This is a genomic window from Providencia alcalifaciens, from assembly GCF_915403165.1.
Lineage (GTDB): Bacteria > Pseudomonadota > Gammaproteobacteria > Enterobacterales > Enterobacteriaceae > Providencia > Providencia alcalifaciens_C.
The window spans coordinates 2995285-3110627 of record NZ_OU659204.1; the positions used below are offsets into that span (position 1 = coordinate 2995285).

Genomic DNA, 115343 nt, shown 5'->3' on the forward strand with positions numbered 1-115343 from the left:
TCGCTCTACTGATTTATGGCGTATTCAATGTCCTTGATGACACAGGACAATCTATTTTCATGATAGTCATGGAGATCCTCGCCTGTATCTTGATTGTTCAAATGGTCTATTGGATGAACAAAAGCGGCGGCTCGATGAAAAAAGAGCTGGAATCGGGTATCAATCGTAATGCTGAACACCACAGTTGGTGGGGCGCAACCTTGATCATCGCTATCGCGATTGCCCGTGAAGGCAGCGAAATTGTCGTTTTCCTTTCCAGTTTCATCATGTCATTAACCGCTGAAAATGCTAACGAATTTATCTTTGAAGTTGCTGCGGGTATCGTTATTGCGGGCATGACTCTGTATGCCTTCTTATTAACTAACCGCATTATTTCATGGAAAATTTTCTTTAAAGTCACTGGCGTGATTTTACTGTTCCTCGCCCTCTCCTTATTACTCCGAGGTGTTGAAGAGATTTCAAACTTAATGATTGAGTTTGACTATCCAATTCCTGAATTTTTAATCTACCCTGCATGGGATACCAGCGCATTACTGGATGACTCCGGTGTGGTTGGCAACTTTATCTCATCATTCTTTGCATATCGTTCACAGCCAATTTGGCTCAGTGTTATCACCTTTGTTGTCTATTGGATTGTGATCCTCGCACTGTTTGTTTGGAGCAAAAAACATGCCGCTAAACGGAACTTACAAAATGCGTAAAATCACCCGCTTAGCCATTGGCGTAATCGTCGCTTCACTCGTGGCATCTACCGCCTATGGCAAAGCCCTACGTTCCCCTGTGCAAACAGGGGACAACATCATTATTGCGAAGGGGGATATTCCCACCCCTGAAAAATATCAGCCCGCCATTCAAGAATACTTATCTTTCGTCAACAAGGAGTTAAGTGAAATGGTGGAGCAATTAGAAAAGCTCAATCAAAGTGTGCAAAAAGGCCAATTAGCGCAGGCGAAAGCGGCCTATATACAAGCCCACCAGCACTATGAAACAGTGCGTCCGGTCATTGTGTTATTTGGTAATACTGACCGAACCATCAACCCTCGTGCGGATTATTTTCTGGATAAAGAAAAAGATTACCGCTTCGTGGGATTTCACTTAGTTGAACACCTTTTATTTGCCAAACAAGATCTCAAAGCGGCGCTGCCAGCGTCTGATGAGCTGTTATTAAAAGGGAAAGATTTACAAAAACGTGTCCTGACCGAAACCATTGAAATTCCGAAATTGGTGCAAGCTTCCGCCGATTTTATGGAGATGATCCTCGAAACAAAACTGTCAGGACAAGAGAATATTTATAGTCTCTCTGACCTGTCGGATATGGCGGCAAATGCCAAGGGTTCTCAAGCCATCATCGAGGTGATCAGCCCGTTTATTGAATCCAAAACCCTTGATCAGATAAAAGAAAATGATCAGAAAATTAATAAAATAGTGCAGTCATATCAATTAGCTAAAGGTCAATACGCTCCTTATAGCCAACTAAAACAACAAGACAAAATGGCGCTCTATTCCCTGTTAACGCAACAAGCTGAACTGCTCGCCACATTACGCGCTCAGTTAGATGTTGATGTTTACTATAAATATTAAGGCATAAATTTATGCAAGCTAAACTAAAAAGCGAGTCACAACCTTTGGGGTTTTCTCAATCGAAAGTATCTCGCCGCCATGCGCTAAAAACCTTAGTCATGGGGGGCGCTATCCTTGCCGCACCCGCCCTCAGCGCTAAAGCATCCATTGCGGATTGCGGGCTGACCTATGACAAAAGCATCAATTATTTAGGTTCACACCAAGCGGGCGTGCTAACCCCAGAACAGAAAAATGCCTCGTTTATCGCTTTTCGAATCACATCAACGACCCTTGATGAGCTTCAAGCACTGTTCACGGTATTAACTCAACGCATTGCCTTTCTGACCCAAGTACAAAAATCTACGCCAAATCAGAATGATAAAATGCCTCCCGCAGAGTCTGGGATTTTAGGCACACTCATTCAGCCTGATGCCCTAAGTGTCACAGTTTCCTTAGGAGATAGCTTATTTGATTCACGCTTTGGGTTAGAAAAGCTTAAACCGAGCCAATTGGTGGAAATGACCAGCTTCCCGAACGACCGTTTAGAAGATAAATGGTGTGGTGGTGATGTGGTGCTGCAAATTTGTGCCAATAGCCAAGAAAGTGTGATTTATGCACTGCGCGATATTCTGCGCCATACCTCACCTTATTGGTTCCCGCTATGGAAAATCGATGGGTTCTTACCATCAAGGGATATCGATAAACGCTCTACTCCAATTAATTTATTTGGCTTTAAAGATGGCACTGGTAATGCGCCAGCCGACGACAGCAAATTAATGGATGACCTGATTTGGGTAACTGAGGATAGCAAAGAGCCTGCATGGTGTGTCGGTGGAACTTACCAAGCCGTTCGCTTAATTCGTTTTAATCTTGAATTTTGGGATAGAACCCCGCTGGAAGACCAAGAAAATGACTTTGGACGCCATAAAGAAACTGGCGCACCAATGGGTATGAAGCACGAAATGGATGACCCAGGATTTGATAAAGATCCTCACGGTGACCGCGTCTTATTTGACTCCCATATGCGCCGTGCCGAACCAAGAAACCCAACTCGCCACACCGCCAAGTTACGCCGCCGCAGTTACAGCTATTCTCTTGGCTTAACCGATAACGGCTCACTGGATATGGGGCTGATTTTCGTTTCATACCAAAAGAACTTAAAAACTGGCTTTATTGATACTCAAAAACGACTAAACGGCGAACCACTGGAGCGTTATATTAAACCATTTGGTGGGGGTTACTATTTTGTTTTACCCGGTATTCAATCAGAGCAAGACCAACTCGCTAAAGGGTTATTTGCCGCGCTGAAAGCCACTAAATAATGTCATAAAAAAGCCCCGAATATTATTTCGGGGCCTTCAGCATCTTCATTTACAGACTGATTTTATTATCTTCTTATTTTTTGCGATCCTTCACGTCTTGCTCAACTTCCTGTTTCCATTCCTCTGATATTGGTGCGGCATTCTGTTTGGCTTCTACGGCTTTATTGACCGCTTTATATGCCTTATCGTAACCCGTGCCATCTTGAACATAACCTGTGGCATTAGAACTCTTAATACCAATATTATCCGCAGCCGTAATTGCATCAATATTGGCACCTAAGAAAATAAAGTCCCACTTATCTTCAACTTCTGCAGATTTAATCATAGATTTAATCTTTGCCTGACTATATTTGGTGCTACTGTTCTCTTCACCGTCAGTAATAATCACAAACAAAACATTATTGTTCTTGGTGATTTTTCTATTTTCACGCATTTTCACCATGGTATCGCCAATGGCATCTAATAATGCGGTATTTCCATCGACAGAATAGTCATCTAGCGTGAGGTTTTTAACTTTATCAATAGGCTCTCTATTATGTAATAAACTGGTTTTATTATTAAACAACACAGTGGTAATAAAGGTTTTACCCGCTTTATTTCTATTTTCTGTCAGCACGCTGTTATATCCGCCGACAGTGTCAGATTCAAACCCTGACATGGAACCGCTTTTATCCAAGATAAACACTAAGTCTAATACTTCAGAATCTTTAACTGGTTCAACAATGGATTTAGCGCCAGAGACGCTGGAAAAAAAGAGTAGGAATGCAGCAGATATTGCAGTAAAAAATGAAGTCTTAAATAAATTCATCACTGAGCCTCTTTATAATATTATCCTAACGATAACTGCCTCTTAGTTTCCGTGTTTCATCGGGATATCACATAAGATTACTCTGCTTAATTTATAAGCAAATTCTTAATTATAAAGACGCTCAGATAAACTTAATGGAATATACTTATCTTACCCACACACCATAATTTCTGAGTTTGTTAATTTCTTTAATAAACCCATTAAGTTTTATATATTCCTCAGCCGCATTGCTGGAAGGACTTTCAGTATACGCTTCGACTAACTGAACAGTTAATTGATGATATTGCTTATTTAAGTCTTGATGAATATCGACTTTGTTCGCATTTTTCAGTGTTTCTGTTAGCGCTATAATCTCATTCGCCACCGATTGAACCTGAGGATCACGGAAAGCTGCCTGAGGAACTTGATAACTTAAGTGCTGGCTAATCGAATTATTGTCTTCATTTTGCGGTGAATTAGGCGGTGAATTAGGCACTAAATTTTGATCGTGTTCGTTCGCAAAATATTCAATTAACTCGGATTGATCAAAACATTTTGATTTAATATCTTCTTGCTTATATTGCTTATTCTCTGCACCTGGCAACGCTTTGCCAATTGGGTAAGTACAACGGAATAAATTGCCATCAATCACCGCAGCATTACTACTTTTGATAGGTAAGCTTAATTCATGCCCATAAATAGTGACATTTCTCGGCGTGGGCTGATAACCCTTATATTTACCTTGCTCGGTATACACTTCCGAGAACGTGTAATACACCCCGTGATTAGGGTTTAAGATCCCACCTGAGTTATGTTCAAACACCATAAATTTGGTGACATTACCAGTACCATCTTCAAGTGTATGTTCACCGTTGGCTAACGATACTGCGCCATACTGGCCAGGCTCGACCTGATAATCTTTACCATCCACTTTAAAGGAAATCGTGTTTTCTGTCGGATTGCTATAATAAAACTTTCCTTTATTTCCCATAATATCGAGATCACCACAGGCAGTAATCAATAGCATTACTGTTGTGAGCAGGCTGACTTTCAATATAGCTTTCATGTATATCCTCAACATATTACACATCAAAAAACAGACTAAAAAATAAACAGTCAAGGGTAGTAATCTTATTCATCTCAATAAAAATAGTTTTACGATTAGTGCTTAACCCTCCTTACTTGTTAAAAATCAAACAATCATGATGAACTATAAAAAACTAGGTATAGAAATGCGCTGTAAAATTAAGATTGATGAGTAGGCGTACGACGTAATGCTTTAAATAATAGCTGAAAAACAGATTCCATCATTGGCGTTAGCGTTTGGTTATTACGCATTAAGGATATCGACCGCGTTAATGCGGGTTGTTGTAACTGTAAAACTTTTAGTTCTGGATCCCGTAAATGCACCGTATATAGCTGAGGTAAAATGCCAATCGCTAATTTCGATCTCACTAACCCATATAAGGTTTCAATATAATCGACTTGATAACGCGGATTAATATTAAAACGATTACTTTCAATTGTTGCACTCACTAGTCGATTAATATTTCCTTTCGAAAACATGGCAATATCACGATTATTTAAGAACTTCCACGGCAGATGAAATGCATTATCTGAAATAAATTCATCACGGTGGATCACCGCAACAAATGGGTCATCTTGCAAAGGATATAAAGTTAACTCTTCAGGAACGGAGCTATCCAATACGCCTACCCCAAAATCAATTTCGTTATTCACCAATTTATTCACTAATGCGTCATTCGTTTGGTCATAAAATTCCACATTCAGCTTAGGAAAATGTTGCTGTAATTGTTCAGGAATAATCGGGAATAACAATGAACTGACGGAAGGAACCAACCCAATGCGCAATGTGCCATCGCCCCCCTCTTCGATAATCTTTTGAATATCGCTGAAACCTCGGTGGGAGACACTTAAAATACGCTCTGCATGCGGTAAGATTGCGGCACCTAACTCAGTCAACGTCACTGACGCTGCCGTACGGTTAATCAACTTACCGCCAATCACGGTTTCAATCTGCCGTATTGCGCTGCTCAATGCTGGCTGACTCACCGCTAAGCGATTTGCGGTTTCGGTAAAATGACGCAGATGCGCAAGAGTCACAAAATATTGCAACTGCTTTAGTGTTAATGCCGGAAGGCGTTGCCATGGCTCAGTCATTGTATTTCCTCGCTAATCGGATCGTTATTCTTATCATGATGTGCCGCATTATAACCTCTCTTTATGATTCGATAAATTTTATCATCTTGGCAAACGTTTGCCTTACTCATAAAGTAGCGACATAAATCTTTGAGATGGTGTTTTATGAAGCTAACAAATCAAACTCGACGTCGTGCCGTACAAGCCGCAAAAGGCGAAGTACCTTTTGATCTTTTACTCACCAACGCCAATATTATCGATATGGTCACCGGGGAAATTCGACCTGCGGATATCGGTATCATTGAAGGGCTGATTGCCAGCGTCCATCCAGCGGGAAGCCGTACTGATAGCCATGAAACCCATAATTTATCGGGAAAATTTATTTCTCCGGGTTTTATTGATACCCACGTCCATTTAGAAAGCTCTCACCTTCCCCCTGCTCGTTATGCTGAAATTGTTCTCACACAAGGCACCACCGCCGTATTTTGGGATCCCCATGAACTTGCAAACGTTTTGGGATTAGATGGTGTGCGCTATGCCATTGATGCTAGCCGTAATTTACCCCTTGATGTGATGGTTGCAGCCCCCTCTTCTGTGCCGTCAACTCCCGGTTTAGAAATGTCAGGTGCAGACTTTGCAGGACAAGAAATGTCCACCATGCTGAGCTGGCCGGAAGTGCGTGGTGTGGCAGAAGTGATGGATATGTTCGGCGTACTAAATGGCAGCGAACGTATGGAAGAGATCCTCGATGCGGGATTAAACTCCGGTAAAATCATTGAAGGTCATGCCCGCGGATTAAAAGGCGCTGATTTACAAGCTTATCTCGCCGCTGGCGTGACTTCCGACCATGAACTCACATCCGCAGAAGATGCCCTCGAAAAATTACGAGCTGGGCTGACACTGGAAATTCGTGGCTCTCACCCTTATCTGCTCCCTGAAATTGTTGCGGCATTACAAACACTGCCTCATTTATCCTCACAAATCACGGTATGTACGGATGATGTTCCACCGGACATGTTGATTGAAAAAGGCGGCATTATTGCGCTGCTAAATTTATTAATTGAACACGGTATGCAAGCCACTGATGTGCTACGCTTTGCCACACTCAATGGCGCTATTCGCCTACAGCGCAACGACTTGGGTCTGATTGCTGCGGGTCGCCGAGCCAACTTAGTGGTTCTTGATTCTTTGGATACCTTAAAAGCCCAACACGTTTATATCGACGGCAAGAAAGTGGCAGAAAATGGGCAACTTATCTCCCCGATTGCCCCGGAAAATACGATTTTACCGCCTCGAGATACCATGCACTTGACGCCAATTTCAGCACAGGATTGCCAACTTCAATTAGCTGACCTACAAAATGGCACTGCTCGCTTACGCCATATTAGCGGTGCCCGCTTTACTCAGTGGGGAGAGGTCGATGTTCAAGTCGAAAACGGTATTGTTCAACTGCCAGATGAATTTAGCTTAATCCGCGTACAACATCGCCACGGACGCCATGATGCCAAACCACAAATTGCCTTACTAAAAGGCTGGGGAGAATTACGGGGTGCCATTGCCACCAGCTACTCCCATGATTCCCATAACCTTGTGGTGCTCGGACGTGATGCCAACGATATGGCGATGGCAGCCAACCTGCTGATTGAAAGCGGTGGCGGTATGGCGTTAGTTCAAGACGGAAAAATCCTTGCTCATGTGGCCATGCCTATTGCAGGCATGTTATCGGAATTACCTGCACCTGAGCTGGCAGAACAATTTCGCCAACTTAGAGAATTAAGCAGCCAAATTGCTGACTGGGAACCGCCGTATCGCGTATTTAAAGCCATCGAAGGCACTTGCCTTGCCTGTAATGCAGGCCCACATTTAACCGATTTAGGACTGACTTGCGGTACCACTCGCCAGATAGTTGATGCCGTTTTAGAACGTACTGAAAGTAATAGCGGTTTTAAAAACACTCATCCAATAAAAAATAATGATAGGAGCGCCAATTAATGGCTAACGATTCTCTTCATCAGCCAACATCAGGGAGTTGGTTAGAAAGGCGTTTTGCGCTGCGTGAACGTGGCAGTTCAATCAGAACAGAATGCCTCGCCGGAGCCACTGGGTTCCTTGCAGCTGCCTATTTGCTCGTGGTTATTCCCGGCCTGTTAGCCGCAGGCGGTATGGATAAAGGCGCAGCGACCACAGGCACGATCATCGTGTTTGTACTCGCCAGCCTATTAATGGCGTTCTACGCCAACCTGCCTTTTATTGTCGGTCCCGGTATTGGTGGCTCGGTGTTGGTGGGGATCACCCTTGCAGGCAGTGAAGGGATTGATTGGCAAATCGGTTTAGGCATCGCCTGCTGGTCTGGAATTTTATTTTTCCTGCTCACCAAGTTCGGTTTACGTGAGGTTGTGACTCGCTCCGTTCCACAATCCATTAAGTTGGGTTTAACGGCCTCTATCGGCCTGTTTGTGGCAGTGCTGGGCTTTCGTAATGCGGGCTTAGTCTTAGCCAATCCAAAAACCAACGCATTAATGCTGGGGGATTTTCTCTCTCCAGGTGCCTTAGTCGCTCTAGCCGGCTTCTTTGTGGCTATCGCGTTGCAAGCTCGCCGTATTCCCGGTGGGATCTTATGGGCCATTTTGTTCGCCACCCTACTGGGCATTCCGTTTGGCGTCACAAAGTTACCAGAAAGCTTTATCGGTATGCCGCATTCTATTGCGCCAGTTTTAGGTCAGGTGGATTTAATCGGTGCCTTAAACATCGCCTTCTTACCTTTCTTATTTGTGTTCTTTGCAGCGGAATTTTTCTCCACCATGGGAACCACACTCGCCGTTGGTGGCGAAGCCGGATTACTGGATAAAGAAGGCAACATGCCGAATATCAACCGTCCGTTTATTGTGGACTCCATCGCAGCAGCGTTAGGTCCAATGGTCGGTATCCCAGCGGCAACGGCATTAATTGAATCTTCCGCAGCCGCCGAAGCGGGGGGGAAAACCGGTATGACAGCATTAGCAGCGGCGTTTATGTTCCTGCTTATGTTACTGTTTACCCCAATCGCGTTAATGATCCCGGCACAAGCCACCGCACCCGCGTTGATTTTAATCGGTTTAAATATGTTTAGCGGACTACGCAAAGTGGATTTAGCTAATTTTACCGATGGTCTGCCAGTATTAATGATGGTGATGATCACGTTAATCGCGAACAGCTTCGGTACAGGGATTGCAGGCGGGTTACTGTTTTATATCTTAATTAAAGCGGTAGCAGGCAAGTGGCGTGAAATTCCAATCAGTCTGTGGATCCTCGCGGTGCCATTAGTGTATTACTTCTCAACGTTAGTGAAGCACTAAACCTGCTCTCCCTCTTTATTAAAATAGCCTCTATTTGAGGCTATTTTTCTATCTACATCTTATTTAAATCTGCATTTTATTTTAAATCAGTGGTGGAATTTGAGGCTGAATAGGCACTTCAATCACCGTTGGGCCTTGGCGCTTAAATGCCTCACGGCAAGCCGCTTTGACCTCATCCACCGTCGTGGCTTTTAACGCTGTGCAACCATAACCTTTACCCAGTGCCACAATATCCAAGTTTGGAATATCCAGCCCCGGAACCCCTGGCGTTTCTTCTAACACCGCGAAGGATTTCAAAATGGCGTACTCGCTATTTCGTGGGATCACAAACACAATCGGTAAATTATGTTGTGCGGCGCTCCATAACCCTTGAATCGAATATTGCATCGAACCATCACCAATAATCGACATCACAGGGCGGTGTCGACCACTGTCTTTTTCCGCTAAAGCAATCCCCACGCTTGCTGGCAAGTTCCAACCTAATGATCCACTGGCAAAGGTATAGAACGAATCCGGTGAGTCAATTGGCCATTCACGGTGCAACTCGCCAAGGTTTGACGGCGATTCTTCCACTAAGATAGCCTCTTTCGGGGAGGCTTCTCTCAGCGCTTTAAACAGCTGAGCTGCACTTAATACCGTTGAATTGCCCTTCACTTCTGGCGCGGCAGGATGTGGAGCCATACCATGGGACTGTTTCTCAACCTTATTTTTCGCTGCTGCTCTGGCGTTCACTAATGGTGTCAGCCCTTCAATCGCGAGTATCGCATCACTGAGTAAGCTATCACCAACCGGTGCTCTTCCTACCTCGATAGGATCATCGGTAATGTGCAGTAAACGCATGCCATCTGGCAAATAACTCCCTGCTACATAAGGATAATAACGGAAAACTGGTGCCCCAATAATCAACGCCAAATCATGTCCTTTTAGTTTATCGGACAACGGTCCCATCGCGAAAGGTAATCCCCCCGCATACAATGGATGCGTTTCAGGGAATGGCGGGCGCTCAGAGGCAGGAGCCGCCCAAACCGGAATATTTAATTTTTCAGCTAGCGTAATGCCTGCATCCCACCCTTCACCTCGCGCAATGGCTGAACCATAAATCAGCACTGGATTTTTGGCGGCATTCAACGCATCGGCAAACGCTTGTAAACGAACAGGGTCATAACCTATGCGCTGCGAAACTTCACGCACAACCGCCTCTTGGGCAATGGCTGGCTTATCCCAATCATCGAGGGGAATGGATAGGAAAACAGGTCCTGCTGGTGGCTGAAGTGCCATCGCATAAGCCCGCATAAATGCAGCAGGGACATCTTCCGCACGCTCCGGCTGGTAGCTCCATTTCACCCATGGCTTTGGCAGCGTTTCAGGCTCGATATTGGTTAGCCAAGGTTCCATCAGCAACATTTCGCGCGTTTGGTTACCCGCTGTAATAATCAGTGGCGTACGGTTCATATAGGCGGTCAGAATATTACTCATCCCATTACTAAGCCCAGCAGAGGTATGCAAGTTGACCATCGCCACTTTGCGCATTCCTTGAGCATAACCGTCAGCTGCTGCCACAGCGGAAGCTTCATGTAATGTTTGGATATAACGAAAATCACTTGGAAAATCTTTTAAGAATGTCTCTTCAGTCGAACCAGGGTTACCGAAAATAGTCGTAATATTCAATTGGCGTAGTAAATCAAAAGTCACTTGGCGAATGGTTTTCTTCATTTAAAATACCCTAATTAAAATATCTGAATTAATCCCCATCATAACCAATCCCCCCAATGAAAAACATTTTCCTCTCAGAAAATGGATCTTATTTAAAACCTGAAAATTGTTTTTTATCTTATTTAAATACAATCAGTTAAATAAACATCTTGTTTCGATGATAACAATACAATGGGAATAAATACTACGCTCTAAGATTTAATCCATATAAAGCATGAAAGGCGATTAAGAATATTGGTCTTTATTCTAATTTCAGCCTCAATTTGACGCAGAAAAAGCAGATTCATCGTCATCAAAACTGACTAAAGTGTGAGTTACGTTGCAATTTTTTAACATTCATTAACAATATAGCGGCTTTTATGCCACCCATCACATTTCCAACAATTACCACGACTTAACGCCAGCGCTGGCGCTCGAAAAAAGACGATAAAATGACGTAATTTTCCCACTATATGAGAGAAATAAAAATACCTTATTAAATCAATGTAATAACCAATCATTAGTGATTTCATTGATTAAATAACCCTCTAGTAATGACTTAAACCAATCAATGATTGTACTTTTTTCGAACGATTCACTTAACTAAAAGTTATATCAACCTCAACAAAACTCATTGTTAAACAAAAGTTAAGCAAAGTAACTTCATTTAACACTAATGTTAAATTGCAAAAGTGAATGCTCTGGTAAACAAATGTGAGGTAAAAATAATGACACTAGATGCCAGCTATACGCTATTGTTTGCATGCTTAGCGCTGCTTATTGGGATGATTGTGGTGAAAATCAGCCCTTTTCTACAGAAAAACCATATTCCTGATGCTGTTGTCGGTGGATTTATTGTTGCTATCGTTTTATTAATTGTTGATAAAGCGGCAGGCTATACCTTCTCGTTTGATACCTCATTACAAAGCACATTGATGATAGCCTTCTTCTCATCAATTGGTTTAAGTTCAGATTTTTCGCGATTAATAAAAGGCGGGAAACCTCTCGTTATTTTAACACTTGCTGTTACCATTTTAATTGTGATCCAAAACGCAGTGGGCATGGGCCTAGCCGTCATGCTAAACGAAAGTCCATTTATCGGTCTAATTGCGGGTTCAATCACATTAACAGGCGGTCACGGTAACGCCGGTGCTTGGGGCCCTATCCTTGCCGATAAATATGGCGTAACTGGAGCGGTTGAACTGGCGATGGCTTGTGCAACTATGGGTCTGGTTCTAGGTGGACTTGTCGGTGGGCCCGTCGCTCGCCACTTACTGAAAAAAGTGACAATCCCAACAGCGACTGAGCAAGAAAAAGAGACCATCCTTGAAGCATTTGAGCAACCAGCGGTAAAAAGAAAAATCAACGCCAATAACATCATTGAAACCATTTCAATGCTGATTATCTGTATCGTTGCGGGTAGCTATATCAGTGAGTTAGTAAAAGATACGCCATTGCACTTACCAACTTTCGTTTGGTGTCTGTTTGTCGGTATCATCATCCGTAACGTCTTAACTCACGTATTTAAACATGAAGTTTTTGAACCGACGGTTGACGTATTAGGCAGCGTGGCGCTCTCGTTATTCCTTGCTATTGCACTAATGTCATTAAAGTTCGGTCAATTAGCTAGCATGGCAGGCCCAGTGTTAATCATTATTGCGGTACAAACCGTTGTGATGGTGCTATTCGCCTGCTTTGTCACCTTCAAAATGATGGGCAGTGACTATGATGCCGTCGTTATCAGTGCAGGTCACTGTGGGTTCGGGATGGGGGCAACGCCAACGGCAATCGCCAACATGCAAACCATTACTCGTGCATTCAGCCCATCACACAAAGCCTTCTTAGTGGTACCGATGGTCGGTGCGTTCCTGGTGGATATCACCAACAGTATCATCATCAAGCTATATATTGAATTAGGCGCAGCCATCGCATAATCCTTAATAACATATGCCGGCTCATAACCAAAAGTATATGAGCCGGCATTTTTCATTTCTGGTAAGTGACCCCGATATCGGATCCATGACATTTTTTTCTGTAGAATAAGAAAAAATGCAAAGTATTGCCCAGTTCTAACCATGGACGACCAATAATGAAATTAAGGCACCTTGATATCTTTTATGCAGTGATGACCTGCGGTTCACTCACTCGCGCAGCAGAAGTTCTGCATATTTCCCAGCCAGCGGCGAGTAAAGCCCTAAAACATGCTGAACAGCAATTGGGGCTCGTTTTATTCCAACGGATCCGAGGGAAATTACTGCCAACAGATGAAGCCAATTTATTATTTGAAGAGGCAAAAGAGGTTTATCAGAATTTAGATAGACTCAGAATTTTGGCGCAGAATTTATCTAGAAACCCACAAGGTAAGTTGGCTATTGGGTGTTTACCTAGTCTGGGGCTTAACTTAGTGCCTGAAGTCACCGCACTGTTTATTAAAAAACATCCAAATATCAAACTCACTATTGGTACCCATCACACCACTGATATTTTGCAATTATTAACTCAGCAAGATCTCGATATTGGCATCGCATTTAATTTGGCCATTGAAGGTGGGATCACCGTATTGCCTGTTGCTGATATTCCTCTCGTCTATGTGGATAGCCAGACTCCCGTGAAATCTCCCGTTTCACTGGTGGATATCGACCAAGACCGCTGGATCCACCCTGGCTCCGATTCCCTCTCTCAACTGCTACAGCAGAGGCATGAATTCCAAGAATCCAATATCAGCGTACACACCTACCACATGGCGGCGGAGTTCGTTCGTGCCGGCCTAGGTTGCAGTATTACCGATATTTTTTCTGCGGAACATACCCTACCAGAATCGATGATTTACCCTCTTAAAGAAAATTTGCATTTAGCCGTATCCGTTTTCCATCGCGCGGATAGACCGCTCACAAAAGCCGCACAAAATTATGTAAATACCTTGTCGCTAATACTAAAAAAACGCAACGCAGTAGTTAACCAAAAGTTATACTCTGGTGATGAAAACTCAATTGTTTAGTCTGACTATTCGCCGTTAAATGATAACTCCTAAGTTATTATTGGTTGCGGAATATTATGACTAAACATGTGGTAGTGATCGGTGCTGGAGTGATTGGATTAAGTACCGCATATGCTTTAATTAAAGCGGGTCAAACCGTCACATTAATTGAATCTGATTCTGACGTTGGCATGGAAACCAGCTTTGCCAATGGTGGACAATTAAGTTATCGCTATGTTTCGCCACTTGCGGATGCGGGCGTTCCATTACAAGGCTTACGCTGGATGGGTAAAAATGATTCCCCATTAAATTTGAGAATCGATTTTACATTACAACAGCTTTCTTGGATGACCCAATTCACCTTAGCCTGTAACCGCACAACCAATAAAATTAATGGAGCTCATTTATTACGATTATCACTACTCAGCCAAAATGTTATGAATACTTGGCGTACGAATGGTGATATTGCCGATTTCGCTTGGGAAAAATCAGGGAAATTAATTATCCATCGCGAGCAATCTAGCTTTAAAAAAGCCAGTGAAACCGTGGATAAAGAATTTCAAAAAGTCCTTAACGCCAATGAAATCGTTGAATTAGAGCCTGCATTAAAGAATATACAATCGCAATTAGTGGGCGCGATTTACGCCCCCGATGATGAAACCGCAGATTGCTATTTATTCTGCAAGAATATTCTGGCTTATTTATCAACACAGCCGCAATTTACATTATGTCTTGAGCACTCGGTCAAATCCTTTATTAAACTAGGCAATACCATTACGGGTGTAGAAACAGATCAAGGCACAATTCAAGCAGATGATGTGGTGATTTGTGCAGGCAATGGTAGCCGTGAGTTATTAAAACCCCTTGGCATTGAAGTACCAATTCTCGGCTTAAAAGGCTATAGCCTCAGCGTGAAATACCCAGAAATGGCGCATATCGTTCCTAAACTTAGCGTGACCGACTACGGCAATAAAATTGTCTACGCCAAACTTAATGATCAATTACGCATCGCAGCCATGGTCGATATTGGTTATGACAAATTTGGATTACGAGAAAACAGAATTTCTGCATTAAAAAACATTATTAAAAAAACATTCCCAAATTTACCTAAAATTGATGAAGCAGAAACATGGTGCGGTTTACGTCCGTCAACACCAAAGGGACCGCCAATGTTAGGCAAGACGACACACAGCAACTTATGGCTCAATGTGGGTCACGGCAGTTTAGGTTTTACATTAGCAGCGGGTAGCGCAGAGATATTAACTCAGCTAATTACCCAGCAACGCTCCCCTATTTCACTAGAAGGATTAACGAGGTAATTAATGTCCATTAAACGTAATAACCCAAAACCACGCTTAGCAGATAGCGTTGAATATGCTGGATTAGTTTACTTATCTGGACAAGTACCTACGGATTTAAGCAAAGATATTACCGCTCAAACCCAAGATGTATTAAACAAAATTGACGCATTATTAGCCGCTAGCAACAGTGATAAAACCCGTATTTTATCTGCTCAAGTGTGGATAAAAGACATGAAGCGTGATTTTGCTGACTTTAATACCGTTTGGGAAGCTTGGATGCCAGCTGAATTTAGCCCTGCTCGCGCCGCTGTTGAAGCGAATATGGCTAGGGAGCAGGTACTCGTTGAAGTGATGGTGACCGCAGCACAACGTTAATTTTAATTTATTCTATGGCATTCAAAAGATTAAATTTATTCTCTTGAATGCCTTTTTTATGTCTTTTATCATCTTTTTTGTCCAATCCTCATCTTAATGACTCTTTTTATTACCACTTCTAATAAAAAAAACACTCTCCTCTTGGTTATTCCATCTACTATTATCTATATGCATTTTGAAATAATTGACTGAAAATTAAAAACAAAACCAATAATTATCGGCTAGTTTAATACCAATATGGAGAAATTACATGATCCAAACCGTCATTGAACATGTTTTATCCAGATTACAGTCTCTTGGCATTAATGATATTTTTGGTGTTGCAGGTGATTATGCCTTTCCTATTAATGATGCCGTCTGTGCCTCCCCAAATTTACGTTGGGTAGGAAACTGTAATGAATTAAATGCCGCCTATGCCGCAGATGGTTATGCCCGTTTGAAAGGTGTCGCAGCACTTGCCAGTACTTTCGCGGTTGGAGAATTGAGTGCGTTAAATGGCATTGCAGGGGCTTATGCAGAAAGATTACCTATTTTCCATTTAGTTGGGATGCCTGCCAGCCATATCCAAAAAAATCAGACGATTATGCACCATACTTTAGGTAATGGTGATTTCGAAGTATTTTACAACGTCGCTCAATCCTTTTCGTGTGCACACGCGATTTTGACACCAGAAAACTGTATTAGTGAAATGACCCGTTTAATCGCTCAGGCTTTTGCTCAAAGACGCCCAGTTTATATTGGCATTCCTGCTGATCATGCCGTGAAACGCATCGTTGTGCAGAGCATCAAACCCCTCACATTACCAAGTAGTCGTCCTGATACCTTAAAAAAAGTCCTCAGTTTAATCGTCAATAAACTCAACCACAGTGAATCCCCATGCGCCTTACTGGGTTCACTCATATCACGGTTTGATTTAGTCAAAGAAGCGGAAGCACTGATTAAAGTCACTCACTTACCTTATGCCACAATGTTTATGGATAAAGGCGTTTTAAATGAAACCCACTCACAATATATAGGCATGTACAGTGGGCATTTAATGAACCCTGACATTGCTGAGTTTATTGAAAGCTGCGATTGTATTCTAAATATTGGCGCGGTGATGAGTGATGTGAATACAGGGTGTTTCACCGCGGATCTTTGCACTAATAATATGATCCATATAATGGACAATTATGTGGTTATCGATTCAACGGTCTATCCTGATGTCTATATCTATGAACTACTTTCTGAGTTAAAAGATATTCTGGCATTTATTCCGAATAGCTCGATAAAAGTTCACGGCTTAGGCGAACCAACCAAAAATGACAACGGAAAAATAACCAGTGATTATTTATATCCGCGATTTGAACAATTCATTAAGCAAAATGACATCGTGATAGCGGACACTGGGACATTCTCCATGGGGCTAGGATTTGCACTTCTACCTAAAGAAGTTTCTTTTCAAACTCAATCCCTATGGGGTTCGATTGGCTGGGCAACCCCTGCAGCACTAGGTGCAGCGCTTGCTGCGCCTCATCGGCGGGTGATCCTAGCTACCGGCGAAGGCTCTCATCAATTAACCGCGCAAGAAATTAGCTTATTTGCCCGCTGGGGGCTGAAACCTCTTATTTTCGTTCTCAATAATGATGGCTATTTAATTGAGCGCCTTTTCTGCCATGAACCCGAGGCCTATTACAACGATGTCCACCCTTGGAACTATGCTCAGCTTCCCGCAACCCTTGGGTGCAAAAATTGGTATTGTCAGAAAGTCACCACTTGCGACGAACTCGATCGAGTTCTCAATACACTCGAAAGAATAGATACTGCCGCCTATATTGAAATCGTAACCGACAGATATGAAGCCTCAGATTTACTGCAAGCAATGGGAAAAATAATCAGGTCAGAAACACCAAAACATCTTAAATAATGACACTTAGCCACCCAAGGCTACGGTGGCTCACAATCATAAACGGCGAGCTTTTCAGCGTCGCCTCCGGCGGATCCACCAAACTCCAATAATCACCAATACAATGATAGCTAGCCAAGAGAAATGTGGGTGAAATGGGAGCGCAAAGACAAGGGAGCTGACAAAGTAACCCGCCGATACAATCAAACATCCCCAAATGGCTCCGCCAAGGATATTTAATGCAAAAAATCTGAGTGGATTTACCTTGCTGGCACCAATAATAATTGGTCCAACAGTTCTCATTCCATACGCAAAGCGGATCCCAATAATAATCCAATTTTCATGGCGTTGTATTAACTGCTGAACCCGTACAATCTTACTTTGATGTTTTTGAAATCTCGGTAATACCCGAGCACCCGCATAACGCCCGACAAAAAAAAGCACATTGTCACTGACGACACCACCAAGCGCCGCAAATAACATCGTCAAAGGATAAGAGAGTAATTGATTATGTGCGGCCACTCCCGATAGAAAAGCAGCCGTTTCCCCTTCAAGCATCGCGCCAAGAAATACAGCCCAATAGCCATATTCCATTAACCACTGAGTTAATACTTCAGACATAAGACTGAGATCCCTTCCTGAACAACTGATAATGGATATCTTTAGCTAAAATCTTAACACAGATAAAATTAAATTTTTGTTTGTATTCTTGGTGATTCAATAAGGTGGGAGCCTTACGGCTAAAATGAATGGTACATAAAAAAACTGCACTTAACGACAACTTAAGTGCAGGGGATCACGACGCATAAAATATAAATATAGACTATTTATTGTATAAGCTAGCATTGATTGAAATATCGTTACCTTCACCTTCAGAGTTCACTGAGGTAATAATAAAGTATTTTGCACCCGCATCATCCGCTTTTTGTGAAACTGCATTCACATAATCCGTTGTTGTCGCTGCATTCATTACGATATTAATATTGCCAACTAATTTCATTTCCATGGACTGAATATAATTAATCTCAGTTGCACTCATCGCAAATGGACTTAAAAACATTAAAGAAACCAATGCTATTTTTAATTTATTCATCAAACTCACCTTTTATTAAAATAACGTCTCTCATTTAAATACATTCTTTTTTAGAGAATTAAATCATGAACATCATAAAAAGAATATTACTTGCCTGCTAATATATGATTATATTTACCTATTAAAATAAAGAATGTAGCGATGAATATCAAATTTAATATCATGCGAAACTTAGCATAAATTGCTTTTATTTATGCGATTTCTAACGTTTTAAATCAACGCTAAAAATATGGCTCAGCCTCATGTTAAAACGAATACAACGATGCCACAGACTGACCTATTTTTTCAGCCAGATCTGAAGCGGCATATCTATCCATGACTATCTCAATATACGCAGCTGAATCTATTACTTCAGCCTGTTTAATGGCGAAATCTAACTCATCGCAAGTGGTGACTTTTTGGCAATACCAATCAGTGCACCCTAATGCCGCTGGCAATTGAGCATAATTCCACCGCGGTAAATCGTTATAGTAAGCTTCAGGCTCTTTACATAATAATCGTTCAATTAAATAACCATCATTATTAAGCACAAAAACAATCGGTTTTAATCCAAAACGTGCAAACTGACTAATTTCTTGCGCCGTTAATTGATGTGAACCTTCCCCCGTCACTAAGATCACGCGCTTATTGGGTGCCGCAATTGCTGCGCCAAATGCCGCTGGCGTTGCCCAGCCAATTGACCCCCATAATGTTTGGTTATGAAACTGAGCATCTTTAGGCAGTAAAGCAAAAACCAACCCCATTGATGCAGTCCCTGTTTCTCCAATCACAATATCGTGCTCTTTGAACATTTTCTCTAAGCGCGGATACAAATATTGTGCAGTTATTTGCCCATTATCGCCTTGTCGAGGCTCACCCAATCCTTGAGCTGCAATACCGTGATGTTTTAACGAAGGTGCTAATATTTGCAGTTTATCCAATACCTCTTTCATCCTCACATTTGGGTAAATCGCAGACCCCACTTTCACTTGATCCGCTAAAATATTAATACCTTGATCAGGGGAAATCGATGCCGTAAAACTGCCTGAATTGAAATCCGTTAATACCGCGCCAATGCCTAAAATACAGTCGCAACTTTCAACAAACTCTCCCACTTGAGCATTCATTAATTTGCCATTATAAATTCCCATATATGTCGGGTTAGATTCGCTCACGATGCTTTTATCCATAAACATCGTCGCATACGGCAGCCCTGTCTTATCAATAATTGCCTGCACATCATCCGAATATCCTAGACGCGCTGCCAGGATCCCCGGAATAATACAGGCTTTTTGGCTGGCATTGAGTTTATCTACAATGGCATTCACTGCTGCATCAAGTGACTGCTCATCACTTTTCGGTGGTTCAGTTTTTTCATTTTGAGCAGATTTTTTATGTTGTGCATTAGCAATGACTGGCATCACCGCGTAATCAGATGGGATCCCCATATAGACTGGGCGACGCTCCTTCAGCGCAGTGGTAATTAATCGCTCGGTTTCATCAATGCAATTTTCTGGGGTCAATATCGCATGAGCACAGCTCAAATGCTGGCTTATTTGATAAAACACATCAAAATCACCGTTACCTAAAGTATGGTGAACAAGACGATGGTTTTTCTGAACAGCACTCGCGGGCATTCCCACTAAATGGAAGACCGGTAAATGCTCAGCATAAGACCCCGCAAGACCATTCAACGCGCTGAGTTCACCCACGCCAAATGTTGTCGAAAGTGCCGCAACGCCTTTGATTCTTGCGTAACCATCCGCGGCATAAGCGGCATTTAACTCATTACAGTTACCAATCCAACGCAATGTTTCACTTGCACAAACTGCATCTTCAATAGGAAAAGCATAGTCACCTGCGACCCCAAAAACTTCGTTGATCCCCAAGGTTTGCAAGCGCTCAAGAACATATTCGATAACCGTTTTCATAATGTAATTCCTAATAATAATTTCGACTGATTATTCAGCCTTTTATTATTATTAGCCCTAATGTTACATTAACGGAAATTATTTATAATTATTATAGCTATAACAAAATGTAATAGAGGTCACGATGGACATTCGAGGATTACGCTACTTTGTCGAAGTGGTACAACAAAATAACTTTAGCCGAGCGGCAGACAAATTATGCGTCACCCAACCAGCAATCAGCCGCAGCATTCAAAAATTAGAACAAGAACTTGAAACGGCCTTACTGATCCGCGAGACCGACGGTGTGAAACTGACCGATGATGGTGAGATTTTATTTCGCCATGCTCAGCAAATTTTGGCGCAATTCGACAGTCTTAATAACGCACTAAAAGACAAATCAGGTCCTCTCACAGGGGTCTTGAAGGTCGGTTTACCGCCTGTTATCGCTTCGACCTATTTTGCCGATATCATCATGGTATTTAGCCAAAAATATCCACAAGTCGAGTTGCAGATCATTGAATTAAGTTCAAACCATATGATGAATGCCATGCTCAAAGGAGACATAGAAACGGCTGCGGTAATGTCTCCATTTGATGAACAACAATTTCATTTATACCGATTTGCTACCGACCGATTGATGCTATTAGTGAACAATAAGCATCCATTATCCACCCAAAATAGTGTTAAGTTTGCAGAAATTCTGAATGAACCATTTATCTTCTTTCAAGATAGTTTCCGAATTAATGAGTTAATTGTTAATGCATGCGGGATTCATGGTAAAAAACCGATTATCGCAGGACGTAGTGGGCATATAGATCTTGTGATGGCAATGGTACGTGCAGGAGTTGGTGTAACATTACTCCCTGAAGGTATGTGGAAAAAGAATCATATTGGGGGGCTTTCTATTATTCCAATTACAGAGCCTGTTTTGGCCTATGAGCTAGCATTGGCAACATTAAAAGAGTCCCATCCAAGCCGCCGGGCAATAGCATGGAATGAATTAGCGTTGGAAATGTTGAATATGCCCTCATCATTATGAACCATAATAATGGGTTATAACTGAATAGCCACCAACTTGATAGACACCTTTAAGTTAGACAAGCTTGTTTTAGGAAAACATATTGAGAATAACGCGACATGCAGAAATTGAAAGGGAAATGCGAGATTTTATTGGTGCCGGTTAAATAACCGACACCAGAGAAATTAACGCCAGCGTTCTGCCGCCCAGGCGACCTGCTGTTGTGCGTCGTGGAAAGTCCAGGCCACGAAGCGACTGATTTTTTGCCCCTGCGCCATTTCAATGGTACGGACTTCGGCCGCCCCCACCTGCTTCAACGCGTGATAAATCGAAGGCAAGGTCGTGCTTTTAGAAATCAACGAGGTAAACCACAGGCAGTTTTGCGCTAGGCTAACGCTCTCCTCTACCATTTTGCGTACAAAGGCTTCTTCACCGCCTTCACACCATAGCTCTTTATTTTTTCCACCAAAGTTCTGTACCGGCGTGTCGGCTACCTCGCCTTTACCCAGCTTGTGCAGTTTGCGGCGGGTGCTGGCTTGCGCTTCCTGTTCAGAGCTATGGAACGGAGGATTACACATTGTGGCATCAAATTTCTCCGCCACGCCGATGATGCCGTTCAAAATAAATTCGGATTGTTTTTGCAAACGCAGACGCACGCTGTTTCTCAGCGTCGGATTCATCTCCACGATCATTTTGGCCGCATTGAGCGATACTGGTTCAACCTCCGAACCGGTAAAACGCCAGCCGTATTCACGCAGGCCAACGATCGGATAAATACAGTTGGCACCAACGCCCACATCAAGGATAGCCACGCCTTTACCTCGAGGGATCTCACCGCCGTTGCTAGTCGCCAGCAGGTCAGCCAGATGGTGCAAATAGTCGGCACGCCCGGGGATCGGCGGGCACAGATAACCGGCGGGAATGTCCCAGTGTTCGATGCCATAAAAATGTTGCAGCAACGCACGGTTGAGCATTTTAACTGCCGTAGGATCGGCAAAATCTACCGAGATGTCGCCCCATGCGTTCGGTTTGACGAACGGCTCCAGTGCAGGACAACTGGCGATCAACGCCGGGAAATCATAGCGCGAGCGATGACGGTTACGCGGGTGCAAACCGCTTTTCTGCTGCGGGAAGGTTTTCTTTTTTTCCACCGTGACGGGCTCTCTTAAAGGTATTTCTGACGCGTACGATACCATATACCCTAGAGCTTTCAAGTTGCAGCTAACAGCTCGGGATGAGACCGTATTAAGCCTGCATTAAAAGAATCCCATCCAAGTCGTCGGGCTACGGCATGGATCGAGTTAGCGTTGGAAATGTTGAATACACATTCATCATGAGTTCAATTAAGTTTCGCCCACCGGTAATGCGATTAACATTTCTAGGGATGACAAGCCCACAGAAGAATCTTTTTTAAATAGGAGGTTTTTCATAATAGCCTCTCAAATTTAAAGGAAAGTGAATGCAATGAAGTTCTTATTTTATTAGGATTTAATTCAATATCCCGTTTTATACATTTATTTAAAACTAATTCAATCGATTTATTAATTCATCAACGTATGAGAAAAAACCTTCGCAATCTCAAAAAAAAATATCACTTATTTGAAATTAAATTAATTCAAATTATTCCTCATGAAAAAATTTAAATGCGATCTAGTTTAATTAATTCCAGCAATAAGCACCTCATGTCAATTCAATAAAATATTTATTAACTTCAGAGTTGACATTCAATGTAAAATTCACATATAACTAACATTCAATTAACGCGAACTCCCATTTCAATCAACATACTGATATATATATGACCTTCATTAATAGAAATAATAAATTCCCTTTTGATTTTAGTTTTGATGTATCAAAAGTACAGATTAACATTGATTCCTTAATAAATATTCCCTTTGATAAACTAAATACTTTAATTGATTGTTTGAACCAATATGGATTTACCATTGTTGACTTTGGTGAAAATAAAATTCAACTAGACGAATTTCTACATCTTAAATTTTTATTTGGTAATCCAAAATCACACCCTAGAGCAGATTTTAATGGCGTTGTTCCTATAAATTCCTTTAATCCGTTAAAAGGGCATCTTGATTCTACAAATTCAGAACATCAGCTACACACAGATGGTTCTTTTTCATCATCTCCTGGGGATATTCTAGCTCTTCAATGTAATATCGCATCTAAAGTTGGCGGCTTATCGATTATTGCTAGTGCGCAGGCTGCTTACATACATATAAAAGAAAAATTTCCAGATACATATCATTTGGTTCATTCTAAAGATGCTATTGAAATTAAAAGGAATTCACAAAAAACGTTAGCACCGATTTATGATCTACATAACGGTAGATCTAAAATTAGATTCCGATTTCCAGATGGTGCAGCAGAGATAACACCAAGCGAGGAAGTGGCACCTATATATAAAGAATTATGTGAATTTTTTAAAAATAATAATAATGTAGTGACATTCCAGCTTCATAACAATCAAATGTTAATTGCTGACAATGGTTCTATTGTCCACGGAAGAACTAAATATCCAGAATCTGAATTAAGGGACCTAAGAAGGCTTAATTTGGATGGTAATGGAATATTGAATGGAAAAGTTCAATACGGAATAAAATTAGATTAAATAATAAGAGATGAATTATGGAAAATATTATAAAAATAGTTATTACCGGATCAGCTGGTAAAATCGGCTCAAGTATTGCATTTAGAATAGCTGCTGGGGAATTATATGGCTCGGAACAAAAAATAGATTTGCATCTTTTAGAAACATCAAAAGGAATGGAAGCTTTAAAAGGTATTGTAATTGAATTAGAAGATTCAGCTTTCCCATTACTAAACAAAATCGTGGCGACGGATGTAAATGATATAGCATTTACTGATGCAGATATAGCACTATTAATAGGCTCGACCCCTAGAACAAAAGGAATGGAAAGAGGAGACTTACTTGAAGAAAATGCAGCCATTTTTAGGGAGCAAGGAAAATCTATAAATAAGTGTGCCAAAAAATCAGTGAAAGTTGTCGTTGTAGGAAATCCAGCGAATACTAATGCTTTCATTGCCTATAATAATGCAAAAGATATAAATCCAAAGCAATTTACAGCTCTTATGCGTCTCGACCATAATAGAGCGGTATCTCAATTAGCACTAAAAACCAATTCAAGAATTGAAGACATTAATGGTGTAATTGTTTGGGGGAATCATTCTTCAACCCAATATCCTGATCTAAGATTTACAACTATAAAAAATCAGTTAGCACATTCGATTTTAGATAATAACTGGATAAAACACACCTATATTAAAAAAGTGGCTAATCGTGGTGCTGAAATTCTAGAAACCAGACCTTATTCAGCAGTGCATGGTGCTGTCTCCGCCACTTTAGATCATATGCGTGATTGGATATTCGGTTCGAATGGGAGATGGCGAACTATGGCCGTTATTTCCAACGGTGAATATGGTATTCCAGCTGGATTAATATTTGGAATGCCTGTGGTTTGTCATAACGGTGACTATCAAATAGTTGATAATATTATCATTGACTCATTTAGCAAGAATAAAATTGAAGAGTCAATTCAAGAGCTGCAATCAGAAAGTTTTCAAGTATCAAATTATTTATAAAGATAAGGTAAAATCAAATGAAATATTCAGTAAAAACCATATTAATGAGAGGTGGTGTTGCTAGAGGTGCTTTTTTTAATGAAAGCGATTTACCTCAAGACACTGAAGAAAGAAATTCATTTTTTCTATCAGCTTTTTCCTCTCCATTAGACTGCCAAAATGATGGAATAGGAGGAGGTAGCCTTACATCGAATAGGATTGCCATTATAAAAAAATCAAATAATAATGCAGATATTGATTTTACTTTTGCACAAGTGCTACCCGATGAAAATAAAGTTGATTACTCATCAAATTGTGGAAATATGTTAGCTGCTGCGGGACCATATGCAATAGAGGCTGAAATCATAGTTCCAAAAATAAATAATGATAAAATTAAATTAAAGATTTACAATAAAAATACAGATTCGTTTGTTAATTCAACATTCCGTATTGAGAATGGAACAGTTAAATATGCCGGTGATACTTTATTAGATGGTATTCAACGTAAATATTCACCTATAGAATTAGACTTTGGAAATGCTATTGGATTAGCTACCGGAAAGGTATTCCCAACAGGTTCAAAAGTAGACACAATCTGCGGGATAGATACTACATGCATTGATGCCGCAATGCCGATCATTATAATACGCTCAATAGATTTAGGCCTTACTGGCCTAGAATCAAAGCAAGAAATAGATGATAACATAGATTTAAAAAGCAAACTTTTGAAAATACGCCTTCAAGCAGGGATATTAATGGGATTTGATAACGTCAAAGATATGGCTATACCAAAAATTTGTATTTTTACACACCCAAGCGATGGTGGTACTGTTGCTGCCAGATATATTGATCCTATATTCTGTCATCCTCAATTTGGAATCACAGCAGGACTAGCTTTGGCTACTGCTGCTAAAATACCAGGAACTAATATAAATGAATATCTTAAACCAGATAATAATATTGAGAAATTTATAATAGAACACCCAAGTGGTACCCTGCCTTTAACACTAAATATAAAAATTGATAATGATGCTATATTTCTAAATAAAGCAGCAAACATCACAACAGCAAAAAAAATATTTAATGGTATTTTATATGCTGAATAGTATTTCATCAGCATTATCACCAGAACTTAGCATTTGGATTATATTCTCTATCATTTTAGTTATTGCGTTATCTTCATTCATTCATGGTTTAATAGGTGTTGGTTTTCCTTTAATATCCACCCCTTTAATCGCTGCTTTGACTGATATAAAAACTGCTGTGATTATAACTATAGTGCCAAATATAATTTTGAATTTGATAATCATTTTCCGAAAGAGTGATTGGAGGGAAACAATAAATAAATTCATCTTCATTGCGACTTGTGTTACTGCTGGCACTATGTTGGGCAGTAAAATTTTGATTCATTCAAGTGAAATATTTTTAAAAGGGATACTTGTTTTCATGTTGGTCATGGCTGTGTTGACAACCAATAAAAAAAATTTCAATTAAAGCAATATAACTTATCAGGTAAATTTTCACAGTTTCTATTTGGATTTACCGCCGGAATAATGGGTGGGGCAGTAAATATATCCGTTCCTTTTTTAACAATATACTTTACTAATACCGAGTACTCTCCAGCTGTAATGTCTCAAGCATTTAATGTGTGCTTTATATTTAGTAAGATCAGCCAAGCATTTATCCTTGGAATTGATGGGAAATTTGGGCTGTTAGAGATACTGATTGGTATATTCTTAAGCTTGGTAGCAATAAAATCACAAAAACCAGGACTAAAATTACAGGATCGTATTAGCAAAGAGGTTTATAAAAAATATTTAAATGTTTTTACTATTTTAATAACATTCTTTGTCTCCATTGATTTTATATATTCAGTCGTTATTCTGTGAACTAGATTTTTGCATTAGTATTATGAAATGAGTTTTTAATCTTCATGACTCTAGCCCTTTATAAGGGGCTAGGGTCATGCCACTAAAATAGAAAAGTGACTTCTTTAGTACTAATGTAACCTATAATATAGAGGAATTTATCGTGGAATATTCATACCCAAAGTCGATGTAAGCTGCATATTTTGTTGCCCCCCCACCACGCAATAACATTGCGAGGTAAATTCCCCGTTATTAGCAGTACAAGTTTTCCCTTAACTGGGCTACTATGAGGGTCGCAAACGCCCTTTCAACTTTCCGCGAATTCACCCTAACAACAAGATAAAATAGCGTTTACGCCGAAAGTCAAAAGCCCATAAATACATCAAATATTCAACAAGTTAAAAACATGACAGAAAACCAAAGTTTCGAATCCCATACACCTATGATGCATGGGTGTGTTAGCGTTGAAATATAACGATATTTATTAGTTTTTAAACAAAACCTATAATTTAACCTACACTTAATTAATTTGTTGATTTATAGGTAGTTATTATTTTATTTAACCTAGCCACTGCTTATACTCTAAATAATTCGAGGTGCAGCTAGGCGACAAGTAAATGAGTCGCTAGGAGCATACATAAGTATGTGACTAGTGCGAATGAGCGCAGTCAACAACGCTGCAACTTGAAGTATGACGAGTATAAAATGAATAGATATGATGTATCTAATAGCTAAGGAAAATTTGCTGATGGTTCTGATGAAGAAGTGCTAGCTAACAAGCTAGGGCTTTCAAACATTGATGATATCAATGATGCTGAGCTTGTCCTGTTAGAAAAACTGTATCAAACCATTTTTGAAGAACAATTTCCCACTGAGCAAATTACCGTATCACTTATTCAGCGTTGGCAGCGCCAATGGTTAGGGAATGTTTACGAGTGGGCAGGTCAATTACGCACAGTAAATATTAGCAAAGGTGGCTTTATGTTTGCCCCTGCGGGTCGTATTGCAAAGTTACTTGATCAATTTGAAAAAGAATATCTAGCAAAGTACACGCCTTGCACCAATATGAGCCGAGGACAAGTTATAGAGGCTATTGCCACGGTGCATGTGGAATTAATTCTGATACATCCCTTTAGGGAAGGAAATGGGCGCTTATCGCGTTTACTTGCGGATGTGATGGCAGTACAAGCTGGTTTCCAGCCACTAGATTATGAAAGTTGGACTCAACACCCCGAGCAGTACATTGCAGCAATCCACGCTGGGTTAAACCTTAACTATGAACCCATGAAATATTGGGTTAATGAAGCCTTACAAGAGAATTAAATAGTCAGTTTTAAATACCCAAACTTCTCACGTTTCGCTTTCATTTCTTCTTCAAGACGACGAGACTCCTGCCCTGTTTCAATCGCCGTAGAGGTTGCTATCGAACGAATAAGCTGGGTGCGAGTTGGTTTTGTTGCTTGAATTAATTCATTCTTTTTCATAGTAGTTTCACTTCAAACTGGCGATAGTGCATTTTATCATCGTTGTTTTATATGGCAACATAGATCACTTTTCTAATCAAAAATTTTACAGCAGAACGTCATTTCATTTCCGTCTACTTTGAGCTCTTAGTTCAATTGCCAGATGCGCAATTTTATCTCGGATGGGCATTTCAAGCTATCAACCATTAGAATGGCTTGAAAAGCAAACGTTTATCAATGAAACAATATTTGATATTGTTTCAGTATCACATAACGAGGTTATAACCATGATATCAGATCTTGATGGTGGAATTTTCATCCTTAGCTCGATGGCTAAGGAAAGAGTCAAATCAGGTCTACTTGACAGAGCAACAATAGAAGGCTCTAAAGGCGAGTATACCGTGATTTTTGATGGTTCAGAGTGGGAAGGTAAGCCATTAGTCTTATGCAGCTCCAGACAGCCTTATGAAGCACGAGTCTTCAAAAGTATCGATGGTGCGGCGGCAGAACTACTACGCATAGGTCTAAGTGAAGCTTCAATCAAAAACACCACCAAATCGAAAGCTTAATAATCAGGTTTAAAATGGATATGCAAAAAGAAACGATTTTTTCAGAAGTTGAAACTGCTAACAGTAAGCAAATTGCTGTTTTAAAGGCTAACTTTCCGCAGTGTTTTGATAAAAACGGAGCGTTTATTCAAGAAAAGCTGCTTGAGATCGTCAAATCATCCGATGTTGAACTCTCTAAAGAGTCATACAGCTTAAACTGGCTTGGTAAATCCTATGCCCGGCTGTTGGCTAACTTACCACCAAAATCGTTGATTACCGAAGATAAAGATCATAACCAACGTAAAGAGAATAAGAACAGTCGGAATCTGTTAATAAAGGGGGATAATCTCGAAGTATTAAAGCATATGGTTAATGCTTATTCTGAAAAGGTTAAAATGATTTATATTGATCCTCCATATAACACCGGCTCAGATGGATTTTTATATAACGATGATCGTAATTTTACACCTGAACAGCTTTCTGAACTGGCTGTTATCGACCTTGATGAAGCTAAACGGATCCTCGATTTTACTGTTAAAGGAGCAAGTAGCCACAGTGCGTGGCTAACTTTTATCTATCCTCGACTATATATAGCTCGTGAACTTTTACGTGATGATGGGATAATCTATATCTCCATTGATGATCACGAACATAGCCAACTAAAAATACTGTGTGATGAAATTTTTAGCGAGCAAAATTTTGTTGGAAATATAGTTAGAGCGACAGGTCAGACGACAGGACAGGACAGTGGTGGATTAGGAAATTCATTCGACTATATTTTAGTTTATACAAAATCAAATAATATCGATCTTAGTGGCTTACCGTTAACTGACCATGATCTCAAACGCTTTCAGAATAAGGATGATATGGGCTACTATGCTTATGATCAAATGAGAAAAACAGGAAGTAATGATAAAAGAGAAGATCGTCCTAACATGTATTATTCCGTGCAAGATCCTGACGGTAATGAGGTTTTCCCAATAGCCTCTGCTGGCTATGCAAGTCGTTGGAGATTCAGCAAGGAAACTTATTTACAGCAAGTAAATAACAATATGATTTTATGGAAAAAAACCACTCGTAATGGACAGGAGGTATGGTGGCCATACGTTAAATATTATGTTGAAGGGCGAACTAAACGTCCATCACCTCTATGGACTGAATTAGAAGGTAATAAAAAGGCAGCACGGGATCTTCGCTCATTATTTGATGGGAAAAAAGTCTTTGATTTTCCAAAACCACTTCAAGTAATACAGAATCTGATACATATAGTGCCTAATGCTTCAAAAGATGATCTAATCTTAGATTTCTTTGCCGGGTCGGGTACAACAGCACATGCAGTAATGGCTATGAATGCTAACGACGAAGGTAATAGAAGATTTATTTCTATACAAATCCCAGAACAGACATCTCAAACATCTGAAGCACATGAGTTAGGCTTTAAAAATATCTATGAATTAACAAAAGAACGACTTTCAAGAGCATCCCAAAGAATTAAAAAAGAATACCCTGATTTTAACGGTGATCTAGGATTCAAATCATTTGAAATAGTTGATGATTTCCGGGCTAAAGATGAATCTGAACTAACGCTTTCTAACCATACATTTTTTGATGATGCAGTATTGACTCCTGAACAATATGACACCCTACTGACTACATGGTGCCTGTATGATGGCAGTTTGCTGACAACACCTATTGAAGATGTTGATCTTAATGGTTATAAAGCGCACTTGTGCGATGGTCGTCTGTATCTGATTGCGCCTAACTTTACTAGTAAGGCTTTGAAAGCTTTACTTCAAAAGCTGGATTTAGACAAAGACTTTTCCCCAAACAAAGTAGTGTTTTATGGCAGCAACTTTGAAAGCGCAAAACAGATGGAACTCAATGAAGCACTAAAAAGTTATGCTAATAAAAAATCTATTGATTTAGATTTGGTGGTGAGGAACTAATCATGTCTAAAGGGTTCACTTTCGAAAAGAACTTACCACATCAGAAGGCAGGTGTAGATGCGGTGATGAATGTCTTTGTATCCGCCATACCTAATCAGACTAATAATGTTGCTATCCGTTTGTTAGCTAATCCAGAACTTAGCCTTACTGAACAACAATACTACAACAACATAAAAAATGTTCAGAAGTTCAATGGTATTGAGCATTCAAAAGATAATTACAATGCTAAAAGCAACGTCATTGACATTTCTATGGAGACAGGAACAGGTAAAACCTATACCTACACCAAAACAATTTTTGACCTGAATAAATCATTTGGCATTAACAAATTTATAATTATTGTTCCTACACTATCAATCAAAGCCGGAACAATTAATTTTTTAAAAAGTGATGCTTTAAAAGAACACTTTCGAGATGATTATGAGCGAGAGCTAAAGACTTATGTTGTTGAGAGTCAGAAAAGCTCTGGTAAAAACACAAAATCGTATATGCCCCAAGCTATTCATGATTTTGTTGAAGCAAGTAATTTCAACAAGAAATATATACACATTCTTGTAATCAACTCAGGGATGATTAACTCTAAGTCTTTAACTGACACTTATGATGTTGGCTTGCTTGATAATCAGTTTGATACCCCATTTTCTGCGCTTAGTGCGATAAAACCATTCATTATCATTGATGAGCCTCATAAATTTCCTACGGGTAAAAAGACATGGGAAAATATTGAAAAATTTAATGCTCAATATATTGTTCGTTATGGCGCAACCTTTAGTGAAGGCTATAAGAACTTAGTTTATCGTCTTACAGCCGTGGATGCATTCAATGAAGATCTTGTTAAAGGTATTGATGCATATATTGAAGATATTGTTGGTGATGGTAATGCCAACCTCAAGTTTGTCAAATCTGACGGAAAAGAAGCTACATTTGAACTGAATGAAAACAGCAATAAAAAAACATTTAAGTTAGCCAAAGGTGAATCACTATCTAAAACGCATAGTGCGATCCATGATTTAGCTCTTGATGCTTTAAACAAGAATACAGCCGTGTTGAGTAATGGTATTGAGCTAAAAATTGGTAGCTCGATAAACCCCTATTCTTACGATCAGACACTTGCTGATAACATGATGCGTAAAGCTATCAAAGAACACTTTAAGTTAGAAAAAGAGTATCTGACACAAAGGCCACGCATAAAGCCCCTTACTCTTTTCTTCATTGATGACATTGAAGGCTATCGTGATGGTAATGATATCGCTGGAAGCCTGAAAACTAAGTTCGAAGAATACGTTTTAGCAGAAGCTACTGAACTGTTAAAAACAGAGAAAGATGAGTTTTATAGAAACTACCTTGAAAAAACTGTTAAGGATATATCTTCTGTTCATGGTGGTTATTTTTCAAAAGATAACAGTGATAAAGATGACAAAATTGAGCAGGAAATCAACGAAATCCTTCATGACAAAGAGCTTCTATTATCTTTAAAAAATCCTCGACGTTTCATTTTCTCTAAATGGACGTTGCGTGAGGGATGGGATAACCCAAATGTCTTTCAGATTTGCAAGCTACGTTCAAGCGGCAGCACCACATCAAAACTTCAAGAGGTAGGGCGTGGTTTGCGTCTTCCGGTTAATGAATATATGTGCCGTGTGAAAGACCGCAATTTTACACTCAACTATTATGTTGATTTTACAGAAAAAGATTTTGTCGATTCTCTTGTCAAAGAGGTCAACGATAGCTCTTTCAAAGAAACTGTTCCAAGTAAGTTTACTCAAGAACTTAAAGATAAAATCCTATCTCAGTATCCTGAGCTTTCATCCAGAGCACTCATGAATGAAGTTTTTGATGATGAAATCATTGATGATAATGACAACTTCAAAGATTCTGATTCCTATACACGCTTAAAAGGTAAATACCCAGCGGCATTCCCTACTGGAGTAAAACCAAGCAAAATCAAAAAAGCTACCGATGGGAAAAAACGCACTAAAATGCGTATTGGCAAGTTCAGCGAACTGAAAGAACTATGGGATTTAATCAATCAAAAAGCAGTAATTGAGTATAAAATAAGCAGTGAAAATGAATTTTTATCTATTTTCAAGTCATTTATGCTCGAAGAAACAGATAGATTTACTAAATCAGGCGTGCATACACGCATTGATAGGATCTACATCCATAATGATACGGCAATGTCGAAAAGTATCGTTAGTGATGATGATAACTTTGCTAAACTAAACACAATGAGCTATCGAGAATTTCTTGATAACTTATCACAAACTATTTTTGCTAAACATGGTACTTTGCATAAGGTATTTTGTGATATAAAAGACACTATTAATATTACTGACTATCTGAACATTCAGACAATCAGAAAGATTAAATCCGGCTTTAGCAAGTATTTACTAAATAATTCTTTCAACAAGTTCAGTCTTGGCTATAATCTAATTTCTAGCTCTATTCATCCAACAAAATTCACAACCGTAGATGGTGAACCTCTAAACGAGGTATTATCAAGTGATCTTGGTGTGTTACATGACAATACAAAGCCGCCATTGGATTCTTATCTCTTTGAAGAAGTCTTTTATGACTCAGAGCTTGAACGACTCAACATAACTGATGGAGAAATACAGTCAGTAGCTGTTTTTACAAAGATACCCAAGAATTCCATTAAGATCCCTGTGGCAGGAGGATACACGTATTCCCCTGACTTTGCTTATGTAGTTAAAACTACAAGTGGTGATTATTTAAACTTTATCATTGAAACAAAAAATGTAGACGGAAAAGACAGCTTGCGGCTTGAAGAGAAGCGTAAGATAGAACATGCTCAGGTGCTATTCAATCAGATAAGTCAATCCATTAAAGTTGAATTTAAGACCCAATTCGCTAATGACGAGATATATGAGATAATAAAGAGCACTCTACCATAAATTTGTAGTAAAGGAGGCCTAGCCTCCTTTACTTGGTTGTAAGCATTGAAAATAAACTATGAAATACTAAATCCTACAAGAACACATTTCGATTTACTACTAACAACCATGCTTCAACACTACCTCCAAATACTCGTGCTGCCAATCACCATCAAGCTTATATAAGCTCACAAATCCATCATGTTCTAGCGCACAAACACCGCTGTGTGAGCTTACATAATCATAGACTGCGAGACTTTCTAGCCCTTGAATCATATGGGCGAGTAACTTACGTCACATCACGACGCCATTTCTTCCACTCCCCATTTTTTGTTTTTAGCTTTGTGGTATTGAATGGCTGCCCAACCTCATTCACGACAGAAAGCCCATACCTATTTTTCTTTCCTATTTTTAGATACTCGTCAATGAGTTGATTTATGCTTTCGCATAGCTCTGTTGTTTCTAATTTCCAATGTTCCAGTATTTCTGATACATAATCGTTGGAATAGAGCTTTTGTAGCTTTTTCACCATATTTCCCTTCGCTGACAAACTAACAGAGCCTGCATTAAATATAGTACCGTAGCGGATAGTTTTAACGAGATTATCATCGACCCCTAGCGTATCTTTGATAAAGTTCGTTTCTAATACAGATAGTGAATCAGTGCCAATACCGTATTTCTTGAATTCATGCTCTAAGATAGCTAACTGGCAGCCTTTAATATCATAATTGTACCCGTTAGCTAAACATGCCCATTTCATCTTGCTGGGTAAATATTGAAATCCTGTACCTATTTCAAAAGAACGGCTACCCACTTTGGCTGCTTCAACTCTTGTAACTTAGCTCACCCGCTGCTCAATAACATTGCGAGGTAAATTCCCCGTTATTAGCAGTACAAGTTTTCCCTTAACTGGGCTACTATGAGGGTCGCAAACGCCCTTTCAACTTTCCGCGAATTCACCCTAACAAAAAGATAAAATAGCGTTTACGCCGAAAGTCAAAAGCCCATAAATACATCAAATATTCAACAAGTTAAAAACATGACAGAAAACCAAAGTTTCGAATCCCATACACCAATGATGCAGCAGTACTTAAAACTCAAAGCACAACATCCTGATATTTTGCTGTTTTATCGTATGGGGGATTTTTACGAACTGTTCTTTGATGATGCTAAAAAAGCCTCTCAGTTACTGGATATTTCTCTCACCAAGCGTGGTCAATCTGCCGGTCAACCTATCCCGATGGCGGGTGTTCCTCACCATGCGGCCGAAAACTATTTAGCGCGATTGGTGCAGATGGGCGAATCTGTCGCCATTTGCGAGCAAATTGGTGATCCTGCCACCAGTAAAGGTCCTGTTGAGCGCCAAGTGGTGCGTATTGTGACACCGGGCACCATCACCGATGAAGCATTACTCAATGAACGCCAAGACAACTTACTAGCAGCAGTATGGCAAGAGTCTCAAGGCTATGGTTTTGCAACCTTAGATATCGCATCGGGCCGTTTTATCATCAGTGAAATTGATGATGATGAGTCATTAAAAGCCGAGCTTCAGCGTACCCGCCCAGCGGAATTACTCTATCCTGAAGATTTCGCTAGCATGTCATTGATTGAACTTAATAAAGGCTTACGTCGCCGCCCATTATGGGAATATGAATTAGACACTGCAAAACAGCAATTAAACCTGCAATTTGGCACCAAAGATTTAATCGGATTTGGCGTTGAAAATGCGCACAAAGCCTTACGCGCTGCAGGTTGCTTGCTTCAATATGTGAAAGATACTCAGCGAACTTCGTTGCCACACATTCGTAGCATTATCATGGAAAAACAACAAGATAATGTAATTTTAGATGCAGCAACTCGCCGAAATTTAGAGTTAACCCAAAACCTTGCTGGGGGTACCGAAAATACCCTTGCCGCAATTCTGGACAAGTGTGTCACCCCAATGGGGAGCCGTATGCTAAAACGCTGGCTTCATACCCCATTGCGTAACCTCACCGTATTGAACAACCGCCAGCAAGCCATTGGTGCACTGCAACAATACGGTTTTGAGCTACAGCCGTTCCTTCGCCAAATCGGTGACTTGGAGCGTGTACTCGCTCGTCTCGCATTACGCTCAGCGCGTCCTCGCGACTTAACGCGCATGCGTCATGCATTCCAGCAATATCATGATATTCACCAAATTCTGGCGCAATCAGATTGCGGCTACCTCGGTGCGCTAACGCAACGTATTGGTCAATTCGATGAGCTACAAAGCTTGCTCGAAAAAGCGATTGTTGATGCGCCACCTGTTTTAGTTCGTGATGGCGGCGTCATTGCCCCTGGTTACAACAGCGAACTTGATGAGTGGCGTGCATTGGCCGATGGCGCAACGGATTACCTCGATCGCTTAGAAATTCGTGAGCGTGAAAAACTGGGCATCGATACCCTAAAAGTGGGCTATAACGCGGTACATGGTTACTACATTCAAGTGAGCCGTGGACAAAGCCACCTCACGCCAATTCATTATGTTCGTCGCCAAACGCTGAAAAATGCTGAGCGCTACATTATCCCTGAATTGAAAGAGTATGAAGATAAAGTACTAACATCAAAAGGCAAAGCACTCGCTATCGAAAAAGCCTTGTATGATGAACTGTTTGATATGCTGCTGCCGCATTTAGCCGCGTTACAAACCAGTGCTGAAGCTCTGGCTGAGTTAGATGTCCTATCCACCCTCGCAGAGCGCGCAGATACCCTTGGTTACGCCTGCCCTCAATTAACAGACAAACCCGGCATTCAAATTACAGAAGGTCGCCACCCTGTTGTCGAGCAAGTACTTAGTGAGCCTTTTATTTCTAACCCGCTGTCTCTTTCTCCACAGCGCCGCTTGCTGATCATTACAGGCCCCAATATGGGAGGTAAGAGTACCTATATGCGCCAAACTGCACTGATCACCTTACTGGCTTATATCGGGAGTTTTGTGCCGGCCAGTAAAGCCGTCATTGGGCCAATTGACCGTATATTTACACGCGTCGGAGCCTCTGATGACCTCGCATCTGGGCGTTCAACCTTTATGGTAGAGATGACCGAAACGGCGAATATTCTGCACAATGCCACTGAACACAGCTTAGTGTTAATGGATGAAATTGGCCGCGGCACATCGACCTATGATGGGCTTTCTTTAGCGTGGGCCTGTGCCGAAAACTTAGTTAATCGCATTAAAGCGATGACCTTATTTGCGACTCACTACTTTGAATTAACCACCTTACCGGAAAAACTGGAAGGTGCGGTCAATATTCACCTCGATGCGATTGAACACGGTGATACCATCGCCTTTATGCACAATGTGCAAGATGGCGCAGCGAGCAAGAGTTACGGTTTAGCCGTTGCTTCACTGGCTGGCGTCCCGAAAGAAGTGATCAAACGCGCGAAGCAAAAACTCAAAGAGCTAGAAGTTATCTCCAATAATGCCAATACCAGTCATGTAGATAGTGCTCAACTGAGCTTCTTAGGGACGGTGGAAGAGGAGCCATCCCCAGTATTAGCGGCTTTAGATGAAATCGACCCTGACAAGCTGACTCCACGCCAAGCCCTTGATTGGTTATATCGTTTAAAGGAAATGGATAAGTAGCATGGATGAGTACGCTGAATTATTAGCGCCGATTAAGCAATTTTTGCAGTGTGAAACGCCCGATGCATGGATCCACAAAGCCAGTCAGCCTGAAAATTTGCCGATAATTTTGAAGGATCATCTGCTATGTGAATTAAAAGCGGCGCAAAGTGCCATGTTTTTAATTCGCAAATACGCAGTGGATAAAGAAAGTGCAGCGATTTTATTAGAGTGGTTCAAACCCTATGAAGCCTTTGCATATGACCGCATTGGTGATGTTCACACATTGAAAAATAAGAACCAAATTTCAAAACAGATCCTAGCGAAAAAACAGTCTCCATATAGCCAAGACTTGATTGATAAAATGGTGTTGTTAATCAAGGAGGAACTACACCATTTTTACCAAGTGCTAGAAATTATGCATCAACGGGACATTGCATATGATGGGATCACCGCAGGTCGTTACGCGAAAGGGTTATTCAGTCATTTAGACCCTCATGACCCGAAAACCTTGGTGGATAAGCTCATTATTGGGGCTTATATTGAAGCACGCTCTTGTGAGCGATTTGCCAAATTGGCACCACACTTAGATGAGCAACTGGCCAATTTCTATACCTCATTACTACGTTCAGAAGCGCGCCATTATCAGGATTATCTGCAACTTGCCCAGCTTTTCAGTAAAACCAACATTACGGAACGCGTCCGTTTTTATGGGGAAGTTGAAGCGCAGTTGATTTTAATGCCTGACGATGATTTTAAGTTCCACAGCGGCGTACCAATTAATTCCAGCAACTAAAAAGAAAAGCCCCTGTTTCAACGACAACAGGGGCTTCATGTGTTTTAACACGGCAGATTACATATTAAATAACGCTTCCAGCGTTAAATCTTCGCCTTGTAAAATATCTTTTAAACGTCTTAAACCTTCTACCTGAATTTGACGAACTCTTTCACGAGTGAGCCCAATTTCGCGCCCAACCTCTTCCAGAGTTTCCGCTTCATATCCCAGCAAACCAAAACGACGTGCTAAAACTTCACGCTGCTTCGGATTAAGTTCATATAACCACTTAACGATATTTTCTTTTAAGTTGTTATCTTGGATAGTGTTTTCAGGCCCTGAATCATTATCATCCGATAATACTTCCAGCAGTGACTTCTCAGAATCCCCTGCGATAGGTGTATCAACCGATGTAATTCGCTCATTTAAACGTAGCATTCGGCTGACATCTTCAACAGGTTTATCTAATTTTTCAGCTATCTCTTCAGGACTTGGCTCGTGGTCTAGCTTTTGGGCAAGCTCACGGGCTGTACGAAGGTAAATATTGAGTTCTTTGACGATATGAATCGGTAAACGGATTGTTCGGGTTTGATTCATGATGGCGCGTTCAATCGTTTGACGGATCCACCAAGTCGCATAGGTTGAAAAACGGAAGCCTTTTTCGGGATCAAATTTTTCAACTGCACGAATCAACCCGAGATTTCCTTCTTCGATCAGATCGAGTAAGGCAAGACCTCGGTTGTTATAACGGCGAGATATTTTTACCACTAAGCGAAGGTTGCTTTCTATCATACGCTGACGCGATGCCACATCCCCCCGAAGGGCTCTGCGGGCATAGAAGACTTCTTCCTCTGCGGTGAGGAGTGGAGAGAATCCAATTTCACTGAGATAAATTTGGGTTGCGTCCAAAACACGTTGACTCGCGCTTTGGAGTAAGTCCGTTTCTTCATCCTGCTCGGAAACTAGATCCTCTTCTTTAAATTGACTCTCATCAAATGCGTCATCCATCGCATTTTCATCGAGGTCATTATACGACTCGTTAACTTTCAGCGAACTTTGGCTCATCAGTGACTCCGACCCAAGATAATGAGGACGGAATGTGTCACTCCGCCCAGTTTATCGCTGCGGTAAATAACGCAACGGGTTTACTGATTTTCCCTTATAACGAATTTCAAAATGTAAACGAACAGAACTTGTTCCGGTGCTACCCATAGTGGCTATTTTTTGACCTTCAGCAACATCCTGTTGGTCACGCACAAGTAACGTATCGTTATGTGCGTAGGCACTTAAGTAGTCATCGTTATGTTTTATTATTATGAGATTTCCATATCCGCGCAGTGCATTACCAGCATATACGACTTTACCAGGAGCAGCTGCAATAACAGATTGACCGCGAGAACCAGCAATATCAACACCTTTGTTTCCACCTTGTGCATCAGAGAAGCCTTCAATCATCTTCCCATCTGCTGGCCAACGCCATTTAATTGACGAATTGTTGGTGCTACTTCCAGTTGTTGCTGTTGCAGTCGTAGTGGTTGGGCTCACTGTTGTCGTTGAAACCGTTGAGGCTGGTTTCTTGTTATTCGGCAACATCTTACCTGAATTCTGCCCGCTACTATTTTCAGGATACCCATTAGTTGGTTGAATATCAACCGGGCGTTGTTGACTATTTGACGCCGTTTGTGTGATCGAGTTCACATTTGTATTACCAATATTTATCACCTGACCTACATTTAGGCTGTATGGTTCAGAAATATTGTTTTTTGATGCTAACTCACGGAAATCATTACCCGTTATATAGGCGATATAAAACAGAGTATCACCGCGCTGAACGGTGTAGGTGTTTCCGTTATAACTTCCTTTAGAAATGCGGCCATAGTCTCGGTTATAAACAATACGTCCATCACTGCTGGTTGAAACAGGCCTAGAGGCATTATTTCCCATCGAACTATTAGACGACAAATTAGGTCTGTCTGAAGGCATCGCCGTACTCATTCCAGTATTGGATGGAGGATTCGGCACCGTTCTTGGTGCAGATTGTTGGCTAGATGAACCTCCATCATTCACACTCGAAATCGGTGCTGCGGGATGATAAGGCGTTGAGCATCCTGCTAATAAAGCACCGCTAAATGAAAAGATAACCGCCCATCGAATTCTGTTTATTGGGCTAACAATTTTCATATTTCTTCTCCCGTGAAGAAAAATCTGACCTGATACTAAAGGGTTAGAATGCAATTAATGCTTATTGAATATTAGTATCTTAAAATATTTCGCTTATTAAAGCAGAAATATAAAATAATGGACAAGTTAAATGTATCAAAAGTATAACAAATTGAGATTATCACTTAACAGTTTGAGCGAAATAACCCTTTAATTCAAAATAACTAAAAGGGTTATTAGCTCAAATCACCAGCAACAAGAGGGACAAAACGCACTTTTTCAATCACATTAGTGTGATAGTCATTACCGCGACGGGTAATTAATTTCAGAGCCTGATCTTTGTCACCGACAGGGAGCACTAGGCGTCCGCCATCTTTTAACTGCTTAAGTAACAATGACGGAATTTCGCTAGGGGCGGCGGTAACAATGATCCCATCAAAAGGACCTTTCGATTGCCAGCCTTCCCAGCCATCACCGTGGCGAGTAGAAATATTGTGTAAATCTAACAACTTAAAGCGACGTTTTGCCGTCCACTGCAAGCTTTTGACCCTTTCGACTGAATACACATGCTCACAAAGATGAGCCAAAACCGCCGTTTGATATCCAGACCCTGTACCAATCTCCAGCACATGATCCGTCGGTTTGACTGCCAATAACGCGGTCATTTTTGCAACAATATACGGCTGTGAAATGGTCTGCCCATGACCAATTGGTAATGGGATATTATCGTAGGCTTTATGAGAGAGCGCTTCGTCAACAAACCGTTCGCGAGGAACTAACGCGAGCGCGTCTAATAGGCGCTCATCGTGAATTCCCTGTTGGCGCAACTGTGCCAGCAGTTCTTTCATGAGCCCAATTTTCATTTTGCCTTCACTCCTGACTTATCTAGCCACTCTTCTAATACTGCCTGAGTTTTATAAGACGTTAAATCCACTTGTAACGGCGTTATCGAAACATAGCCATTTTGTACTGCTTCAAAATCCGTGCCCGGCCCTGCATCACGAATTTCCCCAACCGGCCCTAACCAGTACAGCATATTACCGCGAGGGTCTTCCTGATTATAAACTTCAGAGGCAGCATGTCGGCTGCCACAACGGGTTACTTTAATCCCTTTTAGCGCTTCATAAGGGATATCCGGCACATTGATATTTAAAATATTTCCTGCACGTAACGGATTTTTTTGCAGCATGTTAAGGACATCGCACGTCACCTTGGCTGCCGTTTCATAATGCACATCGCCATCCAATGAAACCGCAATAGAAGGTAAACCTAAGTGGCGTCCTTCTGTCGCTGCCGCAACGGTACCAGAATAAATCACATCGTCCCCGAGGTTTGGACCGCAGTTGATTCCAGACACCACAATATCAGGGCGAGGACGCACCACTTTATTCACTCCGATATACACACAATCCGTCGGTGTACCTTCTTGAACAGCGAGATCACCATTACTTAATGTTTGGATTTTTAATGGCCTATCCAGCGTTAATGCGTTTGAAGCACCACTACGGTTGCGATCGGGTGCAATCACTTGCACATGATAATGTTGACGTAAAGCCGCTGCCAGCGTTTGTATCCCGGTCGCCGTTACCCCATCATCGTTACTCAATAATATGTTCAGCATCAATACAATCCTGATTGATAATTTCGCGTACAACACTGGTGGCAAAGCTGCCTGAATTCAGGAAAAAACACAGTTTCACCGTTGACGAGTCTAGCCACTGCCATTGCAGATTTTGCGGCTTAACCAGTACAGCTCGTCTCGCTGGAGAAACTCGCTCACTTTTCATTAGTGCCATAAATGACTGATAATCATGTAGACAGTGAATCTCGAAAGCAAGGGCATCATCTTGGGTGCCCAAATCGCCATCCCCAGGAAGCGGCGCTGTCACACTTAGCTCAGCAGATTGTAAACGCGCTTGCAGAGAGTCTAACTCTTCTGCCGTCGCCACAAACCAGCTACCACGTCCGGTTAATTGCAGTGCATCCCCCAACATCGCGTGTTGCTGTGTATGATTTGCAATTCGCGCACTGGCGATATCATTAAACATAGCACTTCGCGCAGCAGAGAGATAAAAACTGCGTTTATTTCGTTCGCGTACTGTAATTTCTTGATTTGCCCAGCGGCGTGCTTGAACCAAGTTTTGCCCGCCCCGACCAAAACGTTGTTCGCCAAAATAGTTCGGAACACCTAAATCAGCCACTTTTTGTAGACGTTGTTCTACATCATCAGTGTCCGTAATATCCCGCAATGTCACTTCGAATTGATTTCCTTTTAGGGAACCAATACGTAATTTGCGTTTCTGGCGAGTGACCGCTAATACACGGCCCCCTTCAAGCTGCCAAGCCGAAAAATCGGGTGTGTCTTTACCCGGCATTTGCAGACAGAACCACTGCTCCGTCACCGCATGCCTATCTTTTAACCCGGCATAACTGACTGCTCTTGCTGAAATTTTAGCAAATTTTGCCAGTTGCTCCGCAACAAATAATGTATTGCAGCCTGTTTTTTCGACGCGAACCATAACGTGCTCGCCGTCGCCATCAAGCTCAAAACCCAAATCTTCTTTCACCACGAAATCTTCAGGAATACTTTTTAATGTCCCTGAAGAGAGGGGTTTACCATGCAGGTACTGAACATTCATAACTTTCATTACTATTATCTTTGATAAGTAAAACCACAGCAGCGCAAGCAATCCCTTCTTTACGACCCACAAAACCCAATTGTTCCGTGGTGGTTGCTTTCACATTGACATCGTCCATGTGGCATTCGAGATCTTCGGCGATATTCACGCGCATTTGTGGAATATGCGGCAACATTTTTGGTGCTTGCGCCATGATAGTGACGTCAATATTGCCAATTAAATAACCTTTTTTACGGACTTGGCAAAAGGCTTCTCTGAGTAATACTCGGCTATCTGCGCCTTTATAAGCAGGATCAGTATCTGGGAATAATTTCCCGATATCCCCAAGTGCCGCAGCGCCTAAAATGGCATCTGTCAGCGCGTGTAAGACCACATCACCATCCGAATGTGCGATAAGACCTTGTTCGTAAGGAATGCGAACGCCACCAATAACGATAGGGCCTTCACCACCAAACTTATGCACATCAAAACCGTGTCCGATTCTCATTTTTTTTCCTTATGATTTCATTCTTGAAAGATAAAATTCCGCCAGCGCCAAATCCTCTGGTCGCGTCACCTTAAGGTTATCAGCTCGTCCCGATACTAATATCGGTTGATAACCGCAATGCTCTAGTGCGGAAGCCTCATCCGTGATTACTGCATGTTCTTTCAATGCTTTATCTAAACAATCGCGTAGTAATACGAGTGGGAAAAACTGCGGTGTTAAGGCATGCCAGAGCGCTTCTCGCTCAACGGTATGGGAAATACTGCGCGTTCCCTCTGCGCCTCGTTTCATCGTATCCCGAACCGGAGCCGCCAGTATGCCCCCACAACAATCATTCTGGGTTGCTAACTGAACGATGGTATTTAAGTCGTCTAAATGCAGACATGGACGCGCCGCATCATGTACCAATACCCAAGCATCATCATACTCAGGTTGCGAAACCAGATAGTTTAATCCTGATAATACGGAATCTGCACGCGCTTTCCCCCCGATAACCGTGACAACGCGAGGGTCTTTGGCGATATCGAGGTGATGGAAATAATCATCTTCGGCACTTAATGCAACCACGATTTTTTGCACGTCGCCACTACGCAATAAGGCGTCAATGGTGTGTTCAATAATGGTTTTCCCTGCGACCGACAAATATTGTTTTGGGCAATCTGCATTCATACGACTGCCCACTCCCGCCGCGGGGATGAGCGCAACAATCGGTACTGCGCTGGATGTTCTTGGATTTATCATTATTCGAATCTTACATCAGAAATTATCAGGTTCTTGGGTGTGGTCTACCCTACACGATGATTATTGAGATGACGGTGGATTATTACGCTCTTTGACCATTCGATAGAATGATTCCCCAGGTTTTAACATCCCTAGTTCGCTACGTGCGCGTTCTTCAATTGCATCCTGACCATCATTCAAGTCATTGATTTCTGCAAATAGCTGCTCATTACGCTGTTTTAAGCGCGCATTCACAATTTCCTGTGCAGCAACATCATCCTTGACTTTGACATAGTCATGGATGCCATTTTTGCCTAACCATAAGGAATATTGTAACCAAGCTAATATCGCAATTAATAGTAGCGTTAATTTACCCATCTTGCCCCCTGAAATGATTTGCTAATCATCCCATAACTAAGCGCATGACGCTACTGCGATGCAAATATTGTCTAAAAAAGTCAGAATTGTTCGCGCTAGAAGAGATTAAATATCACCCAATTCCCTATAAATGTAGAAAAGGATGATATTTAAGTGAAATCAATTTGCTATAGAAATGACATTTCGCTGTTGCAGCAGTTGAATCACCTGCGCTAAAGAATCATGCATAGGACGCAGACCATCAAGGTGCAGTTCTGGATTTTGTGGTGGTTGATAAGGCGAGTCAATCCCCGTGAAATGGGCGATTTTTCCTGCTCGCGCTTGCTGATATAACCCTTTGGGATCTCGCTTTTCACAGACCTCAATGGGCGTATCCACATACAGCTCATAAAACTGGTCGGGTTCAAACAGTTCGCGAACTCGCTGCCTATCTTCTTGATAGGGAGAAATAAACGCCGTAGCCACAATCAGCCCCGCATCCACCATTAACTTGGCAACTTCGCCAATCCGTCGAATATTTTCCTGCCGATCCGCATCACTAAACCCAAGGTCACGACACAATCCATGGCGAACATTATCCCCATCAAGAAGATAGGTTTTGATCCCCAAGTTCGCCAATTTAGTCTCTATTGCCCCTGCCAACGTGGACTTTCCCGATCCCGATAAGCCCGTCAACCACAGCACCGCACCTTTGTGACCATTGTGCTGCTCTCGCCATTGCCGAGTCACATTATGGGAATGCCAAACAATATTTTCGGGTGGCTGATTTTCCAATGTATCCATAACGTTACTTCCCACCTAACACATCACGGGCACCCCAGTGTGGGAAGTGGCGGCGGATCAGTTGGTTAAGCTCAATTTCGAATTGGCTAAATTCACCACGGTGTACCGTTTCTTCGGGTTGCGCTTCTCGAACTAGCCCTGCCCCCACAGTCACATTCGTTAGCCTATCAATTAAAATCATCCCACCGGTATCGCCATTGCTTTGATAATTTTCCAGTAGTAGCGGCTCATCAAATGAAAACTCCACCAAACCAATGCCGTTCAATGGCAGTTCTGTTGCCACTTTCTGAGTTAAGTTATTCACATCCACTTGATATTGAATGTTTTCAACTTTGCCTCGGCTTCGCTTGCCTGCCACTTTAATATCCACTTGTTGACCTTGCACCAGTGGCTGCTCTGACATCCACACCACATCCACTAACGCATGCTGACTCGCAAGCAGCGCCTCATTTTCAGCGACAATTAAATCGCCGCGACTGATATCAATTTCATCGCTCAGTACAATCGTAATCGCCTCACCCGCCAGTGCTGAAGGCTGATTACCGGAAAATGTCACAATCTCTTTGATGGTTGAAACGCTTCCTGAAGGTAGCACTTTCACGCGTTGCCCCACCTGTACAACCCCCGATGACACCGTGCCACTGTAGCCGCGGAAATCTAGATTGGGGCGATTCACATATTGCACAGGGAAGCGCAATGGTTGGTCAGCGGCCGTCTGAGTGACTTGCACCGTTTCCAGCAACGACAATAACGTTTCCCCTTGATACCATGGCAAATTCTCGCTTGGTGATACGATGTTATCCCCATCCAGTGCAGAAATTGGTACAAACCAGACGTTTAAATCTACCGGAAGTTGCTGAGCAAATTGCTGGTAATCTTGCTGTATTTTATCAAACACGGACTGGCTATAATCCACCAGGTCCATCTTATTCACCGCGACGATCAAATGGCGGATCCCCAATAGCGTACTAATAAAACTGTGGCGTCGCGTTTGCTCTTGAATGCCTTTTCGAGCATCGATCAGCAGAATAGAGAGTGAGCACGTTGATGCACCTGTCGCCATATTGCGGGTATATTGTTCATGTCCGGGGGTATCCGCGATGATAAATTTACGTTTTTCCGTCGAAAAATAGCGATACGCCACATCGATGGTGATCCCCTGTTCGCGTTCAGCCGCTAACCCATCCACCAGCAAGGCCAGATCCAACTTCTCACCTTGAGTACCAATCCGCTTACTGTCGCTCTGTAAAACCGATAATTGGTCTTGGTAGATTTGTTGAGTGTCATGCAGCAAGCGCCCAATCAAGGTACTTTTTCCATCATCTACGTTGCCGCAGGTGAGAAACCGCAATAACCCCTTATGTTGCTGAGCCTGCAAGTAAGCTTCTACGCCACCTTGCTGTTGAATTTGATGCGCCATTGCATCGTTATACGCTAATTCAGCCATGATGTTGTTCCTCACCGATTGATTAAAAATAGCCTTGGCGCTTTTTCAGCTCCATAGAGGCGGATTGGTCACTATCAATCAAACGCCCTTGGCGTTCACTGGTGGTGGATAGCAACATCTCTTCGATAATTTCTGGTAGCGTGCTGGCATTCGACGGCACTGCCCCCGTCAATGGCCAGCAGCCTAATGTGCGAAAACGCACTTTTTTCTTGGCAATAACTTCACCGGCTTTTAACTCAATGCGCCCATCGTCCACCATGATTAAGGTGCCATCACGCTCAATCACAGGGCGTTCATCTGCAAAATAGAGTGGGACAATATCGATGTTTTCCAAGTAGATATATTGCCAAATATCCAGTTCAGTCCAATTGGATAGCGGGAAAACTCGGATACTTTCCCCTTTATTAATTTGTCCGTTGTAATTGTGCCAAAGCTCCGGTCGTTGGTTTTTCGGATCCCAGCGGTGGGAGCGGTCACGGAATGAATAAATTCGTTCTTTTGCCCGTGATTTTTCTTCATCACGCCGAGCGCCACCGAACGCGGCATCAAAGCCATATTTATCTAGCGCCTGCTTTAAGCCCTCAGTTTTCATGATATCGGTATGTTTCGCGCTACCATGAACAAACGGATTAATGCCTAAACGCTCCCCTTCTGGGTTTCGGTGGATCAATAATTCAAAACCGTATTTTTTCGCCGTCTCATCTCGGAACTGGTACATTTCACGAAATTTCCATCCGGTATCCACATGCAGCAAAGGAAAAGGGATCGTGCCAGGATAAAACGCTTTTCGAGCCAAATGCAGCATCACAGATGAGTCTTTACCGATGGAATAGAGCATCACGGGATTCGCAAATTCCGCCGCCACTTCACGAATAATATGAATACTTTCCGCTTCTAATTGCTGTAAGTGGGTTAATTTTTTTTCGTTCACGATTTACTCCTCGATTAAGCCAATTCCAGCACGGCTGAGCGCCATTGGATGGTTTCGGATTGCTGACCAAACCATGCCAGCTGTTGATGTAATGCCGCCACTTCACCAATGACGATTAATGCAGGCGCTGGCGCTTGCTGAGCCAATGACTCCAATTCATGCAAAGCCCCGACGATCACTTTTTGATTTTGCCGAGTCCCACAGCCAATCACCGCAACGGGGGTATCTCGATGACGTCCATATTGAATAAGCTGCTGACGAATATTTGCGGCTGTTACGGTGCCCATGTAGATAGCCAATGTTTGGTGGCCGCGTGCTAATGCTTGCCAATCCAACTCCGCGCCCTCTTGTCGGCAATGTCCGGTAATAAACGTAATACTCTGCGCGTGTTCTCGGTGGGTCAGCGGGATCCCCGCATAAGCTGCCGCACCAATAGCTGCGGTGATGCCGGGTACGACTTGAAAAGGAATGTTGGCCTCGGCAGCAACTTGCAACTCCTCACCGCCACGACCAAAAATAAACGGATCGCCCCCTTTTAAGCGCACCACCTTTTTACCTTGCTGAGCATAGTTGACGATCAACTGATTGGTTTCCTCTTGGGAAACGCTGTGATTTCCTGCTCGTTTACCCACACAGACTTTGTCTGCATCACGGCGAACAAGATCAAGGATTTCCGTGCTCACCAAATGGTCATACAGCACCACATCCGCATTTTGCAGTACTCTCAACCCTTTGAGTGTTAATAGCCCCGCATCTCCCGGCCCTGCCCCCACTAAGGTCAACTCCCCTTGGTTATCCAGCTTCGCTAGCTGTTGCTCAAGTTGTTTCTCAGCATCATCCAGTTGTCCACTTTCCACTAAAGAAGCAAAGCGTCCGTTAAAACTCAATTCCCAAAAACGTTTACGCTCACTGAGTTTGGTCAAATTCTGTTTTACACGCTCACGCCAACGCCCTGCAATCTCCGCCATTTTGCCCAGTGATGTCGGCAACAAGGTTTCCAGTTTTTCCCGTAATAATTTGGCTAAGACAGGCGCGGTTCCACCCGATGAAATCGCCACCATAATGGGAGAACGGTCGATAATCGAGGGAACAATAAAGGAACATAGGGGCTGGTCATCCACCACATTGACAAAAATATGGCGCTGCTGCGCATCATGAAAAACTTTCTCATTGAGCGCTTGGTCATCCGTGGCAGCAATCACCAAGTAAGCATCATCAAGGTGATAAGCCTGATAAGGCTGCTGCACCCAGTGCAATTGTTTTTGCTGATAAGCCGATTGCAGGCTTTCGCAAAGTTCAGGGGAAATCACCACCAGCGAGGCATGGGCTTTCAATAATAATTCGGCTTTACGTGCCGCAACGATACCGCCGCCAATCAAGACAACTTGTCTTTCTCGCACACTCACAAATAAAGGTAGGTAATCCATATGTCGCTTCCATCCAGCATTTTAATTATAAGAGCAATGAAATTGACTATATGGCCTGAATTGGTCACTTTGAAATGACAAAAAAGCATGAATAGGAACAGAAAGGCATAAGCTAAATAAAGTGGGGAAAACCCAGTAAATTAAGCCTATCTTCCGCGATTTGACATAAATGAAAAACAAAGGGACACCCTTATTTTAGATAAAGGCATCCCTTTGTTATTAAACAAATAAATTAGCTTTCTACTTATTAGTAATGCAAGTAATTAATTATTTAAACGAAGTCTTTAGTTTTTCTTAAAAAGCATTAATTTTCATGCAGTCCGCATTCACGCTTTAATCCAAAGAAACGGGTCTGTTCTTCACTCATCCCCGGTTCCCACGGACGGCTAGTATGCGTATCTCCCACTGATAAATACCCTTTTTCCCATAATGGATGGTAGGGTAAATTATGTTTGGTCAGATATTGATAAACCTCTTTATTATTCCAATCAATCACTGGCAGTATTTTAAAGATCCCGCGTCCAATGCTCAGTACGGGTAACGCCGCACGGCTCGCCGATTGTTCTCGTCTTAATCCTGAAAACCAGCTTTGCGCCTGCAATTCATGCAGCGCCCGCGTCATAGGCTCCACTTTGTTTAATTGGTTATAACGCTCAATTCCCTCAACGCCTTGAGTCCACAATTGACCATGAATGGCTTCTTGCCATGCAGGGCTGGTCGCCGCTCGGTACACTTTCAAGTTTAAGTTTAACCGTTCCGTTAACTGTTCAATAAATTGATAGGTTTCGGGAAACAGATAGCCAGTATCCGTTAAAATCACTGGAATGTTTGGCACCACTTGTGTGACTAAGTGCAGCGCCAGAGCACCTTGGATGCCAAAGCTTGATGACAGCACAAATTCAGCAGGAAGATGCTCAACCGCCCATTCAATGCGAGCTAGCGCGGTCATTTCTTCAAGTTTCGCGTTGAACTCCGCTAAATAAGCGGCCTGCGCCTGTTTATCTAACGGCTGAACTTGCGTTAATTGAAGTCGGCTCATACCGCCTCCTTGACCTCGTAAAAATCGATAGCAGAATTGAGTACCGGCTTCACGACATTAGCGCGGATCAGGTAGTCACCAAAACCTTCATTCGGTTGACGTTCAGCCGCCCAGCGACCAATCAACTCATTCATGATGGCTAAAATCTCTGCGCTGCTGATATTTTCCTTATACATCCGAGGAATACGCGTACCGATGCGGTTCCCGCCTAAATGTAGGTTATAACGGTCAAGGGCTTTACCCACCAGCCCCACTTCCGCCAGCATCGCGCGACCACAACCATTTGGGCAGCCAGTTACACGTAAAACAATATGCTCATCCGCCACATGATGCGCCGCCATGATGTTTTCAACTTGCGTGACAAACTCCGGCAAAAAGCGCTCCGCTTCCGCCATCGCTAACGGACAGGTTGGAAAAGAAACACAGGCCATCGAGTTTTCACGCTGACGCGTCACTTCACTGCTCATCAAACCGTGCTCAATGGCAATTTTCTCGATTGCCGCTTTGTCCTCTTCCGCAATCCCCGCCACAATTAAGTTCTGATTGGCCGTCAGGCGAAAATCGCCTTTATGGATTTTAGCGATCTCGGCGACACCCGTTTTTAACGGTTTATCCGCTAAGTCGATTAAGCGCCCATTCTCCACAAACAAGGTTAAATGCCAGCGGTTATCAATGCCTTTTAACCAGCCAATTTGATCACCACGCTCCGTAAATTGGTAAGGACGAATAGCTTCAAACTGCACGCCAGCACGTTCTTCCACTTCGGCCTTAAACACCTCAATCCCAACTCGCTCAAGGGTGTATTTGGTTTTGGCATTTTTACGATCAGTTCGGTTTCCCCAATCACGCTGCGTAGTGACTATCGCTTCAGCAATTGCCAAGGTTTTATCTAAGGGAATAAAACCAAATTCACTGGCAAGACGTGGGAACGTGTTGGTATCTCCGTGAGTCATGGCTAACCCACCGCCCACCAGCACGTTGAAACCGATCAATTGCCCTTCTTCAGCAATGGCCACAAAGTTCATATCATTGGCATGAAGATCCACATCATTTAATGGTGGGATCACCACGGTGGTTTTGAATTTTCTTGGCAGATAGGTTTCCCCGAGAATGGGCTCTTCATCGGTAGTCACAATTTTTTCTTTATCCAGCCAAATTTCTGCATACGCACTGGTGCGAGGTAGCAAATGCTCAGAGATTTTTTTCGCCCATTCATAGGCTTGCTGATGCAATTCAGACTGCACGGGGTTAGAAGTACACAGTACGTTACGGTTTACGTCATTGGCGGTCGCTAACGCATCCAGCCCCACATGACTGAGCATTTGATGCGCCGGCTTCACATCCCCTTTGAGAATACCGTGAAACTGGAATGTTTGACGGTTAGTTATACGAATGCTGCCGTACAAGGTGTGCTCAGAGGCAAATTTATCAATATCGAGCCACTGTTTCGGGGTAATAATGCCCCCCGGTAAGCGACAACGCAGCATCATGGCATGACGCGGTTCTAGCTTCTGCTCTGCTCGCTCTGCGCGAATGTCTCTATCATCTTGTTGATACATTCCGTGAAAACGGATCAGCAAGAAGTTGTCTCCGTCAAAACCGCCCGTTAAGCCGTTTTTGAGATCGTCTTTGATAGTGCCTCGTAAATAGTTACTTTGCTGCTTCATCCGCTCGCTGTCAGCGAGCTTGCCTTCAACCACTAAGGCCGGCTGAGGTGCAGCTTTTTGATGTTCATTGCTCATTAATAAACGTCCCTCTGATAACGGCGCATCACACGCAGCTCACTTAAAAAGTCATCCGCTTGCTCTTCATCCATGTGTCCGTGCTCGCTGATGATATCCAATAATGCTTGTTCCACGTCTTTCGCCATACGGTTTGCATCCCCACACACATAAATATGTGCGCCTTGTTGGATCCAGTCCCACACTTCACTGCCTTGTTCGCGCAATTTGTCTTGTACATACACTTTTTCAGCCTGATCCCGCGACCACGCTAATGAAATATGAGTCAGCAAACCGTCTTTGACATAACGCTGCCATTCCACTTGATATAAGAAATCGTCAACAAAGTGCGGATTGCCGAAAAACAGCCAGTTTTTACCTTCGCTACCGTCGTTATCACGCTGTTGTAAGAAAGCGCGGAATGGGGCAATACCGGTTCCCGGACCAATCATAATCACGGGCGTATTTGAGTCTGCGGGGAGGCGGAAATTATCATTATGTTCAATAAACACCCGCAGTTCGTCCCCCTCATTGAGACGATCCGCTAAAAAGCCAGAAGCGCCCCCTGTTCTTGGACGGCCATCAATCTCATAGCGTACAACACCAACGGTGGCATGGACTTCATCAGTCGCTTCCGCCTGTGAAGAAGAAATGGAATACAAACGCGGCGTTAACGGTCGCAGTAAATCCACAAATTCTTGCGCACTTGGTTGAGCTGCCGCTTGGCGTACCATATCGACAATAGGCGTAGTTTGCGCATACTGCATAATGGCTGGCTTATCGCTGATCAAGCCTAATAAGCTATCGTCTTTGGATAATTGCGCGTATTTCTCGACGATCAAATGGGTGTTTTGGGTCAGCTCCAGTTGGTAAGTTAACGCATCACGCAGCGAATGGCGCTGTTGACCAATAAATACGTCCTCATCCCCCTGTAGCCATAGCAGGCTAATCAGCTCATCCACTATTGCAGGGTCATTATCAAACCATACACCAAGAGCATCTCCCGGTTGATAGCGTAAACCGGAATCCCCCAAGTCAATCTCAATATGGCGCACATCTTTGTCAGAACCCCGGCCTGTTATCTTTTGATTACTCAACAACGTCGAGGTTAGAGGTGCCGTTTTGGTGTATGGGGAAGAATCGAGCTGATTCACACTGCCAGATTGAGTATTGATGAGCTGGCTATCTGATTGAGCGGGAACTCGCGCTTTTAAAACCTGCGTCAACGAGCTTACCCATTCGTCTGCCAATGTTTGATATTCAACATCCGCATCGACCCGAGGAAGCAACGCACTCGCCCCGAGCTTCGCAAACTGGCTATCGAAATCTTTTCCTGCTTGGCAAAAATGCTCATAAGAAGAATCGCCAAGTGCAAAAACCGCATAATGGGCGGTTGAAAGATCAGGGGCTTTCTTCGAGTTCAAATATTTATGTAATGCAACGGCCTCTTCGGCTGGCTCCCCTTCACCTTGGGTGGATGCCACGACGATCAACACTTTCTCTTGGTTGATCTGCTTAAACTTGTAATCGCCAGCATTGACTAAATTGGCACTGATTTTCTCACTCAGTAGTTTTTCTCGAAGCTGCTCAGCTAAACGACGGGCATTACCCGTTTGGGAGGCTGAAATAATGGTCACGGTTTCTTGAGGCGCATTGCTTGCAACCACAGGCTCGCTCAGCGTACTGTTTTGATTTACCATGCCCCACAAATAGCCAGATAACCAAGCCAGTTGATGGGATGAATAATCCCCCACTGCGGTTTGTAAGCGCCCTAATTGCTCCGTCGAAATCGGTAATGCTGATAATGGAGGTTGCTTGTTTTGCATTATTTTGTCACTCCAACGTGATCCATCATTGAATAGTCAATAAAACGTTATTTATGCCATTCTCTATCCCAAATGAAGATAAAGGTTATAACAGCCATAACTAGGAAGATAAGAAACTATAGCCATAACTAATAGCTAAAAATCCTAAAGAAAATATTCGATGATGAATATCGAATAAAAAGATTAGACAGAAATCGATAAATAACGACATTTTGAGTAAAAATAACAGTAGAATACGCTACTAAACATTAGTAAGGAGAAATTTATGAGCACAACCATCTACAAAGATTTTCACTTTGAAGCAGCACACCGCCTTCCTCATGTACCTGAGGGGCATAAATGTGGTCGTCTGCATGGGCACTCTTTCATGGTGCGCTTAGAAATCACGGGTGAAATTGATGCGCATACGGGATGGATCATGGATTTTGCTGATGTGAAAAGCGCCTTTAAACCTATCTATGAGCGTCTAGACCATCACTATTTAAATGAGATTGAAGGGTTAGAAAACCCAACCAGTGAAGTGCTTGCTCGCTGGATTTGGCAGCAAACCAAGCCACTATTGCCATTATTAAGCGCCATAACGGTTAAAGAAACCTGCAATGCAGGCTGCGTGTATCGCGGAGAAGCCTAAACCAAATAGTTGCTGAGCTGTAAGTTATCACCTACAGCTCAAGGACATCATGATTACTGAATATTCAGGTATTTATGGGTTTGAATGGATAGCCGCCAATTACGTTGAATGCAGGTATCGATACATAGCTTGGTCGCTGATACTTTTTGGCTAATAGGCTGAAGCGCCACAATCGGTAGCTCACCTTGAGTTCGCAAAGATAATAGCAGGTCAAGGGCTTCAATATCTTTTTCACGCGCCACAGGATGCTTGATTTCATTGGCACGATTAATCGCCTGTTCGAGCACTTGCAATCCCCCTTTCATCCCCACTTTCGGCGAGACAGTGACCCACGTATTTTCAGTGCAGATGATTGGGTAAGTGCCGCTGGTTTCAATCTGGCATTGAAACCCGTTAGCTTCAAGGGATTGCGTTAAGGTCGTTAAATCATAAATGCATGGCTCTCCGCCCGTTATCACGATGTGTTTTGCGGTATAGCCGTTTTGTTGCATCAGTTGGATTAAGCTTTCGGCATCGGACATTGCCCATAAATCACTGTCTTGTGTTTTTAATGCAATATCACCCAATGTGGACTCCTTCGCGGGCTCTTTGTCCCAGGTCTGTTTGGTATCGCACCAACTACAGCCAACTGGACAGCCTTGCAAACGAATAAAAACAGCAGGGACGCCAGTAAAAACACCTTCCCCCTGTAAAGTTTGGAAGATTTCATTAATTGGGTATTTCATATTGCTCCTAGAGGATTCCATTTGGCGCATATTATATTGCAGATATCTATCTCGCGGGCAATGCACTTTGTGATAATGTAGTCACCCTGCGTTCAGGAAAGTACGTCAACTCAAACAACGAAACCGAAACAATATTCGGTACAATATTTCGAAATAAAGTTAATGACAGGAAAAGCCATGCAAAGTAGTGAACAAAATCAACTCAGAAAGGGGCTGAGTGTCAGGCACATTCGCTTTATGGCCTTAGGGTCAGCGATTGGTACTGGGCTATTCTACGGTTCTGCGTCTGCGATTCAGGCGGCGGGTCCCGCGGTGTTACTTGCCTACATGTTAGGTGGTGCAGCAGTATTTATGGTGATGCGCGCTCTCGGTGAAATGGCGGTTCATCATCCAGTCCCAGGTTCATTCTCTCACTACGCAAGTCATTATATGGGTCCTCTCGCTGGTTTTTTAACAGGCTGGAACTACGTGTTTGAAATGCTAGTGGTCTGTTTAGCCGATATTACTGCCTTCGGGATGTACATGGGCTTCTGGTTCCCTCATGTCGACCAATGGGTGTGGGTATTGAGTATCGTGCTATTTATTAGCGCGCTCAATCTTTGCCACGTTAAGATTTTCGGTGAAATGGAATTCTGGCTATCGATTATTAAAGTCAGCGCCATTATAGCCATGATTGTCGGCGGTGCCTTCTTGATGATTTACGGCTTTGGTCAAGAAACTAGCCATGAAGTGGGCATCCAAAACTTGTGGGAACATGGCGGATTTATGCCAAATGGCATTGAAGGGGTGATTGCCTCTCTCGCAATAGTCATGTTTGCTTTTGGTGGTATTGAGGTGATTGGTATCACAGCAAGTGAAGCCCAAGATCCTGAAAAAACAATCCCTAAAGCTATCAATGCTGTACCTATCCGTATTCTATTATTCTATGGATTAACGCTATTTATCCTGATGTGTATCTATCCATGGAACCAAATTGGTCAAAACGGCAGTCCATTTGTCCAAATCTTCGATAGCTTAGGCATTCAATCCGCAGCAAATATCCTGAATATCGTCGTGATAACGGCAGCAATTTCCGCTATCAACAGTGATATTTTTGGTGCAGGCCGCATGATGTATGGTATGGCTCAAGATGGTCAAGCGCCTAAGGTCTTTACCAAACTGACCAAAAGCGGTGTGCCATGGGTGACGGTTCTGGTCATGTCCGTTGTGATGTTATTAGGTGTTTATCTGAACTACCTGGTACCAGAAAAAATCTTTGTGATCATCGCATCAATTGCGACCTTCGCGACGGTATGGGTCTGGTTAATGATCTTACTGTCTCAAGTGGCAATGCGCCGTAAGATGAGCCAAGAAGAAATCAAAAAACTGAAATTCCCTGTACCTTTCTGGCCTGTAGGTCCAGCAATCACCATCGCATTTATGGTGTTTGTTATCGCTTTATTAGGCTTCTTTAAAGATACGCAAGTGGCACTGATTGTGGGCTTTGTGTGGGTGGCTTTACTCAGTATCACCTTCTTTGCGATGCGTTATTACCAAAAACGCTGATCCCTCTTCATTAAGAGATCAATAAACCAGCCCTACATCGAGCAGATCTAGGGCTGTTTTTTATAATGATTTTCGATTTTATGGAACCGTTAGTTCTGCTACATCACACTGATACAAGCGCCTGTTCAATATCTGCAATTAACTCATCGACATTTTCTAAGCCAATAGATAACCGAATCTGCCCATCACTAATGCCATATTGTCGCCTTTCTTCCCGAGTATAGGTCGAATGAGTCATACTGGCAGGATGCTGCGCCTACAACTCACAATTCCACAAACTCACCGCAGCAATGTCTACAAAACCTATATTTGGGGTACACAAGTCGATGTTTGATAAATTGGCGATGCCAATGAACCTAAATGATCCTGCGCGTTATAGTGACTATGAATTTCCCGTGATTCGAAAGAACGTTTTTATATCTAAACTCATACCACCTCCGAAAAATTACCCTCCTTGGGATTGAGATAATCGAGATCCGACAATTTGCATCGTTCGCAAAAGTGTCGTAATTCCACGTAATGTATTTGGATCTTTTAATAATCCATACACTGAGCGAAAGTTAGGATTTTTACTATCATGTATTCCTTCCATTTTTGCCATATTGTAGGCAGTACCTAATTCCCATACAGGCACTAAAGTATCTTCAAAAGAATTTGATAATCGTTCTACAGTACTGTTATCTAATATATCGACAAGGTCGGACACTAGTGAAAGCAGATCCACAATATTGTCTAGGCGATTTAAATGTAATAACGGTGCTAATTTTTCGGCAAGATGATTACCGGATTCTGAACTTAACAGTTCAACCAGTTTACTTTGACTTTCATTATTCGACATTTTTAATTCCTTATTAAACTAAGCCACGGATTGCTGCCCAATAAATACCTCTATTGAAGCCATTTCTTAGTAATCCACCGAGTTTCGTTGGCGGAGTCGGAATAACATCGTGCTTGTAATCATATTGCAAAGGCATACCCGCCGTTAATCCCATTTGAGCAACAGCCTGTACTCGGCCATCATAAATAGCCGCAGGGTAGCCATAAATTAACTCACCACAAATATTATCAGCGATAATGGCAGCTTGGTTATGGCAGCTACCGCCCGCTTTGCTAATTGGTAAATCAACGGTGTCACCTATAACATAAACACCTTCAACACCATAGACTTGCATAGTTTCATGATCAGTTGGTAACCAACCTTCACCATTATTATGTTCACTTAATCCGGTATTTACGACCGCCTCTACCGCTGTAATAGGTGGTGTACTAATTAATAAATCGAAAGGCTGCTCATCCCCTTCTTTGGAATAAGCCAATTTCTTATCTGGGTCGACTTTATTTAAAGTGAATCCTCGTTGAGCTTTAATATTTCTAGTAACAAATACCTCAGGAATGACTTCACAAACAGGCTGCTGCATGAATAAACAGTTACGCAGTAATTGTGCAACTGTTGGATAGGTATAAACAATTTCAATATTATCCCTAACCCGACGTTTACGTAAAAACTCATCAATCATGAGTGTTGTTTCCATCGGTGCTATACCACATTGATGGGGAACGTTTGGTGTTTCTGGAAATGAAACGGTAATAAAAATACGACCTTTTTCAATCTTAGATAATTGATCGGCTAATTTACGCGAGGCATCATAGGCATAAAAATGGTTCCCCATTTCCTTTAATCCTTCAATGCGCTCAGGTCTAGGGATACATCCTGTGGCAACAACTAAATAGTCATAGTTGTATTTTTTATTATTTTTTGAATGCAATTCTTTATTTTTAAAATCAAATGATTCAACTTTATCAATGACTAAATCAATTTCTGGCCTTAATAATTCACGCTCAGGTCGGCTTAGTTCTTCTTTAAAGAACATATTAAAAGCCACATACATAAATGCAGGTTTATAATAATGTATCGGATTATCTGTTATTAACGTTATTTTTATTTTTTGAGAAAAAATGTCTTTATTAAGTTTTCTAGCCAAAATATTAGCTAACATGGTACCGCCAGTACCACCACCCACAATAACTATATTTTTCATGATTTAAAATCCTTAAGAAATAAAACAGCTCGATAAATAAAACCTGCTCATCGCCGTGCTTTACACTTAATAAATATAGTTTAATGCCAATAACAACCAATACAATAAATTGCATATAATTCGAAAATCAACAAAAAAAACTAATCACTTTGAGATATTAAAGTGCTTTCTCCGGTAAAAGAAAAGTGACACATTCATAAATGATAAAATATAATTCCAGTACAACTCATTGAAATAAAAATATTAATATGAATAATGTCCAACTATCTTCCATTTAAACAAGACGTCCTCGGCGACTTGTCCATATCCAATATTGTGCATCACTAGGTAGTATTGACTATTCGATGCTTTGATGGATGTCACAATTCCTATATGTGGACGCCCATTATCTAAACGCCATGAAACGATATCGCCGGGTAAATAATCATCCCCTTTTAACGTAATGGGTTTAACGGTACCTTTTCGAGCAAAAAAGGTTTCTAAGTTAGGTACTCGCCGATGATCAATATTGGTATCAGGTTTACGAAGCCCCCACATCTTTTGGCTTGGATACTGGCTAAAATTCTTCTTTATATCTTCATGAAGCTGTTTTTGAAGATCAATACCCAGTTTACGATAACTGCGGATCACAACATCAGAACAGACACCGTAACGGCTAGGAACATCCCCATTGGGGTAATCTATCTGGCGATAAGATGAATCATAAACAACAAGGCTAGGTAATTGTTCAGCCTGTTTTGCCAAATCAAGGTTATTTTTTCCTAATGCATAAGGCATACAAAATAGTAAAGCGATGGGTAATAGTCGTTTCAAGGTATGAATCTCCGTAAAATAGAGAATAAAATCTACAATAATTACAGGGATAAATAAGGTGGGATAATCTTAAAAAGGCATTACTTAGTTAATTTAAATTGGGTAATGATAGGGTTATGGTCTGATGCATCCGTCTGTAATACGTGGCTTTCTTTCAGTTTTAAGCCGCGGTAAAACATAAAGTCTAATGGACGACCAAACGCTTTTGTCCGTAAATCTGAATCGTAGAGAACTTCCTTCAAACCAACTGAACGAATAAAGCGTTTCAATGCATTTACTCGCTGACGGCTCCATGCATTAAAGTCCCCCGCGAGAATAACGGGGCCAACATGTTTGCTAATATGCGAACCTAACTTACTCAATTGCTTCGTATACACATCAACCCCAAAACTAAAGTTGATTGCATGCACATTCGCGACCATTAAGTGCTTGCCATTAGGCAATGGATAAACCGTGATCAAAGCCGATTTAGCTAAACGTAATAACGGTTCTTTTTCTCGTAATGGGCAACAATAGATAGGGTGAGCTGTCGCGAGGGTCATTACCCCTGATGGGTGAGGAGAAAAAGGTAAAGCTGGGACTTGGTCTGCTATCAACTGATGTGATGCAGCGAAAGAAACCAATTCAGGTGACATTTGAGCTTCTTGAAGCAAGAGTAATTTCTTTTCTTTGACGAGTTCAGCTAAAGTAGATTTCCAATTGGGTCGCTGCTGCTTATAAATATTCCACGTAACCACATCCAGCGTTTCACCCGCAGGAAATAGAGGAAGACCAATAGGAAGAGAATCTCCTAGCATATGGATTGGCATAGGCTGAATACGTTTTGCAGGCTCGCCTGCAATGTACCGAACAGAATAGGTTCTTTTAGCCACGTACCGGATTCCCTACGAAATTGATAACAACAATATTGTTGTCGACTATGCTAGTTTAGCATTGGTTTGACTGACTCAAGTGCAGTATATCAAATATCTTGCAGGTTATCTTACGGAACTTATTATTCCTTTTTGTGACTTTTCTAGGCCAGTCTGACTATCTCCATCAAATTTTCTGCCATTCACCGTGATAAGTTTGCTAAGTAATGGCTTAGTGAAGAAAAAACATGCATGTAATAGAGGCATTCTTTACTGCTTGGTTAGGCTATAAGGCGAGTAAGGTCAATATGGTGATCGATTTTCACTCAATACAGTGACAACTTCATTACTAATAGTGAAAACACCGTTTATAAGACGGGAAGTTGAGGGATATTCGGCTGCTATCCCGAGATAGCTTTTAAATAGAGGCGTTCAGAGAGTAAGAACAAAGCAGTTAAGATTGATCGATTATGTCAGATCAGAGATTCGCCGTTAAAGTGCTTTTATTCACCAGATCTCACGGGGGCTAACTCGATTGACAGTGAAATGAGGCGGGAAGCACAGGGATATTCGGCGCTTTTAGGCCGTTGGTGAGTGCCGCCCCAGATTTTGCTAACGAGAAGGCCATTTTTTCATACACCTTTCGGCGATTTCAATTTCCCAAACGCAAAAAAGCCACCCAATGGGTGGCTTCTCGGCTAATTTAATGTCTGGCAGTTCCCTACTCTCACATGGGGAGACCCCACACTACCATCGGCGCTACGGCGTTTCACTACTGAGTTCGGCATGGGGTCAGGTGGGACCACCGCGCTATTGCCGCCAGACAAATTCTGTTTATTCCCGTTTAAGTTTTTTCTTAAACCAGAATATCAATCCTGAACAAGCTGCTGTGTCCTTCACCTTTCGGCTTCTCACTCGCTATTGAATCAACTTAATCTCTCAATCTCTAAAACACCTTCGGTGTTGTCAGGTTAAGCCTCACGGTTCATTAGTATTGGTTAGCTCAACGTATCGCTACGCTTACACACCCAACCTATCAACGTCTTAGTCTTAAACGTTCCTTTAGGACCCTTAAAGAGTCAGGGAAGACTCATCTCAAGGCAAGTTTCCCGCTTAGATGCTTTCAGCGGTTATCTCTTCCGCACTTAGCTACCGGGCAATGCCATTGGCATGACAACCCGAACACCAGTGGTGCGTCCACTCCGGTCCTCTCGTACTAGGAGCAGCCCCTTTCAATCTTCCAACGCCCACGGCAGATAGGGACCGAACTGTCTCACGACGTTCTAAACCCAGCTCGCGTACCACTTTAAACGGCGAACAGCCGTACCCTTGGGACCTACTTCAGCCCCAGGATGTGATGAGCCGACATCGAGGTGCCAAACACCGCCGTCGATATGAACTCTTGGGCGGTATCAGCCTGTTATCCCCGGAGTACCTTTTATCCGTTGAGCGATGGCCCTTCCATTCAGAACCACCGGATCACTAAGACCTACTTTCGTACCTGCTCGAGCTGTCACTCTCGCAGTCAAGCTGGCTTATGCCTTTGCACTAACCGCATGATGTCCGACCATGCTTAGCCAACCTTCGTGCTCCTCCGTTACTCTTTGGGAGGAGACCGCCCCAGTCAAACTACCCACCAGACACTGTCCGCACCCCGGATAACGGGGCGACGTTAGAACATCAAACATTAAAGGGTGGTATTTCAAGGTTGGCTCCACGCAGACTGGCGTCCACGCTTCAAAGCCTCCCACCTATCCTACACATCAAGGCTCAATGTTCAGTGTCAAGCTATAGTAAAGGTTCACGGGGTCTTTCCGTCTTGCCGCGGGTACACTGCATCTTCACAGCGAGTTCAATTTCACTGAGTCTCGGGTGGAGACAGCCTGGCCATCATTACGCCATTCGTGCAGGTCGGAACTTACCCGACAAGGAATTTCGCTACCTTAGGACCGTTATAGTTACGGCCGCCGTTTACTGGGGCTTCGATCAAGAGCTTCTCCTTACGGATAACCCCATCAATTAACCTTCCAGCACCGGGCAGGCGTCACACCGTATACGTCCACTTTCGTGTTTGCACAGTGCTGTGTTTTTAATAAACAGTTGCAGCCAGCTGGTATCTGCGACTGGCTTCAGCTCCATGGGTAAACCATTTCACCTAATGCCAGCGTGCCTTCTCCCGAAGTTACGGCACCATTTTGCCTAGTTCCTTCACCCGAGTTCTCTCAAGCGCCTGAGTATTCTCTACCTGACCACCTGTGTCGGTTTGGGGTACGATTAATGATAATCTAGAGCTTAGAGGCTTTTCCTGGAAGCGGGGTATAAGCTACTTCGCCACCGTAGTGACTCGTCATCAGACCTCAGCATATAGTGAACCGGATTTGCCTAATTCACCTGCCTACATCCTTAAACCGGGACAACCGTCGCCCGGCCAGCCTAACCTTCTCCGTCCCCCCATCGCAATTATCACCAGTACGGGAATATTAACCCGTTGCCCATCGACTACGCATTTCTGCCTCGCCTTAGGGGTCGACTCACCCTGCCCCGATTAACGTTGGACAGGAACCCTTGGTCTTCCGGCGTGCGGGTTTTTCACCCGCATTATCGTTACTTATGTCAGCATTCGCACTTCTGATACCTCCAGCATGCCTCACAGCACACCTTCACAGGCTTACAGAACGCTCCCCTACCCAACAATATTTACATATCGCTGCCGCAGCTTCGGTGCATAGTTTAGCCCCGTTACATCTTCCGCGCAGGCCGACTCGACCAGTGAGCTATTACGCTTTCTTTAAATGATGGCTGCTTCTAAGCCAACATCCTGGCTGTCTGAGCCTTCCCACTTCGTTTCCCACTTAACTATGACTTTGGGACCTTAGCTGGCGGTCTGGGTTGTTTCCCTCTTCACGACGAACGTTAGCACCCGCCGTGTGTCTCCCGTGATAACATTCTTCGGTATTCGTAGTTTGCATCGAGTTGGTAAGTCGGGATGACCCCCTAGTCGAAACAGTGCTCTACCCCCGAAGATGAGTTCACGAGGCGCTACCTAAATAGCTTTCGGGGAGAACCAGCTATCTCCCGGTTTGATTGGCCTTTCACCCCCAGCCACAAGTCATCCGCTAATTTTTCAACATTAGTCGGTTCGGTCCTCCAGTTAGTGTTACCCAACCTTCAACCTGCCCATGGCTAGATCACCGGGTTTCGGGTCTATACCCTGCAACTTATTCGCCCAGTTAAGACTCGGTTTCCCTACGGCTCCCCTATACGGTTAACCTTGCTACAGAATATAAGTCGCTGACCCATTATACAAAAGGTACGCAGTCACCCTGATAAATCAAGGCTCCCACTGCTTGTACGTACACGGTTTCAGGTTCTATTTCACTCCCCTCGCCGGGGTTCTTTTCGCCTTTCCCTCACGGTACTGGTTCACTATCGGTCAATCAGGAGTATTTAGCCTTGGAGGATGGTCCCCCCATATTCAGACAGGATAACACGTGTCCCGCCCTACTCGTCGAGTTCACAACACTAACATCTTCAGATACGGGGCTATCACCCTTTACTGCCGGCCTTTCCAGACCGTTCTCCTGATGCTAATGCTGATTAAGACTCTGGGCTGCTCCCCGTTCGCTCGCCGCTACTAGGGGAATCTCGGTTGATTTCTTTTCCTCGAGGTACTGAGATGTTTCAGTTCCCTCGGTTCGCCTCGTTTGACTATGTATTCATCAAACGATAGTGCAACGAATTGCACTGGGTTTCCCCATTCGGATATCGTCGGTTATAACGGTTCATATCACCTTACCGACGCTTTTCGCAGATTAGCACGTCCTTCATCGCCTCTGATTGCCTAGGCATCCACCGTGTACGCTTAGTCGCTTAACCTCACAACCCGAAGGTGTCTTCTTACAACGAGTGACTGCGCTTCATGATTTCGGCGTTAGTCCGTGCTCGCAATGCTCACATACTATTGTATGCTGCGCTTGCTGTGCGCGGGCTGCCTTGAACTCATGTCGCTCGTCGACTCGAATGTTCACAGAACATCTTCAAGTTGAGATTTTTGAGAGACTCTCACATTGTTTAAGCGATAAACAATGTGCGTTGTTTTCAATTTTCAGCTTGTTCCAGATTGTTAAAGAGCATAATTATTCGCAATAGACTATTTCTAATCTATTCTGAATAATCAGAAAAATTTATGGTGGAGCTAAGCGGGATCGAACCGCTGACCTCCTGCGTGCAAGGCAGGCGCTCTCCCAGCTGAGCTATAGCCCCATAAAGGTATTTCCAGTATCGATTCTCTCACTAAGAAAGAATTTTGAGTTAAATTGAATTTAGGCAAGGCATAACTTGGCGACGTTTACATTTGGTAAACGAGCTGAGTTATAACGAAGCATCAATTCGATTTTGGTAGGCCTGAGTGGACTTGAACCACCGACCTCACCCTTATCAGGGGTGCGCTCTAACCACCTGAGCTACAAGCCTATCGATACCGTTACTCTATTTCATCAGACAATCTGTGTGAGCACTTCACAAAAACACTTCAATGGTAAGGAGGTGATCCAACCGCAGGTTCCCCTACGGTTACCTTGTTACGACTTCACCCCAGTCATGAATCACAAAGTGGTAAGCGCCCTCCCGAAGGTTAAGCTACCTACTTCTTTTGCAACCCACTCCCATGGTGTGACGGGCGGTGTGTACAAGGCCCGGGAACGTATTCACCGTAGCATTCTGATCTACGATTACTAGCGATTCCGACTTCATGGAGTCGAGTTGCAGACTCCAATCCGGACTACGACGTACTTTATGAGTTCCGCTTGCTCTCGCGAGGTCGCTTCTCTTTGTATACGCCATTGTAGCACGTGTGTAGCCCTACTCGTAAGGGCCATGATGACTTGACGTCATCCCCACCTTCCTCCGGTTTATCACCGGCAGTCTCCTTTGAGTTCCCACCATTACGTGCTGGCAACAAAGGATAAGGGTTGCGCTCGTTGCGGGACTTAACCCAACATTTCACAACACGAGCTGACGACAGCCATGCAGCACCTGTCTCAGAGTTCCCGAAGGCACTAAAGCATCTCTGCTAAATTCTCTGGATGTCAAGAGTAGGTAAGGTTCTTCGCGTTGCATCGAATTAAACCACATGCTCCACCGCTTGTGCGGGCCCCCGTCAATTCATTTGAGTTTTAACCTTGCGGCCGTACTCCCCAGGCGGTCGATTTAACGCGTTAGCTCCGGAAGCCACTCCTCAAGGGAACAACCTCCAAATCGACATCGTTTACAGCGTGGACTACCAGGGTATCTAATCCTGTTTGCTCCCCACGCTTTCGCACCTGAGCGTCAGTCTTTGTCCAGGGGGCCGCCTTCGCCACCGGTATTCCTCCACATCTCTACGCATTTCACCGCTACACATGGAATTCTACCCCCCTCTACAAGACTCTAGCTGACCAGTTTTAGATGCCATTCCCAGGTTAAGCCCGGGGATTTCACATCTAACTTAATCAACCGCCTGCGTGCGCTTTACGCCCAGTAATTCCGATTAACGCTTGCACCCTCCGTATTACCGCGGCTGCTGGCACGGAGTTAGCCGGTGCTTCTTCTGTTGGTAACGTCAATCGTTGATGATATTAGCATCAACGCCTTCCTCCCAACTGAAAGTACTTTACAACCCTAAGGCCTTCTTCATACACGCGGCATGGCTGCATCAGGCTTGCGCCCATTGTGCAATATTCCCCACTGCTGCCTCCCGTAGGAGTCTGGGCCGTGTCTCAGTCCCAGTGTGGCTGATCATCCTCTCAGACCAGCTAGGGATCGTCGCCTTGGTGAGCCATTACCTCACCAACTAGCTAATCCCATATGGGTTCATCCGATAGCGCAAGGACCGAAGTTCCCCTGCTTTGCTCCTGAGAGATTATGCGGTATTAGCTACCGTTTCCAGTAGTTATCCCCCTCTATCGGGCAGATCCCCATACATTACTCACCCGTCCGCCGCTCGTCAGCGAGAAGCAAGCTTCCCCTGTTACCGCTCGACTTGCATGTGTTAGGCCTGCCGCCAGCGTTCAATCTGAGCCATGATCAAACTCTTCAATTAAAAAGCTTGATGCTCAAAGAATGTTACTGTCGTTTGATTTCCGAAGAAACCAAATTACCTATTAGTTCATATATATGAATTAACGTGTTAGTCACTCTTCAAGACTTAAAATCAAATATTTTTTTGATAGTGTCCTGTGAGTGCCCACACAGATTGTCTGATAAATTGTTAAAGAGCGTTGCGACATTTCTTTAGAAATTCGACTCAGTTTTTATCAACTTAGGTCGCTGTCGCGAGGTGACGTATAATACGTTTTCCTCAGTGAGAGTCAAGTATTTTTTTACTTAATCTTTTCAGATTCTCTCGCTGCCGGTTCAGTGTCCATCGCGCTTTGCGTTGGCTTGTTCCCGGTCAGTGGATGCGCATTATAGGGAGTCAGAAAAATCTGGCAACCTTTTTTTTGATATTTTTTATCAACCGCCGATTTATTATCCGAAATGGCTATTTTTTGAATCTTTTTAGGGTTTCTGGCAGTTCTGCGATGCTATTTATAACGATATCAGCACTTGCCATCGCTTCTTTCGTGACCGTTTCACCGCTTTTAACCAGTACATTAGTACCCACTTGAGCCGCTTTACCCGCCTGCATATCTGCAAGTTTGTCACCAACCATAATAGAAGAAGCCATATCAATGTTTAAAAATTGCTGGGCATCTAAAAGCATTCCTGGTTTTGGTTTGCGGCAATGACATTCTTGCTTATATTCTTCTACTGCTGCATCAGGGTGATGAGGGCAGAAATAGATACCATCTAAATCAACACCACGGTCGGCTAGAGACCAATCCATCCACTCAGTAAGCGTCATAAACTGGTCTTCGGTATAAATACCACGACCGATACCAGATTGATTAGTCACGACAACTAATGCATATCCCATTTTTTTGAGTTCAATCATGGCTTCAATAGAGCCTTCGATAAATTCAAAGTCATCGATTTGATGTACATAGCCATGGTCGATATTAATTGTGCCATCTCTATCTAGAAAGATTGCTGGAATGCCTTTGCTCACTGCTTTACTCCTCAAACTGAAATGGTTTTTAGTATCTCATGAAAAGAAATGAAATGAGAATAGAATAAATCCATCAAACTTTATTGACTTAGACGTCTAGACGCCTTAACATCCAATGCATGTTAGATACAGTATCTTGAATATAATTCGTCAGAGAATAGAAGATAGAATGATAAAGCTCTCAAATATTAATAAAGTGTTCCAGCAAGGAAACCGCAATATACAGGCGCTGAGTGATATAAGCCTGCATGTTCCTGCTGGTCAAATATATGGTGTCATCGGTGCATCCGGCGCAGGTAAAAGTACCTTAATTCGTTGTGTGAATATGCTGGAGCGTCCAACATCAGGGCAAGTCATTGTTGATGGACAAGATTTAACCTCTCTGCCAGAGAAAGAAGTTACGAAAGCACGCCGTAGAATTGGCATGATCTTTCAGCACTTCAACTTATTATCTTCGCGCACTGTGTTTGATAACGTGGCACTGCCACTAGAATTAGACAATACGCCAAAAGAGGCCATTAAACAGCGTGTTAATGAATTATTAGAGTTAGTCGGTTTATCTGAAAAGAAAGATGCTTATCCAGCAAACCTTTCTGGTGGTCAAAAACAGCGTGTTGCTATTGCCCGCGCCTTAGCTAACTCACCAAAAGTATTGCTATGTGATGAAGCAACAAGTGCACTAGATCCAGCAACGACACGCTCTATTTTAGAATTATTGAAAGATATCAACCGTCGCTTAGGTTTAACTATCTTATTAATCACTCATGAGATGGATGTAGTGAAACGTATTTGTGACCAAGTCGCAGTGATCAGCGGTGGTCAGCTTATTGAGCAAGATAAAGTGAGTGAAGTTTTCTCTCACCCTAAAACACCAGTTGCCCAAGCATTTATTAAGTCAACGTTAGTTATCGATATTCCAGATGACTATAAAGAACGTTTACAGGCAGAATCGGGTAAAGATCTCTCCCCGTTATTGAAGCTGGAATTCACAGGGCAATCTGTGGATGCACCATTAATCTCAATGGCCGTACGTAAATTTGATATCGATATTAATATATTAAGCTCTCAGATTGATTATGCCGGTGGCGTTAAATTCGGTGTGATGCTGGCTGAATTACACGGCTTAGAAAATGGCATTGAGTCCACTATTACATTTTTGAAAGAGCACCATGTGAAAGTTGAGGTTTTAGGTTATGTCTGAGGGAATGATTTCACTGCTTATTTCAGGAACGATTGATACCATTATCATGACTTTCGTTTCTGCAATTTTAGGTTTTATTTTAGGTATCCCGACAGGCGTCCTGCTTTACGTCACTCGTCGTGGGCAAGTTATGGAAAACACCGTTCTGTATAGCGTTATTTCTGCTGTCGTGAACGTATTCCGCTCAATACCATTTATTATTTTATTAGTCTGGATCAGCCCTTTTACCAAATTCATCGTGGGCTCTGCGATTGGTATCGAAGGTGCGATTGTTCCATTGACTGTTGGTGCAATTCCGTTTATTGCTCGCATGGTTGAAAACGCATTATTAGAAGTTCCGAATGGTTTAATTGAAGCATCTCGCGCTATGGGTGCAACACCGTTACAGATTATCCGCAAAGTATTACTGCCAGAATCTTTAGCGGGGTTAATTAACGCAGCAACCATTACATTAATTATGTTAGTCGGTTATTCCGCAATGGGTGGTGCAGTTGGTTCCGGTGGATTAGGACAAATTGCAATGCAATATGGGTACTATACTTATAATCCATTAGTTATGAATACCGTTCTGGTTCTATTGATTGTCTTAGTATTCATCATTCAGTTCACTGGTGAATATCTAATGAAAAAAGTGTCACATAAATAGTCCGTAATCTAGATAGTCAGAAACAATAGCAGCGCCAAAAAATGCTACATAGTAGTTAAGGTGCTATAAATAGTGTCTAAAGGGGTAAATTATGTCTATTAAGTTAAAATCAATTGCAGTAGTTGGCGCGCTGTTAGGAACATTAACTCTCGCTGGCTGTGGTGAAAAACAAAAAGATCCAAATAGCATCAAAGTCGGTGTGATCATGGGCAAAGAGTTTGAAGTTGCTGAAGTTGCACAAAAAGTTGCTAAAGAAAAATATGGCCTGAATGTTGAATTAGTTTCTTTCAATGACTTCGTACTACCAAACGAAGCATTAAGCAAAGGTGATATTGATGCTAACGCATTCCAACATAAACCTTATTTAGATCAGCAAATTAAAGACCGTAACTACAAATTAGTCCCTGTTGGAAATACCTTTATTTATCCAATCGCAGGATATTCTAAACAAATTAAATCTATTGATGAATTGGCTGATGGTTCACAAGTTGCACTGCCAAATGACCCAACTAACTTAGGTCGTTCATTACTGTTACTGCAAAAACAAGGTTTAATTAAGTTAAAAGATGGCACTGGTTTAATGCCTACCGTATTGGATGTTGTTGAGAATCCAAAAGGCTTAAAATTTGTTGAATTAGAAGCGCCACAGTTACCACGAGCTCTGGATGATCAAAAAATTGCATTGGCTATCATCAATACAACTTGGGCTAGCAGCGCAACACCTAAACTGACCCCAGCAAAAGATGGTCTGTTTGTTGAAGATAAAGATTCTCCATATGTGAACATTATTGTGGCTCGTGAAGATAATAAAGATAGCGAGAATGTGAAGAAGTTTATTCAAGCATATCAATCTAATGAAGTAGCAGAGAAAGCCAACGAAGTTTTCGATGGTGGAGCAGTTAAAGGCTGGTAAGCTTTTCTCTTAAAAAAAATGCGTATAAAATGCTAGGTGACTTTATGTCACCTAGTTTTTTTGTATTATACCAACATGCATTAAACCGATTTGTTTCAAATAAATTAGCTTTAAACCGATTACATAATTAATGCGCTAGCGCAGATAATAAAAAGGTAATATTTATGAGATTGTTTTTGCTCGCCCTCGCTACATTTGCTTTAGCTGGGTGCGGAATTAATCAATACACCAGTCCAAGCATGAATAAAGGGTTTTCGAGCATGAAATTATCGAAGCCTTTACCTGTAGAAACTGAAGAAGATGTCAGTGCAGAAAACATTAAATTAATGAACAGCCCTGAAGAGTTATTAGGAATGCCATTTCGGGACTTAGGTATTGTATCTGGTGAGTCATGCAGAAAAAATGCAAAGAGTCCACCTATTAACCTTGATTCAGCTAAAAACAGTATGTTGACGCAAGCCGCTTATATCGCTGCGGATGCCGTGTTATTACATCAGTGCCAAACCAAATCAGCACCGGGTTGTTACCAAGCAACGGTATGTGAAGGTAGCGCACTTAAAATTGTTGAATAATCAACTTATGCAATCTTTTCAATTTAATGTTATCGGGCATATCGAATCCCCTTATAAAGAAAAGTTTGCCATTCCTCGCCAGCCTGGGCTGGTTCAAAACGGCTTTGGGCGTTTGCATTTACATCCGCCATACAATGACCCCAATGCCGTTAGAGGATTAACTCAATTTAGTCATATTTGGGTGTTGTTTGTTTTTCACCAAACGATGGAAGGTGGCTGGAAATCACTAGTACGCCCTCCCCGCCTAGGCGGCAACGATAAAATGGGTGTATTTGCCACTCGTTCAACATTTAGGCCAAACCCTATTGGGATGTCGTTAGTTGAATTAAAAGATGTGACTGTTGAAAACAACCAAGTCATTCTTGAACTCGGCAGCCTAGATTTAGTTGATGGCACGCCAGTGGTCGATATCAAACCGTATCTGCCTTTTGCTGAAGCTATTACAACCGCCAAAGCGGGTTATGCTCAAGAGGCTCCATCAGAAGATATGCAGGTTATATTTAGCTCACAAGCTCAAATTGAATGTGATAAATACCAATCTCGCTATCCCGGATTAACGTCTTTTATTGAACAAGTATTGAAGCAAGACCCACGTCCTGCCTATAAGAAACAATCTAATGAAGCCCGTGATTATGCGGTTCATTTATTAGATTTCAATGTGCGTTGGCGAGTGACTAATAATATCACTGAAGTGTTTGCCATCGAACGTAATGAAAAATCACGTTAACCTCTTTTGACAAATCATCGTCACTGGTAGACTAGTTGTTTATTCCGCTGCTTAGCAGCTTTAAATTATTGGGTAGGCATAATCCCTACCATAATTTGTTGTTCTAATGGAACCTATACAATGCGTACTAGCAAATATCTGCTCTCAACTCTAAAAGAGACCCCTGCGGATGCAGAAGTTATCAGCCACCAGCTGATGCTGCGTGCAGGGATGATCCGTAAACTTGCTTCTGGTCTGTATGACTGGTTACCCACTGGCGTGCGTGTTCTGCGTAAAGTTGAAAACATCGTTCGTGAAGAAATGGAAAATGCAGGCGCTATCGAGGTATCTTTACCCGTCGTTCAACCTGCTGACTTATGGCAAGAAAGTGGACGTTGGGAACAATATGGCCCTGAATTACTGCGCTTTGTAGATCGTGGTGAGCGCCCTTTTGTTTTAGGTCCAACCCACGAAGAAGTTATCACTGATTTAGTGCGTAACGAGATCACTTCATACAAACAATTACCATTGAATTTATTCCAAATTCAAACCAAATTCCGTGATGAAGTTCGTCCTCGTTTCGGTGTAATGCGTTCTCGTGAATTTATCATGAAAGATGCATACTCGTTCCACACAAGCCAAGAGTCATTGCAAGAAACTTACGATGCAATGTACCAAGCTTATAGCAAAATTTTCACCCGCATTGGCTTTGATTTCCGTGCAGTACAAGCAGATACCGGTTCTATCGGTGGTAACGCTTCTCACGAATTCCAAGTTTTAGCACAAAGCGGTGAAGATGATGTTGTCTTCTCTACTGAATCTGATTTTGCAGCCAATATCGAATTTGCTGAAGCGGTTGCTCCAAACGTTCAACGTGCAGCGCCAAGCGAAGAGATGCATTTAGTGGATACACCAAATGCAAAAACGATTGCTGAATTAGTTGAACAGTTCAATCTGCCAATCGAGAAAACAGTTAAGACTCTGATTGTTCATGCAGAGAAAGACTCTGGTCATACTTTAGTTGCCCTGTTAATTCGTGGCGACCATGAACTGAATGAAATCAAAGCAGAAAAACATCCATTAGTAGCAAGCCCACTGCAATTTGCATCAGAAGAAGAGATCCGCAAAGCTGTTAACGCAGGTCCTGGCTCTTTAGGCCCAGTGAATATGCCAATGCCAATTGTCATTGACCGCAGCGTTGCAGTGATGAGTGACTTCGGTGCAGGTGCAAATATTGATGGTAAACACTACTTTGGCATCAACTGGGAACGTGATCTCCCACTGCCGGAAGTTTACGACCTGCGTAATGTGGTAGCGGGTGACCCAAGTCCAGATGGTAAAGGTACCCTGTTAATCAAACGCGGTATTGAAGTTGGTCATATCTTCCAATTAGGCACAAAATATTCTGAAGCGATGAAAGCCTCTGTGCAGAACGAAGAAGGTCATAACCAAATCGTGACAATGGGTTGCTATGGTATTGGTGTAACACGTATTGTTGCAGCAGCGATTGAGCAGAGCCACGATGACCGCGGTATTGTATGGTCAGACGCTATCGCACCGTTCCACGTTGCTATCCTGCCAATGAATATGCATAAGTCTTATCGGGTTAAAGAAGTTGCTGAAAAACTGTATGCAGACCTGAAAGCACAAGGTATCGATGTTATTTTCGATGACCGTAAAGAACGTCCGGGCGTGATGTTTGCCGATATGGAACTGATTGGTGTTCCGTATACTATCGTCATTGGTGATCGTAATTTAGATACTAACCAAGTTGAATATAAATCACGCCGCAGTGATGACAAACAACTGGTTGGTTTAGATAACGTAGTTAGCTTCCTGAAAGAAAAATTAGCTAAATAATCGTTGCGTTAGCCTAAATAAAAAGCTCAGAGTTCAGTTTTACTGTCTCTGAGCTTTTTTATTACCGCTAAGCTTTTTTACAATATAACCAAAATGAATCTAGGTTATTTGCAGGAGCGGGTTTTATCGAACTGAATATTTCCAGTAGGAATAAATGCAGAATCAAATTGGCCGTCTTCCATTGATGGGCGAATAGAATAGAAACCATCCACTTCTAAATAAACTGGTGTACCGCCATCCACATCAGTATCACTATAGGCTTTCTCTAGTTCAATGCCTGACGTTGCATATTTACGCCCAGAACCACATTCAGTAAATATAGCGGCATCGGCCATATAACGATATTCACCACGTTTTTTACTTGGAGTGGCCTGCTTTAAGGTATGGTTCATTGAACTCTCAATCGCTTTGCCTTCTAAATCTAGCAGTGTGATTGACTGGTTATCAGGAGATTGTGCAAAGTATGTGCGCTCTGCTTTCGAGTTAGTTAATGTTAATACATTTTCCGTGCTAGACCAGTTCCCTGTTTCATGGAACATTTGGTTCCCTTCACGGGTTTCTAAATAAAGCAGTTGCTCAACATAACTACCATCTGGATTAACTAATAGTGTGGCTTCAATACCCGAACAATCTGCACAAGGAAGTACACCACTATAAACATGGTCTACAGGAGCGAAGTTCGCTTCGTTCACGCTGCTTTGACAGCCGGATAATGCCACGGCACCCGCCGAAATAAGAGCCAATAAAAGTACTTTCTTCATTATAATTCCTTTCAGATCATTCAATTATTACTGTTTCGCTTATTAATACATCATAGCATTTCAAGAAATAAAAAAATAAGGTATGCAAAAATTTACAATCGGATAAATAACCAGCTAAAGATATCAGTTTGGTGAATAAGAATTTTCCTTTTCCCACGTCACTGATTATAGTTATTAAATTACTATGCTATTATCGTGCGAAGCACTTTTGATTTAGCTTTTTATTTCATCGATAAATGCTTAGTCGATAAATGCTAGTGCTTTTAGATAATACAAACATGTTCAAGGCGGCAATAACCGCCACTAACACAGTGGTGAGGGAATATGTCTACAGATAATGAATATCAACCAATCAATTGTGATGATTACGAATATCTAGAAATCGCATGCCAGCGTCAATTAAAGCTGCAAATTAAGCTTAATGACGGCGAGAATATTGAAGGGCAAGCCAGTGATTTGCTCCTACGAAAAAAAATTGAGTACCTCGTCCTGATCACACAGGAAGGCACTAAGGAGCTACGACTGGATATTATCTCATCCTTCAGTCATCCTGAAATCGGCACTATCGTTGTCGACCACTCTCACTAATACTCGTTTTTCTGAGTTTCTTCTATGCCCCTTATGATAGTCACAGTCATAAGGGGTTTCTAATTTATAGATAGTTTATTCATGTTATTCGCAGGAAAACTCATCGGTATTTATCCAATGCTCAGAATTTTGCCAATCAATAGCAATGCCAATATTCTCCTCTCCCACAAATCCGTCCGGTGTAATAAAACAGCCTACCGCACAAATAAGCGTTTCATTATAGTAAATTAGTGGGGTTCTTTCCCGCATCCACGGTGCAACGCCCAGTTCTTGCCAAATTTTCTTACTGCTACGTGAATGATGGCGGCCGACAATATTTAGCGAGCCTTGCAATCCAAAACGAACTGTCACTTTTTCTGTTTCTTGTGGTGGTCGGATCTGCCCTTCTCCATCCATCACTACCAGAGTTCCCAGTGATTCAGGTAGTCGATAAGCCTCTGGATAATCCCACTGATATTGTTTTCCCATCAGGCTATTAATGCGTTTAACCACCCACAGAGCCCCTTGATAACGGCGAATTTCCACGTTCCCCAAGCGGCAGATAGGTTCTGCATCCTGCCGAGCAAGTGCCACTTCCTTCCAAATCCGTTCCAATTGATTAAATGGCGGCATAGCAAGCTGGTGAAGGCCAATCCAACGGCGGATCAAGGCGTTACGCTTAGCAACTGAACAATGGATAAGCCCATCGATATATAATCCACCTCGATAGTCAATAATGTCATCAAGTGAGTCTTGTAGCAGCTCGTTCAGTAACGCCTCTTGTTCTGCGCATAATGATGCACTTCGAGAAACTGCATTAGCAAAATGTGGCCAGCGTTCAGATAATCTTGGCATAATATTCAAACGCAGGAAGTTACGATCATATCGGTCGTCTTGATTACTATCATCTTCAACCCAAGGAAGTTGATGCTCCGTTCGATAGTTTTCTAATTCATGGCGAGAAATCGCTAATAAAGGGCGTAATAGAATCGTTTTTCCATTTTTCGATTGAAAAGGAAGTGACTCCGGCATTGCGGAAAGTCCAGCAGGCCCGCTGCCCCGCTTAAGCGCCAGCATAAAGGTTTCAGCTTGATCATCAAGGTGCTGAGCCGTCACCAAAATCTCATCTTCGAGCAGCTCATCGCGATATGCCTGATAACGCTCGGCTCTTGCTGCCGCTTCAATGCCAATCTGAGTACTGTCCACGGTCACATGCTGGCAAATAAATGGGATATTCCATTGCTGGCACACTGATGCGCAGTGGGCTTCCCATTTGTCCGCTTGAATGTTTAAGCCATGATGAATATGAATGGCGCGGATTTCTAATGAAGGTAACTCACTGAGTTTTAGCTGATAAAGAGTGTGTAGCAATACCGTGGAATCGATACCACCACTGAATCCAACCAGAATTTTTTGGTAGCTTCCGATTTTTTCTCGAACTGTTGCGAGAATATGCTGTGAGGATTTCGCCATTATCTTCCCTTTATTCTACTCACTTCTTAACTCAATATTATATTAAAGATAATAAAAAACGGGAGTTGGCTAAACCGACTCCCGTTTCAAAATAGAATGGATTGCACTTAATAGGTTAGCTAATTAGCAGTAACCATATCCCATCAGACGTTGATAACGACGATTTTTCAGTGCTTCTTCATCCAGAGTTTCTAACTCATTCAAGTCTTGCGTGAGTTGTGCTTTCAGAGATTCTGCAATTTCATCGTAGTTACGATGAGCGCCGCCCAGAGGTTCAGGGATCACACTATCAATCAGCTTCAGCTCTTTTAAGCGAGGTGCCGTAATACCCATCGCGTCAGCTGCTAATGGTGCTTTATCGGCACTTTTCCACAGAATAGATGCACAACCTTCTGGTGAGATAACGGAATAGGTACTGTATTGCAGCATATTCACTTTATCACCCACACCAATCGCTAATGCGCCACCTGAACCGCCTTCACCGATCACGGTACAGATCACTGGCACGGATAAGCGAGACATTTCACGTAAGTTACGCGCAATCGCTTCGGATTGACCGCGCTCTTCTGCACCCACACCCGGATATGCACCCGGAGTATCGATAAACGTAATAATTGGCAGGTGAAAACGCTCAGCCATTTCCATCAGACGCAGTGCCTTACGGTAGCCTTCTGGTGCTGGCATACCAAAGTTACGGCGAATTTTCTCTTTCGTTTCACGGCCTTTTTGATGGCCAATAACCATCACAGGACGCCCATCTAAACGAGCTAAACCACCAATAATCGCTTTGTCATCGGCATACGCGCGATCACCCGCTAATTCTTGGTAATCTGTAAAAATACGGGAAATGTAGTCCAAAGAGTATGGACGACGTGGGTGACGAGCGAGTTTAGCAATTTGCCAAGCCCCCAGATCAGAGAAAATTTTACGTGTCAGTTCAACACTTTTTTCACGTAAACGAGCAACCTCTTCATCTAGGTTGACTTCTAAGTTGTTATCTTGACGGCTAACTGCAGTTAGGGAATCGATTTTCGCCTCTAATTCAGCAATCGGCTGTTCAAAATCAAGAAAGTCCAGACTCATAATATTCCTATTTTAGTCAAATTCTAATTCTACCTGCTCACTACCCAGCAGAGTTCGAAGGTCGTTCAGAAGGGGATCCACGGGTGTTACACGCCAAACAACGCCAAACTTAAGCTTAGCTCTGGCATCATCCTTCTGATAATACAAGTGAACCGGTATCGTGCCTGAACGGTGAGGTTCAAGCGCATTACGAAGCCGATTCAGTAATTGATCGTTAATCTGTTTATCGGACAGTGAAATTGCAAGGCCGCGCGCATACTTTTCCCTTGCTTCGCCGATATCCATTAATTCGCGCACTGTCATTTTATTACCACCATTGAAATCATCAAAGCTGACCTGACCGGTGGCAATTAAAATATTGTCTTTCTCCAACATATGTTGGTATTTATCCAACGCATCTGAAAATAACATAATATCCAGACGACCGGAACGATCATCGAGCGTGCAAATCCCAATTCGGTTTCCACGTTTGGTGGTGATCACTTTGGCTGAGAGCACTAAACCTACCACAGTTGTCACTTGACCACGAGGGGTTGGGTTCACATCTTTCAATCTCAAACCATTTGTATAACGCTCTATCTCACTTAAGTATCGCGTTATTGGGTGACCTGTCAAATAGAGACCCAACGTTTCGCGCTCACCTTCTAGCACGACTTGTTCAGGCCACTTTGGCACACTCGCGTAAGAACTTTCAACCTGTTCAGGGGCTTCGGCAAGCACCCCAAACATATCCCCTTGCCCGATAGCTTCTGCTTTAGCATGCTGATCTGCCGCTTTTAATGCGTCTTCAAGGGATGACATCAAGGCCGCTCGGTGAGGGCCTAAATGATCGAATGCCCCTGCCATGATCAGCTTTTCCATCACGCGGCGGTTGATCTTTTTAATGTCTACTCGAGCACAAAGATCGAAAATTTCTTTAAAGATCCCACCTTGTTGGCGAGCTTCAATTATCGCTTCAATTGGGCCTTCACCAACGCCTTTAATTGCGCCGATACCGTAAACTATCTCACCTTCATCATTCACATGGAAGTGATATAACCCACTATTGATATCTGGTGGCAATACTTTCAAGCCCATGCGCCAACATTCATCAACCAGCCCCACCACTTTTTCCGTGTTATCCATATCCGCAGTCATTACTGCAGCCATAAATTCAGCCGGATAGTGGGCTTTTAGCCATAATGTTTGGTACGAGACTAGTGCATAGGCAGCAGAGTGTGATTTGTTAAATCCATAACCGGCGAATTTCTCCACCAAGTCAAAGATTTTCATCGACAACTCACCATCTACCCCGTTTTTGATGGAGCCTTCCTCAAAAACGGAGCGCTGTTTTGCCATCTCTTCAGGTTTCTTTTTCCCCATCGCACGACGCAACATATCTGCGCCACCGAGGGTATAACCCGCTAAAACCTGAGCAATCTGCATAACCTGTTCTTGGTATAGGATAATACCATAAGTTGGCTCTAGAACAGGTTTTAATGATTCGTGCTGCCAATTTACATCAGGATATGAGATCTCTTCACGACCATGTTTACGGTCGATAAAGTTATCTACCATCCCCGATTGCAGCGGACCTGGGCGGAATAATGCCACCAGAGCGATCATATCTTCAAAACAGTCCGGTTGCAGGCGTTTAATCAGATCCTTCATTCCTCGGGATTCTAATTGGAATACCGCCGTGGTTTCCGAGCGCTGCAACATATCGAAGCTTTTCTTATCCTGTAAAGGAATGGCTGCAATATCAATCGGTTCTAAATTTTTTTTAGCTCGACGGGCATTGATCATCTCCAATGCCCAGTTAATAATGGTCAGCGTACGCAGACCTAGAAAGTCGAATTTTACCAAACCCGCATATTCGACATCGTTTTTATCGAATTGTGTAACGGGGTTATTACCTTCTGCATCGCAATAGAGCGGTGCAAAATCCGTAATTTTAGTTGGTGCAATAACCACCCCACCGGCGTGCTTACCGGCGTTCCGCGTGACCCCTTCAAGCTTACGCGCCATATCGATTAGCGCTTTAACCTCTTCATCTGCTTTATAAATTTCTGGCAGCTGCGGTTCTGCTTCAAAGGCTTTTTCAAGGGTCATCCCCGGATCAGGGGGAACTAATTTAGAAATTCGATCCACAAAACCATATGGGTGACCAAGCACACGCCCCACGTCACGAATAACAGCTTTTGCTGCCATCGTACCAAAGGTAATAATCTGAGATACCGCATCTCGCCCATACATTTGAGCAACGTGATCAATAACTTGGTCACGTTTTTCCATGCAGAAGTCAACGTCGAAGTCTGGCATTGAAACCCGCTCAGGGTTCAAAAAACGCTCGAACAGCAAATCAAATTCAAGTGGGTCTAAGTCAGTGATTTTGAGTGCGTAAGCCACTAAAGAGCCCGCACCTGAACCTCGTCCAGGACCAACAGGAACACCGTTATCTTTCGACCACTGGATAAACTCCATCACGATCAAGAAGTAGCCAGGGAATCCCATTTGGTTGATAACATTGAGTTCGATTTCCAAGCGTTCATCATATTCAATGCGTTTTACCGCCCGCTCTTTTTCATCTGGGAATAAAAACTCTAACCGCTCTTCAAGCCCTTTTTTCGAGCACATGACCAGATAGTCTTCGGTTTCCATATCCCCTGTTGGGAATTTAGGTAAGAAATACTCACCAAGACGAATAGTGACGTTACAGCGCTTAGCAATCTCTACACTATTTTCTAATGCTTCAGGGATGTCGGCAAACAGCTCGCACATCTCTTCTTCAGTACGTAAGTATTGCTGAGGACTATAATTTTTGGGACGCTTAGGATCAGCTAACGTGAACCCATCATGAATAGCGACACGAATTTCATGGGCATCAAAATCGCTGCTTTCAATGAAACAAACCTCGTTAGTCGCTACGACAGGCAGACCACGCTGAGTCGCCAATTCGACAGCCGCATGTAGGTAACTCTCTTCATCAGATCGCCCTGTACGAATAAGCTCAAGATAGTAAGCATCAGGAAAATGGGTTTGGTAGAAAGCTAAACTATCATCTACTAGTGCTTGGTTACCGCGGAGTAAAAACTGCCCCACATCCCCTTTTCGACCGCCTGATAGTAAGATCAAACCTTCTTTATATTTAACGAGCCAGTCGCGGTGAATAGTTGGCCCAATTGCACCATAACCTTTTTGGTAAGCTTCAGAGATAAGTAAAGTGAGGTTTTGATAGCCTTCGTTATTGCGAGCCAGAACCGTTAAGTGAGCAACCTCATCACCAAGTTGCTCACTTTCCATATAAAAATCAGCCCCAATGATTGGCTTGATACCCGCACCATGAGCCGCACCATAAAATTTCACTAACCCACAAAGGTTAGTAAAATCCGTGATGGCCAATGCAGGCATGCCCATGGCGGCGACTTTTTTCACTAATGGGCCGGTTTTTGCCAGCCCATCAATCATGGAGTAGTCACTGTGAACACGTAGATGAATAAAACGAGGAGAAGCCATTAACTTTATACCTATTTTTCTTATGCCGACTATTTAATGTCTAACGCACGTCTTACAGGCGCGAAGCTTTTACGGTGAAACTCGGTAGCGCCAAACTCAGCTAATTTTTCTAAATGATACGCTGTAGGATAGCCTTTGTGTTTCGCAAAACCATATTCAGGAAAAGTTTTATCAAGCTCAACCATTTCTCTGTCTCTGACCACTTTCGCCAGAATTGATGCAGCGCTAATCTCTTGGACTAAACTATCACCTTTAACAACGGCCTGTGATGGCATGGTCAATTTAGGGCAGCGATTGCCATCCACTAAGACAAACTCAGGTTGAATAGGAAGGCCTTCTACCGCCCTTTGCATAGCTAACATTGTGGCATGCAATATATTCAATTGATCGATTTCCTCTGGCTCTGCGCGGCCAATACACCAACACAGCGCTTTTTCTTTGATCTCATCGAACAGTTTTTCACGTTTTTTTTCGCTGAGTTTTTTAGAATCAGCAAGCCCTTCAATAGGATTGTTGGGATCTAAAATCACAGCAGCAGTCACCACGGCACCAACAAGAGGCCCACGTCCCACTTCATCAACACCAGCAATTAAGTTGGCTTTTGGGTATATAAATTCCATTATTTTCTAACCAAATCTAATACAGCATCTGCGGCTTGTTGATCGGCATCACAACGAATCAGTTGATGCAATTGTAAGAAAGTTTCCTTCAGCGCATCGACTTGCTTTCCGCCCTCCAACAATGGAAGTAGCTGGCTGGCAAGCTGCTGTGGCTGACACTCTTCTTGGAGTAATTCTTTCACGATTTCTTTCCCTGCCAATAAATTTGGCAAAGAAACATAAGGCGTTTTGACTAAGCGCTTGGCAAGCCAGAATGTGAAGGGCTTCATGCGATAACCCACTACCATTGGGCATTTGGTTAGCATACATTCTAAGGCAGCAGTGCCCGAAGCGAGTAATGTCGCATCTGCTGCGGTCATTGCATCGCGCGCCTGTCCATCCAGAATATGGACATTCAACTCTGGAGCAACCTGTTGTTTTATCTCATCGAATTGATGGCGTCGTTTCTGATTTACCAAAGGCACTACAATATGTAGATCGGTAAAGTGGCTACTTAATAGTGTAGCGGTTTTTAAGAAATCAGCACTGAGCATTTCGACTTCAGAATGGCGGCTTCCCGGTAACAATGCTAAACATTTTGCAGTCGTGGGGATATTTAAACGCTCACGCGCAGCCTGTTTATCAGGATTTAAGGGGATTGAGTCTGCCATTGTGTGTCCGATAAAACGGCAAGGGACATCAAAACGGTCATAAAATGCTTTCTCAAACGGGAGAAATGCCAAGACTAAATTTGTGGAGCGACCAATTTTGAATACGCGCTTTTGACGCCATGCCCAAACAGATGGGCTGACATAATGGATCGTTTTAATGCCTTTTGATTTTAAGCGACCTTCAAGGGTGATATTAAAATCAGGCGCATCAATGCCGACAAACACATCAGGTTGTAACTCAGTAAAACGCTGAGTTAAATCTTTACGGATGGATAATAAACGCGGTAAACGGCCAAGGACTTCAACAATCCCCATGACGGCGAGCTCTTCCATTTCATACCAAGCTTCACAACCTTCTGCTTGCATGAGAGGACCTGCAACACCGACAAAACGGGCATTGGGAACTTGTTGTTTTAAGGCACGGATAAGCCCTGCGCCTAAGATATCACCGGAGGTTTCTCCGGCAACAAGGCCAATAGTAAGTGGGCGGTTGCTATTCACCAAAATTCGCTCCTTATTAAAGGCCTTTTCTTGTGTTCATCTACAGCAGCAAAAATTAACGAATAATTCCGCGCTTAGATTGTGCTGAGTCTTCTAAGAAATCACTAAATACTTTGACGTGTTCGTCAGTTTTTGCCATCTCAGCAATTTCTTCACGCGCTTCTTCTAAAGATTTCCCTGAACGATATAACGCTTTGTATGCGTTACGAATAGCGTGCAGAGATTCTTTTTCAAAACCACGGCGTTTTAAACCTTCAAGGTTTAAACCAAATGGCGTTGCATGGTTGCCCTGTGCAATAACGTATGGAGGTACGTCTTGTGCAACACCAGAGCATCCACCGACCATTACGTGCGCACCAATCTGACAGAATTGATGCACCGCAGTCATGCCACCAATAATTGCGAAATCACCAAGAGTGACGTGACCACCTAACGTTCCGTTATTCGCGATAATACAGCGGTTACCAATGATGCAGTCATGCGCAATATGGACGTTAACCATCAGTAAATTATCATTACCAATTTTAGTTAGGTCGCCGCCTTGTGTGGTTCCACGATGGATAGTCACACTTTCACGGATGCGGTTACGGTCGCCAATCTCAACGCGAGTTGGCTCACCTTGGTATTTCAGGTCTTGGTTAATTTCACCAATCGAAGCAAATTGAAAAATAACGTTGTCACGACCAATTTTCGTGTGTCCGTTTACAACAACGTGAGATTTCAGCTCAGTACCTTCACCAATTTCAACATTAGCGCCGATATAGCAAAAAGGACCAATACGTACATTGGCACCAATAACAGCTCCATCTTCTACAATAGATGAGGGATGTACATAGGCAGTTTTGTCAATCATATCAGACCTCACGACGACGGGCGCACATCATTTCTGCTTCGCAGGCCACTTCTCCATCAACTTTTGCTACACCTTTAAAACGTGCAACACCGCGACGTTCTTTGATAAATTCAACTTCCAGGATCATTTGATCTCCTGGCAGAACGGGACGTTTAAAACGTGCGTTATCAATCGCTGCAAAATAATACAATTCGCCAGGTTCAAGTTTGCCTACGCTTTTAAACGCAAGGATGCCCGTAGCCTGAGCCATTGCTTCTAAAATTAAAACACCCGGAAAAATTGGTTTGCTAGGGAAATGTCCCTGAAAGAATGGCTCGTTAAAAGAGACGTTCTTTACCGCGCGCAAAGATTTACCTTCTTCAAAATCCAATACACGGTCAACCAAAAGGAATGGGTAACGGTGCGGAAGTAGTTCTAAGATTTCTTCTATATTCAGAGTATGATTATCACTCATCGAAATACTCTTCCTGTCTATTAATACTATCTAATTAATGAATCGGCCCGCTTTAACTCAAGGGTGAGTTAACAGGCAGGCCGGAAAAAACGTAACTCAAGAAACTATTTTAGCTTGAATTACCAAATAATTACTGATTTTTTTGATTTTGGCTATCTAATTCACGTTCAAGTGTCTTTAGACGCTTATTCATCTCATTGATGCTTAAGACTAAAGCTGCGGTTTTACGCCATGCTTTATTCGGCTGTAAAGGAATACCTGAAGAGTAAACTCCTGGCTCAGTAATTGGTCGCATGACCATTCCCATACCTGTTACAGTAACCTTGTCACAGATTTCCATATGACCATTGATAACACTGGCTCCGCCAATCATACAATAGCGACCAATTTTTAAACTACCCGCCATGATGACGCCACCCGCAACTGCGGTATTATCGCCTATTGTTACATTGTGCGCAATTTGGCATTGGTTATCGATGATAACGCCATTGCCAATAACTGTGTTATCTAATGCGCCACGGTCAATTGTTGTGCACGCGCCGATCTCAACACGGGACCCGATGATCACGGTACCTAATTGTGGGATCTTGATCCAATTACCACGATCATTGGCATAACCAAAGCCATCAGAACCGATCACTGTACCTGACTGGATTAAACAACTTTCACCAATCTCAACATGATGGTAAACACTGACATTCGCCCATAAACGGGTGCCTGCACCAATGCGGGTATTTTTACCAATAAAACAACCTGCACCAACCACAACGTTATCGCCTAGCACAACGCCACTTTCGATAACGGCATTCGCGCCAATTGCTACATTCTGACCAAGTTGGGCATCATCAGCGATAACCGCTGATGCATGGATATTCTCAGCAGGAGCTGGAGTAGTATCCATAATTTGCGCCATGTGCGCATAAGCAAGATAAGGATTATCTACAACCAGTGCAGCAACCTTACAAGCACCCAGATCTTTTTCAGTTAATACCACAGCAGCAGCTTGGCAATCTGCCAACTTATCGCTGTAACGGCTATCAGATAAAAAAGTAATCTGTTGATTGTTCGCTGAATACATCGGTGCAATACCGGTGATGACGATATCGCCATCACCGTGTAACTGTGCATTCAACTGCTGAGCGAGGTCAGCTAATCGAATTGAAGACATCTATTATTTAACCTGTTTTTGAACCTGACTGGTGATATCGATACCATCTTTTGCATACGCAACTGCGTTTGCATCGATAACAACGTCATAGCCTTCTTTCGCTGCAACAGATTTAATAGAATCTTGGATACGGCTCAGGATCTTATTACGCTCTTCAGATTGACGACGACGGTTGTCTTCTTCAAATTTTTGAGCTTTTTCAGCGAACTGGTCACGTTTAGTGATTAATTCTTTTTCCTGCTTTTCACGATCGCTAGTGCTCATAGTCGCACCGTCACGACGCAGTTTTTCTACGCGTGATTGCAGATCTTTTTCCAGATTCTGCAGTTCAGTAGCACGGCTTTTGAATTCACTCTCAAGCTGTTTAGCAACGGCTTCACGAGCTGGCATGTTTTGGAAAACTTCGCCAACATTTACGATAGCGATTTTTTCAGCATACGCACCCGCAGACATTGCTAAAGCAATACTCACACCCGCTGCACACAACAATTTTTTCACACTAAACTCCTTAACCCATTCTTATGGCTGGAAATTTTGGTAGCCCTCATTATTTTATGAGGGCTGATTTCGATAGAGACTGAATTATTACCAAGTTCTACCAATATTAAATTGGAACTGTTCTGATTTGTCGCCTTCGTAATCCTTGATAGGTTGCGCATAGGAGAAGACCAGAGGCCCAAGTGGCGAAATCCACTGTAAAGCAATACCCGTAGAAACACGGACGTTAGTTGCTGTACCGTAGTCAGGCATACCTGCACGCCATGCTGGGTTAATACTGTTCCAATTGGTATCCCATACTGTACCCGCATCTACAAACAGAGACGTACGGATCGTATTCGCATATTTCTCGTCGATAAATGGCGTTGGTGTAATCAGCTCAAATGAACCTGCATACATCGCGTTACCACCGACCGCATCGCTGGATGGGCTACCCGGCTCAGGTCCGTCAACGCCATTAACATTCTTCAGATAAACCGCTTTCGGACCGATGTTATTCGAACGGAAACCACGGATGGTGCTAGAGCCCCCAGCATAGAAGTTCTCATAGAATGGCATTTGCTTGCTGCCAATACCATCACCATAACCCGCCTGTGCACGACCTAACACAACCCATGTTTCATCATCATTTAATGGGAGATATTGGGCAGTATCAAAACGCAGTTTGTAGTATTCGTTATCAGAACCTGGGACAGTAACTTTACCTGAAACACTGGTTTTATTACCCGATGTTGGGAAGAAACCACGGTTTAAGGAGTTATACGTCCAACCTAAGTTTAGCGTAAAGTCATCCGCTCTGAAGCTTTCTTTGTTACGACCATCTTTAGTAACCGGTGGGTTTTCACCCATAGATTGTAGATAATCCCACATTGCAGCTTGCGCACGCATGTCAGACAGGTCGTTATGAACATAACCCGCACCAATACGGAAGGAGTTATTTTCATTGAATGGGAAGCTTAATGTGCTATCTAAACCATACGTTTTGTTGTTATAGCCAGATAAGTCCGCATCTTTCGCACTAAAGTCGTTATAGAAAATACGTCCGCCCAGACTCACACCGTTAACAGTGAAGTAAGGGTCTGTCATTGAGAACTCGACGTTTGTTGAGTAGTCATTTCGGCTGGCGTTAATACCAACCGCATTACCTGTACCCAACCAGTTATCCTGAGTTACGCCAACTTGGAAGCTCACGCCACTTTCAGTACCAAAACCAACACCAAAGTTCATTGAACCGGTGTTACGTTCTTTAACCTTATAGATAACATCAACTTGGTCTGGGCTACCCGGAATACGCTGAGTTTCAACATCAACAGTTTCGAAGAAACCAGTACGATTCAGGCGTTCTTTACCTAATTCAACTAAATCGTTACCTAACCAAGCACCTTCCATTTGACGCATTTCACGGCGTAAAACGGAATCTTTACTGGTATCGTTACCTTGGAAACGAATTTGACGAACATAGAAACGGTTACCGGCATCAACGTTAACATGCAGCTTAACTGTCTTATCAGCATCATTAATTTCTGGCTGAGTCATTACACGCGGATAGGCGTAACCATAACGACCAAACAGGTCTTTGATTTGGTTTTCCATCTGAGTCACTTGCGCACCATTGTATAACTCACCTGGTGTGATAGTGATCAACTCTTGGATATCCGCTAAATGCTCTGCCGTATTACCATTAACATCCACACCAGAAATCTTATATTGATCTCCTTCAGTGATATTAATCGTAATGTAGATATCTTTTTTGTCTGGTGTCAGGCTCACTTGCGTTGAGTCGATATTGAAACGTGCATAACCGCGATCAAGATAGAAACTGCGCAGGGTTTCTAGGTCGCCCGCCAATTTTTGTTTTTGATATTTTTGGTCAGCCGCAAGGTTCCACCATGGCACATCGTCACGTAATTGGAGCTTATTCACCAATTCCGCTGTTGAGTAGTTTTTGTTACCTACAATATTGATTTGCTGGATTTTTGCAGACACGCCTTCAGAGAACACAAATTTTAAATCCACGCGGTTACGTGGTAATGGCGTGACCACCGCTTTTACTGTCGCGTTGTATTTACCAACACTGTAGTAAAAGTCCTCTAAACCTTTTTCAATATTCGCAATTTTAGTGCGGTCTAATGCTTCACCCACACGGACATTGGATGCTTCCAAGTTCTGCTTTAGCATGTCATCTTTTACAGATTTGTTACCTGTAAAAGTGATACTCGCGATGGTTGGTCGTTCTTTAACTTGAACGATCAGCGTATTTCCATCACGCAGGACCCTAACATCTTCGAAGTTACCTGTAGAGAATAGCGAGCGAATCGAACGACTGATATCTTCGTTATCGATTGAATCCCCGACCCTGACAGGCATGTTCAATAATGCTGCACCAACGGCGACGCGTTGTAGACCTTCGAAACGAATGTCTTTAACTACGAATCCGTCTGAACCGTATGCAGTGGCGCTACCTAAAAGCAGCGACGCTATGAGCAACTTTTTCATCGCCATCGTTGTTATGCGTATTCCTTACTGGTCCCAAGCTTACAAAATTAGAAGCGAGAGAAATCATTAAAAAGTGCAAGTCCCATTAACAGAATCAATGCCATTGCACCAATTCGAAAACTGAAGTCTTGTACTCGCTCAGACACTGGACTCCCTTTAATTTTTTCAATTAATAAGAAGAGTAAGTGCCCCCCATCTAACACAGGCAATGGAAATAGATTGATGATGCCTAAGTTCACGCTAATCAGCGCAATAAACATCAGATAATATACCAAGCCTGACTCCGCCGAAACCCCCGCACCTTTTGCGATAGATACCGGCCCGCTCAAGTTATTGAGTTTGACATCCCCAACAACCAGTTTACCCATCATATTGACTGTCAGTTTCATTAACTGCCAAGTCTTGTCACTAGCTTGAAACAGAGCAGATACAGGGTTGTATTGCTGCACCATTTTATATTCATCTGCTAGCGGTAATACAGTTAGTTCGACACCTGCAACGCCAAAACGCTCACCTTTTTTATCTTCCTGAACATCAGGAACCAAGGTTAAATCAATCAATGTCGAATCACGTTGCACGGCTAATTTTAATGGTGTCCCCGGATTATTTCGGATTATTCTCGTCACTGGATTCCACGTATCCAGAAGCTCTCCGTTGACACTGATAATTCTATCTCCCGGTTTTAAACCGGCACGCTCGCCTGCTAAGCCCGCAGTCACTTTATGGATGACTGGGTCGACCTTCGCAGACACTGGCATAATCCCTATTGATAAAATAGGATCCTGCTTTTCAGGGTCAAACTGCCATGCGCTTAAATCCACTGTTTTAGAAACTGGCTCATTATATCCTTGAGGTAAAACTTGTGCAGTAAATTCCCTATCACCAATTTTACTCACCAGCGCTAAACGAACTGAATTCCAATCAGGTGTTTCGATACCATCTATCGATTTTAGTTCCATCTGAGGCTCAAAATTTGCCTCAGCGGCAATGGAATTTGGCTTAATACTATCAATGACCGGGCGAACAGACGGAATCCCAATCATAAAGACAATCCAGTAGACAACAATAGCGAGCAAAAAGTTCGCAAGAGGCCCCGCGCTGATAATGGCGGCTCGTTGTCCAACGGTCTTATTATTGAAAGCTAAGTGACGGCGTTCTGGGCTTACTTCACCAACACGCTCATCGAGCATTTTGACGTAACCACCAAGTGGGATCAGCGCTAAAACAAACTCTGTCCCATGTTTATCGACTTTACGCCATAGTGTTTTACCAAACCCTATAGAGAATTTCTCGACATAAACACCGCAACGGCGTGCGACCCAATAATGTCCAAATTCGTGCACAGTAATCAGCACACCAATCGCAATAATAAACGCCGCTAAGCTCCAAATAAATCCCATTAATCTTCCTAAAGACCAAAACCGTTAAAAACTAACAAATTTAGCCCTGCAAATACAGGGATTGCCGCAGTTAAACTATCAATTCTATCGAGTATTCCACCGTGACCTGGAATTAAATGACTACTGTCTTTAATACCCGATTGGCGCTTAAACATACTCTCTGTTAAATCACCGAACACAGATACTACAACAACAATAATTGAAGTCACTAGTAAATAATCTGGCATTGCTGGGATTGGTGCATATAAGCTAAATAACCATGAGATAATTCCAGCCGTAATTAAACCACCAACTAATCCTTCCCATGTTTTACCCGGAGAAACTTTTGGTGCCATTTTATTGCGACCAATAGTACGTCCAAACGCATAAGCCCCCGAGTCTGCACCCCATACCAATAACATAACGTAGAGTAACCACCATGCCCCAACAGAGGTATCTGCTTGGTAACCAATGGTTCTTAATACCATCATGCCACTATAGAAAGGCACGATAGTTAATACACCAAACAGTAAGCGAATGATGACCGATTTGCCCCATGAGGCAGAGGCTGGGTATGTCACAACTAATAAAATGGCGGCAACCCACCAGATTAAACCCGCCCATAGGCTATATAAAATAAACGGAGAACTTGAAAGTGCAGTCATGTCTGGTAAAGAAAATTGAATTGCGAGTAATACCGCCGCAAATACAACCGCTAAACCGATACGTTGAGTTTGTGAATGCCATCCTGCAAATTGCGCCCATTCCCATGCGCCCAACGCACAGACTGCGATAACCACTAAACCGAAATTTGCTGGGGACAGTAAAAAAAGTGCAGCTATAACAATTGGAATTAAAATCACCGCAGTGAGTAAACGATACTTCAGCACATCCATCCCCTTTTATTTGACGAGTTCGTCATCTGATTCTGCTCCACCATAGCGCCGTTCTCGCTTGCTAAAAGCATCGACTGCATCCTGAAACACCATTTCATCAAAATCTGGCCATAAAACGTTGGTGAAATAAAATTCCGCATAAGCAACCTGCCATAACAAGAAATTACTAATGCGATGTTCTCCACCTGTACGGATCACCAAATCGACACACTCTTGGTCATGCATACAAACATGCTCGCTAATCGTACTTTCAGTTACGTCATCAATAGATAACTCACCACGACTCACTTTTTCATAAACTTGCTTAACGCTATTAACAATATCCCAGCGTCCACCGTAGTTAGCGGCAATATTCAGCTGTAAACCTGTATTACCTGCTGTTAATGCTTCCGCTTTATCAATTCTTTTTCTTAAGGTTTCACTAAAGCGACTAACATCACCAATAATTTTCAGTTTTACGTTATTTTTATGCAGGTTTTTGACTTCATTATCTAATGCAAAAACAAACAGATCCATCAACGAACTGACTTCTTTTTCTGGTCTTTTCCAATTTTCACTGCTGAATGCGTAAAGTGTCAGGGAACGAATATTGTTCTTTACTGCAAAACGCACAGAACTACGTACAGATTCAACACCTGCTCGATGACCAGTAATTCTGAATTTTCCTCTCTGTTTTGCCCATCGCCCATTACCATCCATAATGATGGCAACATGCTTAGGCATCATAGAATCAGAGAGATTTTCACCACTAGAGTTCATTAAATGTTAATCCTTGTCTGTACTACTTGGGAAATCCGGCTCAATCATAACTCTTATGATTATAATTGCTGATAAGACACATCCTTAATGTGCTTATTGTTGATAAGCTTTCTATTCTCAACACGCCACATATTAAAGATATATTATAGTTATCAGCAACTAAATAAATCACATATCAAGATTAAAATTCTTGAGCAATTAGCTGAGCTGCTTCACGACGAGCACAAGCATCGATTTCTAAGACCTCATCAATGGACGTGGGTTCCGAAAAATCTAATTTATCCATAATCTTGTGATTAATTTTTGCAATATCCGTAAAGCGAATTTTCTCTTCTAAGAATGCACCGACAGTGATTTCATTCGCACCATTTAATGCGGTAGTCGCCGCTTGCCCTTGGTGACATGCATCGATAGCCAGTTTCAGACAAGGATAACGTTGGTAATCAGGCCCCACAAAAGTCAGCGAAGATAACGTATTGAAATCCAATGGCTTAGCGCCAGACATAATGCGCTGCGGATAGGCCATGCTGTACGAAATAGGCGTGCGCATATCCGGTGTTCCTAACTGGGCGATAACACTCCCATCACGATAGCGAACCATAGAATGGATCACAGATTGAGGGTGAATAATTACCTCCATCTGCTTTTCATTAGCATTAAAGAAATAGCAGGCCTCAATATATTCTAGACCTTTATTCATCATAGTCGCAGAGTCTACCGAGATTTTGCGTCCCATTGACCAATTAGGATGATTACATGCCTCATCAGGTGTCACCTGATCAAAATAAGATAACGGCGTATCTCTAAATGGCCCACCAGATCCTGTCAGCACAATGCTGGAAATCCCAGAAGCCGTCAGGTCGGCAAAGCCTAAATTCAATTGAATCTCTTCAGGTAGGCTTTGAAAAATCGCGTTATGCTCACTATCAATCGGGAAAACTGTCGCTTGGTGCTCTCGAATCGCATTAAAGAATAAACGGCCACTGGTAATCAGGGACTCTTTATTCGCTAATAATATTCTTTTCCCTTTGCGAATTGCTGACAATGTTGGGAGTAACCCCGCTACGCCAGTGATTGCAGACATCACTTGATCCGCTTCATCTAATCCAGCAAGTTCAATAGCTGATTCTGTACCCGATAAAACCTCTGTTTTGCAGTTATTTTCCGTCAGAATAGTGCGTAACGCTTTCGCTGCGCTTTCGTCAGCCATTGAGACATACTTAGGATTAAATTCGAGGCACTGGCTTGCCATCTCAGTCACGTTTTTACCTGCGACTAATGCAAGAATTTGGAATTGATCAGGATTTTGACGAACAACAGAAAGTGTACTTGTACCGATTGAACCTGTAGAGCCCAGGATTGTAAGACGTTTCATAGTGATCAGATACTCTGTATTAATTCAATACTGAGATTATATCAGCTTAGCGATGAGAAAGGATTGTTTAATAGAAATGATAAATAATAAAGCCATGCTAAAGCACACTTTTAAAAAATGTGTTCAGATGGCTTTATTATCAAGATGGATTAAAACTCCATCAGCTCCGCTTCTTTCTGAGCTAATGCTTCATCCACTTTTTTGATGAAGTTATCAGTCAGCTTTTGGATGTCATCCTGTGAACGGCGCTCGTCATCTTCACTGATTTCTTTGTCTTTCAGTAAAGCTTTAACTTTATCGTTAGCGTCACGGCGAACGTTACGAATCGCGATACGACCTTGCTCTGCATCGCCACGAACCACTTTAATTAAGTCTTTACGACGCTCTTCCGTTAATGGAGGAAGTGGAACACGGATAACAGTACCTGCTGAAGATGGGTTCAGACCTAAGTCAGACGCCATGATCGCTTTTTCGATTGCAGGTGACATGCTACGGTCAAAAACAGAAATTGCTAATGTACGTGAATCTTCAACAGTCACGTTAGCTAATTGACGCAGAGGCGTCGATGAACCGTAATAATCAACATTAATGCCATCTAACAGGCTTGGTGAAGCGCGGCCAGTACGAACTTTGCTGATTTGACTTTTTAGTGCTTCAAGGCTCTTTTCCATACGGTCTTGAGCATCTTTTTGGATTTCGTTAATCACGTTATCAACCCTTAAGAACTTGTTATTAAAGGCCGCAAAGCAGCCTCGCTTAAATTGTCTGAATTTATGTTAGATAATACATTCAAACTCAGGTCATGTCTCTGAGTATTAATTGTGAGAAATCAGAGTTCCTTCGTTTTCACCCATCACAACACGGCGTAATGCGCCTGGCTTATTCATGTTGAAAACACGAATTGGCAGATTGTGATCGCGTGCTAGCGTAAATGCAGCTAAATCCATAACTTTCAATTCACGCTCAAGAACGTCTTGATAATTCAGGTTTTCATATAGAACGGCATCAGGATCTTTGGCAGGATCTGACGAGTAAACGCCATCAACTTTTGTGGCTTTCAGTACAACATCAGCTTCAATTTCAATACCGCGTAAGCAAGCTGCTGAGTCCGTTGTGAAGAATGGATTTCCTGTTCCCGCAGAGAAGATAACCACACGGCCGTGACGAAGTAAGCTGATAGCTTCAGCCCAGCTATAGTTATCACACACGCCATTAAGTGGAATTGCAGACATCAGTCTTGCGTTTACGTATGCACGATGCAGCGCATCACGCATTGCCAGACCATTCATCACGGTTGCCAGCATACCCATATGGTCACCAACAACGCGGTTCATGCCAGCTTGTGCCAGACCGGCACCACGGAACAAGTTACCACCACCAATAACCACACCGACCTGTATACCCAGTTCTATAAGTTCTTTGATTTCCTGAGCCATACGATCTAAAACGCTAGCATCGATACCAAAACCTTCTGCACCTTGTAGAGCCTCGCCACTTAGTTTAAGCAGAATACGCTGATAAACGGGTTTTGCATTGGTTGCCATGAGTTGTGTCCTAACAGGTCATTATTGGAGTCATACATATAGAGCCTCGCTCTATATGCCGAAAAATGTATTTAATACAGAATGCTACACAAAAATAGTTCAAGTTGCAGGAAGTTGAGTCGCTACACCAAAAGAGGCGAATGCATGCAGCTTGAAATATGCAGTGTATTAAAGAAAGGCCGCCAATCGGCGGCCCTTTTCGTTGATTACTTGCTCATTGCAGCAACTTCTGCTGCGAAGTCAGTTTCAACTTTCTCGATACCTTCACCAACTTCAAAGCGGATGAAGTTCGTTACGTTAGCACCTTTTTCTTTCAGTAAGTCACCAACAGATTTGCTTGGATCCATTACGAAAGGCTGGCCAGTCAGAGAGATTTCGCCAGTGAATTTGTTCATGCGACCGATAACCATTTTTTCAGCGATTTCGCGTGGTTTACCAGATTGCATAGCGATGTCTAACTGAATTTGGTGCTCGTGAGCAACAACATCAGCTGGAACGTTTTCTGGAGTCACATATTCTGGCTTGCTTGCAGCGATGTGCATAGCGATGTGTTTCAGCAGTTCGTCATCTGCGCCTTCGCCAGCAACCAGAACACCGATACGTGCGCCATGCAGGTAGCTACCTACTTGTGCGCCTTCCAAAATAGAAACGCGACGAATATTGATGTTTTCACCAATTTTCGCAACTAAAGCTGTACGCGCTTCTTCAAATTTTGCTTTCAGAGCGTCAATGTCAGCGTTTTTATCAGCAACAACAGAAGCTAAAACTTCTTTACCGAATGCTAAGAAACCAGCATCTTTAGCAACGAAGTCAGTTTCGCAGTTCAGTTCGATCAGCGCACCAGTTTTACCGTCGTTGAAAACTTCAGTCAGGATAACGCCTTCAGCAGCAACACGGCCTGCTTTTTTAGCTGCTTTCGCTTGACCTGATTTACGCATGTTGTCGATGGCTAATTCGATGTCGCCGTTAGCTTCAACTAATGCTTTTTTACATTCCATCATACCTGCGCCAGTACGTTCGCGCAGTTCTTTTACCAATGCAGCGGTAATTCCAGACATGTGATTTATTCCTCGATATACCTCACGGGACTTTCCCACAAGGATAATTCTGATTCACAGAGACAAAAGGGGCCTAAGTAGGCCCCTTCTAACCAATATATAGCAATACCTGGTTAATAAGGGCTTTTGCCTTATTATTCAGCTTCTACTAAGCTTTCTTCTGCTTGAACAGCCAGATCTTGTGAACGACCTTCACGAACGGTGTTTGCTACAGCGCCCAGATACAGTTTGATTGCACGGATTGCATCGTCGTTACCAGGGATAACGAAGTCGATACCGTCTGGATCAGAGTTAGTATCAACGATAGCGAATACTGGGATACCCAGGTTGTTAGCTTCTTTGATAGCAATGTGTTCGTGGTCTGCATCGATAACGAACAGAGCGTCTGGTAAACCGCCCATATCTTTGATACCGCCTAAGCTGTTTTCTAACTTACCAAGTTCACGAGTACGCATCAGCGCTTCTTTCTTGGTCAGTTTGTCGAAAGTACCGTCTTGTGACTGAGCTTCCAGATCTTTCAGGCGTTTGATTGACTGACGAACAGTTTTCCAGTTAGTCAGCATCCCACCTAACCAACGGTGGTTCACGAAATATTGATCACAGCTTCCAGCAGCTTCTTGAACGGCTTCGCTTGCAGCACGTTTAGTACCAACAAACAGAATCTTGCCTTTACGAGAAGCAATTTTAGTCAACTCAGCCAGAGCTTCGTTGAACATTGGAACAGTCTTTTCCAAGTTGATGATATGAACTTTGTTACGAGCGCCGAAAATGAAAGGTTTCATTTTAGGGTTCCAGTAACGAGTCTGGTGACCAAAGTGAACGCCCGCTTGTAACATATCGCGCATGGAAACAGTTGCCATTTTATACCTCTGTATATAAGTAATTGGGGTTATGCCTCCACGAATCCCATGCTACCGACTCTATAGCTGCGTCTAAACGCATAAGAGCACCCCGGCGCATGTGCCGATTCGTGTGTGTTATTACACAATTGAGTTTTAGTTTACGCACATCCAATCGATGCCTTTAAGATTCACTCACTAATCCAAATTAGATTAAAAAATGAGATAAAGAGAAAAATATGGATTGCCGGCGCGCTTTATACCATAAAATGCAGTTGTAATCCAATAATTGTTGCTTTTTTCCCTGATAAAAACCAAGTGTATTACTCAGATTTCAACGAATTTTGCCCGTCACAAAAGGCCCTCTGGGCAAATATAGAGCAACAACAAAACGATAGCGAAAAATAGTTGAGATAAAAATTTAATCATCAAAAATCGACTTACATTTTTGACAATTTGTGCCCTAGAAAGCTCAATTTGAACAAACCACGCCTGAGGCTTGGCTTACCCTGTGCTCCATTATCTGTTTTTAATCGAATTGTGGACATCTAAACATATCGCCAACTAGTTGGCAGAAAATGCGGTGACTGTTACCATACTCGACATCAACGGTAAAAATGTCGCAACAATTGCCCATTTAGAATCCCTTTTTTTAACATGTCGCAAATCCCTTGCTGACATATATGGACTGAACTCATGGCTATTATTATCAAAACTGAAGAAGATATTCAGAAAATGCGTGTTGCTGGTCGCCTAGCAGCTGAAGTGTTAGAAATGATTGCACCGCATGTTGTGCCGGGAGTCAGTACAGGTGAATTGGATCGCCTTTGCCACAAACACATTGTTGAGCAACAACAAGCGATCCCAGCCTGCCTTGACTACCATGGTTTCCCTAAGTCTGTTTGTATTTCTGTGAATGATGTTATCTGCCACGGCATTCCAAGTGACGATAAAATTCTGAAAGATGGTGATGTCGTTAACATCGACGTCACTGTCATCAAAAATGGTTTCCACGGCGATACCTCTAAAATGTTCATCGTCGGTAAACCGACTATTCAGGGTGAGCGCCTGTGCCAAGTGACTCAAGAGAGTCTGTATTTGGCAATCCGTATGGTAAAACCAGGTATCCGTTTACGCACCCTCGGTAAAGCCATTCAAGAGTTTGTTGAAAAACAAGACCTGTCAGTGGTTCGCGAATATTGCGGTCACGGCATCGGTGAAGGTTTCCACGAAGAGCCACAAGTGCTGCATTATGATGCCGATGATAGCGGCGTTGTGCTGCAAAAAGGCATGACCTTTACTATCGAACCAATGGTGAATACCGGTGATTTTCGTATCCGTACCATGAAAGACGGTTGGACCGTAAAAACCAAAGACCGTGGTTGGTCTGCACAGTACGAGCACACTTTAGCGGTGACTGACAACGGCTGTGAAATTTTAACTCTGCGTAAAGAAGAAGAGCCATTTATTTCAGCGGTTCTGATCAACGAGTAATCGCATTTCAAGCTCCTCTTAGGGGGAGCTTAGTTTTTCTGTTCATCCCCTTTAAAAAAACGTAAGCTGACCATAATTTCTGTATGTTTCTCAACACGGACAGATCATGATGACGGCACCTTCAAACAGCTATTTATCCCCCACTCATTTCCAACCTTCCGATCTTGAGCTTTCAGCGCTTCGGCAACACGTTGATCAATTTGATGCTTGGCTAGAATCTGCATTTCACCAAGGGCAAAATGTCGTAGATTTACTCCGCGCCCGCAGTGACTACCTTGATGCCTTGCTCACCAAGCTTTGGCAGTCTTACCATTTTGACCAATGTTCAGATATGTCGTTGATTGCCGTCGGTGGCTACGGTCGTCATGAGCTACACCCGCTGTCAGACATCGATATTTTAATCCTCAGCCAGCAACCGCTCCCTGAAGAGATTGCCGCTAAAGTCGGTCAGTTCATTACCTTACTCTGGGATCTGCGTTTTGATATCGGGCACAGTGTTCGCTCATTGGAAGAGTGTATTGAAGCAGGAAAGCAAGACTTAACCACCGCCACCAACCTGATTGAATCGCGCTTAATCTGTGGTGATATCACTTTATTCTTAAGATTACAGAAAACTATTTTTAGTGATGAATTTTGGCCATCCGCCACTTTTTTTGCGGCTAAATTAACTGAACAACAAGAACGCCACCAGCGTTATCACAGCACTAGCTACAACTTAGAACCAGATATTAAAAGCAGCCCTGGCGGATTACGGGATATTCATACCTTACTGTGGGTAGGTCACCGCCATTTTGGTGCGACAACCGTCGATGAAATGGTCGGTTTTGGCTTTCTCACCGAAGAAGAACGTCAAGAACTCAAAGAGTGTTTATCGTTTTTATGGAAAATCCGCTTTGCCTTGCATTTAGTGGTCAAGCGCTATGACAACCGCCTACTATTTGATCGTCAATTTAGTGTTGCACAATCATTAGGTTATACCGGAGAACGCAACCAACCTGTCGAGCGCATGATGAAAGATTTCTATCGCGTCACTCGCCGCGTTAGGGAATTGAATCAAATGCTTCTGCAACTGTTTGATGAAGCTATTTTGGCATTGAATCCGAATGAAAAACCGCGCCCTATTGATGAATATTTTCAACTGCGTGGCAACTTAATCGATGTGATTGACGAAATGCTGTTTATTAAGCAGCCTGAAGCTATTTTGAAAATGTTTTATCAAATGGCTCGCAACCCTAATATTGAAGGGATCTACTCCACCACATTACGCCAATTACGCTTTGCACGGCGCGATCTTAAAGTCCCATTATGCGAAATCCCAGAAGCTCGCCGCATGTTTGTCAAAATATTGCGCCACCCAAGAGCCATAAAAGGGGCTTTTGTGCCGATGCACTTACACAGTGTTCTCAGCGCTTATACGCCATTTTGGAGCAACATTGTAGGCCAAATGCAGTTTGATCTGTTCCACGCCTATACAGTGGATGAGCACACTATTCGCGTCTTACAAAAAATCGACAGTTTTACGCAGGAAGAGAATCGCCACGAACACCCATTATGCGTCAGTGTTTACCCTAAAATTTTACAACCAGAACTCTTGCGATTAGCGGCGATGTTCCATGATATTGGCAAAGGGCGCTCAGGAGATCACTCCGATTTAGGGGCTGAATTTGTCTATGAATTCGCACTTCAACACGATTTTACAACCAAAGATGCAGAGCTTGTCTCATGGCTGGTGAAAAACCACCTACTAATGTCTGTGACAGCCCAACGCCGAGATATTCAAGACCCTGATGTGATCAAACAGTTTGCTGGGGAAGTAAAATCGACAGCACGCTTGAATTACCTGATGTGTTTAACGGTTGCCGATATTTGTGCCACCAACAGCACATTATGGAATAGCTGGAAGCAAAGCTTGATCCGCGAGCTCTATCTTTCTACCGAGCATCAACTCAACCAAGGCATGCAAAGTACCCCCGATCTTCGCGAACGCATTCGTCATCATCGTTACCAAGCGCTATCGCTACTACGCCAATCTCACATTGATGAAGAGCAGCTCAACACTTTGTGGTCACGCTGTCATGCGGATTATTTCCTACGTCACACGCCAATTCAACTGGCTTGGCACGCCAACCACCTGCTCAAACACGATTTAACCCAGCCTTTGGTGTTAATCAGCACTCAACCGAAACATGGTGGAACAGAAATTTTTATCTGGTGCCACGACAAAGCGCACTTATTTGCAACAGTTGCCAGTGAACTGGATAGACGCAATCTAAGCATTCATAGCGCTCAAATTTTTACCAATAAAGATAATATGGCCATGGATACTTTCGTGGTACTCGAACCTAACGGCTCGCCACTTTCGAAAGATAGATATGAACATATCCGCAAGGCGCTATTACTGGCAGTTCAACAACCTGAAATTCCGTTACCAAAACCGCGAACACTCCCTGCGAAGCTACGTCATTTCAGCGTGCCAACCAAAGTAAATTTTCTACACTCAAATAATGACCGTCGTACCTACATGGAGTTATTCGCTCTTGACCAACCCGGATTACTCGCCAAAGTGGGGCGCATTTTCGCTCAAATGGAGATTTCTTTATATGGTGCCCGTATCACGACCATTGGCGAAAAAGTCGAAGACTTTTTCGTTTTAGCGGATAAAGAACACAAAGCATTGGATAAAAATATGCAACAAGAGTTATCAGAAAGGTTGACAGAAGCCCTTAAATCGAAGGATAAAATATAGTGCCAATCTAATTTATGGCATGTTACCTGACTGAGAACCATTGTAGGAGAAACAATATTAATGCAACAATTACAAACAATTATTGAGCAAGCATTCGAAGATCGCGCATCCATTACTCCGAATACCGTTACACCAGCGGTTAAACAAGCCGTGATGGAAACCATCGCTTTATTAGATAGCGGTAAACTGCGTGTTGCAGAAAAAATTGCGGGTGTTTGGGTCACTCACCAGTGGCTGAAAAAAGCAGTTTTATTATCTTTTCGTATTCATGATAACCAAGTCATCGAAGGCGCTGAAAGCCGCTATTTTGATAAAGTTCCGATGAAATTTGCAGATTACGACAAAGCTCGCTTTGAACGTGAAGGCTTCCGTGTTGTTCCACCTGCTGCCGTACGCCAAGGGGCTTATATCGCTAAAAACAGCGTATTGATGCCATCTTACGTCAATATCGGCGCGTATGTTGATGAAGGAACAATGGTTGATACATGGGCAACAGTGGGCTCTTGTGCACAAATTGGTAAAAATGTTCACTTATCTGGTGGCGTCGGCATCGGTGGTGTTCTGGAGCCATTACAAGCAAACCCAACAATTATCGAAGATAACTGCTTTATCGGCGCACGTTCTGAAGTGGTTGAAGGCGTGATTGTTGAAGAAGGTTCCGTTATTTCTATGGGCGTTTATCTGGGTCAAAGCACCAAGATTTATGACCGTGAAACTGGTGAAATTTTCTATGGTCGCGTACCTGCAGGTTCCGTTGTCGTTTCTGGTAATTTACCGTCCAAAGATGGTCGCTATAGTCTGTACTGCGCCGTAATCGTGAAAAAAGTCGACGAAAAAACCCGCGGGAAAGTCGGTATCAATGAGTTACTAAGAAGTATTGATGAGTAGCTTGCCGGTAAGTTACCGCATGAGTGACTAATCAGGCTCTAAACACTCTCACCTACCCTTACATTTTAAGGGGCATAAGGTGTAAAACGCGAAGCTACCCCGAAGCGCATGTTCATCTGCGAATCGGGTAGCCGAGTGTCCCATTGATCCATAATGGAAAATCCTGCACCTCAAGCATAAATCCCTCGTTAAGTCAGCAGAAGCCTCTGGGTTATAGATAGATAACGCAAATAATAAAGAAGATTCTATTACAAACAGAGGTTGGTCAAACTGGATTAATCGCGCATAATATGAACGAGAATTTACTGCCCTTGGTCAATTAGCTGCTATTATTAGATGGTTATTTTGTAACTAATCATTTTATAAGCAATTAGGGCTCAGTAAATGGTTATAAAAAGAGACCGCCTTGTTTATAGCCCTTATTTATAACCCTAAAAGTCATCGACACAGTCCCTTACGATTAAGCGAGCTAACATGTACGACAATTTGAAAAGTTTAGGTATCAGCAATCCGCAAGATATCGACCGCTATTCCCTGCGCCAAGAAGCTAATAACGATATTTTAAAAATTTACTTTCGCAAAGATAAAGGCGAGTTTTTCGCTAAAAGCGTGAAATTTAAGTACCCACGCCAGCGTAAGACTGTTGCAGCGACTGATGGCAGCAACAACTTCAAAGAAATTAACGAAATCAATACTAACTTACGTTATGCCATTGAAGAACTGGATCAAATTTGTCAAAACGACCAAACTGATGTTGATTTAAAACACAAAATTTTAGATGACTTACGTCATTTAGAACACGTTGTGTCCAATAAAATCGCAGAAATTGAAGCGGATCTCGAGAAACTCACTCGTAAATAATCAGCTTCCTCACTGCACTGTAAACCAACATGTTTACAGTGCAGATGCATAAGGCTCGCTATTTACAGCATATCCACCCAAGATTGTAACCACGCTTTTGCAAACTCTTCAGGCTCTTCCACTTCAGTCGCATCAATAAATAGCACATCGCCAATACGGCTGCCAGATTGCTCAGCTAATAGCTCATCAAACTGCTTGCCTGCCCCGCAGAAATTCTCATAGCTGCTATCACCCAAGGCAATCACACCATATTTCAATTCAGGCTGATAGCCGACAACATCTTTAATCTCATAGAAAAGAGGCGCAATAGTGTCGGGAATGTCGCCTTGTCCGGTGGTGGAAGTGATCACTAGAGCAACGCCTTCTCCCGCATTGTAAATTTGCCAATCCGCCAAAGTTGGCTCCTCAAACACGGCTACTTCATGGCCTTGCTGTTCGAAGAGCTCTTGCGCCACCTCAGCAACCGCTAATGCGTTGCCATACACCGTCCCGACAAAAATTCCGATTTTGGACATTACGCCCTCCTTATAAAAGCCTATCAAACAGGATAATTAATCACATTAATGTCAAGCATCGAGACGGTATCACCCCATCCAAATTGCTCAACTAATGACAGCCATTGTGCATCCCATGGCGCGACTAATGATATTTTTTCTTCTGTTATAGGGTGAATAAATATTAACTGGCTAGCGTGCAGCATCAAGCGAGAGACTGAAAAATGCTCACTCATACCACGGTTTTGTCGTAAGTCACCATGTTTACTATCCCCAATAATTGGATGACGTAAATGGGACATATGGCGTCTTAGTTGGTGCTTGCGTCCAGTTTCAGGCTTAAGCTCAACGAGGCTAAAACGCGCAGTATCATAGCGCCCAATCGCCACTGGACATTCAACTATCGCCAAGGGTTTGTAATGGGTGACACACTCTTGTAGCCGTGGCTCTTTAGTGGCGTGTTTATCCGCAATTTTATCGAGTTCCTCAAGTAACGGATAATCCAATCTATCCCCTTGTGTAACGTAGCCCCGCACAATCGCATGGTACACTTTTTCCATGGTATGCTGCTCAAACTGCTCGGCGAGTGACCTTGCTACCTCACTGGATAATGCAAACAACAACACACCCGATGTTGGTCTATCAAGACGATGGATTGGAAAAACATGCTGCCCAATTTGGTCACGCAGTGTTTGCATCACAAACACCGTTTCTTTGCTGTCAAGCCAGCTGCGATGCACCAACATGCCTGCCGGTTTATTAACTGCAACCACGTACTCATCTTGATAGATAATATCCAGCATCCGTTATCCGCCCATCACAGTAAACTGAAAATAACTATCTAATTCACGCAAATGATCGAGGAAGGCAATAAAGCGCCCTTCTTCATCGTCTTTGTAGATCTCTTCAAAGTACGGTGCGATAGCAAAATTGCTCGGCAGCATAGAACCTTGATCAATCATTGCGGTCAAGCGAGGAATTAAAATCCACTGAAGCCATTGGGCGGCTTCCATCGTATCGATAGCAAAAGGCTCCACACTCTCGAACGCGTCAGGACTTGGCGGGACCTCTTCCCATAAGGATTTTGCTCTCATCTCTATTTCAAGATGACCGAGTTTTTCAAGGATGCGCTGCTCAATATTCATACTAAAACCTATTCAAATTTAATGATTCAAAATATACCGTATTTTTGGACACAGTTTTGTCGCAAATATGGGGATGAGACAAACAAAAAGCAATCATGTGCCTCCAAGTTATGCCTCAATGTCTCTTTATTCGCATTTACTAAAACAATTAATATTTGTTTATCATTTGTTGTATATTTAGCATTTATTATCAAATGTTTTTCTATACAGTTTGATTTTTTCATTATTAACATAAAGATGGTTTATCTATGGGACTATTAAAGCAGTGGCGTCAACAAAATCAGACCTGGAAATCTTTCACTAACAAATATGTTCAGCTAAAAAGAAAGATCCGCATTGCTAAGTTGCCTTCACAACAATATCAGCAATATCAATCGATGTGCGACACATATCAAAGTGCCCTATTATCTGCAACTATCGAAGGTGTGCCGCAATTTATTGAACGACCAATTAACAAGTACCTGCATAAAGCATGGAGTGGTAAACAGAAATTATCCACTGCAAGCTACACGTTAGATTTAATTGAAAAAACCTTTACGCCAGAAGCTATCACCACCATGTTTTCAGATAAACGAGATGGCTTAACAGTGGCGAATATTGAGCTAAAATCTGGTGATTTTGCTCAATTAAAAATGATTTATTCTCAATATCCTCGTGAAGGGGATCTCTCCATTCATTTACTAAATGAAACGGGTGATGAAATCTATTTGATGAGTTTCTCATTTGGTGAACAAGGTCAGCTTTATGTCTGCTCTCTACAAGGACCATCGACTGAACAGAGCGTAGAGCAAGTGAAATCCATTACTAAGCAAATGCATGCAATGAGGCCTAAAAACCTTTTAATGTCTGCTATTTATGCAGTAGCTGCTTATTTCCAAATCAAATCTATTCTAGGAATTTCAAATAACAGCCATATCAAAAGCCAGCATTTAAAATCCAGCTACGATACCTTTTGGGAAGAGTGCGGTGGAGTATTAAATTCTGAAGGTTGGTATCAATTACCGCTCCGAGAGCCGATGCGTGATATCGAATCAGTGAAAAGCCAGAGACGTTCTGAATTTCGTAAGCGCGAAGCACTGAGAGAAGCCATGTCCCAAAATATTATTGAGTCCCTTACTCAATACTCAAACTCAGCTCAGAAATAAAAAAAAGTAGCCAGTTAAAACTAACTGGCTACTTATCTCTCAATTGACTTGCATCCTGCAATGCGACTTCCTGCCGCCTAACATCCTGTTAGATAAAAATTTAGCAGACCAACTGTTCTGCTAGGTTATCCATTTCCTTGTTTTTTATATGTAAAAAAGCTAAACAACTACCCTGTCCAGCCCGATAAGAATGTATTAAATCCATTAACCAAACAACCTAGTGTTCTACATTCAGGTTATTCAAAAAATAATAAAAAACTTAAAATGGATAGTAACGCCATGAAATTAAAAGTTAAATAGTTCTCATTTCAGTAAAATGAAAAATTATTAAGATATGGCTTAACCAAATTGTAGGCAATAACCTACAGCACCATGCTATAAATCTCTTACCCCTGAGATGATATAACGGGCTTCAGTTGTTGAATAAAGCTCGCAAGATTTTCTGCAATAACTTGTCGTTGCTTACTTCCAAACGTTTCTACAATAATTTCGCCTGTTAAATTACACATAGAAATCATCTCTAATTCAGAGTCTAACGTGGCAATAAACAGCGTTGGTGCTAATTTTAAGCGCTTTTGAGTCACCAAGTGCCCAATCAAGTTTTCCTGTAAGCGAATAAAATCCTCCTCACTCCATACTTGCACCAAATTCAATGACAAATCACCAAACGTCGCACTCATATCTCCAGCTAACTGAGTGGTATAAAAAGCGTGAAAATCGTCCTGTAATTGGAGATCTAGCGCATTAGCCACATTATTTAAGCTTTTCTCTTCTAATGGAAATGGTTGAGGCTCCCAATAAACCACATCATCACCAGTACGAACGATGCAAGGAGAAGGCACCCCATACAGCTCAGCAGACACAGGTGGAAGCCCCGTTGCTTCTTGCCACTTAGCCACATACTGGCTGGTAAAATTTTTAATTAAATCAGAGATTATTGTATTCATCGTTTTTCAATTGTGAGAAATAACATTATTGAAACCAATTTAAATTGGCGGACTCAATATTACGGATAAATGGTATTATGACAGAAGTTAACAAGCGAATAAAATGCACTCAGTTTGCCAATGTTCAGCACTGACATGCCGAAAAGATAAGGATCACTATGTCTCACTATCAAAATAACCCCGCTCTCGATAATTTAACCCTCGGGAAAAAGACGGCTTATCATGACCAATATGATGCCGCTTTATTGCAAGCGGTACCGCGTAGCCTTAATCGCGATCCTTTGGATATTCATGCTGATACACTGCCATTCCACGGTGCCGATATTTGGACACTGTATGAACTCTCTTGGCTAAATGCCCGGGGCGTTCCTCAAGTGGCAATAGGCTCCGTCAGTGTGGATGCCACAAGTGAAAACCTTGTTGAATCAAAAAGCTTCAAGCTTTATCTCAATAGTTTCAATCAGACTCACTTCGAAACGTGGGAAAATGTGCGAAGCGTTTTGCAAAATGACCTAAGCCGCTGTGCTAATGGCGAGGTTAAGGTTACACTTTATAAACTTGATGACTTCACTCAACAAGCCATTCACCAATTCCACGGTGTCTGTATTGATGAGCAAGAGATTGACATCGATAACTATGAATTTAATCGCCACTATTTGGCCGATTGCACCCAACCAGAGGTCGTCGAAGAAACCCTCGTCAGCCACCTGTTGAAATCAAATTGTTTGATAACCAACCAACCTGATTGGGGCTCAGTACAAATTCATTATCGTGGTCCGAAAATTGACCATGAAGCGTTATTACGTTACCTCGTCTCATTTCGTCATCATAATGAATTCCACGAACAGTGCGTGGAGCGCATTTTCAACGACATAACAATACTGTGCAAACCAGAAAAATTATCGGTGTATGCACGCTATACTCGCCGAGGTGGGCTTGATATCAACCCATGGCGCAGTAATGAACAATTCGAGCCTGACACGGGTCGTTTGGCACGGCAATAAGTACCTACTAAATTGAAAATCAGTGTAATTTAAGAGAATGCTATTTAAATCATTTTCAATGTAATTCACGCGTCAAGAGCCCAATTGGGCAAAGGAGTGTTACTTGATTACTCATATCAGTCCATTAGGATCTATGGATCTATTGTCTCAGCTTGAAGTCGATATGCTGAAACGTACGGCGAGCAGCCATCTGTATCAGCTATATCGAAACTGCTCCTTAGCGGTATTACATTCAGGAAGCTTAACTGACAGCAGTAAAGAGCTTTTAGAAAAAAGTGCAGGTTTTGATATCAACATTTTACGCCGTGAGCGTGGTATCAAATTAGAGCTTATCAACCCACCAGAAAAAGCGTTCGTTGACGGTAAAATCATTCGCTCATTACAAGCGAACTTGTTTGCCGTACTGCGCGATATTCTGTTTGTTCACGCTCAAATCAGTAATGCTAAACAGCAGTTCCATCTCGATTTAGAAAACAGCACTCACCTCACTAATATGATCTTTTCCATCTTACGTAACGCCCGTGCGCTACATATTGGTGAAGATCCGAATATGATCGTGTGCTGGGGTGGACACTCCATTAATGAAAATGAATACCTCTATGGTCGTAAAGTTGGTAATGAACTCGGCTTACGTGAACTGAACATCTGTACGGGTTGCGGACCGGGGGCCATGGAGGCACCAATGAAAGGTGCCGCGGTAGGTCACGCTCAACAGCGTTATAAAGACAGCCGTTTTATCGGGTTAACCGAGCCATCCATCATCGCGGCTGAGCCACCTAACCCATTAGTTAATGAACTGATCATCATGCCAGACATAGAAAAACGTCTTGAGGCATTTGTCCGTTTAGCCCACGGGATCATTATTTTCCCAGGTGGTGTGGGAACCGCAGAAGAACTGCTGTATCTGTTGGGTATTATGATGGATCCTGAAAATACCGAGCAAGTGCTGCCATTAGTCCTGACGGGACCAAAAGAGAGCGCTGAATACTTCTCTGTTTTGGATGATTTTATTCGCCATACTCTGGGAGATGAAGCTAGCAAACATTACCAAATCATTATCGACAACCCACAAGAAGTGGCGCGCGTGATGAAAAAAGGCATGTCTGCAGTGAAAGAGAGCCGTCGTAATACGGGTGATGCATACAGCTTCAACTGGTCGATTAAAATCGCCCCTGATCTACAGCATCCATTTGAACCAACTCATGAAAACATGGCGTCACTGAATCTGCATCCGGGTCAATCCCCTGAAAAACTGGCTTCCGATTTACGCCGTGCTTTCTCTGGAATTGTTGCCGGCAACGTCAAAGAAGTCGGCATGAAAGCGATTGAAAAACATGGTCCTTTCAAAATTCATGGGGATAGCGACATCATGAAACGCATGGACATTTTACTCCAAGGTTTCGTGAAGCAGCATCGTATGAAGTTGCCGGGTGGCACCGCTTACGAACCTTGCTATGAAATTGTGAAATAATCACCTACGTGCCATGGACGGCGCGTTTAACCACCAAACGGCTTATGATCCATTTATTAATTATTGATGCTTTAAATTTAATTCGACGTATCCACGCGGTTCAGGGTAGCCCATGTGGAGAAACCTGTTTGTCCGCTATTTCTCAATTAATTAACCACACTAGCGCCACCCATATTGTGGCAGTATTTGATGAAGAAGGTCGCCACCATAGTTGGCGTCATGAGAAACTGCCTGACTATAAAGCAGGGCGTCAGCCTATGCCTGAAAACTTGCAAGCTGAGTTGCCTCAGCTCGTCGCCCAATTTGAAGACAATGGTATCCATTGCTGGCAATCTGAAGGTGATGAAGCCGATGATTTAGCAGCCACTCTAGCTAAACGCATTGCCGATTCTGGGCATACCGTCACCATCGTCTCTACCGATAAAGGTTACTGCCAGCTACTCTCTCCAAACCTGCGTATCCGTGACTATTTTCAAAAACGTTGGCTGGACGTTCCTTTCATTGAAAATGAATTTGGAGTCAAGCCTGAACAACTTCCTGATTACTGGGGTTTAGCGGGGATCAGCAGCAGTAAAGTTCCAGGGGTGGCAGGTATTGGCGCTAAAAGTGCCACTGAGCTGCTTCAGCGATTCCACACGATTGAAAATTTGTACGCTAATTTTGACGTTCTTGAAGACAAATGGCAGAAAAAGCTCTCCAACCAACAAGAAATGGCGCTTATCTGTCGCGATATTGCTACATTAAAAACAGACATTGCCTTGAAAGGTAATCTGAATCAGTTGCGCTATCAAGCTAAATAGCAGGTACAAAAAAGGTCACTTCACAGTGACCTTTTTGGTTGATGACAAAGAGGGGTAAAAGCGTGGTTTTTCCCTCTTTGTGTTATCAGGCGAAAATCAATAAATTGATTTTCCTCGTTAATTTTACAAACCCAAAGAGCCATTTCCAAACCTGATGGGTTTGTCAATGGTCTGAAAGGTCACTTCACAGTGACCTTTTTACTATTCAAGCCAACTTTAACTTAATAATATTCACGCGCCATTGGGTTTGCAGACCAAACACGTTGTACATGCACAGTCACTTCTTCACGGTCATGGTAAAGCTGTTTTGCGTGGATCAAAACGTTGATACCATTCTCTTTCAGTTGAACTTTCATTTTTTCCAGAATATGCGCGACTTCTTCATAACGCTTTTTCATCGGCAGCTTCAAGTTAAAAATGGTCTCGCGGCACCAGCCTTCTTGCAGCCACTGAGTCATTAATGCAGCCACTTTGGCCGGTTTTTCCACCATATCACATACGAGCCACGTGATATTTTGAGAGGTTGGCTTAAATTTAAAACCATCTTCACGGTGATGGCGAACTTGCCCTGTATTCATCAAGCTTTCCGCCATTGGGCCATTATCTACCGCTTCCACCATCATGCTGCGTTTGACGAGCTGGTAAGTCCATCCTCCCGGACATGCGCCTAAATCCACCGCTTTCATGCCACTCCCTAAACGCTCATCCCACTCTTCATAAGGAATAAACACATGGAAAGCCTCCTCCAACTTTAACGTCGAGCGGCTTGGTGCATCCGATGGGAACTTCAAGCGCGGAATACCCATATAGAAATTCGAGCTATTATTCGAATAAGAATAGCCGGTATAGCAGCACCCTGGTGCAATAAAGAACACATGGACGACTGGGCGTTTAAAGTTCTCTTTCGCCAATAAGACTTTCTCTTGGCGTAGCGCATTACGCAGAGGTACCGTAAATTTACGGCAGAATTTCATCAATTCTTTTGATTCATTGGTATCCGCAACTTCAACACGCAGATCCCCCGCTCTCTCAACCTGCTGGCTAAGTGCGTTCACAATCGGTGTGACTCTATCTTCTGGCGGTAAATCTTTTAATAAATCACCCACCACAAACATTTGGCGAGCAAAAATCAATTCACGAAATGGAAGTGTGCGCGCAAGGATGTCCGCATCCTCAGATTGATAACATTCAAAAATAACATAGCCGCTATTTTCTTTAACGCGGGCAAAACCGTAAATTTCTCGTTGCCCTGCTTTATCTGTAATTTCTGCTGCACACTCTTTTTCAAAGCCCGGGCGGCAATATAATGCAATTTTATTACTCATTGCGTGACGCCGATTTCCTTAGACGCATAGCGCCAATAACAACTAAAAGCCAGCCAACTAGGAAGCAAACGCCACCTATTGGCGTAAAATAAGAGAAGTATTTTACCTGCAATAAGGCCATACAATAAAGGCTACCGCTAAAAAGAAGTATCCCTACGGAGAAAAACACACCTGCCCAATAGAACCACAAAATGACTTTACGCAGTAATACCGCACCCAGCACCATTAATGCAACGGTATGAAACATTTGATAACGTAGCCCTGTTTCAATCCAAGCCATTTGATGGGCGCTCATAATTGGAGAAAGCGCATGAGAGCCAATGGCTCCAAATGCAACAATAAAAAATCCACTAATCCCTGCAAAAATTAACATCAAACGACTATTCACAATAGCACCTTCGTTTTAACTGTTTGATTATTGTATATGCGTCAAATCTTGATCATTGGTAATAAAGCCAAGCTTTTCTTGCTCGCTGGCTGCTTGCGCAAGGATCCATTGACGAAATGCCGCTATTTTCCCTAAATCGGCCTGACTCTCTTGGCAGACCAGATAGAATGCATTTTTACTGACTAATACCTCACTAAACGGACACACCAATCTGCCGGCATCAATCTCGTTCTTTGCCATCACATTGTTGGTTAATGCCACTCCTTGCCCATGAACTGCCGCTTGGATCACCATGGAGCTGTGGCTAAAAATAGGCCCTTGCTGCACATTCACAATATTTTGCAAATCTAATTGCTTAACATAGGCTTGCCAATCACGACGAGAAGAGTCATGAAGCAACGTGTGCTTAGCTAAATCTTCCGGGTTCTTCAGTTGATTACCCCCGGTCATCAACGAAGGTGAACACACTGGCATTAAATATTCGGCGTAAAGTCTGTCCATTCTCAAGCCCGTCCAGTTTCCTCTGCCATAAAAAATGGCAACATCAACATCATCCGCTAGTTTATCCTCTTCCCGATCAACCGCTTGGATACGTACATCAATGCCAGGGAAAGCTTGGTTAAAACCAGAAAGCCGGGGAACTAACCATTGTATCGCGAAACTTGGCGATAAGCTTACAGTTAGTGCGCCTTTTGCACTTCTGGCTTGAAGCTTTCTCGTCGCCTCATTTAAAGACGAGAAAATTTCTTTAATATCAAGATAATAACTTTGCCCTTCTTCCGTCAGCAGCAATGAGCGATTTCGACGGCGAAATAGCTTTAATCCGAGGAAATCTTCTAAGCTTTTTATTTGATGACTGACAGCTGCCTGTGTCACAAATAATTCATCTGCCGCTTTAGTAAAACTTAAATGACGGGCGGCGGCATCAAACACTCTCAGAGCATTTAAAGGCGGTAATCTTTTAGACATAATCTCTTCGACTCAGCTTCGTTATACGCATTAGTTTTTCTCATCCGAAGCATTATAAATTGTCCCTTGAGGATACGCCAGTAAATACCTATAGTATGCGCACTTCCTAAGCCGGAACGAAAAGTTGCAGAGTTTAGTTACTTTGAAACTTTTGGCTTTGTGGTTGTGATGTTGTGTTTGCAAGTTGTCTGGTTAATCCAGGCTTTGTAGCGATTGCTACTGTTTTTTTTCACTTCCTGTACATTTACCCTGTCTGTCCATAGTGATTTTTATAGTGCACCGCCTAAGCGCGGTGCTTTTTTTTATTTTGGACGTCATAAAATCCATTATAAAAAATAAAAAAAACATTATCCCATCGGATTTCGAGTAAAAAAGCCCATAAAACGCATCTTAAATTAAATTTAACCATTAGGTTAAAAAGCAAACCTTCTTCGATTTAGTGCTTTAACTTTTTTCAGGCGCGCAATTATTCAAAAATTTGAGCAAAAATCTTCCTATTAAGTGTAACAAATTATTTCTAATAATCGATAACTGAATAACATTTTTTATCTCCATCTACTTATTCACTGTTTTCCGTTATTATCATCATCAACGCATATTCATAACCACAACTACAGCCACATTCACCTATTGGATGGCTAACATCAAAGAATCAGCATAATGGATAACTTTAACGCCCCTCAATTTCGTCAGCAATTTCCAGCCATCGGCTCTGATATTATTTTCCTTGATAGCGCCGCCACCGCCCTAAAACCCTTGGATATGACCAACGCCTCTGATGATTACTACCGTTTTTCAGGCAGTTCGGTCTATCGTGGACAATCCCCTGAAGCATTAAAAATTACTCGATTGTACGAACAAGGCCGCCTATTAACGGCAAAATTGATCCAAGCACCGAACGAAAAATCCATTATCTGGACCCGTGGCACCACTGAATCTATTAATCTGATTGCGCAAAGTTATTTCCGTGAGAAACTTCAAGCAGGTGATGAAATTATCGTCAGTGAGGCTGAGCATCACTCAAACTTGCTGCCGTGGCTGATGTTGGCACAACAAACAGGTGCAAAGATCGTAAAATGGGCGGTGACTCCTGACTTAACCTTAGATCTCAATGCGCTGCAATCAATCTTGAATGCCAAAAGCAAAATTGTCGCAGTAACGCAAATGTCTAACGTAACAGGCTATCAGCCGGACATTAGCGCGATAACCGCACTTGCTCATCAGTTTGGTGCAAAAGTCGTTATCGATGGCGCTCAGGGCGTTGTACATCACCCTCTTAACGTCATGGAAACTAATGTAGATTTCTACGCGTTTTCAGCGCACAAATTATATGGGCCTACAGGTTTAGGCATCTGTTATGGAAAACCTGAACATTTAGCCAATATGGATCCATGGCATGGCGGCGGTAAAATGTTAAATCACGTTGATTTTTCAGGCTTCACTCTCGCCCCAATACCTCAACGATTTGAAGCTGGAACCCCGAACATCGCGGGAGTGATAGCCTTTTCAGCCGTGCTTGAGTGGCTTTCAACGCAAAACTTAGCGCAGGCAGAAACCTATACTTGTGCACTTATAGACTATGCCTATGAGCAACTTACTCAGCTTGAAGGCGCGATTTGCTATCGCACTCAAAATTCGCCGCTTTTATCTTTCAATTTCCACAATATTCACTATAGCGATTTAGGGCTTCTCTTGACCGAACAGAAAATTGCATTACGCTATGGACAACATTGTGCTCAACCATTAATGGATTCACTCAATATTAGCGGCTGTTTACGCATCTCCGCCATGCCATATAATAACAGGCAAGATATTGATAAATTTATTTATTCAGTAAAATTCGCACTTTCGATTTTAAATGATTAAAAGGTAATCTAATGACTTTGTCTCGACATGAACTGGCTTCTCATCCATTTGGCACAGAAATTGTCATTCACGAAATCGTTGAACAGTTTTCTAAACAAAAAGCGTGGGAAGATAAATATCGCTTACTCATTCAACTCGCGAAAAAACTGCCCTCTCTCACAGATGAAGAAAAGCTGCAGACTCAGGAAGTTCATGGATGTGAAAACCGTGTATGGATTGGCGCTATTCTCAATGATGATGACACTTTCCACTTTTATGGGGATAGCGAAGGGCGTGTAGTGAAAGGGTTATTTGCTATTTTGCTCGCTTGTGTTGAACAGAAAAATGCACAGCAAATTTTAGAGACTGATTTTGAAGATATTTTTAGTCAAACTGGTTTATCAGGGCAACTCAGTGAATCCCGCCAAAATGGGATCCACGCATTAATTACAGCAATCAAAAACATTGCAAGTGAAATGACCCCAGCAGAATGATTATCCCGTTGAGGCTACTTTGTGGCCTCAATTCTACTACTTAGCTTCTCTTTGTGCTTTTGCGACCATCTTTTTCAACGCATGGGACACCGCAATAAAGCCAAAACTGGCGGTCACCATCGTGACAGCGCCAAATCCTGATGCACAGTCCATACGTTTTGAACCCTCTGCCGTGCTTTTCGCTGCGCACACTGTTCCATCACTTTGTGGATAGACCAACTGCTCCGTCGAAAACACACAATCGATTCCCAATTTACCTTTGCCATTTTTCACGACATTAAAGTCTGATTTAAGACGTTCGCGTAATTTCGCCGCCAAAGGATCTTGAACTGTCTTTGCTAAATCCGCGACTTGAATTTGGGTCGGATCAATTTGACCGCCAGCGCCACCCGTCGTCACGATAGGAATTTTAAAACGTCGACAATATGCCAGTAATGCTGCTTTCGGTCTCACACTGTCAATAGCATCAATAACATAGTCGAACCCTAACGAGAGGTATTCAGCTACATTATCCACCGTAATGAAATCATCGATAACATTCACAGTGCACTCAGGGTTGATTGCCAAAATGCGCTCTTTCATCACATCAACTTTAGGTAGCCCCACCGTTGATTTCAATGCATGAAGTTGGCGATTCGTATTTGTCACGCAGATATCATCCATATCTATCAGAGTGATAGCACCAATGCCTGAACGCGTTAATGCTTCAGCAGCCCACACGCCAACGCCGCCCACACCAATAACACACACATGTGAACGTGCAAAAAGATGAAGGGCTTGTTGCCCATATAAACGCCCGATTCCAGCAAATCGCTGCATCCACGCATCAGAAAGCTGAGCTTGCATAATCACAAACAACCTTAGTTAAAACGAAAACCGAATAAACGGTAAATGGGTACTACATCGCACTAAAAACAGGCTGACTCTTTTTCAGAACCCATACTCGGCCATAGTGGTTATAAAAACCGGCCATTTTACCTGCATCGTGCCCTGTTCCATGATAAATATCGAAATGGTGCCCTTTAATTGCGCCGCCCACATCGAGGGCTACCATCATACGCATTTCGTATCTACCCGTAAATTTCCCATTTCCATCTAGCACAGGAACTTCTGCTAATAATGCAGTTCCCGGTGGGATCAAAGTTTTATCCGATGCTACCGATGCTTTTGCCACTAATGGCACCGCACTCGCGCCTCTTACAGGGACAAAAGATTGCGGTTTAAAGAAAACAAACGATGGATTACTCTCAAGTAATTCACGCACTTCTTGTTCACTGTGGGTGTTTGTCCAGTCGTGAATAGCCTGTAGGGACATTTTTTCTAAAGGCACTTCACCTCTATCAACTAGCACCTTGCCAATACTTTTATATGCATGGCCATTTTTGCCTGCATAAGCGAAGAAATTCAGTGGGCTACCATCGCCGAAATCCACGTAACCACTGCCTTGGACTTCCATCATAAAATTATCGACAGAAGAATCGCTGTAAGCCAGGATTAGATTGTTACTGAGTGCACCATTATATATTTGTGCGCGGCTAGGTAAGCGCCCCTTGCCTTTTGACGGCATACCATACAATGGATGGCGGTAATTACCTTGCGGCGAGCGGCGAGCTTCAATTACTGGAGTGTAGTACCCCGTG

At 42.7% G+C, this 115343-nt stretch carries 100 protein-coding genes, 2 tRNA genes, 3 rRNA genes and 1 pseudogene (2 of these 106 only partly in view); 41 read left to right on the forward strand and 65 right to left on the reverse strand.

The genetic code is table 11. The features are described from left to right. The 3 genes in view from LDO73_RS13645 to efeB are tightly spaced (at most 11 nt apart) and all read left to right on the forward strand, a layout consistent with a single transcriptional unit that may run on beyond the window. Positions 1–701: the 3' portion of an FTR1 family iron permease gene (locus tag LDO73_RS13645; RefSeq protein WP_224058627.1), read on the forward strand. It extends 157 nt beyond the left edge of the window; the window shows 701 of its 858 coding nt (coding positions 158–858); its start codon lies off the left edge, out of view; the stop codon is at positions 699–701. Then, the gene (locus LDO73_RS13650; RefSeq protein ID WP_224058628.1) at positions 694–1581 is read left to right on the forward strand and encodes an EfeM/EfeO family lipoprotein; all 888 of its coding nucleotides are present in this window, start codon (positions 694–696) and stop codon (positions 1579–1581) included. Before LDO73_RS13645 ends, LDO73_RS13650 begins: the two co-directional genes overlap by 8 nt. A gap of 11 nt (positions 1582–1592) precedes the next feature. Further along, entirely contained in the window at positions 1593–2882 is a 1290-nt protein-coding gene (gene efeB / locus LDO73_RS13655; RefSeq protein ID WP_224058630.1) for an iron uptake transporter deferrochelatase/peroxidase subunit, read from the forward strand. A gap of 73 nt (positions 2883–2955) precedes the next feature. Here efeB and LDO73_RS13660 read toward each other — a convergent pair whose 3' ends face one another. The 3 genes from LDO73_RS13660 to LDO73_RS13670 form a co-directional block, all read right to left on the reverse strand. After that, on the reverse strand, positions 2956–3690 hold the full coding sequence (locus tag LDO73_RS13660; protein WP_224058632.1) for a vWA domain-containing protein: 735 nt from the start codon (positions 3688–3690) through the stop codon (positions 2956–2958). A gap of 145 nt (positions 3691–3835) precedes the next feature. Then, entirely contained in the window at positions 3836–4735 is a 900-nt protein-coding gene (locus tag LDO73_RS13665; protein WP_224058633.1) for a hypothetical protein, read from the reverse strand. A gap of 179 nt (positions 4736–4914) precedes the next feature. Continuing rightward, positions 4915–5850: a LysR family transcriptional regulator gene (locus LDO73_RS13670; RefSeq protein WP_224058635.1), complete on the reverse strand. Its 936-nt coding sequence runs from the start codon at positions 5848–5850 to the stop codon at positions 4915–4917. Between the two features lie 144 nt (positions 5851–5994). Here LDO73_RS13670 and LDO73_RS13675 point away from each other — a divergent pair, with 144 nt between their 5' ends. Beyond that, on the forward strand, positions 5995–7821 hold the full coding sequence (locus tag LDO73_RS13675) for an adenine deaminase (protein ID WP_224058637.1): 1827 nt from the start codon (positions 5995–5997) through the stop codon (positions 7819–7821). Next, positions 7821–9164, forward strand: a complete 1344-nt coding sequence (locus tag LDO73_RS13680) for an NCS2 family permease (RefSeq protein ID WP_224058639.1) — start codon at positions 7821–7823, stop codon at positions 9162–9164. Before LDO73_RS13675 ends, LDO73_RS13680 begins: the two co-directional genes overlap by 1 nt. An 81-nt stretch (positions 9165–9245) precedes the next feature. Here the strand turns inward: LDO73_RS13680 and mdlC are convergent, their stop codons facing one another. Continuing rightward, positions 9246–10877, reverse strand: coding sequence for a benzoylformate decarboxylase (gene mdlC / locus LDO73_RS13685; protein WP_224058641.1), 1632 nt, complete (start codon positions 10875–10877; stop codon positions 9246–9248). 707 nt (positions 10878–11584) lie between these two features. On the opposite strand from mdlC, the gene gltS reads away from it, so the two are divergent. The 5 genes from gltS (at position 11585) to LDO73_RS13710 (ending at position 17415) form a co-directional block, all read left to right on the forward strand. After that, positions 11585–12790, forward strand: coding sequence for a sodium/glutamate symporter (gene gltS / locus LDO73_RS13690; protein ID WP_224058642.1), 1206 nt, complete (start codon positions 11585–11587; stop codon positions 12788–12790). Positions 12791–12945: 155 nt separating this feature from the next. Next, positions 12946–13854 (forward strand): LysR family transcriptional regulator, encoded by a 909-nt coding sequence (locus LDO73_RS13695; RefSeq protein ID WP_154602378.1) that lies wholly within the window; start codon positions 12946–12948, stop codon positions 13852–13854. 56 nt (positions 13855–13910) lie between these two features. Beyond that, positions 13911–15152 (forward strand): D-amino acid dehydrogenase, encoded by a 1242-nt coding sequence (locus tag LDO73_RS13700; protein WP_224058643.1) that lies wholly within the window; start codon positions 13911–13913, stop codon positions 15150–15152. Between the two features lie 3 nt (positions 15153–15155). Continuing rightward, positions 15156–15509 (forward strand): RidA family protein, encoded by a 354-nt coding sequence (locus LDO73_RS13705; RefSeq protein WP_224058644.1) that lies wholly within the window; start codon positions 15156–15158, stop codon positions 15507–15509. A 250-nt stretch (positions 15510–15759) separates the two neighbouring features. Continuing rightward, positions 15760–17415: an alpha-keto acid decarboxylase family protein gene (locus LDO73_RS13710; protein WP_224058645.1), complete on the forward strand. Its 1656-nt coding sequence runs from the start codon at positions 15760–15762 to the stop codon at positions 17413–17415. 54 nt (positions 17416–17469) lie between these two features. Here LDO73_RS13710 and LDO73_RS13715 read toward each other — a convergent pair whose 3' ends face one another. From LDO73_RS13715 to LDO73_RS13725, 3 genes are all read right to left on the reverse strand, one after another. Beyond that, the gene (locus LDO73_RS13715) at positions 17470–18015 is read right to left on the reverse strand and encodes a DedA family protein (protein WP_224058648.1); all 546 of its coding nucleotides are present in this window, start codon (positions 18013–18015) and stop codon (positions 17470–17472) included. 202 nt (positions 18016–18217) lie between these two features. Further along, positions 18218–18487 carry a DUF1471 domain-containing protein gene (locus LDO73_RS13720; RefSeq protein ID WP_224058651.1) on the reverse strand — a complete coding sequence of 90 codons (270 nt, stop codon included), beginning with the start codon at positions 18485–18487 and terminating at the stop codon, positions 18218–18220. Positions 18488–18732: 245 nt separating this feature from the next. Next, complete coding sequence (locus LDO73_RS13725) at positions 18733–20397, reverse strand: alpha-keto acid decarboxylase family protein (RefSeq protein WP_224058654.1); 1665 nt, start codon at positions 20395–20397, stop codon at positions 18733–18735. Between the two features lie 124 nt (positions 20398–20521). On the opposite strand from LDO73_RS13725, the gene LDO73_RS13730 reads away from it, so the two are divergent. Beyond that, positions 20522–21418, forward strand: coding sequence for a LysR family transcriptional regulator (locus tag LDO73_RS13730; RefSeq protein ID WP_224058656.1), 897 nt, complete (start codon positions 20522–20524; stop codon positions 21416–21418). 164 nt (positions 21419–21582) lie between these two features. Here LDO73_RS13730 and rlmF read toward each other — a convergent pair whose 3' ends face one another. After that, complete coding sequence (gene rlmF / locus LDO73_RS13735; RefSeq protein ID WP_224058658.1) at positions 21583–22548, reverse strand: 23S rRNA (adenine(1618)-N(6))-methyltransferase RlmF; 966 nt, start codon at positions 22546–22548, stop codon at positions 21583–21585. Between the two features lie 647 nt (positions 22549–23195). On the opposite strand from rlmF, the gene LDO73_RS13740 reads away from it, so the two are divergent. The 6 genes from LDO73_RS13740 (at position 23196) to LDO73_RS13765 (ending at position 28185) form a co-directional block, all read left to right on the forward strand. Continuing rightward, positions 23196–24023, forward strand: a complete 828-nt coding sequence (locus tag LDO73_RS13740) for a TauD/TfdA family dioxygenase (RefSeq protein WP_224058659.1) — start codon at positions 23196–23198, stop codon at positions 24021–24023. Positions 24024–24040: 17 nt separating this feature from the next. Continuing rightward, complete coding sequence (locus LDO73_RS13745) at positions 24041–25015, forward strand: malate dehydrogenase (protein ID WP_224058660.1); 975 nt, start codon at positions 24041–24043, stop codon at positions 25013–25015. Between the two features lie 17 nt (positions 25016–25032). Beyond that, the gene (locus tag LDO73_RS13750) at positions 25033–26100 is read left to right on the forward strand and encodes a PrpF domain-containing protein (RefSeq protein WP_224058662.1); all 1068 of its coding nucleotides are present in this window, start codon (positions 25033–25035) and stop codon (positions 26098–26100) included. Continuing rightward, positions 26090–26488 carry a TSUP family transporter gene (locus LDO73_RS13755; protein WP_224058663.1) on the forward strand — a complete coding sequence of 133 codons (399 nt, stop codon included), beginning with the start codon at positions 26090–26092 and terminating at the stop codon, positions 26486–26488. The genes LDO73_RS13750 and LDO73_RS13755 overlap by 11 nt, the downstream gene beginning before the upstream one ends. A 59-nt stretch (positions 26489–26547) precedes the next feature. Further along, the gene (locus tag LDO73_RS18165; protein WP_224058665.1) at positions 26548–26883 is read left to right on the forward strand and encodes a hypothetical protein; all 336 of its coding nucleotides are present in this window, start codon (positions 26548–26550) and stop codon (positions 26881–26883) included. Positions 26884–27627: 744 nt separating this feature from the next. Further along, positions 27628–28185 (forward strand): Fic/DOC family protein, encoded by a 558-nt coding sequence (locus LDO73_RS13765; RefSeq protein WP_224058666.1) that lies wholly within the window; start codon positions 27628–27630, stop codon positions 28183–28185. On the opposite strand, the gene LDO73_RS13770 is transcribed toward LDO73_RS13765, so the two are convergent. After that, the gene (locus LDO73_RS13770) at positions 28182–28346 is read right to left on the reverse strand and encodes a hypothetical protein (protein ID WP_224058668.1); all 165 of its coding nucleotides are present in this window, start codon (positions 28344–28346) and stop codon (positions 28182–28184) included. The two genes, LDO73_RS13765 and LDO73_RS13770, sit on opposite strands and share 4 nt — an antisense overlap. Positions 28347–28507: 161 nt before the next feature. Here LDO73_RS13770 and LDO73_RS13775 point away from each other — a divergent pair, with 161 nt between their 5' ends. The 3 genes from LDO73_RS13775 to LDO73_RS13785 are packed head-to-tail and all read left to right on the forward strand — an operon-like array spanning position 28508 to position 33734. Further along, the gene (locus LDO73_RS13775) at positions 28508–28894 is read left to right on the forward strand and encodes a hypothetical protein (RefSeq protein ID WP_224058670.1); all 387 of its coding nucleotides are present in this window, start codon (positions 28508–28510) and stop codon (positions 28892–28894) included. Between the two features lie 14 nt (positions 28895–28908). Next, positions 28909–30819 carry a site-specific DNA-methyltransferase gene (locus LDO73_RS13780; protein ID WP_224058672.1) on the forward strand — a complete coding sequence of 637 codons (1911 nt, stop codon included), beginning with the start codon at positions 28909–28911 and terminating at the stop codon, positions 30817–30819. Between the two features lie 2 nt (positions 30820–30821). Next, on the forward strand, positions 30822–33734 hold the full coding sequence (locus tag LDO73_RS13785) for a type III restriction-modification system endonuclease (protein WP_224058674.1): 2913 nt from the start codon (positions 30822–30824) through the stop codon (positions 33732–33734). A 268-nt stretch (positions 33735–34002) separates the two neighbouring features. Here the strand turns inward: LDO73_RS13785 and LDO73_RS13790 are convergent, their stop codons facing one another. Beyond that, positions 34003–34527 (reverse strand): hypothetical protein, encoded by a 525-nt coding sequence (locus tag LDO73_RS13790; protein ID WP_224058677.1) that lies wholly within the window; start codon positions 34525–34527, stop codon positions 34003–34005. 225 nt (positions 34528–34752) lie between these two features. Here LDO73_RS13790 and mutS point away from each other — a divergent pair, with 225 nt between their 5' ends. Together mutS and miaE are read left to right on the forward strand one after the other, a co-directional pair. Next, positions 34753–37320: a DNA mismatch repair protein MutS gene (gene mutS, locus LDO73_RS13795; protein WP_224058680.1), complete on the forward strand. Its 2568-nt coding sequence runs from the start codon at positions 34753–34755 to the stop codon at positions 37318–37320. A gap of 1 nt (position 37321) precedes the next feature. Beyond that, positions 37322–38095 (forward strand): tRNA isopentenyl-2-thiomethyl-A-37 hydroxylase MiaE, encoded by a 774-nt coding sequence (miaE, locus tag LDO73_RS13800; protein WP_224058682.1) that lies wholly within the window; start codon positions 37322–37324, stop codon positions 38093–38095. 57 nt (positions 38096–38152) lie between these two features. Here miaE and rpoS read toward each other — a convergent pair whose 3' ends face one another. The 15 genes from rpoS to cysJ all read right to left on the reverse strand — a co-directional run bounded on the left by rpoS (position 38153) and on the right by cysJ (position 53629). Next, the gene (gene rpoS / locus LDO73_RS13805) at positions 38153–39082 is read right to left on the reverse strand and encodes an RNA polymerase sigma factor RpoS (protein ID WP_423810892.1); all 930 of its coding nucleotides are present in this window, start codon (positions 39080–39082) and stop codon (positions 38153–38155) included. A gap of 108 nt (positions 39083–39190) precedes the next feature. Next, on the reverse strand, positions 39191–40255 hold the full coding sequence (gene nlpD / locus LDO73_RS13810) for a murein hydrolase activator NlpD (protein ID WP_224058688.1): 1065 nt from the start codon (positions 40253–40255) through the stop codon (positions 39191–39193). Positions 40256–40470: 215 nt separating this feature from the next. Continuing rightward, positions 40471–41097 carry a protein-L-isoaspartate(D-aspartate) O-methyltransferase gene (locus LDO73_RS13815; RefSeq protein ID WP_006659377.1) on the reverse strand — a complete coding sequence of 209 codons (627 nt, stop codon included), beginning with the start codon at positions 41095–41097 and terminating at the stop codon, positions 40471–40473. After that, positions 41094–41855 carry a 5'/3'-nucleotidase SurE gene (gene surE, locus LDO73_RS13820; RefSeq protein WP_224058691.1) on the reverse strand — a complete coding sequence of 254 codons (762 nt, stop codon included), beginning with the start codon at positions 41853–41855 and terminating at the stop codon, positions 41094–41096. The genes LDO73_RS13815 and surE overlap by 4 nt, the downstream gene beginning before the upstream one ends. Then, the gene (truD, locus tag LDO73_RS13825; RefSeq protein ID WP_224058694.1) at positions 41833–42882 is read right to left on the reverse strand and encodes a tRNA pseudouridine(13) synthase TruD; all 1050 of its coding nucleotides are present in this window, start codon (positions 42880–42882) and stop codon (positions 41833–41835) included. The genes surE and truD overlap by 23 nt, the downstream gene beginning before the upstream one ends. Next, on the reverse strand, positions 42848–43360 hold the full coding sequence (gene ispF, locus LDO73_RS13830) for a 2-C-methyl-D-erythritol 2,4-cyclodiphosphate synthase (protein WP_108478380.1): 513 nt from the start codon (positions 43358–43360) through the stop codon (positions 42848–42850). Before ispF ends, truD begins: the two co-directional genes overlap by 35 nt. A gap of 9 nt (positions 43361–43369) precedes the next feature. Further along, complete coding sequence (gene ispD / locus LDO73_RS13835) at positions 43370–44098, reverse strand: 2-C-methyl-D-erythritol 4-phosphate cytidylyltransferase (protein ID WP_224058695.1); 729 nt, start codon at positions 44096–44098, stop codon at positions 43370–43372. A gap of 60 nt (positions 44099–44158) precedes the next feature. Further along, positions 44159–44455 (reverse strand): cell division protein FtsB, encoded by a 297-nt coding sequence (gene ftsB, locus LDO73_RS13840; RefSeq protein WP_224058697.1) that lies wholly within the window; start codon positions 44453–44455, stop codon positions 44159–44161. Between the two features lie 159 nt (positions 44456–44614). Next, the gene (gene cysC / locus LDO73_RS13845; protein ID WP_224058699.1) at positions 44615–45238 is read right to left on the reverse strand and encodes an adenylyl-sulfate kinase; all 624 of its coding nucleotides are present in this window, start codon (positions 45236–45238) and stop codon (positions 44615–44617) included. 4 nt (positions 45239–45242) lie between these two features. Next, a complete protein-coding gene (cysN, locus tag LDO73_RS13850; RefSeq protein WP_224058701.1) occupies positions 45243–46685 on the reverse strand; it encodes a sulfate adenylyltransferase subunit CysN in 1443 nt (480 codons plus the stop codon). Between the two features lie 22 nt (positions 46686–46707). Next, positions 46708–47616 (reverse strand): sulfate adenylyltransferase subunit CysD, encoded by a 909-nt coding sequence (gene cysD / locus LDO73_RS13855; RefSeq protein ID WP_036955774.1) that lies wholly within the window; start codon positions 47614–47616, stop codon positions 46708–46710. 14 nt (positions 47617–47630) lie between these two features. Further along, the gene (gene cysG / locus LDO73_RS13860; RefSeq protein WP_224058704.1) at positions 47631–49043 is read right to left on the reverse strand and encodes a siroheme synthase CysG; all 1413 of its coding nucleotides are present in this window, start codon (positions 49041–49043) and stop codon (positions 47631–47633) included. Positions 49044–49347: 304 nt separating this feature from the next. Beyond that, positions 49348–50082: a phosphoadenylyl-sulfate reductase gene (locus LDO73_RS13865; RefSeq protein WP_224058707.1), complete on the reverse strand. Its 735-nt coding sequence runs from the start codon at positions 50080–50082 to the stop codon at positions 49348–49350. Next, the gene (gene cysI / locus LDO73_RS13870; RefSeq protein WP_224058710.1) at positions 50079–51824 is read right to left on the reverse strand and encodes an assimilatory sulfite reductase (NADPH) hemoprotein subunit; all 1746 of its coding nucleotides are present in this window, start codon (positions 51822–51824) and stop codon (positions 50079–50081) included. The genes LDO73_RS13865 and cysI overlap by 4 nt, the downstream gene beginning before the upstream one ends. Further along, the gene (cysJ, locus tag LDO73_RS13875; protein WP_224058713.1) at positions 51824–53629 is read right to left on the reverse strand and encodes an NADPH-dependent assimilatory sulfite reductase flavoprotein subunit; all 1806 of its coding nucleotides are present in this window, start codon (positions 53627–53629) and stop codon (positions 51824–51826) included. The genes cysI and cysJ overlap by 1 nt, the downstream gene beginning before the upstream one ends. Positions 53630–53894: 265 nt before the next feature. Here cysJ and queD point away from each other — a divergent pair, with 265 nt between their 5' ends. Next, entirely contained in the window at positions 53895–54260 is a 366-nt protein-coding gene (gene queD, locus LDO73_RS13880; protein WP_036955790.1) for a 6-carboxytetrahydropterin synthase QueD, read from the forward strand. Positions 54261–54313: 53 nt separating this feature from the next. Here the strand turns inward: queD and queE are convergent, their stop codons facing one another. Then, positions 54314–54985, reverse strand: a complete 672-nt coding sequence (queE, locus tag LDO73_RS13885) for a 7-carboxy-7-deazaguanine synthase QueE (protein WP_224058715.1) — start codon at positions 54983–54985, stop codon at positions 54314–54316. Positions 54986–55162: 177 nt separating this feature from the next. Here queE and LDO73_RS13890 point away from each other — a divergent pair, with 177 nt between their 5' ends. Further along, positions 55163–56530 (forward strand): amino acid permease, encoded by a 1368-nt coding sequence (locus tag LDO73_RS13890; RefSeq protein WP_224058718.1) that lies wholly within the window; start codon positions 55163–55165, stop codon positions 56528–56530. Positions 56531–56633: 103 nt separating this feature from the next. On the opposite strand, the pseudogene LDO73_RS13895 reads toward LDO73_RS13890, so the two are convergent. The 11 genes and pseudogenes from LDO73_RS13895 to gmhB all read right to left on the reverse strand — a co-directional run. Beyond that, a pseudogene (locus tag LDO73_RS13895) lies at positions 56634–56816 on the reverse strand (PLP-dependent transferase); the annotation flags it as partial. 159 nt (positions 56817–56975) lie between these two features. Then, a complete protein-coding gene (locus LDO73_RS13900; RefSeq protein ID WP_154627625.1) occupies positions 56976–57368 on the reverse strand; it encodes a hypothetical protein in 393 nt (130 codons plus the stop codon). Positions 57369–57381: 13 nt separating this feature from the next. Then, on the reverse strand, positions 57382–58569 hold the full coding sequence (locus tag LDO73_RS13905; protein WP_224058720.1) for an NAD(P)/FAD-dependent oxidoreductase: 1188 nt from the start codon (positions 58567–58569) through the stop codon (positions 57382–57384). 243 nt (positions 58570–58812) lie between these two features. Then, the gene (locus LDO73_RS13910) at positions 58813–59346 is read right to left on the reverse strand and encodes a DUF1287 domain-containing protein (RefSeq protein WP_423810893.1); all 534 of its coding nucleotides are present in this window, start codon (positions 59344–59346) and stop codon (positions 58813–58815) included. A 116-nt stretch (positions 59347–59462) separates the two neighbouring features. Then, positions 59463–60254 carry an endonuclease/exonuclease/phosphatase family protein gene (locus LDO73_RS13915; protein WP_224058725.1) on the reverse strand — a complete coding sequence of 264 codons (792 nt, stop codon included), beginning with the start codon at positions 60252–60254 and terminating at the stop codon, positions 59463–59465. Positions 60255–60941: 687 nt separating this feature from the next. Next, positions 60942–61057, reverse strand: a 5S ribosomal RNA gene (gene rrf / locus LDO73_RS13920). Positions 61058–61200: 143 nt separating this feature from the next. Then, positions 61201–64109, reverse strand: a 23S ribosomal RNA gene (locus tag LDO73_RS13925). Between the two features lie 311 nt (positions 64110–64420). Continuing rightward, positions 64421–64496: transfer RNA gene (locus tag LDO73_RS13930), tRNA-Ala, on the reverse strand. Between the two features lie 133 nt (positions 64497–64629). Continuing rightward, positions 64630–64706: transfer RNA gene (locus LDO73_RS13935), tRNA-Ile, on the reverse strand. Between the two features lie 65 nt (positions 64707–64771). After that, a 16S ribosomal RNA gene (locus LDO73_RS13940) occupies positions 64772–66312 on the reverse strand. The 16S, 23S and 5S rRNA genes sit together here with 2 tRNA genes alongside, the layout of an rRNA operon. A gap of 441 nt (positions 66313–66753) precedes the next feature. After that, on the reverse strand, positions 66754–67320 hold the full coding sequence (gene gmhB / locus LDO73_RS13945; RefSeq protein WP_224058727.1) for a D-glycero-beta-D-manno-heptose 1,7-bisphosphate 7-phosphatase: 567 nt from the start codon (positions 67318–67320) through the stop codon (positions 66754–66756). Between the two features lie 169 nt (positions 67321–67489). On the opposite strand from gmhB, the gene metN reads away from it, so the two are divergent. The 6 genes from metN (at position 67490) to proS (ending at position 73218) form a co-directional block, all read left to right on the forward strand. Further along, positions 67490–68521, forward strand: coding sequence for a methionine ABC transporter ATP-binding protein MetN (metN, locus tag LDO73_RS13950; protein ID WP_224058729.1), 1032 nt, complete (start codon positions 67490–67492; stop codon positions 68519–68521). After that, on the forward strand, positions 68514–69167 hold the full coding sequence (gene metI / locus LDO73_RS13955; protein WP_224058731.1) for a methionine ABC transporter permease MetI: 654 nt from the start codon (positions 68514–68516) through the stop codon (positions 69165–69167). Before metN ends, metI begins: the two co-directional genes overlap by 8 nt. A gap of 91 nt (positions 69168–69258) precedes the next feature. Beyond that, positions 69259–70080 (forward strand): MetQ/NlpA family lipoprotein, encoded by an 822-nt coding sequence (locus LDO73_RS13960; protein ID WP_224058733.1) that lies wholly within the window; start codon positions 69259–69261, stop codon positions 70078–70080. A 164-nt stretch (positions 70081–70244) separates the two neighbouring features. Beyond that, positions 70245–70652 (forward strand): Rcs stress response system protein RcsF, encoded by a 408-nt coding sequence (rcsF, locus tag LDO73_RS13965; protein WP_006658388.1) that lies wholly within the window; start codon positions 70245–70247, stop codon positions 70650–70652. Positions 70653–70659: 7 nt separating this feature from the next. Beyond that, positions 70660–71379: a tRNA (N6-threonylcarbamoyladenosine(37)-N6)-methyltransferase TrmO gene (gene tsaA / locus LDO73_RS13970; protein ID WP_224058736.1), complete on the forward strand. Its 720-nt coding sequence runs from the start codon at positions 70660–70662 to the stop codon at positions 71377–71379. 120 nt (positions 71380–71499) lie between these two features. Beyond that, positions 71500–73218 (forward strand): proline--tRNA ligase, encoded by a 1719-nt coding sequence (gene proS, locus LDO73_RS13975; protein ID WP_224058738.1) that lies wholly within the window; start codon positions 71500–71502, stop codon positions 73216–73218. Between the two features lie 104 nt (positions 73219–73322). Here the strand turns inward: proS and LDO73_RS13980 are convergent, their stop codons facing one another. Beyond that, positions 73323–73979, reverse strand: a complete 657-nt coding sequence (locus tag LDO73_RS13980) for a copper resistance protein NlpE N-terminal domain-containing protein (protein ID WP_224058739.1) — start codon at positions 73977–73979, stop codon at positions 73323–73325. Positions 73980–74303: 324 nt separating this feature from the next. Between LDO73_RS13980 and rof the strand changes: the two genes are divergently transcribed. Then, positions 74304–74567 carry a Rho-binding antiterminator gene (rof, locus tag LDO73_RS13985; RefSeq protein ID WP_006658392.1) on the forward strand — a complete coding sequence of 88 codons (264 nt, stop codon included), beginning with the start codon at positions 74304–74306 and terminating at the stop codon, positions 74565–74567. 84 nt (positions 74568–74651) lie between these two features. On the opposite strand, the gene tilS is transcribed toward rof, so the two are convergent. From tilS to rpsB, 18 genes are all read right to left on the reverse strand, one after another. Continuing rightward, positions 74652–76019, reverse strand: coding sequence for a tRNA lysidine(34) synthetase TilS (gene tilS, locus LDO73_RS13990; RefSeq protein WP_224058741.1), 1368 nt, complete (start codon positions 76017–76019; stop codon positions 74652–74654). A 123-nt stretch (positions 76020–76142) separates the two neighbouring features. After that, complete coding sequence (accA, locus tag LDO73_RS13995; protein WP_224058743.1) at positions 76143–77102, reverse strand: acetyl-CoA carboxylase carboxyl transferase subunit alpha; 960 nt, start codon at positions 77100–77102, stop codon at positions 76143–76145. Positions 77103–77114: 12 nt separating this feature from the next. Continuing rightward, complete coding sequence (gene dnaE, locus LDO73_RS14000; protein WP_224058745.1) at positions 77115–80597, reverse strand: DNA polymerase III subunit alpha; 3483 nt, start codon at positions 80595–80597, stop codon at positions 77115–77117. 29 nt (positions 80598–80626) lie between these two features. Further along, the gene (rnhB, locus tag LDO73_RS14005; RefSeq protein WP_224058747.1) at positions 80627–81217 is read right to left on the reverse strand and encodes a ribonuclease HII; all 591 of its coding nucleotides are present in this window, start codon (positions 81215–81217) and stop codon (positions 80627–80629) included. Then, positions 81217–82371: a lipid-A-disaccharide synthase gene (gene lpxB, locus LDO73_RS14010; protein WP_224058751.1), complete on the reverse strand. Its 1155-nt coding sequence runs from the start codon at positions 82369–82371 to the stop codon at positions 81217–81219. Before lpxB ends, rnhB begins: the two co-directional genes overlap by 1 nt. A gap of 52 nt (positions 82372–82423) precedes the next feature. Next, positions 82424–83221: an acyl-ACP--UDP-N-acetylglucosamine O-acyltransferase gene (lpxA, locus tag LDO73_RS14015; RefSeq protein ID WP_224058753.1), complete on the reverse strand. Its 798-nt coding sequence runs from the start codon at positions 83219–83221 to the stop codon at positions 82424–82426. A gap of 1 nt (position 83222) precedes the next feature. Beyond that, positions 83223–83675, reverse strand: coding sequence for a 3-hydroxyacyl-ACP dehydratase FabZ (gene fabZ, locus LDO73_RS14020; protein ID WP_006658399.1), 453 nt, complete (start codon positions 83673–83675; stop codon positions 83223–83225). 130 nt (positions 83676–83805) lie between these two features. Continuing rightward, a complete protein-coding gene (lpxD, locus tag LDO73_RS14025; RefSeq protein WP_224058759.1) occupies positions 83806–84843 on the reverse strand; it encodes a UDP-3-O-(3-hydroxymyristoyl)glucosamine N-acyltransferase in 1038 nt (345 codons plus the stop codon). Between the two features lie 3 nt (positions 84844–84846). Next, entirely contained in the window at positions 84847–85341 is a 495-nt protein-coding gene (skp, locus tag LDO73_RS14030; RefSeq protein WP_224058760.1) for a molecular chaperone Skp, read from the reverse strand. Between the two features lie 87 nt (positions 85342–85428). Next, on the reverse strand, positions 85429–87843 hold the full coding sequence (bamA, locus tag LDO73_RS14035; RefSeq protein ID WP_224058762.1) for an outer membrane protein assembly factor BamA: 2415 nt from the start codon (positions 87841–87843) through the stop codon (positions 85429–85431). 41 nt (positions 87844–87884) lie between these two features. Then, positions 87885–89237 (reverse strand): sigma E protease regulator RseP, encoded by a 1353-nt coding sequence (gene rseP / locus LDO73_RS14040; RefSeq protein WP_224058768.1) that lies wholly within the window; start codon positions 89235–89237, stop codon positions 87885–87887. An 8-nt stretch (positions 89238–89245) separates the two neighbouring features. Then, positions 89246–90112: a phosphatidate cytidylyltransferase gene (gene cdsA / locus LDO73_RS14045; protein ID WP_224058769.1), complete on the reverse strand. Its 867-nt coding sequence runs from the start codon at positions 90110–90112 to the stop codon at positions 89246–89248. Positions 90113–90118: 6 nt separating this feature from the next. Further along, positions 90119–90871 carry a polyprenyl diphosphate synthase gene (uppS, locus tag LDO73_RS14050; RefSeq protein ID WP_224058770.1) on the reverse strand — a complete coding sequence of 251 codons (753 nt, stop codon included), beginning with the start codon at positions 90869–90871 and terminating at the stop codon, positions 90119–90121. A 181-nt stretch (positions 90872–91052) separates the two neighbouring features. After that, positions 91053–92246: a 1-deoxy-D-xylulose-5-phosphate reductoisomerase gene (gene ispC / locus LDO73_RS14055; protein ID WP_224058772.1), complete on the reverse strand. Its 1194-nt coding sequence runs from the start codon at positions 92244–92246 to the stop codon at positions 91053–91055. Between the two features lie 149 nt (positions 92247–92395). Further along, entirely contained in the window at positions 92396–92953 is a 558-nt protein-coding gene (frr, locus tag LDO73_RS14060) for a ribosome recycling factor (RefSeq protein WP_224058774.1), read from the reverse strand. 108 nt (positions 92954–93061) lie between these two features. Continuing rightward, a complete protein-coding gene (pyrH, locus tag LDO73_RS14065) occupies positions 93062–93790 on the reverse strand; it encodes a UMP kinase (RefSeq protein ID WP_224058776.1) in 729 nt (242 codons plus the stop codon). 206 nt (positions 93791–93996) lie between these two features. Next, positions 93997–94848, reverse strand: coding sequence for a translation elongation factor Ts (gene tsf, locus LDO73_RS14070; RefSeq protein WP_224058777.1), 852 nt, complete (start codon positions 94846–94848; stop codon positions 93997–93999). Between the two features lie 134 nt (positions 94849–94982). Further along, positions 94983–95708: a 30S ribosomal protein S2 gene (gene rpsB / locus LDO73_RS14075; RefSeq protein ID WP_224058780.1), complete on the reverse strand. Its 726-nt coding sequence runs from the start codon at positions 95706–95708 to the stop codon at positions 94983–94985. Between the two features lie 675 nt (positions 95709–96383). On the opposite strand from rpsB, the gene map reads away from it, so the two are divergent. From map to LDO73_RS14095, 4 genes are all read left to right on the forward strand, one after another. After that, the gene (gene map / locus LDO73_RS14080; protein ID WP_224058782.1) at positions 96384–97181 is read left to right on the forward strand and encodes a type I methionyl aminopeptidase; all 798 of its coding nucleotides are present in this window, start codon (positions 96384–96386) and stop codon (positions 97179–97181) included. A gap of 106 nt (positions 97182–97287) precedes the next feature. Then, the gene (gene glnD, locus LDO73_RS14085; RefSeq protein WP_224058784.1) at positions 97288–99927 is read left to right on the forward strand and encodes a bifunctional uridylyltransferase/uridylyl-removing protein GlnD; all 2640 of its coding nucleotides are present in this window, start codon (positions 97288–97290) and stop codon (positions 99925–99927) included. A gap of 60 nt (positions 99928–99987) precedes the next feature. Continuing rightward, complete coding sequence (dapD, locus tag LDO73_RS14090; RefSeq protein WP_224058786.1) at positions 99988–100815, forward strand: 2,3,4,5-tetrahydropyridine-2,6-dicarboxylate N-succinyltransferase; 828 nt, start codon at positions 99988–99990, stop codon at positions 100813–100815. A gap of 474 nt (positions 100816–101289) precedes the next feature. After that, positions 101290–101676: a DUF3461 family protein gene (locus LDO73_RS14095; RefSeq protein ID WP_224058788.1), complete on the forward strand. Its 387-nt coding sequence runs from the start codon at positions 101290–101292 to the stop codon at positions 101674–101676. A gap of 62 nt (positions 101677–101738) precedes the next feature. Here LDO73_RS14095 and LDO73_RS14100 read toward each other — a convergent pair whose 3' ends face one another. The 3 genes from LDO73_RS14100 to LDO73_RS14110 are packed head-to-tail and all read right to left on the reverse strand — an operon-like array spanning position 101739 to position 103315. Then, positions 101739–102191, reverse strand: coding sequence for a flavodoxin (locus tag LDO73_RS14100; RefSeq protein WP_224058790.1), 453 nt, complete (start codon positions 102189–102191; stop codon positions 101739–101741). Between the two features lie 23 nt (positions 102192–102214). Then, on the reverse strand, positions 102215–102973 hold the full coding sequence (gene truC, locus LDO73_RS14105) for a tRNA pseudouridine(65) synthase TruC (protein ID WP_224058792.1): 759 nt from the start codon (positions 102971–102973) through the stop codon (positions 102215–102217). Positions 102974–102976: 3 nt separating this feature from the next. Next, positions 102977–103315 carry a YqcC family protein gene (locus LDO73_RS14110; protein WP_224058794.1) on the reverse strand — a complete coding sequence of 113 codons (339 nt, stop codon included), beginning with the start codon at positions 103313–103315 and terminating at the stop codon, positions 102977–102979. Between the two features lie 248 nt (positions 103316–103563). Here LDO73_RS14110 and LDO73_RS14115 point away from each other — a divergent pair, with 248 nt between their 5' ends. Next, positions 103564–104460, forward strand: a complete 897-nt coding sequence (locus LDO73_RS14115; protein WP_224058796.1) for a VirK/YbjX family protein — start codon at positions 103564–103566, stop codon at positions 104458–104460. 386 nt (positions 104461–104846) lie between these two features. On the opposite strand, the gene syd is transcribed toward LDO73_RS14115, so the two are convergent. Next, entirely contained in the window at positions 104847–105407 is a 561-nt protein-coding gene (syd, locus tag LDO73_RS14120; protein WP_224058799.1) for a SecY-interacting protein, read from the reverse strand. A 158-nt stretch (positions 105408–105565) separates the two neighbouring features. On the opposite strand from syd, the gene queF reads away from it, so the two are divergent. The 3 genes from queF to xni all read left to right on the forward strand — a co-directional run bounded on the left by queF (position 105566) and on the right by xni (position 108682). Continuing rightward, the gene (gene queF, locus LDO73_RS14125) at positions 105566–106411 is read left to right on the forward strand and encodes an NADPH-dependent 7-cyano-7-deazaguanine reductase QueF (RefSeq protein ID WP_224058801.1); all 846 of its coding nucleotides are present in this window, start codon (positions 105566–105568) and stop codon (positions 106409–106411) included. Positions 106412–106514: 103 nt separating this feature from the next. Continuing rightward, positions 106515–107882 carry a nucleotide 5'-monophosphate nucleosidase PpnN gene (gene ppnN, locus LDO73_RS14130; RefSeq protein ID WP_224058804.1) on the forward strand — a complete coding sequence of 456 codons (1368 nt, stop codon included), beginning with the start codon at positions 106515–106517 and terminating at the stop codon, positions 107880–107882. A gap of 44 nt (positions 107883–107926) precedes the next feature. Further along, the gene (gene xni, locus LDO73_RS14135; protein WP_224061190.1) at positions 107927–108682 is read left to right on the forward strand and encodes a flap endonuclease Xni; all 756 of its coding nucleotides are present in this window, start codon (positions 107927–107929) and stop codon (positions 108680–108682) included. A 221-nt stretch (positions 108683–108903) separates the two neighbouring features. Here the strand turns inward: xni and rlmM are convergent, their stop codons facing one another. From rlmM to LDO73_RS14150, 3 genes are read right to left on the reverse strand one after another with little or no spacing between them, the layout of a single operon-like run. Then, positions 108904–110007 (reverse strand): 23S rRNA (cytidine(2498)-2'-O)-methyltransferase RlmM, encoded by a 1104-nt coding sequence (rlmM, locus tag LDO73_RS14140; protein WP_224058807.1) that lies wholly within the window; start codon positions 110005–110007, stop codon positions 108904–108906. After that, complete coding sequence (locus tag LDO73_RS14145; protein ID WP_036956331.1) at positions 110000–110395, reverse strand: DUF423 domain-containing protein; 396 nt, start codon at positions 110393–110395, stop codon at positions 110000–110002. The genes rlmM and LDO73_RS14145 overlap by 8 nt, the downstream gene beginning before the upstream one ends. Before the next feature lie 27 nt (positions 110396–110422). Then, complete coding sequence (locus LDO73_RS14150) at positions 110423–111364, reverse strand: transcriptional regulator GcvA (RefSeq protein WP_224058809.1); 942 nt, start codon at positions 111362–111364, stop codon at positions 110423–110425. Between the two features lie 660 nt (positions 111365–112024). Between LDO73_RS14150 and csdA the strand changes: the two genes are divergently transcribed. Together csdA and csdE are read left to right on the forward strand one after the other, a co-directional pair. Beyond that, positions 112025–113230: a cysteine desulfurase CsdA gene (gene csdA / locus LDO73_RS14155; protein WP_224058811.1), complete on the forward strand. Its 1206-nt coding sequence runs from the start codon at positions 112025–112027 to the stop codon at positions 113228–113230. 11 nt (positions 113231–113241) lie between these two features. Then, positions 113242–113703 carry a cysteine desulfurase sulfur acceptor subunit CsdE gene (csdE, locus tag LDO73_RS14160; protein ID WP_224058813.1) on the forward strand — a complete coding sequence of 154 codons (462 nt, stop codon included), beginning with the start codon at positions 113242–113244 and terminating at the stop codon, positions 113701–113703. Between the two features lie 36 nt (positions 113704–113739). Here the strand turns inward: csdE and tcdA are convergent, their stop codons facing one another. Continuing rightward, positions 113740–114549 carry a tRNA cyclic N6-threonylcarbamoyladenosine(37) synthase TcdA gene (tcdA, locus tag LDO73_RS14165; RefSeq protein WP_224058816.1) on the reverse strand — a complete coding sequence of 270 codons (810 nt, stop codon included), beginning with the start codon at positions 114547–114549 and terminating at the stop codon, positions 113740–113742. A 52-nt stretch (positions 114550–114601) separates the two neighbouring features. Further along, a protein-coding gene (mltA, locus tag LDO73_RS14170; protein WP_224058818.1) for a murein transglycosylase A crosses the window boundary here: on the reverse strand, positions 114602–115343 show its 3' portion. It continues 350 nt past the right edge of the window; only the last 742 of its 1092 coding nucleotides appear in the window; its start codon lies beyond the right edge, outside the window — the gene reads right to left on this strand; its stop codon occupies positions 114602–114604.

Excerpts from the sequence above, each read along its gene's own strand:
- LDO73_RS13745 (WP_224058660.1), top strand. The coding sequence starts at position 24,041 with ATGGAAAATATTATAAAAATAGTTATTACCGGATCAGCTGGTAAAATC.
- metN (WP_224058729.1), top strand. The coding sequence starts at position 67,490 with ATGATAAAGCTCTCAAATATTAATAAAGTGTTCCAGCAAGGAAACCGC.
- LDO73_RS13865 (WP_224058707.1), bottom strand. The coding sequence starts at position 50,082 with ATGAGCCGACTTCAATTAACGCAAGTTCAGCCGTTAGATAAACAGGCG.
- LDO73_RS14150 (WP_224058809.1), bottom strand. The coding sequence starts at position 111,364 with ATGTCTAAAAGATTACCGCCTTTAAATGCTCTGAGAGTGTTTGATGCC.
- cysC (WP_224058699.1), bottom strand. The coding sequence starts at position 45,238 with ATGGATACATTGGAAAATCAGCCACCCGAAAATATTGTTTGGCATTCC.
- metI (WP_224058731.1), top strand. The coding sequence starts at position 68,514 with ATGTCTGAGGGAATGATTTCACTGCTTATTTCAGGAACGATTGATACC.
- rpsB (WP_224058780.1), bottom strand. The coding sequence starts at position 95,708 with ATGGCAACTGTTTCCATGCGCGATATGTTACAAGCGGGCGTTCACTTT.
- rnhB (WP_224058747.1), bottom strand. The coding sequence starts at position 81,217 with ATGGAATTTATATACCCAAAAGCCAACTTAATTGCTGGTGTTGATGAA.
- cysJ (WP_224058713.1), bottom strand. The coding sequence starts at position 53,629 with ATGCAAAACAAGCAACCTCCATTATCAGCATTACCGATTTCGACGGAG.
- LDO73_RS13900 (WP_154627625.1), bottom strand. The coding sequence starts at position 57,368 with ATGTCGAATAATGAAAGTCAAAGTAAACTGGTTGAACTGTTAAGTTCA.
- LDO73_RS13775 (WP_224058670.1), top strand. The coding sequence starts at position 28,508 with ATGGGCATTTCAAGCTATCAACCATTAGAATGGCTTGAAAAGCAAACG.
- LDO73_RS13780 (WP_224058672.1), top strand. The coding sequence starts at position 28,909 with ATGGATATGCAAAAAGAAACGATTTTTTCAGAAGTTGAAACTGCTAAC.
- LDO73_RS13660 (WP_224058632.1), bottom strand. The coding sequence starts at position 3,690 with ATGAATTTATTTAAGACTTCATTTTTTACTGCAATATCTGCTGCATTC.
- miaE (WP_224058682.1), top strand. The coding sequence starts at position 37,322 with ATGGATGAGTACGCTGAATTATTAGCGCCGATTAAGCAATTTTTGCAG.
- LDO73_RS13755 (WP_224058663.1), top strand. The coding sequence starts at position 26,090 with ATGCTGAATAGTATTTCATCAGCATTATCACCAGAACTTAGCATTTGG.
- queD (WP_036955790.1), top strand. The coding sequence starts at position 53,895 with ATGAGCACAACCATCTACAAAGATTTTCACTTTGAAGCAGCACACCGC.
- tsf (WP_224058777.1), bottom strand. The coding sequence starts at position 94,848 with ATGTCTGGAATTACCGCTGCATTGGTAAAAGAACTGCGCGAACGTACT.
- tsaA (WP_224058736.1), top strand. The coding sequence starts at position 70,660 with ATGCAATCTTTTCAATTTAATGTTATCGGGCATATCGAATCCCCTTAT.
- cysI (WP_224058710.1), bottom strand. The coding sequence starts at position 51,824 with ATGAGCAATGAACATCAAAAAGCTGCACCTCAGCCGGCCTTAGTGGTT.
- lpxA (WP_224058753.1), bottom strand. The coding sequence starts at position 83,221 with ATGATTGACAAAACTGCCTATGTACATCCCTCATCTATTGTAGAAGAT.
- syd (WP_224058799.1), bottom strand. The coding sequence starts at position 105,407 with ATGAATACAATAATCTCTGATTTAATTAAAAATTTTACCAGCCAGTAT.
- LDO73_RS13670 (WP_224058635.1), bottom strand. The coding sequence starts at position 5,850 with ATGACTGAGCCATGGCAACGCCTTCCGGCATTAACACTAAAGCAGTTG.
- csdE (WP_224058813.1), top strand. The coding sequence starts at position 113,242 with ATGACTTTGTCTCGACATGAACTGGCTTCTCATCCATTTGGCACAGAA.
- rof (WP_006658392.1), top strand. The coding sequence starts at position 74,304 with ATGTCTACAGATAATGAATATCAACCAATCAATTGTGATGATTACGAA.
- gltS (WP_224058642.1), top strand. The coding sequence starts at position 11,585 with ATGACACTAGATGCCAGCTATACGCTATTGTTTGCATGCTTAGCGCTG.
- LDO73_RS13710 (WP_224058645.1), top strand. The coding sequence starts at position 15,760 with ATGATCCAAACCGTCATTGAACATGTTTTATCCAGATTACAGTCTCTT.
- xni (WP_224061190.1), top strand. The coding sequence starts at position 107,927 with ATGATCCATTTATTAATTATTGATGCTTTAAATTTAATTCGACGTATC.
- LDO73_RS13815 (WP_006659377.1), bottom strand. The coding sequence starts at position 41,097 with ATGAAAATTGGGCTCATGAAAGAACTGCTGGCACAGTTGCGCCAACAG.
- LDO73_RS13720 (WP_224058651.1), bottom strand. The coding sequence starts at position 18,487 with ATGAATAAATTAAAAATAGCATTGGTTTCTTTAATGTTTTTAAGTCCA.
- ispC (WP_224058772.1), bottom strand. The coding sequence starts at position 92,246 with ATGAAACGTCTTACAATCCTGGGCTCTACAGGTTCAATCGGTACAAGT.
- LDO73_RS13785 (WP_224058674.1), top strand. The coding sequence starts at position 30,822 with ATGTCTAAAGGGTTCACTTTCGAAAAGAACTTACCACATCAGAAGGCA.
- LDO73_RS13725 (WP_224058654.1), bottom strand. The coding sequence starts at position 20,397 with ATGAAAACGGTTATCGAATATGTTCTTGAGCGCTTGCAAACCTTGGGG.
- LDO73_RS13715 (WP_224058648.1), bottom strand. The coding sequence starts at position 18,015 with ATGTCTGAAGTATTAACTCAGTGGTTAATGGAATATGGCTATTGGGCT.
- LDO73_RS13675 (WP_224058637.1), top strand. The coding sequence starts at position 5,995 with ATGAAGCTAACAAATCAAACTCGACGTCGTGCCGTACAAGCCGCAAAA.
- csdA (WP_224058811.1), top strand. The coding sequence starts at position 112,025 with ATGGATAACTTTAACGCCCCTCAATTTCGTCAGCAATTTCCAGCCATC.
- LDO73_RS13770 (WP_224058668.1), bottom strand. The coding sequence starts at position 28,346 with ATGAAAAAGAATGAATTAATTCAAGCAACAAAACCAACTCGCACCCAG.
- LDO73_RS13960 (WP_224058733.1), top strand. The coding sequence starts at position 69,259 with ATGTCTATTAAGTTAAAATCAATTGCAGTAGTTGGCGCGCTGTTAGGA.
- LDO73_RS13650 (WP_224058628.1), top strand. The coding sequence starts at position 694 with ATGCGTAAAATCACCCGCTTAGCCATTGGCGTAATCGTCGCTTCACTC.
- ispD (WP_224058695.1), bottom strand. The coding sequence starts at position 44,098 with ATGATAAATCCAAGAACATCCAGCGCAGTACCGATTGTTGCGCTCATC.
- tilS (WP_224058741.1), bottom strand. The coding sequence starts at position 76,019 with ATGGCGAAATCCTCACAGCATATTCTCGCAACAGTTCGAGAAAAAATC.
- rcsF (WP_006658388.1), top strand. The coding sequence starts at position 70,245 with ATGAGATTGTTTTTGCTCGCCCTCGCTACATTTGCTTTAGCTGGGTGC.
- LDO73_RS13740 (WP_224058659.1), top strand. The coding sequence starts at position 23,196 with ATGACCTTCATTAATAGAAATAATAAATTCCCTTTTGATTTTAGTTTT.
- LDO73_RS13700 (WP_224058643.1), top strand. The coding sequence starts at position 13,911 with ATGACTAAACATGTGGTAGTGATCGGTGCTGGAGTGATTGGATTAAGT.
- queE (WP_224058715.1), bottom strand. The coding sequence starts at position 54,985 with ATGAAATACCCAATTAATGAAATCTTCCAAACTTTACAGGGGGAAGGT.
- LDO73_RS13695 (WP_154602378.1), top strand. The coding sequence starts at position 12,946 with ATGAAATTAAGGCACCTTGATATCTTTTATGCAGTGATGACCTGCGGT.
- efeB (WP_224058630.1), top strand. The coding sequence starts at position 1,593 with ATGCAAGCTAAACTAAAAAGCGAGTCACAACCTTTGGGGTTTTCTCAA.
- dnaE (WP_224058745.1), bottom strand. The coding sequence starts at position 80,597 with ATGGCTTCTCCTCGTTTTATTCATCTACGTGTTCACAGTGACTACTCC.
- ftsB (WP_224058697.1), bottom strand. The coding sequence starts at position 44,455 with ATGGGTAAATTAACGCTACTATTAATTGCGATATTAGCTTGGTTACAA.
- uppS (WP_224058770.1), bottom strand. The coding sequence starts at position 90,871 with ATGAACTCTAGTGGTGAAAATCTCTCTGATTCTATGATGCCTAAGCAT.
- LDO73_RS13905 (WP_224058720.1), bottom strand. The coding sequence starts at position 58,569 with ATGAAAAATATAGTTATTGTGGGTGGTGGTACTGGCGGTACCATGTTA.
- cysG (WP_224058704.1), bottom strand. The coding sequence starts at position 49,043 with ATGGATTACCTACCTTTATTTGTGAGTGTGCGAGAAAGACAAGTTGTC.
- fabZ (WP_006658399.1), bottom strand. The coding sequence starts at position 83,675 with ATGAGTGATAATCATACTCTGAATATAGAAGAAATCTTAGAACTACTT.
- mdlC (WP_224058641.1), bottom strand. The coding sequence starts at position 10,877 with ATGAAGAAAACCATTCGCCAAGTGACTTTTGATTTACTACGCCAATTG.
- lpxD (WP_224058759.1), bottom strand. The coding sequence starts at position 84,843 with ATGTCTTCAATTCGATTAGCTGACCTCGCTCAGCAGTTGAATGCACAG.
- LDO73_RS14100 (WP_224058790.1), bottom strand. The coding sequence starts at position 102,191 with ATGTCCAAAATCGGAATTTTTGTCGGGACGGTGTATGGCAACGCATTA.
- LDO73_RS14110 (WP_224058794.1), bottom strand. The coding sequence starts at position 103,315 with ATGAATATTGAGCAGCGCATCCTTGAAAAACTCGGTCATCTTGAAATA.
- LDO73_RS13980 (WP_224058739.1), bottom strand. The coding sequence starts at position 73,979 with ATGAAGAAAGTACTTTTATTGGCTCTTATTTCGGCGGGTGCCGTGGCA.
- LDO73_RS18165 (WP_224058665.1), top strand. The coding sequence starts at position 26,548 with ATGGGTGGGGCAGTAAATATATCCGTTCCTTTTTTAACAATATACTTT.
- LDO73_RS13705 (WP_224058644.1), top strand. The coding sequence starts at position 15,156 with ATGTCCATTAAACGTAATAACCCAAAACCACGCTTAGCAGATAGCGTT.
- glnD (WP_224058784.1), top strand. The coding sequence starts at position 97,288 with ATGATGACGGCACCTTCAAACAGCTATTTATCCCCCACTCATTTCCAA.
- LDO73_RS13730 (WP_224058656.1), top strand. The coding sequence starts at position 20,522 with ATGGACATTCGAGGATTACGCTACTTTGTCGAAGTGGTACAACAAAAT.
- nlpD (WP_224058688.1), bottom strand. The coding sequence starts at position 40,255 with ATGAAAATTGTTAGCCCAATAAACAGAATTCGATGGGCGGTTATCTTT.
- cysN (WP_224058701.1), bottom strand. The coding sequence starts at position 46,685 with ATGGCTGAATTAGCGTATAACGATGCAATGGCGCATCAAATTCAACAG.
- LDO73_RS13890 (WP_224058718.1), top strand. The coding sequence starts at position 55,163 with ATGCAAAGTAGTGAACAAAATCAACTCAGAAAGGGGCTGAGTGTCAGG.
- cdsA (WP_224058769.1), bottom strand. The coding sequence starts at position 90,112 with ATGGATGTGCTGAAGTATCGTTTACTCACTGCGGTGATTTTAATTCCA.
- LDO73_RS14095 (WP_224058788.1), top strand. The coding sequence starts at position 101,290 with ATGTACGACAATTTGAAAAGTTTAGGTATCAGCAATCCGCAAGATATC.
- LDO73_RS13750 (WP_224058662.1), top strand. The coding sequence starts at position 25,033 with ATGAAATATTCAGTAAAAACCATATTAATGAGAGGTGGTGTTGCTAGA.
- rpoS (WP_423810892.1), bottom strand. The coding sequence starts at position 39,082 with ATGGATGACGCATTTGATGAGAGTCAATTTAAAGAAGAGGATCTAGTT.
- queF (WP_224058801.1), top strand. The coding sequence starts at position 105,566 with ATGTCTCACTATCAAAATAACCCCGCTCTCGATAATTTAACCCTCGGG.
- bamA (WP_224058762.1), bottom strand. The coding sequence starts at position 87,843 with ATGGCGATGAAAAAGTTGCTCATAGCGTCGCTGCTTTTAGGTAGCGCC.
- pyrH (WP_224058776.1), bottom strand. The coding sequence starts at position 93,790 with ATGGCAACCAATGCAAAACCCGTTTATCAGCGTATTCTGCTTAAACTA.
- LDO73_RS13680 (WP_224058639.1), top strand. The coding sequence starts at position 7,821 with ATGGCTAACGATTCTCTTCATCAGCCAACATCAGGGAGTTGGTTAGAA.
- proS (WP_224058738.1), top strand. The coding sequence starts at position 71,500 with ATGCGTACTAGCAAATATCTGCTCTCAACTCTAAAAGAGACCCCTGCG.
- map (WP_224058782.1), top strand. The coding sequence starts at position 96,384 with ATGGCTATTATTATCAAAACTGAAGAAGATATTCAGAAAATGCGTGTT.
- rlmM (WP_224058807.1), bottom strand. The coding sequence starts at position 110,007 with ATGAGTAATAAAATTGCATTATATTGCCGCCCGGGCTTTGAAAAAGAG.
- LDO73_RS13910 (WP_423810893.1), bottom strand. The coding sequence starts at position 59,346 with ATGCCTTATGCATTAGGAAAAAATAACCTTGATTTGGCAAAACAGGCT.
- truD (WP_224058694.1), bottom strand. The coding sequence starts at position 42,882 with ATGAAAGTTATGAATGTTCAGTACCTGCATGGTAAACCCCTCTCTTCA.
- ispF (WP_108478380.1), bottom strand. The coding sequence starts at position 43,360 with ATGAGAATCGGACACGGTTTTGATGTGCATAAGTTTGGTGGTGAAGGC.
- rseP (WP_224058768.1), bottom strand. The coding sequence starts at position 89,237 with ATGGGATTTATTTGGAGCTTAGCGGCGTTTATTATTGCGATTGGTGTG.
- surE (WP_224058691.1), bottom strand. The coding sequence starts at position 41,855 with ATGCTGAACATATTATTGAGTAACGATGATGGGGTAACGGCGACCGGG.
- tcdA (WP_224058816.1), bottom strand. The coding sequence starts at position 114,549 with ATGCAAGCTCAGCTTTCTGATGCGTGGATGCAGCGATTTGCTGGAATC.
- LDO73_RS13665 (WP_224058633.1), bottom strand. The coding sequence starts at position 4,735 with ATGAAAGCTATATTGAAAGTCAGCCTGCTCACAACAGTAATGCTATTG.
- truC (WP_224058792.1), bottom strand. The coding sequence starts at position 102,973 with ATGCTGGATATTATCTATCAAGATGAGTACGTGGTTGCAGTTAATAAA.
- LDO73_RS14115 (WP_224058796.1), top strand. The coding sequence starts at position 103,564 with ATGGGACTATTAAAGCAGTGGCGTCAACAAAATCAGACCTGGAAATCT.
- accA (WP_224058743.1), bottom strand. The coding sequence starts at position 77,102 with ATGAGTCTGGACTTTCTTGATTTTGAACAGCCGATTGCTGAATTAGAG.
- dapD (WP_224058786.1), top strand. The coding sequence starts at position 99,988 with ATGCAACAATTACAAACAATTATTGAGCAAGCATTCGAAGATCGCGCA.
- mutS (WP_224058680.1), top strand. The coding sequence starts at position 34,753 with ATGACAGAAAACCAAAGTTTCGAATCCCATACACCAATGATGCAGCAG.